The sequence below is a fragment of the Paracoccus sp. N5 genome (assembly GCF_000371965.1).
GTDB lineage: Bacteria > Pseudomonadota > Alphaproteobacteria > Rhodobacterales > Rhodobacteraceae > Paracoccus.
In genome coordinates this window covers 220,354-330,675 of the sequence record NZ_AQUO01000001.1, presented here as the reverse complement: position 1 = coordinate 330,675, position 110,322 = coordinate 220,354, and the positions used below count along the sequence as shown (strand labels likewise).

Annotated in this window: 105 protein-coding genes and 5 pseudogenes; 53 read left to right on the top strand and 57 right to left on the bottom strand. The window is 68.0% G+C overall.

Going from position 1 to position 110,322, the window contains the following annotated elements; all coding sequences use genetic code 11:
• Nucleotides 1-286: 286 nt before the first annotated feature.
• From PARN5_RS0101610 to PARN5_RS0101595, 4 genes are all read right to left on the bottom strand, one after another.
• Nucleotides 287-1,258, bottom strand: coding sequence for a beta-ketoacyl-ACP synthase III (locus PARN5_RS0101610; protein WP_017998057.1), 972 nt, complete (start codon nucleotides 1,256-1,258; stop codon nucleotides 287-289).
• On the bottom strand, nucleotides 1,258-2,367 hold the full coding sequence (gene plsX / locus PARN5_RS0101605; protein WP_017998056.1) for a phosphate acyltransferase PlsX: 1,110 nt from the start codon (nucleotides 2,365-2,367) through the stop codon (nucleotides 1,258-1,260). The genes PARN5_RS0101610 and plsX overlap by 1 nt, the downstream gene beginning before the upstream one ends.
• A 17-nt stretch (nucleotides 2,368-2,384) precedes the next feature.
• Complete coding sequence (rpmF, locus tag PARN5_RS0101600; protein ID WP_011748153.1) at nucleotides 2,385-2,591, bottom strand: 50S ribosomal protein L32; 207 nt, start codon at nucleotides 2,589-2,591, stop codon at nucleotides 2,385-2,387.
• Between the two features lie 331 nt (nucleotides 2,592-2,922).
• Complete coding sequence (locus tag PARN5_RS0101595) at nucleotides 2,923-3,741, bottom strand: sulfotransferase family protein (protein ID WP_026155097.1); 819 nt, start codon at nucleotides 3,739-3,741, stop codon at nucleotides 2,923-2,925.
• 160 nt (nucleotides 3,742-3,901) lie between these two features.
• Here PARN5_RS0101595 and PARN5_RS0101590 point away from each other — a divergent pair, with 160 nt between their 5' ends.
• Entirely contained in the window at nucleotides 3,902-5,479 is a 1,578-nt protein-coding gene (locus tag PARN5_RS0101590; RefSeq protein WP_017998053.1) for a DUF5928 domain-containing protein, read from the top strand.
• A 12-nt stretch (nucleotides 5,480-5,491) separates the two neighbouring features.
• Entirely contained in the window at nucleotides 5,492-5,866 is a 375-nt protein-coding gene (locus PARN5_RS0101585) for an HIT domain-containing protein (protein ID WP_017998052.1), read from the top strand.
• Nucleotides 5,867-5,872: 6 nt separating this feature from the next.
• Here PARN5_RS0101585 and PARN5_RS0101580 read toward each other — a convergent pair whose 3' ends face one another.
• Nucleotides 5,873-6,814, bottom strand: coding sequence for an ABC transporter ATP-binding protein (locus PARN5_RS0101580; protein WP_017998051.1), 942 nt, complete (start codon nucleotides 6,812-6,814; stop codon nucleotides 5,873-5,875).
• Between the two features lie 69 nt (nucleotides 6,815-6,883).
• Between PARN5_RS0101580 and PARN5_RS0101575 the strand changes: the two genes are divergently transcribed.
• Together PARN5_RS0101575 and polA are read left to right on the top strand one after the other, a co-directional pair.
• Nucleotides 6,884-7,072 carry a zinc-finger domain-containing protein gene (locus PARN5_RS0101575; protein ID WP_017998050.1) on the top strand — a complete coding sequence of 63 codons (189 nt, stop codon included), beginning with the start codon at nucleotides 6,884-6,886 and terminating at the stop codon, nucleotides 7,070-7,072.
• A 153-nt stretch (nucleotides 7,073-7,225) separates the two neighbouring features.
• On the top strand, nucleotides 7,226-10,036 hold the full coding sequence (gene polA, locus PARN5_RS0101570; protein ID WP_017998049.1) for a DNA polymerase I: 2,811 nt from the start codon (nucleotides 7,226-7,228) through the stop codon (nucleotides 10,034-10,036).
• A gap of 60 nt (nucleotides 10,037-10,096) precedes the next feature.
• Here polA and hemN read toward each other — a convergent pair whose 3' ends face one another.
• Entirely contained in the window at nucleotides 10,097-11,449 is a 1,353-nt protein-coding gene (gene hemN, locus PARN5_RS0101565) for an oxygen-independent coproporphyrinogen III oxidase (protein WP_026155096.1), read from the bottom strand.
• A gap of 50 nt (nucleotides 11,450-11,499) precedes the next feature.
• Between hemN and PARN5_RS0101560 the strand changes: the two genes are divergently transcribed.
• Nucleotides 11,500-12,249, top strand: a complete 750-nt coding sequence (locus tag PARN5_RS0101560; RefSeq protein ID WP_026155095.1) for a Crp/Fnr family transcriptional regulator — start codon at nucleotides 11,500-11,502, stop codon at nucleotides 12,247-12,249.
• Nucleotides 12,250-12,289: 40 nt separating this feature from the next.
• On the opposite strand, the gene PARN5_RS0101555 is transcribed toward PARN5_RS0101560, so the two are convergent.
• On the bottom strand, nucleotides 12,290-13,123 hold the full coding sequence (locus PARN5_RS0101555; RefSeq protein WP_017998046.1) for a universal stress protein: 834 nt from the start codon (nucleotides 13,121-13,123) through the stop codon (nucleotides 12,290-12,292).
• Nucleotides 13,124-13,374: 251 nt separating this feature from the next.
• Between PARN5_RS0101555 and ccoN the strand changes: the two genes are divergently transcribed.
• From ccoN to ccoS, 8 genes are all read left to right on the top strand, one after another.
• Entirely contained in the window at nucleotides 13,375-14,994 is a 1,620-nt protein-coding gene (gene ccoN / locus PARN5_RS0101550; RefSeq protein ID WP_017998045.1) for a cytochrome-c oxidase, cbb3-type subunit I, read from the top strand.
• A gap of 9 nt (nucleotides 14,995-15,003) precedes the next feature.
• Nucleotides 15,004-15,729, top strand: a complete 726-nt coding sequence (gene ccoO / locus PARN5_RS0101545) for a cytochrome-c oxidase, cbb3-type subunit II (RefSeq protein ID WP_017998044.1) — start codon at nucleotides 15,004-15,006, stop codon at nucleotides 15,727-15,729.
• Nucleotides 15,730-15,737: 8 nt separating this feature from the next.
• Nucleotides 15,738-15,926 (top strand): CcoQ/FixQ family Cbb3-type cytochrome c oxidase assembly chaperone, encoded by a 189-nt coding sequence (locus PARN5_RS0101540; RefSeq protein ID WP_017998043.1) that lies wholly within the window; start codon nucleotides 15,738-15,740, stop codon nucleotides 15,924-15,926.
• A complete protein-coding gene (gene ccoP / locus PARN5_RS0101535) occupies nucleotides 15,926-16,963 on the top strand; it encodes a cytochrome-c oxidase, cbb3-type subunit III (RefSeq protein ID WP_017998042.1) in 1,038 nt (345 codons plus the stop codon). Before PARN5_RS0101540 ends, ccoP begins: the two co-directional genes overlap by 1 nt.
• 287 nt (nucleotides 16,964-17,250) lie before the next feature.
• On the top strand, nucleotides 17,251-18,708 hold the full coding sequence (gene ccoG, locus PARN5_RS0101530; protein ID WP_017998041.1) for a cytochrome c oxidase accessory protein CcoG: 1,458 nt from the start codon (nucleotides 17,251-17,253) through the stop codon (nucleotides 18,706-18,708).
• Entirely contained in the window at nucleotides 18,708-19,172 is a 465-nt protein-coding gene (locus PARN5_RS0101525) for a FixH family protein (protein WP_026155093.1), read from the top strand. The genes ccoG and PARN5_RS0101525 overlap by 1 nt, the downstream gene beginning before the upstream one ends.
• Nucleotide 19,173: 1 nt before the next feature.
• Entirely contained in the window at nucleotides 19,174-21,372 is a 2,199-nt protein-coding gene (locus PARN5_RS0101520; protein WP_017998039.1) for a heavy metal translocating P-type ATPase, read from the top strand.
• A gap of 9 nt (nucleotides 21,373-21,381) precedes the next feature.
• Nucleotides 21,382-21,540: a cbb3-type cytochrome oxidase assembly protein CcoS gene (gene ccoS, locus PARN5_RS0101515; RefSeq protein WP_017998038.1), complete on the top strand. Its 159-nt coding sequence runs from the start codon at nucleotides 21,382-21,384 to the stop codon at nucleotides 21,538-21,540.
• Nucleotides 21,541-22,428: 888 nt separating this feature from the next.
• Here ccoS and PARN5_RS0101510 read toward each other — a convergent pair.
• Nucleotides 22,429-24,132, bottom strand: a complete 1,704-nt coding sequence (locus PARN5_RS0101510; protein WP_232419274.1) for a D-alanyl-D-alanine carboxypeptidase family protein — start codon at nucleotides 24,130-24,132, stop codon at nucleotides 22,429-22,431.
• 245 nt (nucleotides 24,133-24,377) lie between these two features.
• Between PARN5_RS0101510 and clpS the strand changes: the two genes are divergently transcribed.
• From clpS to PARN5_RS0101495, 3 genes are read left to right on the top strand one after another with little or no spacing between them, the layout of a single operon-like run.
• A complete protein-coding gene (clpS, locus tag PARN5_RS0101505; RefSeq protein WP_017998036.1) occupies nucleotides 24,378-24,695 on the top strand; it encodes an ATP-dependent Clp protease adapter ClpS in 318 nt (105 codons plus the stop codon).
• Nucleotides 24,696-24,698: 3 nt separating this feature from the next.
• Entirely contained in the window at nucleotides 24,699-25,721 is a 1,023-nt protein-coding gene (locus PARN5_RS0101500; protein WP_017998035.1) for a methyltransferase, read from the top strand.
• Entirely contained in the window at nucleotides 25,718-26,527 is an 810-nt protein-coding gene (locus PARN5_RS0101495) for an SDR family oxidoreductase (protein ID WP_017998034.1), read from the top strand. The genes PARN5_RS0101500 and PARN5_RS0101495 overlap by 4 nt, the downstream gene beginning before the upstream one ends.
• Nucleotides 26,528-26,537: 10 nt before the next feature.
• Here the strand turns inward: PARN5_RS0101495 and PARN5_RS0101490 are convergent, their stop codons facing one another.
• On the bottom strand, nucleotides 26,538-26,954 hold the full coding sequence (locus PARN5_RS0101490) for a hypothetical protein (protein ID WP_017998033.1): 417 nt from the start codon (nucleotides 26,952-26,954) through the stop codon (nucleotides 26,538-26,540).
• 80 nt (nucleotides 26,955-27,034) lie between these two features.
• Here PARN5_RS0101490 and hemF point away from each other — a divergent pair, with 80 nt between their 5' ends.
• On the top strand, nucleotides 27,035-27,895 hold the full coding sequence (hemF, locus tag PARN5_RS0101485) for an oxygen-dependent coproporphyrinogen oxidase (protein ID WP_017998032.1): 861 nt from the start codon (nucleotides 27,035-27,037) through the stop codon (nucleotides 27,893-27,895).
• Nucleotides 27,895-28,455, top strand: coding sequence for a histidine phosphatase family protein (locus PARN5_RS0101480; protein ID WP_017998031.1), 561 nt, complete (start codon nucleotides 27,895-27,897; stop codon nucleotides 28,453-28,455). Before hemF ends, PARN5_RS0101480 begins: the two co-directional genes overlap by 1 nt.
• Here the strand turns inward: PARN5_RS0101480 and PARN5_RS0101475 are convergent.
• The 4 genes from PARN5_RS0101475 to PARN5_RS0101460 form a co-directional block, all read right to left on the bottom strand.
• Complete coding sequence (locus PARN5_RS0101475) at nucleotides 28,452-29,000, bottom strand: sugar O-acetyltransferase (RefSeq protein WP_157403892.1); 549 nt, start codon at nucleotides 28,998-29,000, stop codon at nucleotides 28,452-28,454. The two genes, PARN5_RS0101480 and PARN5_RS0101475, sit on opposite strands and share 4 nt — an antisense overlap.
• Complete coding sequence (locus PARN5_RS0101470; RefSeq protein ID WP_017998029.1) at nucleotides 28,997-29,356, bottom strand: SUF system Fe-S cluster assembly protein; 360 nt, start codon at nucleotides 29,354-29,356, stop codon at nucleotides 28,997-28,999. Before PARN5_RS0101470 ends, PARN5_RS0101475 begins: the two co-directional genes overlap by 4 nt.
• Nucleotides 29,357-29,422: 66 nt before the next feature.
• A complete protein-coding gene (locus tag PARN5_RS0101465) occupies nucleotides 29,423-30,157 on the bottom strand; it encodes a MipA/OmpV family protein (protein ID WP_017998028.1) in 735 nt (244 codons plus the stop codon).
• 102 nt (nucleotides 30,158-30,259) lie between these two features.
• Entirely contained in the window at nucleotides 30,260-32,107 is a 1,848-nt protein-coding gene (locus tag PARN5_RS0101460) for an ABC-F family ATP-binding cassette domain-containing protein (RefSeq protein WP_017998027.1), read from the bottom strand.
• A 162-nt stretch (nucleotides 32,108-32,269) separates the two neighbouring features.
• Between PARN5_RS0101460 and ndk the strand changes: the two genes are divergently transcribed.
• A complete protein-coding gene (ndk, locus tag PARN5_RS0101455; RefSeq protein WP_017998026.1) occupies nucleotides 32,270-32,692 on the top strand; it encodes a nucleoside-diphosphate kinase in 423 nt (140 codons plus the stop codon).
• 65 nt (nucleotides 32,693-32,757) lie between these two features.
• Here ndk and PARN5_RS0101450 read toward each other — a convergent pair whose 3' ends face one another.
• From PARN5_RS0101450 to PARN5_RS0101430, 5 genes are all read right to left on the bottom strand, one after another.
• A complete protein-coding gene (locus tag PARN5_RS0101450; protein ID WP_017998025.1) occupies nucleotides 32,758-33,948 on the bottom strand; it encodes a cytochrome b/b6 domain-containing protein in 1,191 nt (396 codons plus the stop codon).
• A gap of 4 nt (nucleotides 33,949-33,952) precedes the next feature.
• The gene (locus PARN5_RS0101445; protein WP_017998024.1) at nucleotides 33,953-34,519 is read right to left on the bottom strand and encodes a thymidine kinase; all 567 of its coding nucleotides are present in this window, start codon (nucleotides 34,517-34,519) and stop codon (nucleotides 33,953-33,955) included.
• An 84-nt stretch (nucleotides 34,520-34,603) separates the two neighbouring features.
• Nucleotides 34,604-35,833, bottom strand: coding sequence for a DEAD/DEAH box helicase (locus PARN5_RS0101440; protein WP_081614980.1), 1,230 nt, complete (start codon nucleotides 35,831-35,833; stop codon nucleotides 34,604-34,606).
• Nucleotides 35,834-36,273: 440 nt separating this feature from the next.
• Nucleotides 36,274-36,723 carry a D-aminoacyl-tRNA deacylase gene (gene dtd / locus PARN5_RS0101435; protein WP_017998022.1) on the bottom strand — a complete coding sequence of 150 codons (450 nt, stop codon included), beginning with the start codon at nucleotides 36,721-36,723 and terminating at the stop codon, nucleotides 36,274-36,276.
• A 1-nt stretch (nucleotide 36,724) separates the two neighbouring features.
• Nucleotides 36,725-36,952 (bottom strand): hypothetical protein, encoded by a 228-nt coding sequence (locus PARN5_RS0101430; protein WP_017998021.1) that lies wholly within the window; start codon nucleotides 36,950-36,952, stop codon nucleotides 36,725-36,727.
• A gap of 89 nt (nucleotides 36,953-37,041) precedes the next feature.
• Between PARN5_RS0101430 and PARN5_RS0101425 the strand changes: the two genes are divergently transcribed.
• Entirely contained in the window at nucleotides 37,042-37,293 is a 252-nt protein-coding gene (locus tag PARN5_RS0101425) for a DUF2312 domain-containing protein (protein WP_017998020.1), read from the top strand.
• 492 nt (nucleotides 37,294-37,785) lie between these two features.
• Here PARN5_RS0101425 and PARN5_RS24700 read toward each other — a convergent pair.
• A pseudogene (locus tag PARN5_RS24700) lies at nucleotides 37,786-37,951 on the bottom strand (IS256 family transposase); the annotation flags it as partial.
• A 346-nt stretch (nucleotides 37,952-38,297) separates the two neighbouring features.
• On the opposite strand from PARN5_RS24700, the gene PARN5_RS0101420 reads away from it, so the two are divergent.
• From PARN5_RS0101420 to trpB, 8 genes are all read left to right on the top strand, one after another.
• Nucleotides 38,298-38,882: a d(CMP) kinase gene (locus PARN5_RS0101420; protein ID WP_017998019.1), complete on the top strand. Its 585-nt coding sequence runs from the start codon at nucleotides 38,298-38,300 to the stop codon at nucleotides 38,880-38,882.
• Nucleotides 38,879-39,922 (top strand): nitronate monooxygenase, encoded by a 1,044-nt coding sequence (locus tag PARN5_RS0101415; protein WP_017998018.1) that lies wholly within the window; start codon nucleotides 38,879-38,881, stop codon nucleotides 39,920-39,922. The genes PARN5_RS0101420 and PARN5_RS0101415 overlap by 4 nt, the downstream gene beginning before the upstream one ends.
• A gap of 189 nt (nucleotides 39,923-40,111) precedes the next feature.
• On the top strand, nucleotides 40,112-41,791 hold the full coding sequence (rpsA, locus tag PARN5_RS0101410; RefSeq protein WP_026155090.1) for a 30S ribosomal protein S1: 1,680 nt from the start codon (nucleotides 40,112-40,114) through the stop codon (nucleotides 41,789-41,791).
• Nucleotides 41,792-41,991: 200 nt separating this feature from the next.
• Complete coding sequence (ihfB, locus tag PARN5_RS0101405) at nucleotides 41,992-42,279, top strand: integration host factor subunit beta (protein ID WP_017998016.1); 288 nt, start codon at nucleotides 41,992-41,994, stop codon at nucleotides 42,277-42,279.
• 50 nt (nucleotides 42,280-42,329) lie between these two features.
• Nucleotides 42,330-42,725, top strand: a complete 396-nt coding sequence (locus PARN5_RS0101400; protein WP_017998015.1) for a LapA family protein — start codon at nucleotides 42,330-42,332, stop codon at nucleotides 42,723-42,725.
• A 4-nt stretch (nucleotides 42,726-42,729) separates the two neighbouring features.
• Nucleotides 42,730-43,377: a phosphoribosylanthranilate isomerase gene (locus tag PARN5_RS0101395; RefSeq protein ID WP_017998014.1), complete on the top strand. Its 648-nt coding sequence runs from the start codon at nucleotides 42,730-42,732 to the stop codon at nucleotides 43,375-43,377.
• On the top strand, nucleotides 43,374-43,826 hold the full coding sequence (locus PARN5_RS0101390) for a GNAT family N-acetyltransferase (protein ID WP_017998013.1): 453 nt from the start codon (nucleotides 43,374-43,376) through the stop codon (nucleotides 43,824-43,826). The genes PARN5_RS0101395 and PARN5_RS0101390 overlap by 4 nt, the downstream gene beginning before the upstream one ends.
• Before the next feature lie 52 nt (nucleotides 43,827-43,878).
• Nucleotides 43,879-45,111, top strand: coding sequence for a tryptophan synthase subunit beta (trpB, locus tag PARN5_RS0101385; protein ID WP_017998012.1), 1,233 nt, complete (start codon nucleotides 43,879-43,881; stop codon nucleotides 45,109-45,111).
• 74 nt (nucleotides 45,112-45,185) lie between these two features.
• Here the strand turns inward: trpB and PARN5_RS0101380 are convergent, their stop codons facing one another.
• The 4 genes from PARN5_RS0101380 to PARN5_RS0101365 form a co-directional block, all read right to left on the bottom strand.
• Entirely contained in the window at nucleotides 45,186-45,803 is a 618-nt protein-coding gene (locus PARN5_RS0101380) for a DsbA family protein (RefSeq protein WP_017998011.1), read from the bottom strand.
• Between the two features lie 84 nt (nucleotides 45,804-45,887).
• Complete coding sequence (locus PARN5_RS0101375) at nucleotides 45,888-47,342, bottom strand: PLP-dependent aminotransferase family protein (protein ID WP_017998010.1); 1,455 nt, start codon at nucleotides 47,340-47,342, stop codon at nucleotides 45,888-45,890.
• Between the two features lie 62 nt (nucleotides 47,343-47,404).
• Entirely contained in the window at nucleotides 47,405-48,784 is a 1,380-nt protein-coding gene (gene tpa / locus PARN5_RS0101370; RefSeq protein ID WP_017998009.1) for a hypotaurine--pyruvate aminotransferase Tpa, read from the bottom strand.
• 140 nt (nucleotides 48,785-48,924) lie between these two features.
• Nucleotides 48,925-50,226, bottom strand: a complete 1,302-nt coding sequence (locus PARN5_RS0101365; protein WP_017998008.1) for an NCS2 family permease — start codon at nucleotides 50,224-50,226, stop codon at nucleotides 48,925-48,927.
• Nucleotides 50,227-50,442: 216 nt separating this feature from the next.
• Here PARN5_RS0101365 and puuE point away from each other — a divergent pair, with 216 nt between their 5' ends.
• On the top strand, nucleotides 50,443-51,849 hold the full coding sequence (gene puuE, locus PARN5_RS0101360; RefSeq protein WP_017998007.1) for an allantoinase PuuE: 1,407 nt from the start codon (nucleotides 50,443-50,445) through the stop codon (nucleotides 51,847-51,849).
• A 37-nt stretch (nucleotides 51,850-51,886) separates the two neighbouring features.
• On the top strand, nucleotides 51,887-52,708 hold the full coding sequence (locus PARN5_RS0101355; RefSeq protein WP_026155089.1) for a bifunctional allantoicase/(S)-ureidoglycine aminohydrolase: 822 nt from the start codon (nucleotides 51,887-51,889) through the stop codon (nucleotides 52,706-52,708).
• Nucleotides 52,709-52,847: 139 nt separating this feature from the next.
• Here PARN5_RS0101355 and PARN5_RS25190 read toward each other — a convergent pair.
• The 4 genes and pseudogenes from PARN5_RS25190 to pth all read right to left on the bottom strand — a co-directional run.
• Nucleotides 52,848-52,906: pseudogene (locus tag PARN5_RS25190) on the bottom strand (hypothetical protein); the annotation flags it as partial.
• Nucleotides 52,907-52,943: 37 nt separating this feature from the next.
• Entirely contained in the window at nucleotides 52,944-53,318 is a 375-nt protein-coding gene (locus tag PARN5_RS0101350; RefSeq protein ID WP_017998005.1) for a DUF2237 domain-containing protein, read from the bottom strand.
• A gap of 1 nt (nucleotide 53,319) precedes the next feature.
• Nucleotides 53,320-54,366, bottom strand: a complete 1,047-nt coding sequence (locus PARN5_RS0101345) for a DUF2332 family protein (protein WP_017998004.1) — start codon at nucleotides 54,364-54,366, stop codon at nucleotides 53,320-53,322.
• Nucleotides 54,366-55,055, bottom strand: a complete 690-nt coding sequence (gene pth / locus PARN5_RS0101340) for an aminoacyl-tRNA hydrolase (protein WP_017998003.1) — start codon at nucleotides 55,053-55,055, stop codon at nucleotides 54,366-54,368. The genes PARN5_RS0101345 and pth overlap by 1 nt, the downstream gene beginning before the upstream one ends.
• Before the next feature lie 196 nt (nucleotides 55,056-55,251).
• Here pth and PARN5_RS0101335 point away from each other — a divergent pair, with 196 nt between their 5' ends.
• The 5 genes from PARN5_RS0101335 (at nucleotide 55,252) to PARN5_RS0101315 (ending at nucleotide 58,920) form a co-directional block, all read left to right on the top strand.
• Nucleotides 55,252-55,881 (top strand): ATP-dependent Clp protease proteolytic subunit, encoded by a 630-nt coding sequence (locus PARN5_RS0101335; protein ID WP_017998002.1) that lies wholly within the window; start codon nucleotides 55,252-55,254, stop codon nucleotides 55,879-55,881.
• A 158-nt stretch (nucleotides 55,882-56,039) separates the two neighbouring features.
• Nucleotides 56,040-57,305 carry an ATP-dependent Clp protease ATP-binding subunit ClpX gene (clpX, locus tag PARN5_RS0101330; RefSeq protein ID WP_017998001.1) on the top strand — a complete coding sequence of 422 codons (1,266 nt, stop codon included), beginning with the start codon at nucleotides 56,040-56,042 and terminating at the stop codon, nucleotides 57,303-57,305.
• A gap of 268 nt (nucleotides 57,306-57,573) precedes the next feature.
• Nucleotides 57,574-57,948, top strand: a complete 375-nt coding sequence (locus PARN5_RS0101325) for an NADH:ubiquinone oxidoreductase subunit NDUFA12 (RefSeq protein WP_017998000.1) — start codon at nucleotides 57,574-57,576, stop codon at nucleotides 57,946-57,948.
• 4 nt (nucleotides 57,949-57,952) lie between these two features.
• The gene (gene mlaD / locus PARN5_RS0101320) at nucleotides 57,953-58,429 is read left to right on the top strand and encodes an outer membrane lipid asymmetry maintenance protein MlaD (RefSeq protein WP_017997999.1); all 477 of its coding nucleotides are present in this window, start codon (nucleotides 57,953-57,955) and stop codon (nucleotides 58,427-58,429) included.
• On the top strand, nucleotides 58,426-58,920 hold the full coding sequence (locus PARN5_RS0101315; protein ID WP_017997998.1) for a DUF2155 domain-containing protein: 495 nt from the start codon (nucleotides 58,426-58,428) through the stop codon (nucleotides 58,918-58,920). Before mlaD ends, PARN5_RS0101315 begins: the two co-directional genes overlap by 4 nt.
• A 663-nt stretch (nucleotides 58,921-59,583) precedes the next feature.
• On the opposite strand, the pseudogene PARN5_RS23125 reads toward PARN5_RS0101315, so the two are convergent.
• From PARN5_RS23125 to tkt, 7 genes and pseudogenes are all read right to left on the bottom strand, one after another.
• A pseudogene (locus PARN5_RS23125) lies at nucleotides 59,584-59,763 on the bottom strand (transposase); the annotation flags it as partial.
• A 187-nt stretch (nucleotides 59,764-59,950) separates the two neighbouring features.
• Nucleotides 59,951-60,589, bottom strand: coding sequence for a leucyl/phenylalanyl-tRNA--protein transferase (gene aat / locus PARN5_RS0101310; RefSeq protein WP_017997997.1), 639 nt, complete (start codon nucleotides 60,587-60,589; stop codon nucleotides 59,951-59,953).
• A 31-nt stretch (nucleotides 60,590-60,620) separates the two neighbouring features.
• Nucleotides 60,621-61,970, bottom strand: coding sequence for an acetyl-CoA carboxylase biotin carboxylase subunit (gene accC / locus PARN5_RS0101305; RefSeq protein WP_026155088.1), 1,350 nt, complete (start codon nucleotides 61,968-61,970; stop codon nucleotides 60,621-60,623).
• 8 nt (nucleotides 61,971-61,978) lie between these two features.
• The gene (gene accB, locus PARN5_RS0101300) at nucleotides 61,979-62,494 is read right to left on the bottom strand and encodes an acetyl-CoA carboxylase biotin carboxyl carrier protein (protein ID WP_017997995.1); all 516 of its coding nucleotides are present in this window, start codon (nucleotides 62,492-62,494) and stop codon (nucleotides 61,979-61,981) included.
• Between the two features lie 97 nt (nucleotides 62,495-62,591).
• Nucleotides 62,592-63,482: a lysophospholipid acyltransferase family protein gene (locus PARN5_RS0101295; protein WP_017997994.1), complete on the bottom strand. Its 891-nt coding sequence runs from the start codon at nucleotides 63,480-63,482 to the stop codon at nucleotides 62,592-62,594.
• Between the two features lie 24 nt (nucleotides 63,483-63,506).
• Nucleotides 63,507-64,424 (bottom strand): DMT family transporter, encoded by a 918-nt coding sequence (locus PARN5_RS0101290; RefSeq protein ID WP_017997993.1) that lies wholly within the window; start codon nucleotides 64,422-64,424, stop codon nucleotides 63,507-63,509.
• Between the two features lie 195 nt (nucleotides 64,425-64,619).
• Nucleotides 64,620-66,638, bottom strand: coding sequence for a transketolase (tkt, locus tag PARN5_RS0101285; protein ID WP_017997992.1), 2,019 nt, complete (start codon nucleotides 66,636-66,638; stop codon nucleotides 64,620-64,622).
• 94 nt (nucleotides 66,639-66,732) lie between these two features.
• Here tkt and PARN5_RS0101280 point away from each other — a divergent pair, with 94 nt between their 5' ends.
• Together PARN5_RS0101280 and PARN5_RS0101275 are read left to right on the top strand one after the other, a co-directional pair.
• Nucleotides 66,733-68,646, top strand: coding sequence for a hypothetical protein (locus PARN5_RS0101280; protein WP_017997991.1), 1,914 nt, complete (start codon nucleotides 66,733-66,735; stop codon nucleotides 68,644-68,646).
• A 120-nt stretch (nucleotides 68,647-68,766) separates the two neighbouring features.
• Nucleotides 68,767-70,260: a nucleobase:cation symporter-2 family protein gene (locus tag PARN5_RS0101275; protein WP_017997990.1), complete on the top strand. Its 1,494-nt coding sequence runs from the start codon at nucleotides 68,767-68,769 to the stop codon at nucleotides 70,258-70,260.
• On the opposite strand, the gene PARN5_RS0101270 is transcribed toward PARN5_RS0101275, so the two are convergent.
• From PARN5_RS0101270 to PARN5_RS0101255, 4 genes are read right to left on the bottom strand one after another with little or no spacing between them, the layout of a single operon-like run.
• Entirely contained in the window at nucleotides 70,254-71,633 is a 1,380-nt protein-coding gene (locus PARN5_RS0101270; protein ID WP_017997989.1) for an HlyC/CorC family transporter, read from the bottom strand. The genes PARN5_RS0101275 and PARN5_RS0101270 overlap by 7 nt on opposite strands.
• Nucleotides 71,630-72,607 carry a site-specific tyrosine recombinase XerD gene (locus PARN5_RS0101265; protein WP_017997988.1) on the bottom strand — a complete coding sequence of 326 codons (978 nt, stop codon included), beginning with the start codon at nucleotides 72,605-72,607 and terminating at the stop codon, nucleotides 71,630-71,632. The genes PARN5_RS0101270 and PARN5_RS0101265 overlap by 4 nt, the downstream gene beginning before the upstream one ends.
• Nucleotides 72,608-72,610: 3 nt before the next feature.
• Entirely contained in the window at nucleotides 72,611-74,230 is a 1,620-nt protein-coding gene (locus PARN5_RS0101260) for a hypothetical protein (RefSeq protein WP_036744655.1), read from the bottom strand.
• Complete coding sequence (locus PARN5_RS0101255) at nucleotides 74,217-74,489, bottom strand: hypothetical protein (RefSeq protein ID WP_157403891.1); 273 nt, start codon at nucleotides 74,487-74,489, stop codon at nucleotides 74,217-74,219. The genes PARN5_RS0101260 and PARN5_RS0101255 overlap by 14 nt, the downstream gene beginning before the upstream one ends.
• 101 nt (nucleotides 74,490-74,590) lie before the next feature.
• Here PARN5_RS0101255 and PARN5_RS0101250 point away from each other — a divergent pair, with 101 nt between their 5' ends.
• Together PARN5_RS0101250 and aroB are read left to right on the top strand one after the other, a co-directional pair.
• Nucleotides 74,591-75,127, top strand: a complete 537-nt coding sequence (locus PARN5_RS0101250) for a shikimate kinase (protein ID WP_017997985.1) — start codon at nucleotides 74,591-74,593, stop codon at nucleotides 75,125-75,127.
• The gene (gene aroB, locus PARN5_RS0101245; RefSeq protein ID WP_017997984.1) at nucleotides 75,124-76,230 is read left to right on the top strand and encodes a 3-dehydroquinate synthase; all 1,107 of its coding nucleotides are present in this window, start codon (nucleotides 75,124-75,126) and stop codon (nucleotides 76,228-76,230) included. The genes PARN5_RS0101250 and aroB overlap by 4 nt, the downstream gene beginning before the upstream one ends.
• Here the strand turns inward: aroB and mnhG are convergent.
• The 16 genes from mnhG to proS all read right to left on the bottom strand — a co-directional run bounded on the left by mnhG (nucleotide 76,215) and on the right by proS (nucleotide 93,395).
• The gene (gene mnhG, locus PARN5_RS21395; RefSeq protein WP_017997983.1) at nucleotides 76,215-76,691 is read right to left on the bottom strand and encodes a monovalent cation/H(+) antiporter subunit G; all 477 of its coding nucleotides are present in this window, start codon (nucleotides 76,689-76,691) and stop codon (nucleotides 76,215-76,217) included. The genes aroB and mnhG overlap by 16 nt on opposite strands.
• On the bottom strand, nucleotides 76,688-76,969 hold the full coding sequence (locus PARN5_RS0101235) for a K+/H+ antiporter subunit F (RefSeq protein WP_017997982.1): 282 nt from the start codon (nucleotides 76,967-76,969) through the stop codon (nucleotides 76,688-76,690). The genes mnhG and PARN5_RS0101235 overlap by 4 nt, the downstream gene beginning before the upstream one ends.
• Entirely contained in the window at nucleotides 76,966-77,454 is a 489-nt protein-coding gene (locus tag PARN5_RS0101230; protein ID WP_017997981.1) for a Na+/H+ antiporter subunit E, read from the bottom strand. The genes PARN5_RS0101235 and PARN5_RS0101230 overlap by 4 nt, the downstream gene beginning before the upstream one ends.
• Complete coding sequence (locus tag PARN5_RS0101225) at nucleotides 77,451-79,181, bottom strand: monovalent cation/H+ antiporter subunit D (protein ID WP_017997980.1); 1,731 nt, start codon at nucleotides 79,179-79,181, stop codon at nucleotides 77,451-77,453. Before PARN5_RS0101225 ends, PARN5_RS0101230 begins: the two co-directional genes overlap by 4 nt.
• Nucleotides 79,178-79,522 (bottom strand): Na+/H+ antiporter subunit C, encoded by a 345-nt coding sequence (locus PARN5_RS0101220; protein ID WP_017997979.1) that lies wholly within the window; start codon nucleotides 79,520-79,522, stop codon nucleotides 79,178-79,180. The genes PARN5_RS0101225 and PARN5_RS0101220 overlap by 4 nt, the downstream gene beginning before the upstream one ends.
• Entirely contained in the window at nucleotides 79,522-82,452 is a 2,931-nt protein-coding gene (locus PARN5_RS0101215) for a monovalent cation/H+ antiporter subunit A (protein ID WP_017997978.1), read from the bottom strand. The genes PARN5_RS0101220 and PARN5_RS0101215 overlap by 1 nt, the downstream gene beginning before the upstream one ends.
• A 134-nt stretch (nucleotides 82,453-82,586) precedes the next feature.
• On the bottom strand, nucleotides 82,587-83,834 hold the full coding sequence (locus PARN5_RS0101210; RefSeq protein WP_026155084.1) for a type III PLP-dependent enzyme: 1,248 nt from the start codon (nucleotides 83,832-83,834) through the stop codon (nucleotides 82,587-82,589).
• The gene (locus PARN5_RS0101205; RefSeq protein WP_017997976.1) at nucleotides 83,815-84,051 is read right to left on the bottom strand and encodes a phosphopantetheine-binding protein; all 237 of its coding nucleotides are present in this window, start codon (nucleotides 84,049-84,051) and stop codon (nucleotides 83,815-83,817) included. Before PARN5_RS0101205 ends, PARN5_RS0101210 begins: the two co-directional genes overlap by 20 nt.
• 4 nt (nucleotides 84,052-84,055) lie before the next feature.
• On the bottom strand, nucleotides 84,056-85,642 hold the full coding sequence (locus tag PARN5_RS0101200; RefSeq protein WP_017997975.1) for an AMP-binding protein: 1,587 nt from the start codon (nucleotides 85,640-85,642) through the stop codon (nucleotides 84,056-84,058).
• Nucleotides 85,635-86,252, bottom strand: a complete 618-nt coding sequence (locus tag PARN5_RS0101195) for a serine acetyltransferase (protein ID WP_232419273.1) — start codon at nucleotides 86,250-86,252, stop codon at nucleotides 85,635-85,637. Before PARN5_RS0101195 ends, PARN5_RS0101200 begins: the two co-directional genes overlap by 8 nt.
• A gap of 86 nt (nucleotides 86,253-86,338) precedes the next feature.
• A complete protein-coding gene (locus tag PARN5_RS0101190; RefSeq protein ID WP_017997973.1) occupies nucleotides 86,339-87,403 on the bottom strand; it encodes a glycosyltransferase family 61 protein in 1,065 nt (354 codons plus the stop codon).
• Between the two features lie 66 nt (nucleotides 87,404-87,469).
• Entirely contained in the window at nucleotides 87,470-88,621 is a 1,152-nt protein-coding gene (locus tag PARN5_RS0101185; RefSeq protein WP_017997972.1) for an SGNH/GDSL hydrolase family protein, read from the bottom strand.
• Between the two features lie 21 nt (nucleotides 88,622-88,642).
• The gene (locus tag PARN5_RS0101180) at nucleotides 88,643-89,812 is read right to left on the bottom strand and encodes a DegT/DnrJ/EryC1/StrS family aminotransferase (protein ID WP_017997971.1); all 1,170 of its coding nucleotides are present in this window, start codon (nucleotides 89,810-89,812) and stop codon (nucleotides 88,643-88,645) included.
• Nucleotides 89,809-90,732: an NAD-dependent epimerase/dehydratase family protein gene (locus tag PARN5_RS0101175; RefSeq protein WP_017997970.1), complete on the bottom strand. Its 924-nt coding sequence runs from the start codon at nucleotides 90,730-90,732 to the stop codon at nucleotides 89,809-89,811. Before PARN5_RS0101175 ends, PARN5_RS0101180 begins: the two co-directional genes overlap by 4 nt.
• The gene (gene gmd, locus PARN5_RS0101170; RefSeq protein WP_017997969.1) at nucleotides 90,733-91,857 is read right to left on the bottom strand and encodes a GDP-mannose 4,6-dehydratase; all 1,125 of its coding nucleotides are present in this window, start codon (nucleotides 91,855-91,857) and stop codon (nucleotides 90,733-90,735) included.
• 185 nt (nucleotides 91,858-92,042) lie between these two features.
• The gene (proS, locus tag PARN5_RS0101165; protein ID WP_017997968.1) at nucleotides 92,043-93,395 is read right to left on the bottom strand and encodes a proline--tRNA ligase; all 1,353 of its coding nucleotides are present in this window, start codon (nucleotides 93,393-93,395) and stop codon (nucleotides 92,043-92,045) included.
• Nucleotides 93,396-93,515: 120 nt separating this feature from the next.
• On the opposite strand from proS, the gene PARN5_RS0101160 reads away from it, so the two are divergent.
• From PARN5_RS0101160 to PARN5_RS0101145, 4 genes are all read left to right on the top strand, one after another.
• Nucleotides 93,516-94,844 (top strand): AI-2E family transporter, encoded by a 1,329-nt coding sequence (locus tag PARN5_RS0101160; protein WP_017997967.1) that lies wholly within the window; start codon nucleotides 93,516-93,518, stop codon nucleotides 94,842-94,844.
• A 3-nt stretch (nucleotides 94,845-94,847) separates the two neighbouring features.
• Complete coding sequence (locus PARN5_RS0101155) at nucleotides 94,848-95,537, top strand: DnaA/Hda family protein (RefSeq protein ID WP_017997966.1); 690 nt, start codon at nucleotides 94,848-94,850, stop codon at nucleotides 95,535-95,537.
• A 28-nt stretch (nucleotides 95,538-95,565) separates the two neighbouring features.
• Nucleotides 95,566-97,731: an RNA degradosome polyphosphate kinase gene (locus PARN5_RS0101150; protein WP_017997965.1), complete on the top strand. Its 2,166-nt coding sequence runs from the start codon at nucleotides 95,566-95,568 to the stop codon at nucleotides 97,729-97,731.
• Between the two features lie 74 nt (nucleotides 97,732-97,805).
• Nucleotides 97,806-99,347, top strand: coding sequence for a Ppx/GppA family phosphatase (locus PARN5_RS0101145; RefSeq protein ID WP_017997964.1), 1,542 nt, complete (start codon nucleotides 97,806-97,808; stop codon nucleotides 99,345-99,347).
• A 165-nt stretch (nucleotides 99,348-99,512) separates the two neighbouring features.
• Here PARN5_RS0101145 and PARN5_RS0101140 read toward each other — a convergent pair whose 3' ends face one another.
• Entirely contained in the window at nucleotides 99,513-100,562 is a 1,050-nt protein-coding gene (locus PARN5_RS0101140; protein ID WP_017997963.1) for a membrane dipeptidase, read from the bottom strand.
• A 274-nt stretch (nucleotides 100,563-100,836) separates the two neighbouring features.
• Here PARN5_RS0101140 and PARN5_RS0101135 point away from each other — a divergent pair, with 274 nt between their 5' ends.
• From PARN5_RS0101135 to PARN5_RS0101125, 3 genes are all read left to right on the top strand, one after another.
• The gene (locus PARN5_RS0101135; RefSeq protein WP_017997962.1) at nucleotides 100,837-101,160 is read left to right on the top strand and encodes an antibiotic biosynthesis monooxygenase family protein; all 324 of its coding nucleotides are present in this window, start codon (nucleotides 100,837-100,839) and stop codon (nucleotides 101,158-101,160) included.
• Nucleotides 101,161-101,269: 109 nt separating this feature from the next.
• Nucleotides 101,270-101,905 (top strand): ParA family partition ATPase, encoded by a 636-nt coding sequence (parA, locus tag PARN5_RS0101130; RefSeq protein WP_017997961.1) that lies wholly within the window; start codon nucleotides 101,270-101,272, stop codon nucleotides 101,903-101,905.
• Between the two features lie 103 nt (nucleotides 101,906-102,008).
• Nucleotides 102,009-102,290 (top strand): I78 family peptidase inhibitor, encoded by a 282-nt coding sequence (locus tag PARN5_RS0101125; protein WP_017997960.1) that lies wholly within the window; start codon nucleotides 102,009-102,011, stop codon nucleotides 102,288-102,290.
• On the opposite strand, the gene uvrB is transcribed toward PARN5_RS0101125, so the two are convergent.
• Nucleotides 102,287-104,473, bottom strand: coding sequence for an excinuclease ABC subunit UvrB (gene uvrB / locus PARN5_RS0101120; protein ID WP_017997959.1), 2,187 nt, complete (start codon nucleotides 104,471-104,473; stop codon nucleotides 102,287-102,289). The two genes, PARN5_RS0101125 and uvrB, sit on opposite strands and share 4 nt — an antisense overlap.
• A gap of 139 nt (nucleotides 104,474-104,612) precedes the next feature.
• On the opposite strand from uvrB, the gene PARN5_RS0101115 reads away from it, so the two are divergent.
• Both PARN5_RS0101115 and PARN5_RS24695 read left to right on the top strand, forming a co-directional pair.
• Nucleotides 104,613-104,924 (top strand): ETC complex I subunit, encoded by a 312-nt coding sequence (locus tag PARN5_RS0101115; RefSeq protein ID WP_017997958.1) that lies wholly within the window; start codon nucleotides 104,613-104,615, stop codon nucleotides 104,922-104,924.
• A gap of 168 nt (nucleotides 104,925-105,092) precedes the next feature.
• Nucleotides 105,093-105,253: pseudogene (locus PARN5_RS24695) on the top strand (MYG1 family protein); the annotation flags it as partial.
• Nucleotides 105,254-105,484: 231 nt separating this feature from the next.
• Here PARN5_RS24695 and PARN5_RS23945 read toward each other — a convergent pair.
• A complete protein-coding gene (locus PARN5_RS23945) occupies nucleotides 105,485-105,652 on the bottom strand; it encodes a hypothetical protein (RefSeq protein WP_017997957.1) in 168 nt (55 codons plus the stop codon).
• 233 nt (nucleotides 105,653-105,885) lie between these two features.
• Between PARN5_RS23945 and PARN5_RS23120 the strand changes: the two genes are divergently transcribed.
• The 5 genes and pseudogenes from PARN5_RS23120 (at nucleotide 105,886) to PARN5_RS0101080 (ending at nucleotide 109,922) form a co-directional block, all read left to right on the top strand.
• Nucleotides 105,886-106,667, top strand: a protein-coding gene (locus tag PARN5_RS23120; protein ID WP_085999836.1) for an IS5 family transposase whose coding sequence is annotated in 2 segments (ribosomal slippage) — nucleotides 105,886-106,228 and nucleotides 106,228-106,667 — 783 coding nt in all. Because the reading frame shifts where the segments join, the coding sequence is not laid out codon by codon here.
• A 438-nt stretch (nucleotides 106,668-107,105) separates the two neighbouring features.
• Nucleotides 107,106-107,420: a hypothetical protein gene (locus PARN5_RS24450; RefSeq protein WP_017997956.1), complete on the top strand. Its 315-nt coding sequence runs from the start codon at nucleotides 107,106-107,108 to the stop codon at nucleotides 107,418-107,420.
• A gap of 46 nt (nucleotides 107,421-107,466) precedes the next feature.
• Nucleotides 107,467-108,223 (top strand): IS5 family transposase gene (locus PARN5_RS23110; RefSeq protein WP_085999846.1). Its coding sequence is split into 2 segments (ribosomal slippage): nucleotides 107,467-107,792 and nucleotides 107,791-108,223, totalling 759 coding nucleotides; the frame shifts between segments, so codons are not numbered across the junction.
• A 186-nt stretch (nucleotides 108,224-108,409) separates the two neighbouring features.
• Nucleotides 108,410-108,637 (top strand): hypothetical protein, encoded by a 228-nt coding sequence (locus PARN5_RS0101090; RefSeq protein WP_017997954.1) that lies wholly within the window; start codon nucleotides 108,410-108,412, stop codon nucleotides 108,635-108,637.
• A gap of 140 nt (nucleotides 108,638-108,777) precedes the next feature.
• Nucleotides 108,778-109,922, top strand: a pseudogene (locus PARN5_RS0101080) (IS3 family transposase).
• Nucleotides 109,923-110,322 lie beyond the last annotated feature (400 nt).

Below are 110,322 nucleotides of genomic sequence, written 5' to 3'. Positions count from 1 at the left end.
TGGGGCTTCGGCGCCGAGCGATAGCCTTAAATATCTATCACCTTTGTCGTGAAATTTTCCGCAGGTTGTGCTAGGCTGCGATCATGGCGCAGCAACCCGCTGCCGGTTTCATGGGAGGCATGAGATGACCAGCAAATGGAAGCGCAAGCTGAAACGGGCGCTGATCGAGGAACGGCAGAAGCTGAAGGGCGCCGCCGGCGTGCTGGACGACAGCGCGGCGAACAGCCGGTCCGCATGACATTCATGGCAAGGCGGCAGGCGGCGGGGGAACCCGCCGTTTCCGCATTTACCAGCGCAGCACGGCCGAGCCCCAGGCCAGGCCGCCGCCGATGGCCTCGACCACCAGCAGGTCGCCGGGCTTGAAACGGCCCTGCGCATCGGCGACCGACAGCGCCAGCGGGATCGAGGCGGCCGAGGTATTGCCATGGTCCGCGACGGTCAGCACCACCTTCTGCATCGGCAGGTGCATGCGCTTGGCGGTGGCCTCGATGATGCGCAGATTGGCCTGGTGCGGCACCAGCCAATCCACCTGCTCGGGCGTGATCCCGGCCTTGTCCAGCGCGCGATGCGCGGTGTCGGCCAGTTTCTCGACCGCGTGGCGGAACACCAGGTTGCCCTGCATGCGCAGATATCCGGCGGTGCCGGTCGAGGCGACGCCGCCGTCGACATAGAGCAGATCGCGATACTGCCCGTCGCTGTTCAGGTCGGTGGCGAGGATGCCGCGGTCCTGCGCGGTGCCGGCGCCCTCGGCGGCCTCCAGCACAACGGCGCCGGCGCCGTCGCCGAACAGCACGCAGGTGCCGCGGTCGGTCCAGTCCATGATGCGGCTGAAGGTCTCGGCGCCGATGACCAGCACCCGCTCGGCCAGGCCGGCGCGGATCATCGCGTCGGCATTGGCCAGCGCATAGACGAAGCCGGCGCAGACCGCCTGCAGGTCATAGGCGAAGCCTTGGCGCATGCCCAGCCCAGCCTGCACCATGGTCGCGACCGAGGGGAAGGTCAGGTCGGGAGTCGAGGTCGCGACGATCACCGCGTCGATGTCCTGTGCCGCCAGCCCGGCCCTGTCCAGCGCCGCGCGGGCAGCAAGGATGCCGAGATCGCTGGTGCGCTGGCCCTCGGCCGCGAAATGGCGCCGCTCGATGCCGGTGCGGGCGCGGATCCATTCGTCGCTGGTGTCCAGCTTGTCCTCGAACCAGCTGTTCTCGACCACCCGTTCGGGCAGGTAGTGGCCGGTTCCCCGGACGATCGCTCGCCGCATCAGGACGCTCCCTCGGTTGGCGCGGCGCCATCGGTCTCGGCGCCGGCATGGATCTGGGCGAGGCGCGCCGCCAGCCGGTCCTGGAAGCCGGATTGCGCCAGTTGGAAGGCCAGCTTGACCGCCGCCGAAACCCCGGTCGCATCGGCCGAGCCATGCGATTTCACCACGGTTCCGTTCAGGCCCAGGAAGACGCCGCCGTTGACGCGGCGCGGGTCGATGCGCTTTTGCAGCCGCTTCAGCGAGCCCATCGCCAGCAGTGCCGCGAATTTCGACAGCACGGACTTGCCGAAGGCTTCCTTGAGCAGGTCGCCGACCAGCTTGGCGGTGCCCTCGCCGGTCTTCAGCGCGACATTGCCGGTGAAGCCGTCGGTGACGATCACATCCACCCGGTCCGAGGGCAGATCGCCGCCCTCGACGAAGCCGACATAGTCGAAATTCGCCGTCTTTGCCGAGGCGGGCATCAGCTCATGCGCCTGTTTCAGCTCGGGGCGGCCCTTGTGTTCCTCGGTCCCGACGTTCAGCAGCCCGACGCGCGGCCGGGCAAGGCCCAGGCCGTTGCGGGCATAGGCGGCGCCCATCAGCGCATAGGCCAGCAGGTCCTGCGCATCGGCGCGGATGTCGGCGCCCACGTCCAGCATGACGTTGAAGCCCTGCGGATTGCGCGAGGGCCAGAGGCAGGCGATGGCCGGCCGGTTGACGCCGGGCAGCTTGCGCAGCCGGATCATCGACATCGCCATCAGCGCGCCGGTATTGCCGCAGGAGACGGCGGCCGTGGCCTCGCCCTGCCGCACAGATTCGAGCGTCGACCACATCGAGGTGCCTTCGCCCTTGCGCAGCACCTGGCTGGGCTTGTCGCCCATGGTCACCACGCCGGGGGCGTCGCGGATGTCGCAACGCAGGGCAAGCCCGGGCCGGCGGGCGACCAGGGCTTCCAGTTCGGCGCCGGGGCCGTGCAGGATGAAACGGATATCGGGGTTCTTCTCGGCGCTTTCGGCAATGCCGGCGACCACCACGGAAGGTCCGCGATCGCCGCCCATTGCATCAACCGAGATCACCACGCCCCCGGTCTCCGGGGTGCGCGGCAGCGTCGTGGAGCCTGCCGAGACCATATCCGCGGTCAGTCCGCTCAGGCCGCGTCTTCGTCCAGGTCGACCTCATTGGCCTGCGCCACGACCTCGCGGTCGGCGTAATGGCCGCAGGAGGGGCAGACGTGATGCGGGCGCTTCAGCTCGCCGCAGTTGCTGCATTCGTTCGGGTTGCCGGCGACCAGCGCGTCGTGCGAGCGGCGCATGTTGCGGCGGGACCGGGTAACTCGGTTCTGAGGGACGGCCATGTCTCAACCTCAAGTGGTTCGGGGGGCAACCCGACTGGGCGGCCCCGGATTCTGATTTCGTTTCTGGGGCGGGCATAGGCCAAGAGCGCGTGAACCGCAAGGCGCGAAACAAGTCTGGCGCACGGGGGCAACGGTCCGGGTGATGCCCCGCCGGTCGGATGAAGCGCGGAAAATAGCGGCTTTCCCGGTTTTCGCAAGGGAAAACTTGGGTGGGCAGGAAGAAAGCGCCGCCGTGCGGCGCTGCCTCCGGCGGGGTATTTGGAAAACGGTGAAAGCGGGCGGCGGCGGCCCGCAGCGGCGCCGGCCCGGGGTGCGGGCCGGCGCGACGGACTCAGCGGCCCAGCTTGGCGTGGACTTCGTCCAGGTCGACTTCGTGCCTGGGATATTTGTTGTCGGGATCGTCGAAGTCATATTTGAAGAGCTGGAAGTCCTTCTTGTAGATCTCCCAGACCAGGTGGCGCGACAGGTCGTCGAAATAGTCGCTGATCCTGTGCGCGCGCTTGGGGCCGTGGCCTTCCGATTCGTTGAACTTGGGCACGTCGTTCACGTCGAGCTTGACCGGCGTCGGCGCGGCGTCCAGCACCTTCTGCATGCCCTCGTTGAACTTCTCGGTGAAGAAGATCTGGTCGTAGCGGCCGCCGTTCACGATGAAGGTCGAGATATGGCCCGACATGGCCGACCAGTGGATGTCCGGCTCCATCGGCCGGCGCCAGCGGATGGTGTCGCGTGCGAACAGCAGGAAGCGGCGGAAGCTGGCGATCTGGTCGAACTCGAAGCCGTTCTCGGGGCTGCCGACGTCGATGCCGTAGCGCTGGATCAGCTGCGGCACCAGGTTGCCGCGATAGCGCTTGCCGTTCCTCTGGATGCCGGCGATCTTGTCGAAGAACGAGGACAGGATGCGGCCATAGGGGTTCCTGACGCAGGTGAAGGTCAGCGCCTCATGCGCCTTGACCGATTTCTCGATCAGCGGCTGGCTGGCCTCCTGGTTCCACTTGTGCAGGCCCTCGGTGGAATCGTGGATGTCGCCGTCGAAATAGCGGCCGTGGTCGGAATAGAACATGATCTGCCCGATCGACGAACAGGCGCATTTCGGCACCACGCGATAGACCATGCTACCGCTTTCGGTCATCCAAGTTCCTGGGAAGCCCATTCCGTGCCTTTCCTGTTCACATTGCCGCGCCCGCTGCGGGCCGGGTGCGGGCCGGGTTGCCGGCCCGGTCAAAATCGGTAAGGACACAAAGCAAATCACCGGCAGAGATTCAACCTGCTGTAGAGCGTTCCGGGCGCGAACCGGGAAGATGGGATAGAGAATGGCGCGGATTGCCTTCATTCTGCTTTGCCACAAGGATCCGAAGGGGGTCATCGCGCAGGCCAAGCGCCTGACCGCGACCGGCGACTATGTCTCGATCCATTTCGACGGCCGCGCCAATCCGAAGGATTTCGACGCCATCCGCGCGGCGCTGGCCGACAATCCGTCCGTGGTCTTCGCGCAGCGCCGCTGGAAATGCGGCTGGGGCGAGTGGTCGCTGGTCGGCGCCACGCTGGAGGCCGTGCGCTCGGCCGTGGCGGCCTTTCCGCTGGCGACGCATTTCTACATGCTCTCGGGCGATTGCATGCCGATCAAGTCGGCCGAATACGCCCGCGCCTTCCTCGACGCCGAGGACTGCGACTATATCGAGAGCTTCGACTTCTTCGAATCGGACTGGATCAAGACCGGCTTCAAGGAAGAGCGGCTGATCTATCGCCACTGGTTCAACGAACGCACGCGGAAATGGCTGTTCTACGCCAGCTACGACCTGCAGAAGCGATTCGGCCTGACCCGCAGCATCCCGGCCGACATCCAGGTCATGATCGGCTCGCAATGGTGGTGCCTGCGCCGCCAGACCGTCGAGAAGGTGCTGGAGTTCTGCGCCGCGCGCGCCGATGTCATGCGATTCTTCGCCACGACCTGGATCCCGGACGAGACCTTCTTCCAGACCATCGTGCCCCATGTCGTGCCGCGAAAGCAGATCCGTTCGCGGACGCTGACCTATCTGGTCTTTACCGATTACGGCATGCCGGTGACCTTCTACAACGATCAGTATGACCTGCTGATGGGCCAGGACTCCCTGTTCGCGCGCAAGATCTCGCCCGAGGCGATCCGGCTGCGCGAAAGGCTGGGGGCGCTCTGGGCGGCGACCGGGGTGCATTTCCCGATCTCGAACGAGGCGACCGGGCTCTTCCGCTTCCTGACCGGGCAGGGCCGGGTCGGGCGCCGCTTCGGCCAGCGCTTCTGGGAGGCCGAGGGCAGCCTGGGCCGCAACAACACGCTGCTGCTGGTGGTCTCGAAGAAATGGCATGTGGCCAAGCGCCTGACCGCGCAGATCCGGGCCGGGACGACGATCCCGGCGGTGGATTTCCTGTTCAACGAGCTCGAGGCGCATCTGCCCGACCTGGGCGGGGTCGAGACCACGCTGGAAAAGCGCGACCGGCACCGCCGCGCGCTGATCCGGCTGCTGTTCGAGAATTTCGAGTCGAACCAGCTGGTGATCTGCCTCGACCCCTCGGCGCTGCACCTGATCCAGGACCTGATGGCCGACAAGGCCGACACGCGGCTGTTGCTGATCGATTCGGATTTCGACGACGACTACCTGCGCGGCCATATCGGCCGGGTCGGCCTGGCCGGGGCGCAGACCGCGCCCGAGGTGATCGAGCGGCTGCTGCCCACGGTGCGCGCCGACCTGGAGCACGAGGCCGAGCGGCTGCGCGACATGGATTTCCCCGGCTTTCACGCCATCGCCCCCTGGCGCAGCCCCGAGGAGAACGCCGTCCACCTGGCCCGATTCCTCGACCTGCTGCCCGAGGCCGCGCTGACGCTGGCCAGAACCCCGCATCTGTTCACCGACTGAGGAGACGAGAACATGCCGGCCTATGACCCGCAGAACATCTTTGCCCGCATCCTGCGCGGCGAGATCCCGAACGACACCGTGCTGGAGACCGAGCACACGCTGGTCTTCCGCGACATCCGCCCGCAGGCGCCGGTGCATGTGCTGGCGATCCCGCGCGGCGCCTATGTCAGCTACGACGATTTCGCCGCCAATGCCTCGGACGCCGAGATCGTCGATTTCCACCGCGCCATCGCCCGCGTGGTGCGCGAGCTGGGCGTGGACTTGGACGGCGGCGCCGGCTTCCGCGCCATCACCAATGCCGGGCCGGACGGCGTGCAGGAGGTGCCGCATTTCCACATGCATATCCTGGGCGGCCGGCCGATGGGACGCATGGTCTCGGCCGGCTGAGGCGCTTCAGCGCGAGGTCAGCTGGACGAAGACGTCTTCCAGGTCCGGCGCCTCGACCGCGACGTCGCGGATGGCGAGGCCCGCGTCGCGCAGCGCGTCGATGAGCCGGTCGGCGGCGATGCGCGAGGGCACATAGCTTAGGGCGAGGCGGCCGTCGGCGCGGCGTTCGGCCCGCACGCCCTCGGGCAGGGCGGGCAGGGCGCGGCTCTCGCCGGTGTCCACGATCAGCGTCTTGGAATCGGCGCGGCCGAGCAGGGCGGCGGTCGGTTCGGACAGGATCAGCGCGCCGCGGTCGATGATGGCGATGCGGTCGCACATCTGCTCGGCTTCCTCGAGGTAATGCGTGGTCAGGATGATGGTCATGCCCTGGTCGTTCAGCCGCCGCACGTTGCGCCACAGCATCTCGCGCAGCTGGATGTCCACGCCGGCGGTCGGCTCGTCCAGCACCAGGATCTGCGGGCGATGCACCAGCGCCTTGGCCAGCAAGAGCCGCCGCTTCATGCCGCCCGACAGGTGGCGCGAATAGCTTTCCGCCTGGTCGGTCAGCCCGACCAGTTCCAGCAGCTCGTCCGTCCAGCGCTCGCGCTTCGGCACGCCATAGAGCCCGGCCTGCACCTCGAGGCTGGCGCGGGGCGACAGGAACGGGTCGATGTTCAGTTCCTGCGGCATGACGCCGATGGCGGCGCGGGACTGGCGCGGGTTCACGTCCTGGTCGAAGCCCCAGATCGTCACCCGGCCCGCGGTCTTGCGCACCAGCCCGGCCATGATGTTGATCGTGGTCGACTTGCCGGCGCCGTTCGGACCCAGCAGGCCGAAGATCGAGCCGGCGGGAATCGCCAGGTCCAGCCCCTTGAGCGCATGTTTCGCCGGCGCCTTGCCGGCGGCGGCATAGGTCTTGGTCAGGCCCGTGATTTCGATGGCGTTCGGACTGCTTGCGGGGGCTGGCATCGGCTCTTCGCGTTCATTATGATTGCCGCCGGTTTAACCGCGTTTGTCGTCAAAGCTCAAGGAACCGCCATGACCATCCCGGCCCCCGAGATCCAGACCGTCACCCGCTGGAAGGTCGCCTGCGACGGCGACGAGGCGCGGGGCCTGGGCCATCCGCGCGTCTGGCTGGCCATTCCGCAGGACAGCGGCTGGGTCGAATGCGGCTATTGCGACAAGCGCTTCGTCATCGACCGCGCCCACGCCCACGACGATCACTGACCCTGCGCCATGGCGGGCCTTGTCCGGGGACGGCGCGGTTGCCGGCCTCCGGCGGGGGTATTTGTGAAACAGTGAAGGCGGGGGCGGTCTTGGCCCGGTCGGCGCTTCGTGGCATCAAGGGGCCTTGGACGCTGGCAGAAGGATGGGGCGCAGATGACGGACGTATTCGGCAAGGGCCATCACCTGCATCTGATCGACGGCTCGGCCTTCATCTTTCGCGCCTATCACGCGCTGCCGCCCCTGACGCGGCGCTCGGACGGGCTGCCGATCGGGGCGGTCGCCGGCTTCTGCAACATGCTGTGGAAATATATCCAGGACGGCTCGGGCTCGGACCAGCCGACCCATGCGGCGGTGATCTTCGACCATAGCGCCAAGACCTTCCGCAACGACATCTATCCGCTCTACAAGGCGAACCGGCCCGAGCCGCCCGAGGATCTGCGGCCGCAGTTTCCCCTGACCCGCGAGGCGACGCGGGCCTTCAACATCGCCTGCATCGAGACCGAGGGCTATGAGGCCGACGACATCATCGCGGCGCTGTCCTGCCGGGCACGCGATGCCGGCGGGCGCGTCACCATTATCAGCAGCGACAAGGACCTGATGCAGCTGGTCGGCGGCGGGGTCGAGATGATGGACCCGATCAAGGGCAAGCCCATCGGCCCCGACGAGGTGCGCGAGAAATTCGGCGTCGGGCCCGAGCGGGTGATCGACGTCCAGGCCCTGGCCGGCGATTCCATCGACAACGTGCCGGGGGCGCCCGGGATCGGCATCAAGACCGCCGCGCAGCTGATCGAGGAATATGGCGACCTGGAGAGCCTGCTGGCGCGCGCGGGTGAGATCAGGCAGCCCAAGCGTCGCCAGACCCTGATCGACCATGCCGAGCAGATCCGCATCTCGAAGCGGCTGGTCGAGCTGGATTGCGACACGCCGCTGGACTTCACGCTGGAAAGCCTGTCGATCCGGGCGCCCGAGGCGCAGGCGCTGCTGGAATTCCTGCAGCGGATGGAGTTCCGCACCCTGGTCAATCGCGTGGCCGAGAAGCTGGGGGCCGCGGTGCCGGCCGCGCCCGAGATTGCGGTGGCGCCCGTCACGGGGCCGGCGGCGCGGGAATTGCCGGCCATCGACCGCAGCCGCTACGAGGTCATCCGCGACGAGGCGGCGCTGGCCGCCTGGCTGGACGGCATCGCCGAGACCGGCATCGTCGCGGTCGATACCGAGACCACCGGGCTTGACGAGATGGCGGCCGATCTGGTCGGGGTTTCGCTTTGCACCGGGCCGGGGCGGGCCTGCTATATCCCGCTGGGCCATGTCGGCGAGGGCGCGACGGGCGACCTGTTCGGCGGACCGGTGCTGGCCGAGTGTCAGATCCCCGCCGACCGGGCGCTGGCGCTGCTGAAGCCGGTGCTGGAGGATGATGCCACCCTGAAGATCGGCCAGAACATCAAGTATGACGTCAAGATCTTCGCCCGGCTGGGCATCGCCATGGCGCCGGTCGAGGACACCATGCTGATGTCCTATGCGCTGAATGCCGGCACCCACAACCACGGCATGGACGAGTTGGCGCAGACCTACCTGGGCCACAGCTGCGTGCCGATCAAGGACCTGATCGGCTCGGGCAAGGCGCAGATCGGCTTCCAGCAGGTCGCCATCGACAGGGCCGCCGAATATGCCGCCGAGGATGCCGAGGTGACCTGGCGGCTCTGGCATCATTTCCGTCCGCAGCTGGCGCGCGAGCGGGTGGCGAGCGCCTATGAGCGGCTGGAGCGGCCGATGGTGCCGGTGCTGGCCGGGATGGAGATGGCCGGCATCCGCATCGACGCCGACCACCTGCGCCGCATGTCGAGCGCCTTTGCGCAGAAGATGGCGGCGCTGGAGGCCGAGATCCACGCCTTGGCCGGCGGGCCCTTCAACGTCGGCAGCCCCAAGCAGCTGGGCGAGATCCTGTTCGACCGCATGGGGCTCTCTGGCGGCAAGCAGGGCAAGACCGGCGCCTTCTCGACCAGCGCCGAGGTGCTGGAGGACCTGGCGGCCGAGGGCCACGACCTGCCCTCGCGCGTGCTGGACTGGCGGGCGATCTCGAAGCTGAAATCGACCTATACCGATGCGCTGCCGCTGCATGTGAACGCGGCGACCGGGCGGGTCCATACCTGCTATTCCATCGCCGGCGCCCAGACCGGGCGGCTGGCCTCGACCGATCCGAACCTGCAGAACATTCCGGTCAGGACCGAGGAGGGCCGGCGCATCCGCGAGGCCTTCATCGCCGCCGAGGGGCACCGGCTGGTCAGCCTGGACTACAGCCAGATCGAGCTGCGGATCCTCGCGCATGTCGCGGCGATCCCGGCGCTGAAACAGGCCTTCCGCGACGGCATCGACATCCACGCCATGACCGCGAGCCAGATGTTCGGCGTGCCGGTCGAAGGCATGGATCCGATGATCCGCCGCCGCGCCAAGGCGATCAATTTCGGGGTGATCTACGGCATTTCCGGCTTCGGCCTGTCGCGCAACCTGCGCATTCCGCGCGCCGAGGCGCAGGCCTTCATCGACACCTATTTCGAGCGTTTCCCCGAGATTCGCGCCTATATGGACCGCACCGTGGCCGAGGCCAAGCAGGACGGATTCGTGCGCACGCTGTTCGGGCGGCGCATCAACACGCCGGGCATCAACCTCAGCGGCCCTTCGGCCGGCGGTGCCCGGCGCGCGGCGATCAATGCACCGATCCAAGGTGCGGCGGCCGACATCATCCGGCGCGCCATGATCCGCATGCCCGAGGCCATCGCGCATCTGCCGGCGCGAATGCTCTTGCAGGTGCATGACGAACTGGTCTTCGAGGTCGAGGAGGGTGCGGTGGACGCGCTGATCGCGGTGGCGCGCGGCGTCATGCAGGGCGCGGCCGAGCCGGCCGTGCGCCTGGACGTGCCGCTGATCGTCGATGCCGGGCAGGGGGCGAGCTGGGCCGAGGCGCATTGAGGCGCGGCTGCGCTTGTGGCGCGGCTGCTTGGGTATTTGCAGAGCAAAGAAGCCGAGGCCTCAGATCGCGCCGGAATGGCCCGAGGCGGCCATGTCGTAGCCGTCGAACATGCGGGCGATCATCCGGGTCAGCGGCCGGCCCTCGGGCGTGATGCTGAGGCCGGCCGCGTCGCATTGGACCATCTCGCCGAAACGCTCGGCCACCGGGGCGAAGAGGCGGGCGAGGCTTTCGGCATCGAAGCCATGGCCGGCGAATTCCTGCGCGTCGATGCGGAAGTCGCACATCAGCGCCTCGATCATGCGGGCGCGCCAGCGGTCCTCGGCGCTGAAGACATGGCCGCGCGTGGTGGGGAAGCGGCCGGCGCGGACATGGCCCAGATAGGCGCCGGTCGCCGGCGCGTTCTGGGCATAGCCCTGCGGGAAGCGCGAGATCGACGAGGCGCCAAGCCCGACCAGCACCTCGGCCCGGTCGTCGGTATAGCCCTGGAAGTTGCGCCGCAGCAGCCCGGCCTTTTGCGCCGTGGCCAGCCCGTCGCCGGGGCGGGCGAAATGGTCGATGCCGATCTCGTCATAGCTGTCGGCCAGGAACAGCGCCCGGGCGGTCTCGAAGAGCTTGAGCCGGCCATGCGGGTCGGGCAGCGATTCCGAGGGGATCATGACCTGGCGCTTGGCCATCCAAGGCACATGCGCATAGCCGTAGAGCGCCACCCGGTCCGGCGACAGCGCCAGGAGCTTCTGCACCGATTCGGCGATGCGGCGCGGATCCTGTTCGGGCAGGCCATAGAGGATGTCGGCGTTCAGGCTGGCGACGCCGCGGTCGCGGATCATGTCCACGGCGCGCTTGGTCAGCTCGAAACTCTGCTCGCGGCCGATGATGCGCTGGATCTCGGGGTCGAAGTCCTGCACCCCGATCGAGGCCCGGGTCAGGCCCGATTCGGCCAGGGCGTCCATGCGGGGCTCGTCGATCTCGTTCGGGTCGATCTCGACCGAGAATTCGGCGCCCTCGGCCAGCGGGAAGGCGGCGCGGACGGCCTGGGCCAGGTCGCGCATCATGTCGGGCTGCATCAGCGTCGGCGTGCCGCCGCCCCAATGCAGCCGCGACAGCTGCACGCCGCGAGGCAGCGCGGCGCGCAGCGTCTCGAGCTCGGTCAGCAGCGCCTGGACATAGGCGCGCACCGGCGCATCCGACTGCGTGCCCTGGGTGCGGCAGGCGCAGAACCAGCACAGCCGCCGGCAGAACGGCACATGCATGTAGAGCGAGATCGCCGCGCCTTCGGGAATCGCATCCAGCCAGCGGCCGAATTCGGCCCCGTTCACGGCGGGGGTGAAATGGGGTGCCGTGGGGTAGCTCGTGTAGCGGGGGACCCGCGCGTCAAACAGTCCCAGGCGTTCAAGTTGCGATTGCTGTGTCATGACGCTATCCTTGGCCCAGAACACGCGCCAGGACATTGACCCAGATCAACATGCCACACGACGCCGCCCTTGTTGCGACGCAGCAGCCCTGCCACATCTGCCCGATCAAGGAACGGGCGGTGTGTTCGCATTGCGGCGGCGATGAGCTTTCCGAGCTGGAGAGCATGAAATACTATCGCCGCTTCGAGGCCGGGCAGGTGGTGGTCTGGGCCGGCGACCGGCTGGATTTCGTGGGTTCCGTGGTGTCCGGCATGGCCGGGCTGACCCAGCAGCTCGAGGATGGTCGCACGCAGATGGTGGGGCTTCTGCTGCCCAGCGATTTCCTGGGCCGGCCGGGGCGCGATGTCGCGGCCTATACCGTGACCGCGACCAGCGACCTGCTGTTGTGCTGCTTTCGCCGCAAGCCCTTCGAGAAGCTGCTGATCGACATTCCGCGCATCGCCGGCCGGCTGCTGGAGATGACGCTGGACGAGCTTGACGCCGCCCGCGACTGGCTCTTGCTGCTGGGCCGCAAGTCGGCGCGCGAGAAGATCGCCTCGCTGCTGGTGATCCTGGCGCGGCGCGAGGCGGCGCTGATCAAGCGCCGGCCCGAGGGGCGCATCGCCATCGAACTGCCGCTGACCCGCGAGGCCATGGCCGATTATCTGGGACTGACGCTGGAGACCGTCAGCCGGCAGATGAGCGCCCTGAAGCGCGAGGGGGTGATCGAGCTAGACGGCAAGCGCCGGGTCATCGTGCCCTCGTTCCAGCGCCTGGTCCTGGAAAGCGGCGACGATTCGGACGGCGGCCCCCTGAGCTGAGGCGGGCAATGCCCCCCGGCAGGGCGGGGGGCGCCGCGGATCAGCGCGCCATCAGCACCGGCACCTCGGCCTTTTCCAGCATGTTGCGCGTCGCGCCGCCCAGGATCGCCTGGCGGAAGCGCGAATGGCCATAGGCACCCATGACCAGCATGTCGGCGCCGATCTCGGTCACGCGCCGGTTCAGGATGTCGCTGACCTGGGGCAGGGTGCGCGCCAGCACCGAGATCTCGGCCCGCACGCCATGCCGGGTCAGCATCTGGCACAGCGCCCCGCCGGGGTCCGAGCGCTCCGGGCCGTTGGGCGAAGGGTCGATCACGGTGATCTCGACGCATTCGGCGGCGACCAGCAGCGGCAGGGCGCGGCGCACGGCGGCCAGGGCCTCGTTCGACTGGTTCCAGGCGATGACGATGCGCTTGCCGAAGGGCTCGGTCAGCTGGTGCGGCACGATCAGCACCGGGGCCGAGCCCTCGAACAGCGCCGCCTCGGTGATCGCCTCGGCATCGGGGGTCGCGCCGGGACCATAGGGCCGGTTCAGCACCACCAGGTCGGAATAGCGCGCGCGCATGCCGACCAGCGTCGACATGCCGCCGACCTGGGCCACGGCGGAATCGACCGACCAGCGCACGTCCTCGGCATTCAGCCGCTCGCGCACCTTCTGCTCCAGGTCGCTGGCGGCGGCCATGGCCTTGTCGATGGATTCCTGGAACACATAGGCCGAGGCGCCGGCATAGTAATAGCCGCTTTGCGTATGGTCGACGCCCATGCAGAAGATGTCGAGATGCGCATCCTCGCGCCGGGTCATGGCAAGCGCCGCGTCCAACTGCTCGTGCTGGCCGGTTTCGGTCAGGACGGTCAGGATGGTCTTGTATCCCATGGGCAGTCTCCTTTTTGGCAGTTGGTCCCGGGCGCCGGCTTCCCGGAAGGGAATCAAGGGCCTGGCCGGCGCTGGCGTGGCTATCCTGTCCGGTCAGGAGGCGATTTTACACCCCTTGCGAACGAAACGATTGATGCAGATCAAAGTGTCACGAAACCGTGCGCCTGTAGAAGAGGGGTGTCGAGGCCGAAATTCCAGCGCAGGCGCGGGTGATTCGCGGCCGCCGGCAAAGGATGAAGGACAGGAAAGTCATGTTGGATACCATCAAGCTGATCGCGCTGGGGGTGATCGCGGTTCTGGCCGCCCTCGCCGCCAATTACGCGCGACCCGATGATCCCGCCTATCTGGTGAACGCGCTGATCGTGATGCTGGCGGCCGGGTTCATGTTCGTGCGGGTGCTGCGCCAGATGGGCAACGAGCAGCCGCTGCTCGACCCGCACCCGGAAAGCGAATACATGGACGGCGTGGTCCGGGCCGGGGTCGTCGCCACCGCCTTCTGGGGCGTGGTCGGCTTCCTGGTCGGCGTGGTCATCGCCTTCCAACTGGCCTTCCCGGCGCTGAACCTCAGCGACTTCACCATGGGCTACACGAACTTCGGCAAGCTGCGGCCGCTGCATACCAGCGCGGTGATCTTCGCCTTTGGCGGCAACGCGCTGATCGCGACCTCGTTCTATGTCGTCCAGCGCACCTCGGCGGCCAGGCTCTGGGGCGGCAATGCCGCCTGGTTCGTGTTCTGGGGCTACAACCTGTTCATCGTCCTGGCCGCGACCGGCTATATCCTGGGCGCCACCCAGTCCAAGGAATATGCCGAGCCGGAATGGTATGTCGACTGGTGGCTGACGCTGGTCTGGGTCGTCTATCTCGCGGTGTTCCTGGGCACGATCCTGAAGCGCAAGGAACCGCATATCTACGTGGCGAACTGGTTCTACCTGTCCTTCATCGTCACCATCGCCATGCTGCATATCGTCAACAACCTGTCGGTGCCGGTCAGCTTCCTAGGCTCGAAATCGGTGCAGGTGTTCTCGGGCGTGCAGGACGGCATGGTGCAATGGTGGTATGGCCACAACGCCGTGGGCTTCTTCCTGACCGCCGGCTTCCTGGGCATGATGTATTACTTCATCCCCAAGCAGGCCGAGCGTCCGGTCTACAGCTACAAGCTGTCCATCATCCACTTCTGGGCGCTGATCTTTCTGTATATCTGGGCCGGTCCGCACCATCTGCACTATACCGCGCTGCCCGACTGGGCCTCGACGCTGGGCATGGTGTTTTCGATCATCCTGTGGATGCCCAGCTGGGGCGGCATGATCAACGGGCTGATGACGCTGTCGGGCGCCTGGGACAAGCTGCGCACCGATCCGATCATCCGCATGATGGTGGTGGCCGTCGGCTTCTACGGCATGGCGACCTTCGAAGGGCCGATGATGTCGATCAAGGCGGTCAACTCGCTGTCGCACTATACCGACTGGACCATCGGCCATGTGCATTCCGGCGCCCTGGGCTGGAACGGCATGATCACCTTCGGCGCGCTCTACTACCTGACGCCGCGCCTGTGGGGCCGCGAGCGGCTGTATTCGACGGGCCTGGTCAGCTGGCACTTCTGGCTCGCCACCATCGGCCTGGTGCTCTACGCCGCCTCGATGTGGGTCTCGGGCATCATGGAAGGGCTGATGTGGCGCGAGGTCGACGCCCAGGGCTTCCTGGTCAACGCCTTCGCCGACACCGTGGCCGCCAAGTTCCCGATGAACGTGGTGCGTGGCCTGGGGGGTGTGCTCTATCTCAGCGGCGCGCTGATCATGTGCTACAACCTGTGGGCCACCGTCGCCAAGCAACCCAAGACCGCAACCACCGCCGTCGCGGTTCCGGCAGAGTAAGGGCGCATCATGGCAATCCTTGAAAAACACAAGGTCCTGGAAAAGAACGCCACGCTGCTGCTGGTCTTTTCCTTCCTGGTCGTCACCATCGGCGGCATCGTCGAGATCGCGCCGCTGTTCTATCTGCAGAACACCATCGAGAAGGTGACGGGCATGCGGCCCTATACGCCCTTGGAGCTGAAGGGCCGGGACATCTATGTCCGCGAGGGCTGCTATGTCTGCCACAGCCAGATGATCCGCCCGATGCGCGACGAGGTCGAACGCTATGGCCACTACAGCCTGGCGGCCGAATCGATGTACGACCATCCGTTCCAATGGGGGTCGAAACGCACCGGGCCGGACCTGGCCCGGGTGGGCGGGCGCTATTCGGACGAATGGCATATCGACCACCTGACCAACCCGCAGGCGGTGGTGCCGGAATCGATCATGCCGAAATACGGCTTCCTGCATGACCGCATCATCGACGCCTCGAACATGCAGGACCGGCTGAAGACCGACGCGCTGGTCGGCGTGCCCTACAGCGAGGAGATGGTGACGAATGCCGCCGCCGACTTCCGCGCCCAGGCCGATCCCGACGCGGATGCCTCGGGGCTGGAGGAACGCTATCCGGGCGCCTTGCAGCGCAACTACGACCGCCGCGCCGGCGTGTCGGAAATGGACGCCCTGATCGCCTATCTGCAGGTGCTGGGCACGATGGTCGACTTCTCGACCTTCGAGCCCGACCCGAACCGCTGAGGTCCGCCATGGAGATCTATTCCTTCCTGCGCGAACTGGCCGACAGCTGGGTGCTGCTGTCCCTGGTGCTGTTCTTCCTGGGGGCGATCGCCTTCGTGCTCAGGCCCGGCTCGCGCCGGCTGCACCGCGATGCCGCGGAAAGCATTTTCCGTAACGAGACGAGTCCCGCCACGGCGGGCGAGAAGGAGGTCGAGTGATGGCCGACACCGACGACGAGCACACCAGCCCCCAGAACCCCGACAACCGGATCGAACTGGAACGCATGGCCGCGGACGAGGAGAACAAGGCGCAGATCGCCGCGCATCCGCCCGTGGGGCCCGACGGCCGGCCGCTGCACCGCCCGGCCGGCAGCACCCGCGTGGTGCGCGACCGCAAGGGCGTGCGCAAGGTGGTCGAGGTGCCCTCGACCGGCCATAGCTGGGACGGGATCGAGGAATACGACAACCCGCTGCCGCGCTGGTGGCTGTGGTCCTTCTATGCCACCATCGTCTGGGGCCTGGCCTATGTCGTGGCCTATCCGGCCATCCCGCTGCTGAACGGCGCGACCCAGGGCGTGCTGGGCACCACCTATCGCAGCGATGTCGCGGCCGAGATCCAGCGCTTCAAGGACGCCAACGCCCCGATCCAGGCCAAGCTGGTCGAGACACCGCTGGACCAGGTCGCCGCCGATCCGGACCTGGCGAACTATACCGCCAATGCCGGCGCCGCGATCTTCCGCACCTGGTGCGCGCAGTGCCACGGCTCGGGCGCGGGCGGCAATCCGGGCTATCCGACGCTTCTGGACAACGACTGGCTGTGGGGCGGCACGCTGGACGACATCCACACCACCGTCCAGCACGGCATCCGCGATCCCAAGGACGAGGAGACCCGCTATTCCGAAATGCCGAAATTCGGCACCGACGAATTGCTGGACAACAGCCAGATCGCCCAGGTGGTGAACTATGTGCTGGAACTGGGCGGGCAGCCGCATGACGCGGATCTCGCGGCCGAGGGCGCGACGGTCTTTGCCGACAACTGCACCGCCTGCCATGCCGAGGACGGCACCGGCGACCGGGCGCAGGGCGCGCCGGACCTGACCGACGCGGTCTGGCTCTATGGCTCGGACCCGGCGACGATCACCCGCATCGTCCACGACGGCCCCTTCGGTGTCATGCCGGCCTGGAACGGCCGGCTGTCCGAGGCGGACATCCGCGCCGTCGCATCCTATGTGCACGGTCTGGGCGGCGGCGAATAGCGCCCAGACAAGCATCCCGAATCCGTGGCCGGGCAACCGGCCCCGGAGGCACCGGCCCCCCGTCCTGTTCGCGCGTTTCCAGGGGGGCCGGTGTTTTTCATCAAACGCGAATCCTCCGGGGCGGCGCAAGTCGCCTTCGCGCATGTCCGTGGCCATGATGCGACAATGCGGCCCATGCCGGCCGCTGCCCGGCCTGTGTATAACCCGCCCAGCCCCGCGCTTGACGCAGATCAATGCGCCCCCGCGGCCAGGGCCTATACCCAAGCCACGCGCAACAGGAGCCAATCATGTCGCAATCCGACATCGACCCGCCACGTCTTTATGCCGCCCGCGAGCCGATCTTTCCGCGCCGGGTGCAGGGCACCTTTCGCAACCTGAAATGGATCATCATGGCGGTGACGCTGGGGATCTATTACCTCACGCCCTGGATCCGCTGGGACCGCGGCCCCAGCCTGCCCGACCAGGCGGTGCTGGTCGATCTGGCAAACCGCCGCTTCTATTTCTTCTGGATCGAGATCTGGCCGCATGAATTCTATTTCGTCGCGGGGCTTCTGGTCATGGCGGGGCTGGGGCTGTTTCTGTTCACCTCGGCGCTGGGGCGGGTCTGGTGCGGCTATGCCTGTCCGCAGACGGTCTGGACCGACCTGTTCATCCTGACCGAGCGCTGGGTCGAGGGCGACCGCAATGCCCGCGTCCGGCTGTGGAACGAACCCTGGAGCGCCAGGAAGCTGCGGCTGCGGCTGTCGAAATGGACCATCTGGCTGGTGATCGCGGCGCTGACCGGCGGCGCCTGGGTGTTCTATTTCACCGATGCGCCGACGCTTCTGGGCAACCTGCTGACCGGCCAGGCGCATCCGGTGGCCTATATCACCATCGCGACCATGACCGCGACGACTTTCCTGTTCGGCGGCTTCGCCCGCGAACAGATCTGCATCTATGCCTGCCCCTGGCCGCGCATCCAGGCCGCGATGATGGACGAGGACACGCTGACCGTCGCCTATCGCGACTGGCGCGGCGAGGAACGCGGCAAGATCCACAAGGGCGAGCTGACCCGCTCGGACGGCGGCACCAAGGGCGATTGCATCGACTGCATGGCCTGCGTCAACGTCTGCCCGATGGGCATCGACATCCGCGACGGCCAGCAGATGGAATGCATCACCTGCGCTTTGTGCATCGACGCCTGCGACGACGTGATGGACAGGATCGGCAAGCCGCGCGGGCTGATCGACTACATGGCGCTGCGCGACGAGACCGCCGAGCGCGCCGGCGGCCAGCCCAAGCCGCTGATGAAGCACATCCTGCGGCCGCGCACGATCCTGTATTTCACGCTCTGGGCCGGGATCGGTGCTGCGCTGGTCGTGGCGCTGTTCATGCGCTCGCCGCTGGACCTCAACGTGACGCCGGTGCGCAATCCGCTCTATGTCACCATGGCCGATGGCGCGATCCGCAACACCTATGCGCTGCGGCTGCGCAACAAGCAGGCCGAGGCGCATGACTTCACGCTTTCGGTCGCCGGTCCCGGCGGCGGCGCGCCGGCGGGCACCCAGGTCTCGCTGGAGGGCCAGCCCGATGGCCGGGTCAGCGTCGCCGCCGACAGCACCCAGACCCAGCGCGTCTATATCACCGCCGAAAAGGGCTCGGCCTTGGCCGAGGGCGGCCAGGCGGAGTTGACGCTGTGGGTCGAGGATGCCACCGATGGCGTCAGGGCCAGCATCGACACGGTCTTTCACGGAAGGAGCGAATGATGGCGCGCGAACTGACCGGCCGGCATGTGCTGCTGATTACCCTTGCGGCCTTCGGCACCATCATCGCGGTCAATGTCTTCATGGCCGTCAAGGCGGTGGGCACCTTTCCGGGGCTCGAGGTCAAGAACAGCTATGTCGCCTCGCAGACCTTCGACCGCGAGCGCGCGGCGCAGCAGGCGCTGGACTGGACCGTGACGCCCGATTACGACGGACGCGAGCTGGTGCTGGTGATCCGCGACGCCCAGGGCAATCCGGCCCCCGTCAAGACGCTGGATGTCACCATCGGCCGCCCGACCCATGTGCGCGAGGACCAGCACCCGACCTTCGCCTATGCCGGCGGGCTGTTTCGCGCGCCGTTGCATCTGGCGCCGGGGCTGTGGAACATCCACCTGGTGGCGACGGCGCCCGACGGCACGGTGTTTCGCCAGCGCATCGACCACTACCATGGCAACCGGGTGAACTGAGATGTCCGACGCCACCCTGCACGAGCATGAGCTGCGGCTCTCGGCCTGCCCGGCCTGCGACGCGGCGCCCCTGGCGCAGCGCCTGGCCGATGCGCGGGGCGGGCAGGCCGACGTGATCCTGTCGCTGCCGACGATCCATTGCGCGACCTGCATCACCGATGTCGAGCGGGTGCTGACCCGCCATCCCGGCGTGCGCGCGGCGCGGGTGAACCTGACCCTGCGCCGGGTGACGGTGGATGCCCCGGGCCTGAGTGCCGCCGAGTTGATCCCGGTCGTCGAATCCATCGGCTACGAGGCGCATGAGCTCGACCCTGCCGCGCTGTCGGCCAGCGCCGCCGACCGGCAGGGCCGCGACATCCTGATGCGCATCGGCGTCTCGGGTTTCGCGATGATGAACATCATGATCCTGTCCGTCGCGGTCTGGTCGGGGGCCGACGATGCCACCCGCGACCTGTTCCACTGGATCTCGGGCGCTATCGCCCTGCCGACGGTGGCCTTTGCCGGCCAGCCCTTCTTTGCCAGCGCCTGGCGGGCCTTGCGCCACGGCCGGCTGGGCATGGACGTGCCGATCTCGCTGGCGCTGGTGCTGGCCTCGGCGATCTCGGTCTATGAGACGGTGCATTCCGGCCATCACGCCTATTTCGACGCGGCGGTGATGCTGTGCTTCTTCCTGCTGATCGGCCGCTACCTGGACTATCGCACCCGTGCCGTGGCGCGTTCCGCCGCCGAGGAGCTGACCGCGCTCGAGGTGCCGCGCGCCTTTCGCCTGACCGCGGCGGGGGAGGAACCGGTGCCGGTGGCCGAGCTGGTCCCGGGCGACCTGATCCGCATCCGCCCCGGCGCCCGCGTGCCCGCCGATGGCGAGATCGCCGAAGGCCGCAGCGAGATCGACCGCGCGCTGCTGACCGGCGAAAGCATTCCGGTCGCGGCCGCGCCGGGCATGGCGCTGTCGGCGGGCGAGGTGAACCTGACCGGCCCGCTGGTGCTGCGCGTGACGGCGGCCGGGCGCGACAGTTCGCTCGCGCGGCTGACGGCGCTGGTCGCGGCGGCGGAATCGGCGCGCGGGCATTACACCGGACTGGCCGACCGGGCCTCGCGGCTTTATTCGCCGCTGGTGCATCTGATGGCCTTCTGCAGCTTCCTCGGCTGGTATCTGGCCACGCATGACCTGCGGCTGGCGGTGAACGTCGCCGCGGCGGTGCTGATCATCACCTGCCCCTGCGCCCTGGGCCTGGCGGTGCCGGCGGTGATCACCGCGGCCTCGGGGCGGCTGTTCCGGCGCGGCATGCTGATCAAGGACGGCACGGCGCTGGAGCGGCTGGCCGATGTCGATTGCGTGGTCTTCGACAAGACCGGGACGCTGACCATGGGCGTGCCGCAGCTGGTCTCGCTGGACGGCCTCGCCCCCGAGACGCGGCCGGCGGCGCTGGCGCTGGCGCAAGGGTCGGGCCATCCGCTGTCGCAGGCCCTGGCCCAGGCGCTGGCCGAGGCGGGCACGCAGCCGGCGGCCCTGGAGGATCTGCGCGAAGTGCCGGGCTACGGCATCGCCGGGCGCTGGCAGGGGCGCGAGGTCCGGCTCGGCCGCGCCGATTGGCTGGGCGCCAGCCATGGCGACGCGCGGCTTTCGGCCAGCTGGCTGGACCTGGGGCAGGGCGTCCCGATCCGGCTGGAGTTTTCCGACCGGCTGCGCCCGGGCGCCGAGACCTGCGTCGCCCGGCTGCTGGCGCGGCGGCAGCGCGTGCTGCTGCTGTCCGGCGATGCGGCGCCGGTGGTCGAGGATCTGGCGGCGCGGCTCGGCATCGCCGAATGGCGCGCCGGGGTGACGCCGCTCGACAAGGCCGAGGCCGTCCGCGCCTTGGGCAGCGAAGGGCATCATGTGCTGATGGTCGGCGACGGGCTCAACGATACCGCCGCGCTGGCCGAGGCGCATGTCTCGATCTCGCCCGCCTCGGCGCTGGATGCGGCCCGCACCGCCTCGGACATCGTGCTGATGGGCAGCGACCTCGGCCCGGTGGCCGAGGCGCTGGACGTCGCCCGCCGCGCGCGTTCCCGGATCAAGGAGAATTTCGCCATTTCGCTGGGCTATAATGTCGTCGCGGTGCCCTTTGCCATCGCGGGTCTCGCCACGCCGCTGATGGCGGCGCTGGCCATGTCGCTGAGCTCGATCAGCGTGACGCTGAACGCCCTGCGGCTGCGTTAGGAGAGTGCCATGGAAGTTCTCAGCATCCTGATTCCGGTTTCCCTGGGCCTGGGCACGCTGGGCCTTCTGGCCTTCGTCTGGGCCCTGCGCGGCCGGCAATACGAGGACCCCAAGGGCGACGCCGAGCGGATCCTCAGCCAGGAGTGGGACGACCATCCCAAGCCCTGAGCCGGAAACGGGGTTGTGTCGGCGCATCGGAAGCGGGGCGGGGCCGGACAAACTGACCGAAGAGCCTCGGGCGTCTCTGCTTTCTGAAGGCGCTGCCTTCTTGGAGAGCCAACCCGGCAGCCGCCTTCTCCGATGATCGCGGCAGGCAAGGCGCGCGTTGCAAGTAACGGGGTGCCGCTTCTCACGATCATGCTTCGGGCGGTCTTCCTTCAGCCGGCCGCCGTGGACGTAGCATTAGGCGCGGCGAAAACTTGTGCCGAACGGCCATCATCGCGCAATCGACCGGCAGCCTGCTGCCCACCGCCATGCCGGTCAGGAAGCGCAGCGACAGAAGCGCACGACCACGATGCAGTCATGCCCCCTCTCGACCGGCTGGCGGTGCAGGCCATGGCCGCAGGGGACTGCCCCATGGCAAAACCGCAGCTGCCTCGCTCGCGGCCAGCTTTTCCGCCTGCTTGCGGATGAGATCGGGCCGGTTCGGCACAAAGCCCCGGTGCCGAACCTCAGCGCCGCCCGCGCGCAACGGCGACAGAGATCGGCGCCTGATGGACGTCTGGCCCGATGAACCTGTTCCTCCAATTCTCGAGGCTCGGCACCAGCCAATCCGGTGCAACCCTCGAACGGAGAATGCCGCGGGAGAGGCCGCCGACCCAGTCAGATCACCCGACGATCATGGGGGCTGAGGCTGCCGAAGTCTTGTGACCAAGAAAGTCAAGGAAACGCCGCTGCGCAAGCCGAAGCCCTGCTGAGCCTGCCCAAAGCCCGGCGGCCAGCAAGACGCCCAAAACAAACTAGGGCGCTCGAAAGGCGAAATCCCGGCCTCTCCACCGGGATTCTCAGCGCTCATGGCGGATCAGAGTTGATCGGCGCCGCGGTCGATCCCGGCAATCAGGGACCAACCACCGTGCAGTCCTGCTGTCGTGCGGCCAGGCGGTCGCAGGCCAGTTCGGCGGTCTCTTTCGCCATGCCGACGAAATTCGCCTCGAAGCCGCGCTTGGTATTGGCGACGCGGCTGACCGCGCTGCCCAGCGCGGCATTCTCCTGCAACGCCGTCTTCAACAGCAATTGTTCGGCCTCGCGCTGCGAGCGGAAGAGGCCCAGGTTCACGCCCCAGCCCTTGCCGCCGCCGGTTCCGCGCGAGACGATCTCGGTCGGCTCGGGCGCGGCTTCGTCAGGCTGCAGCGAGGCCAGGATGATGGTTTCCGAACGCCGCTCGGGCGCAGGCGAGGCCAGCAGCGCCAGGCTTTCCGGCTGCGGCGCGGTGCTTTGCACGAACAGCGAGGCGGAACCGGCCGTATCAGCGGGTGCCAGGCTGGCCGACCGGTCGCTGCGCGGCGCCGGGGCAGGGCGGACGGCGTCGATCTGGTTCGGTGCGGGTTGGCCTTGCACCGGCTCGGCCATCGCTTCGGAGGCGTCGCCCTCTTCGGGGCGCGCCGCGGGGCGGGCGGCCCGGGCCAGCACGTTCGGATCGACGGCGGCATTGGCGACCGGGCCCGCGCCGGGCTTGCGGTTCGGCCGGGCGCTGGCGGCCAGCGTGCCGGCATCGCCCGTGGCGCGCGAACCGGCCCTGGCCTGGGCGCGCGACACCGCCGCCGAGATTGCCGCGGGGGTCACCACCGCCGCGGTCGAAGCCCGCGCCACCGGCCGGTCCGAGGCCGAGAGCCGCACCGAGGATGCGGCGGAGCCGGGGCTCGTCGGCACCACGGTCGCGACCTGCACCGTGCGGCGCACCTTCTTCTCGGCCACGAGCTGCGGCGGGGCGGGCTTTACCTCACGCACACGGTTGGGGGCCTTTCCGAAACCGGCATCCAGCAGCTGCGCCATCACCGCGTTGCGATGCGCGGTCGAATTGCCGCCCAGAACCGTCGCCACGATGCGCTTGGAGCCGCGCTTGGCCGAGGCGGTCAGGTTGAAGCCCGCCGCGCGGGTATAGCCGGTCTTGATCCCGTCCGCGCCCTCGTAGCTGTCCAGGAAACGGCGGTTGGTGCTCGACACCGTGGCGATGCCCGCATCCGCCGAGCGGCGCGAGAAGATCGAGTAATATTGCGGGAAATCGTAGAACAGCCGCCGGCCCAGGATCGACATGTCGCGGGCGGTGGAATAATGCCCCTCGATCGTCAACCCGTTGGCGTTGCGGAAATTCGAGTTGCGCATGCCGAGCGCGCGCGCCATCTGCGTCATCTGCGCGGCGAATTTCGGCTCGGAGCCCGCCAGGCCCTCGCCGATCACGGTGGCGGCGTCATTGGCGGATTTCACCGCCGCGGCGCGGATCAGATAGCGCAGCTCGATGCGTTGCCCCGCCTTGAGCCCCAGCCGCGACGGCGGCTGCGAGGCGGCATGGCTCGACACCAGGAACTTGCTGTCCAGCCGGACCTGGCCGCGCTCGATGGCGTTGAAGGCCAGGTAAAGCGTCATCATCTTGGTCAGCGAGGCGGGATGCAGCCGCGTGTCGGCGTTCTGCGAATAGATTTCCTGCCCCGTGCGCGCATCCATGACGAAGGCCGCGAAAGGCGCCGCTGCCACGGCCATGGGCACGGCCCATGCCAATAGGATCATCAGTCCCAAGCGGACATTCTTGCTGATTCTGCTCACGGTCCCGGTCTTTCTGCCTCTGAGGGCCCGTTCATTATGCGGACCCTTCATTAATAAAGTGACAATAACACGCATTCCGGCGCACGGAAACCGTAAGTTTGGCACCGCGAGGCGCAATCTGCCGGCGGTTGCATGCCCCTTGCGGCGGCACCCCCAGGGCGGGGCTTACCAACCGGGGGGAAAGTGCCTATATTCGGTCGCAGAACCGTTCCCATCCTGTTGCAAGCCTCGTGACCAGACCGCAGATGACCAACCCACCCGGAGACCGCGACGAGGTCGAGCTGGGGGTCAAGACCCGCCCCCGGACGAAACGGCCGCCGATGTACAAGGTGTTGCTGCTGAACGACGATTTCACGCCGATGGAATTCGTCGTCCATGTGCTCGAGCGGCTGTTCAGCATGACCCACGGCCAGGCGATCGAGATCATGCTGACCGTGCATCGCAAGGGGGTGGCGGTGGTCGGCGTCTTCTCGCACGAGATCGCGGAAACCAAGGTGGCGCAGGTGATGGAACTTGCCCGCCGTCAGCAGCATCCGCTGCAATGCACCATGGAAAAAGAGTAGAAATTGGCTGGATCACGGCTGGAACTTGTCTTTGGCGGCGAGCCGCCCGAGGGTCGCCTGTTGTTGCTGGGTGCCGGCGGCGACACGGACCTTTCGCCTTTCGACGCCGCGCGGACGCAGGTCGTTCAGGGCTTCTTTCCCGACCACCAGGCGCTGAAGGCGCGCGGCTTCGATGTCGTGACCGCGGCCTCGGGTCCGTTCGATGCGGCGGTGGTGTTCCTGCCGCGCGCCCGGGCCGAGGCGCGGGCCCGCATCGCCGAGGCGGCCTTGCATCTGCCTGCCGGCGCTGCGCTGTGGATCGACGGGCAAAAGACCGATGGCATCGACGCCGTGCTGAAGGAGATGCGCGGACTTGCCCCGGTCGACGGGGTCGAATCGCGCGCGCATGGCAAGATCTTTCGCGTGACCCTGCCCGAACCGGGCTGGCTGCCCGAGGACTGGGCGGCGCAGGATCACCAGGCCGCGCCCGGGATGGTGACGCGGCCGGGGGTGTTCTCGGCCGACGGGCCGGACCCGGCCTCGCAGGCGCTGGCGGCGGCCCTGCCGGAAAAGCTGCCGAGCCGGATCGTCGATCTGGGCGCGGGCTGGGGCTGGCTCGCGGCGCAGATCCTGACCCATCCCGGCGTCGGCACGCTGCATCTGGTCGAGGCCGATGCCACGGCGCTGGACTGCGCGCGCCGCAACGTGACCGATCCGCGCGCCCAGTTCCACTGGGCCGATGCCTTGGATTTCCGCCTGCCCGAGCCGGTGAACGGCGTCATCATGAACCCGCCCTTCCATGACGGCCGCGCGGCCGATCCGCGCATCGGTGCCGGCTTCATTCGCGCCGCTGCCGGGCTGCTGACCGGGGCGGGGCGGCTGTGGATGGTCGCCAACCGGCACCTGCCCTATGAGCAGGTGCTGAAGGGCAGCTTTGCCGATGTGGCCGAGCTGGGCGGCGACGCGCGCTTCAAGATCCTGACCGCCACCGGCGCGCGTCGCGGCGGTGCCGCCGGGCGCGGCCAGCCGAAGGGAAGCAGAAGATGAGCCTGTCGATCCAGGGCAAGACCGCCATCGTGACCGGGGCCGCGCGCGGCATCGGCCTGGCCATCGCCCGGCATTTCGCCGCGGTCGGTGCCAATGTCATGTTCGCCGACAGCGACGAGGCGGCGCTGGAAGCCGAGCTGGGCGCCGATGCGGGTGCCGAGGGACCGATCCGCGCCTTTGCCGGCGACCTGGGCCAGAAGCTGACGCTGGCGAACCTGGTCTCGGCCACCATCGATGCCTTCGACCGCGTGGACATCCTGGTCAACGCCCATCGCATGGTGCAGGGCTGCGATCCGCTGGCGGTCAGCGAGGACATGCTGGCCGAGATGCTGCGCCAGAACATGATCTCGGGCCTGCGGCTGTCGCAGATGGTCGCCAAGCGCATGCTGGCCCAGGTCGAGAACAGCGACATCCCGCCCCTGCAAAGCGGCGCCATCGTCAACCTGACCTCGCTGGCGGCCGACTGGCCGCAGCCGCAGATGCTGGCCTATTCCATCGCCAGCGCCGCGCAGGCGCAGGCGACGCGCTCGCTGGCCGCGGCGCTGGCCCCGCAGCGCATCCGCGTGAACGGGGTGGCCTTCGCCAGCATCATGTCGAACAACATGCAGCTGAAGCTGCGCGAAGATCCCGGCCTGCGCGACCGCATGATCGCGGCGACGCCGCTCGGCCGCATCGCCGGCGCGGACGAGCTGGCCGGCACCGTGCAATTCTTGGCCAGCGAGGCCTCGGGCTTCATCACCGGGCAGATCCTGCGCGTCGATGGCGGGCGCAGCTTGGGCGATCCGCTGGCGCCCGGGGTCTATTGAGGCGCGCCTGTCAGGACTTGTCTTCCTCGGGATAGGCGGCCTTGCAGGCCTTGACCGCGGCGGCGGCATTCGGCGTCAGCGCCTGCTTGCGGGCGGCGAGGTTGGCGCGCTTGCGTTCCTCGGCGGCCGGGTCGATCGGCACGCGGTAACGCTCGGTATCGGCGACCTCGCGCATGCAGCTGCGGTTGACGATGCGCGCATGGCCGTCCTTGTCGCGGATGACATAGGGGCAATCGTCCCATTCGGTGCGGGTCACCGTGCGTTCTTCCCAGGCATAGCCGCGCGCCAGGTTCGCCTCGACCTCGGCCAGCAGGTTCGAGACCGTGCGGTATTCCCGCGTGTTGCGGCTGATGCATTGTTCCTGCGGCGTGCCGCAGGCTGCGACGACCAGGACAGGCATCAGGGCAAGCAGGATGTTGCGGGTCATGGCGGGGATCTCTAGTTGTTCTGTCGGAAAGCATAGGCCTGCGATTTCGGCAGGGCAATTCACGAATGCAGGGACAAGCCATGGAGATGAGCCAAGAACGTCAGGAAGCCGCGGCCTGGTTTCGCAGCCTGCGCGACCGCATCACCGCCGCCTTCGAGGGGCTCGAGGATCGCGGTCCCGGCAGCGCCCCGCCCGGCCGCTTCGAGCTGCGCGAGACCCGGCGCGGCGCGGATGGCGGCGGCGGGCTGATGTCGGTGATGCGCGGCGGCCGGGTCTTCGAGAAGGTCGGCGTCAACTGGTCGGCGGTGCATGGCGAATTGCTGCCCGCCGCCCGCCAGGCCATGGCCGCGCGCGGCGTGCCGGGGATCGAGGCGGACCCGCGCTTCTGGGCCTCGGGCATCAGCCTGGTCGCGCATATGCAGAACCCGCACGCGCCGGCCGTCCACATGAACACGCGCATGTTCTGGACGCCGGGCGCCTGGTGGTTCGGCGGCGGTGCCGACCTGAATCCCTGCCTGGAGGTCGCCGCGGATACGGCGCATTTCCACGACACGCTGCGCGCGGCCTGCGCGCCCCACGGCGCCGATTACTACGACCGTTTCAAGGCTTGGGCGGATGAGTATTTCTTTGTCCCGCATCGCGGCCGGGCACGGGGCGTCGGCGGCATCTTCTACGACGATCTCAATACCGGCGACTGGCAGGCCGATTTCGCCTTTACCAAGGCGGTGGGCGAGGCCTTCCTGCCCGCCTTCCTGCCGCTGGCCGAAAAGCGCATGGCCCAGCCCTGGGGCGAGGCCGAGAAGGACGCGCAGCTGATCCACCGCGGCCTCTATGCCGAATACAATCTGGTCTATGACCGCGGCACCAAATTCGGCCTCGCCACCGGCCACGATCCCGAGGCGGTGCTGATGAGCCTGCCGCCGCTGGCGAAATGGGTCTGATGCCGGACCTGCCCGACCTCTACCTGATGCGGCACGGGCAGACGGAATGGAACGCCGAAGGCCGGATGCAGGGGCGGCTGGATTCGGCGCTGACGCCGCTGGGCGTGGCGCAGGCGCGGCGGCAGGCCTGGCTTTTGCGCGACCTGACCGGCCTTGCCCGCTATGCCAGCACGGCCGGGCGCGCGCAGCAGACCGCGCGCATCGTCTTTGCCGGCGCGGATTTCCTCAGCGACGTCCGCCTGCACGAGATCGACATCGGCCATTTCACCGGCCGCACGGCCGAGGCGCTGCGGGCCGAGCATCCGGCGCTGTTCGCGGGCGGCGCGCTGGACTGGTATGACCGCGCGCCGGGGGGCGAGCATTTCGCCGGCCTCCAGGCCCGGGTGCGGGCCTTTCTGCGCGAGCTTTCGGGCCCGGCGCTGATCGTCACCCATGGCGTGACCCTGCGCATGCTGCGGCTTCAGGCGATGGGCCTGCCGCTGTCGCGGCTGGCCGAGATGCCGGTGCTGCAAGGCGCCGTGCATCTGGTCAGCCGCGGGCGGCACCGGATGTTTCTTTAGCCGCGGGCGGGCAGGGGACGGGCCGGGTTGCCCACCACGGTGGCGCCGGCGGGAACGTCGCGCGTCACCACCGCGCCCGCGCCGACGATGGCGCCGTCGCCGATGGTGATGCCGGGCAGCACGATGGCGCCGCCGCCGATCCAGACATCGTCGCCGATGGTGATCGGCTTGCCCCATTCCTCACCGGCGGCCCGGCGGCCGGCATCGCGCGGCCGGTCCTCGGTCAAGAGCTGGACCGCGGTGCCGAACTGGCAGCGCGCGCCGATGCGAATCTCGCAGATGTCCATGAAGAAGCAGCCGTAATTCACGAAACAGCCTTCGCCGAAGTGAATGTGCTTGCCATAGTCGACGTGAAAGGGCGCGCGCACCACGGCGCCGTTCCAGCTGCCCAGCAGCTGGGCCAGCGTGCGGGCACGGGTCTTGTCGCCGATGATGGTGGCATTGTATTCGCGCATCAGGCCCTGGGCCGTCTTGCGCATGGCAACCAACTCGCCGTCGCCGGGATCATAGGCCCGTCCGGCCAGCATATCCGTGAGCGCGCTCAAATGAACCCCAGCTCCAGCCGGGCCTCGTCCGACATCATGTCCATGCCCCATTGCGGCTGGAATGTCATCTCGACATCGACCTGCTTGACGCCCGGCATGGCGCCCACGGCGTCGGCGACCCAGCCCGGCATCTCGCCGGCGACCGGGCATCCCGGCGCGGTCAGGGTCATGACGATGCGCACGGCGTTCTCGGCGTCGATGGCGATGGTATAGATCAACCCCAGGTCGAAGATGTTCACCGGGATCTCGGGGTCATAGACCGTCTTGCAGGCCTCGACCACGCTGTCATACAGCGGATGCTCGGTCGTCGAGGGCGCGATCAGCGGATCGCCTTCCTTGAGGGTTTCGTCGGTCATTGCGCCCGTCCTGTGAAAGCCTGGCGCTTATATAGGGTGTGCTTTCCGCAGGGTCCAGCCCGGGTCTCAGAAGCGGAAGTTCAGCCGCCGCGCCACGCCGATGCTGACCGAGGGCTGGTTGCGCTCCTGCACCAGCGGCGAATCGCTGGCATCGCCCAGCAGGCGACCATAGGTCAGCCGGCCCATCAGCGCGGTGTCGGGCATGAATTCATAGCGCGCCTCGACGCTGAGCCGGGCGATATAGGCGCCGCCCTCGGGATCATAGGCGCGATGGCCGCTGGAGATCGATTCGCCCCCGGTGACGCCGAAATAGGTGTCGGTGAAATCGTCGCTGCCCAGGCCCAGCTCGGCCCCGGTCCAGAGCGTCAGCCGGTCGTTGTATTCCATGCGGTATTTCGCGCCCAGCTCACCCACCACGCCATGGTGGCCGCCGAAGCCCTTGCGGATGGCGCCATAGCTGGTCATGTCGCCCATGCGATAGGAAACCTTGAGTCCCGCCTCGCCGGCGATGCCCACGTCGGACATGCCGTGCAGGTCGGGATAGTCGCTGGCTTCGCGCTTGCCGATATAGTTCAGCGAGGGCAGGAACGAGAATCCGTCCGGCTTGTCGCGGTCGGCATCGGCGTTCTTCAGGATCAGCCAGGGCGAGGAATCCAGGTTGTCCGAGCCCATGTATTCCGGGCTGTATTTCACCCCGAGCCCGGCGTCGAAGGAAAAGCTGCGCCCGGCCAGCGATTGCGCCATGGCCGGCGTTCCCAGCGCGGTGGCAGAGAGCAGGGCGAGCGCGATCAGACGGGTCATGGGCGAATCCTTGTCAACTTGCCCGAAGGCATTGGGCGAAACCGCTTGCCGGGGCAAGCCCGCGCTGCGGCTTGCCGGACGAAAAGCCGTGATGTGTGGCTTTCAGGCGCGCAGCGCGTCCTCGAGCCGTTCCAGCGCTTCCATCCACAGCCCCTCGGCGCGGGTCATCGCCGCGCTGGCCTCGGCATGCTTGCGGCCGAAGGCCTCGGCCTTCTGCGCGTCGTCATAGGTGGCCGGGTCGGCCATGATGGCGTCGAGCTTTTCCAGCATGGCGGTCAGCTTCTCGACCCGCTCCTCGGCACGGCGGGCCTCGGCGCGCAGTTCCAGCACCTGATCGCGCGAGGGACGTTTCGCCGCCGGCTTCGGCTCGGGTTTCGCGGCGGGCTTCTCCTCGCCCGAGAGCAGCATCTTGCGGTAATCGTCCAGATCGCCCTGCCAGGGCGCGACCCCGACCTGATCGACCAGCCACAGCCGCTCGGCCACCAGGTTCAGCAGGTGCATGTCGTGGCTGACCAGCACCACGGCGCCGGTATAGTCGTTCAGCGCCTCGGTCAGCGCCTCGCGGCTTTCGATGTCCAGATGGTTCGTCGGCTCGTCCAGGATCAGCAGATGCGGCGCGTCGATGGTCGCGAGCAGCAGCGACAACCGCGCCTTCTGCCCGCCCGAAAGCTGCCGCACCTTGGTCTCGGCCTGCGCCTCCATCAGGCCGAAGCCGGCCAGCCGCGCCCGCAGCCGGGGCGGCGTCTCGTCCGGGCGCAGCCGGCGGACATGGGCCAGGGGCGTCTCGTCCAGCTCCAGCTCATCGACCTGGTGCTGGGCGAAATAGCCGATGCGCAGCTTGCCCGAGCGGTTGATCCGCCCCTCCATCGGCTCCAGCCGACCGGCCAGCAGTTTCGACAGCGTGGACTTGCCCTGGCCGTTGCGGCCCAGAAGCGCGATGCGGTCGTCCTGGTCGATGCGCAGCGCCAGCCGGTGCAGCACCACCCGGTCGCCATAGCCGACCGAAACCCCGTCCAGCGAGACGATGGGCGGCGACAGCTGGTCGGGCTGCGGAAAGCTGAAGCGGTGGAACCTGGCCTCTTCCGGGGCGGTGATCGGCTCCATCTTCGCCAGCATCTTGATGCGGGCCTGCGCCTGCACGGCCTTGCTGGCCTTGGCGCGGAATCGGTCGACGAAGCTTTGCAGATGCGCGCGCCGCGCCTCCTGCTTCTTGGCCTCGGCCGCTTGCAGGGCGCGCTTTTCGGCCCGGGTGCGGGCGAACGTGTCGTAGCCGCCCGAATAAAGCACCAGCTTGCGATCCTCGAGATGCAGGATATGGCCGACGGCGCGATTGAGCAGGTCGCGGTCGTGGCTGATGACGATGACGGTATGCGGATAGCGTTGCAGATAGCTTTCCAGCCATAGCGCGCCTTCCAGGTCCAGATAGTTCGTCGGCTCGTCCAGCAGCAGGAGGTCGGGCTGCGAGAACAGCACCCCGGCCAGCGCGACCCGCATGCGCCAGCCGCCGGAATAGTCGCTGGTCGGCCGTGCCTGATCCTCGGTCGAGAAACCCAGGCCGCGCAGGATGGTCGCGGCGCGGGCCTCGGCCGACCAGGCGTCGATGTCGGCCAGGCGGGTCTGGATCTCGGCGATGCGATGCGGATCGGTCGCGGTCGCGGATTCCGCCAGCAGGGCGGCGCGTTCCTCGTCGGCGGCCAGCACCGTCTCCAGCACGCTTGTCGCGGTGCCCGGCGCCTCTTGTGCGACGCCGCCGATGCGGGCGCGGGCGGGCAGGGTGATCGCGCCGCCGTCAAGGCCCAGCTCGCCCCGGATCAGCTTGAAGAGCGTGGTCTTGCCGGCGCCGTTCGGCCCGACGAGGCCGACCTTGTGGCCGTCGGGAATGGTGGCGCTGGCCTGCTCGAACAGCGGCCGGCCGGCGATGGAATAGGATATGTCGTCGATGCGCAGCATGGCCCCCGCATGGACGAAGCGCGCGCGGCCGTCAATCCTGTGTCATGGCCCGCGCCCAGGCGCGCGGCGGGGGCCGCCGCCGCTTTTCAAGCGCCGCGCCGCATGGTAACGGGGCGCGCAATTCCGGGCCATCCCGCCCGGATCAGGAAAAGGACGACCCCAATGGCGACCGAACGCACGCTTTCGATCATCAAACCCGACGCCACCAAGCGCAACCTGACCGGCAAGATCAATGCCAAGTTCGAGGAAGCCGGCCTGCGCATCGTGGCGCAGAAGCGCATCCAGCTGACGCTCGCGCAAGCCGGCCAGTTCTATGCCGAACACAAGGAACGCCCCTTCTACGGCGAGCTGACCGAATTCATGACCTCGGAGCCGGTGGTGGTGCAGGTGCTGGAAGGCGAGGGCGCCATCCTGAAGAACCGCGAAGTCATGGGCGCGACCAACCCGGCCAATGCCGACGAAGGCACCATCCGCAAGGAATTCGCCCTCTCGGTCGGCGAGAACTCGGTGCACGGCTCGGACAGCCCCGAAGCCGCCGCGCGCGAGATCGCCTTCTTCTTCTCGGGCCTCGAACTGGTCGGCTGATCCGGCTTCTTTGCTCCGAAAATACCCAAGACGAAAGGGCCGCCCATCGAGGCGGCCCTTTCTTCCTACTGCCGCTTCGCCGTCAGGTCGAAGCTGATCCCGACCGCGAAACCGACGGTGCTTTCATCGGCATAGCCGCTGCCCACGCCGAAATCGCGCCGGTCCACCTGCATCCGGCCCTTGGCCGTGGCCGTATCGCCCGCGATCGCCAGATCGAAGGGCAGTTCCGCCGGCACGGTTTTTCCGGCGATGGTCAGCGTGCCGCGCGCGACCGGACCCGCGGCCTCGGCCAGGATATCGGCCTCGAATGTCGCGGTCGGATGCGCGGGGGCGTTCAGGAAATCCGGCCCCTTGGCGCTGTCGCTGACCGAGCCCAGCTCCAGCGAGGCGATGTCGATCTTGACCGTCACATGCCCGGCCCGCGCTTCGGGATCATAGTCGATCGCCGCATCCCATTTGCCGAACCGGCCCGAGATCGGGCTGCCCGCCTGCGTGGCCTCGATGGCGAGCGTCCCTTGCTCGACCGCCCAGCCCGAGGCGACGGCCGCCGTCGCGGCGGGCGCCGCGGCATCCTCGTCGGCCTCGGGCACCGCCAGGATTGCCGTCGCGCCCCAGATCGCCAGCGCGGCCAGGGCCGCCAGCAGATGCGACAGCAGGGCGGGCCGGGCCGGCGGCGGCTCGGGCGCGCGGTCGGGAGGGCCGGCCATGCGGCTCATGGTGCCGTCGCGGTCGATCAGCGCATGTTTCACGGCGCCCGCGACATGCAGCCCGATCAGCCCGGCCAGCACCCACCAGCCGGTCTCGTGAAAGCCGGCGAAACGCTCGGCCAGGGCGGCATCCTCGGGGACAAGGGGCAGGCGCTGCCCCAGCGGCCACAGGATGCGGGAAAACACGCCCGGCGCCGCGGAATGCAGCAACCAGCCGGTCAGCGGCATGATGACCATGCCGAGCCACAGCGCCCAATGCACCGCCTCGGCGACGAAGCTTTCCAGCCGCCGGCCGGGATGCAGCGGGCGCGGCTTCCTCTGGGTCAGGGTCCAGAGGATGCGCAGCACCGCCAGGACCAGCGCGGCCACGCCCACGGTCTTGTGGATCGAGAAGGCCTGGAACACCGCCTGCATCTGGTCCTGCGCGCCGCGCGGCAGGCTGCCGGCATAAAGCCCCAGGCCGATGGCGGCCAGGATCAGGACCGCGACGGTCCAGTGGAAAAAGCGGGCCACCCAGCCATAGGCGCGGGATGTGTTGCTGGCTTGCATGCGGTCACTCCATCATTTCGCGCCAGTGCCGGCGGCACAGCGAGACATAGGTTTCATTCCCCCCGATCTGGACCTGCGCGCCGTCATGCAGCGCACGGCCTTCTTCATCCTGCCGCACCACCATGGTGGCCTTGCGGCCGCAATGGCAGATGGTGCGCACCTCGCGCAGGTCGTCCGCCCAGGCCAGAAGCGCGGCCGAGCCCGGAAACAGATTGCCCCGGAAATCGACCCGCAACCCATAGCACATCACCGGCAGGCCCAGGTCGTCGGCGACGCGCGCCAGCTGCCAGACCTGGATCTCGGTCAGGAACTGCGCCTCGTCGACGAAGACGCAGGCGCAGGGCCCTGCCTCGGCGATCAGGGCGAACAGGTCGGTCTCCGGGGTGAAGGTGGCGGCGGGTTCGGAAATGCCGATGCGGCTGGCGATCTGGGCCGGCCCGGCGCGGTCGTCCAGTGCGGCGGTCAGCAGCAGCGTCTGCATGCCACGCTCGCGATAGTTATAGGACGCCTGCAGCAAGAGCGTGCTCTTGCCGGCATTCATCGTCGAGTAATGGAAATAAAGCTTGGCCATGCCGGCAGATAGCCGCGAGGGCCCGATGCGGGCAAGCCGCCGCCCGCAGGCGGCGGCTCACGTTTGCGCGGGGTCGGCCGCGGCTCAGGCCGATTTCGGCGCGCGCGAGGGGCGGCGGGCCGGGCGCTTGCGCGCCGGCTGCTGGCCCGCGGGGCCGCCGCGGCCGGCCGGGCCGCCGCGTTCGCGGATCTTCGCCGCCTCGAAGGGCACCTCGCCGCCGACCACCGGGATCGGCGCCTTCATGGCCTTTTCGATGGCGCGCAATTCGCCGATCTCGGCCGGGGCGCAGAAGGCGATGGCGCGGCCGTCGCGGCCGGCGCGCGCGGTGCGGCCGATGCGGTGGACGTAGTTCTCGGGCACGTTGGGCAGGTCGTAGTTATAGACATGCGCCACCTCGGGAATGTCGAGCCCGCGCGCCGCCACATCGGTCGCGACCAGCACCTTGGTCTCGCCGGCGCGGAAGCCGGACAGGGCGCGCTCGCGCTGGCCCTGGCTCTTGTTGCCGTGGATGGCGGCGACCTTGTAGCCCCATTTCTCCAGCAGTTTCGACAGCTTTTCCGAACCGTGCTTGGTGCGGCCGAAGACGATGGCCAGCTCCTCGCGGTGCTTGGCCAGGTATTCGGCCAGCAGCGTCGCCTTGTCGCCCTGGTTCACGAAATGCACGCCCTGCGCGATCTTGGCCGCCGCCTGGCCCGGAGGGTTCACGGCAACCTTCAGCGGATCGGTCAGATAGCTGTCGGCCAGTTCCTCCATCAGCTTCGGCATGGTGGCCGAGAACAGCAGCGTCTGGCGTTCGCGCGGCAGCATCTTGGCGATGCGGCGCAGCGCGTGGATGAAGCCGATGTCCAGCATCTGGTCGGCCTCGTCCAGCACCAGGTATTTGGTTTGCGACAGGTCCACGGCGCCGCGCTCGATCAGGTCGATCAGCCGGCCGGGCGTGGCGATCAGCACGTCGACGCCGCGCTCCATGCGCATGGTCTGGGTGTTGATCGAGGCGCCGCCGACGACGCGGAACTGCCGGATGGCGGTGCCGGCGGCATAGGCGTCGATGTTCGCGGCGATCTGGGTCGCCAGTTCGCGCGTCGGCGCCAGGATCAGCGCGCGGCAGGTCCGGGGCTCGGGCTTGCGGCCGATGTTCAGCAGCCGCGTCAGCATCGGCAGGCCGAAGGCCGCCGTCTTGCCGGTGCCGGTCTGCGCGAGGCCCAGCAGGTCGCGGCCCTCGACGATGCCGGGGATGGCTTTCTCCTGGATCGGCGAGGGCGCGTCGATGCCCATCGGCGGCAGGTTCACCGCCACGCGGGCGTCGATGCCCATGCGGGTGAAGGGCGTGTCGATGTCGGGGATGGCCCGGCGGATGAACTTCTCTTCGGGCTCGTCGCGGTGGCGGCGGTGGCTGGTGGTCGGCTTGGCATTGCCGCCGCGGAAGCCGGGCTTGCCGCCACGCTCGCCGCGGGGGTGAGCGTCGCCGCGGGGCTGGCCCGAGGCATTCTGGCGCGGCTTGCCCGAACGGTTCGGGCGGGTGGTGTCTTGCGTCATGTCATCTTTCGGCCATGCGGGCCGCGTATCGGCGCGCATGACAAGGGGCCGCATCGCGTGCGGCTGGTTGCGAGGGGCGGGCGCGATACGCTATGCCCGCAAGCCTCCCCGCGTGAATGGGAAACCGGAAAATGTGGCCGACCTGACGCGAATTCGCGTCGCTGCTCACGCGGCAGCGGGCGGCAACTTGGTGCAGATGGCGGCTTTTGCGCGAAAAGTCAAGTGCGATCGGTGGAATCCATCCAGATCGTCACCGGCCCGTCATTGACCAGCGACACCGCCATGTCGGCGCCGAACGCGCCGGTCTCGACCGGCAGGCCCAGGTCGCGCAGGGCCTGCGCAAAGGCCAGGTACAGCGCCTCGCCCCGCGCCGGCGCCTCGGCGCTGGAGAATCCCGGGCGGTTGCCGGTGCGGGTGTCTGCGGCCAGGGTGAACTGGCTGACCACCAGCACCGCGCCGCCGATGTCGGTGACCGAGCGGTTCATCTTGCCCGCCTCGTCGCGGAAGATGCGCAGCCTGGCGATGCGGGCGGCCAGTTTCGCGGGCGCGTCCTCGGGGTCGCCCTGCATGGCGCAGACCAGCACCATCAGCCCCGGGCCGATGCGGCCGATGCTGCGATCCTCGACGGTGACTTCGGCGCGGCTGACGCGCTGGATCAGGGCGCGCATCTCAGCGGCCCAGAATGATGCCCAGCACCACGAACATCAGGCCAAAGACCGATGCCGCCAGCGCCGCCATGTTCACCACCACGACCTTTCGCATGATGGCCCGCATCTGCGCATCGTCCGTGACCCGCGCCTTGGCCCGCGCGGCGGTCAGGATGCACCAGGCCAACGCCACCAGCCCCAAGGCCGTCAGCCCGGTTCCGCCCCAGATCAGCCCGTCCCAGATCGTCATCGCGCCCTCCGTTTGCCGGGCACGGCCTAGCGGCGATTGCACCCGCCCGCAAGACCGCCTAGACCCTGCGGCAAAACAAGGAGCGGATCATGCAGGACGACAACGCCTATGGCATCGCGGCCGGAGAGCTGCGCCAGTTCATCGAGCAATACGAGCAGCTCGAGGCGGAAAAGAAGGACGTGACCGAGCAGCAGAAAGAGCTGATGGCCGAGGCGAAGGCACGCGGCTACGACACCAAGGTCATGCGCAAGGTCATCGCGCTGCGCAAGCGCGACAAGGACGACATCGCCGAAGAGGAAGCCATCCTCGAGATGTACAAGGCCGCATTGAACATGATCTAGCGCCGGGGAGGTGACCGGCGTTTTCAGATCTGCCGATGCCTTGCCCTCGGTGCGCGGCATTGGACGACTGCCGATGCGGACTTGTCCAAGGAGAGCTGCCGAAACCAGGGGTGCTCAGGGGACGTGCCCTGGCCTTGATCCTTCCTGCAGGCCCGACCAGCGTTCCGGCGGTTATCGCCGCTGTTAGGCGCGGGTTGAGCAATCGTCCGAGATGCGGAGCTTTCGTCGCGCGACGGCCTGGCGACTGCGGCGGTCAGGTGCAGGGTGGAGCCTGCGGGGGTGGTAGCCGAGAAGGGCCGCGCGAGACATCGGCGAGGACGTTCCTCATCCAGTGAACGACAGCGCTGCCGGGCGGCTTCGAAGGCCCGCGCGATTAGCGGCCTTGAGGCCGGTATGGGTCGAGATGGGGACAAAACGGTCCAGCCCGTTTGCCGCCGAGGGCTGTTTGCCAGCCGGATTCCGCCAAGGCCGCGGGCCTTTAGGGTCGGGCGACTCGGTCCAGAAGGTCTTGGCTTCCGAAGGTCCGATGCCAAGGCCGATGATCTCTCCGGGGGGGTGCGGCGACGGCGATTATGGCCGCGCCCGGCACGATGCGGCCGCCCTGTATCGTCGGGCCGGTGGCGTCCAGCCAGAGACAGGGCCATTCGCCGGTCAGCGGGGGTTCAGTGGTGCTTGTTCCAAATTGGGGGCTGCGATCCTATGGGGCGCGAGCGAGGGGCGCCGGGGGCGGGGCCGGATCAATCTGAATTATCTCCGGCTTGCCTGCGGCTCGGGGCGTTGGTAGGTTGCGGCACACAACCGGACGAGCTGGGCACACACGATCATCCCGGCATGCAGGGCGCGGACATGGCAGCGAATTGAGCAAAGGAAGTCAGTGCCCTCCGGGAATGGTTCGGCATGGTCTCGCCGTCCCTGCTGCCGGCACCATACTGGCCGCGAGGCCGGGGCTTTGCCGGTCGGTAGGCCCCGCCAGATCCGGCTCCGTTTTCTAGGCCGAGGACCACATGCCCTTTACCATCGCCATCGACGGGCCGGCCGCCTCGGGCAAGGGGACCATCGCCCGCGCGCTGGCGCAGGCGCTGGGCTTTCAGCATCTGGACACCGGGCTCTTGTATCGCGCCGTCGGCGCGCTTGGCGGCGATCCGGTCGCGGCGGCGCGGGGCCTTGCGCCGGGGGATCTGGCCCGCGACGACCTGCGCACCGCCGAGGCCGGCCAGGCCGCGAGCCGCGTCGCCGCCATCCCCGAGGTGCGGGCCGCCCTGGTCGATTTCCAGCGCCGCTTCGCCCGGGCCGAGCCCGGCGCGGTGCTGGACGGGCGCGACATCGGCACGGTGATCTGCCCCGAGGCCGAGCTGAAGCTCTATGTCACCGCCAGCGACGACGTGCGCGCCCGCCGCCGGGCTCTGGAGCTGCAGGCCGACGAGACCACGATCCTGGCCGAGCTGCGCGAACGCGACGCCCGCGACGCCGCCCGCGACGTGGCGCCGATGCGCCCGGCCGAGGATGCGCTGCTTCTGGATACCAGCGACATGAGTATCGAACAGGCGGTGGCCCGCGCCATCGCCGCGGCGAGGAGGGCCGGAGCATGAGCATCTTGACCGAACTGACCGTGCCGGTGCTGCAGGCGCCGATGGCGGGCACCGCGACGCCGGCGCTGGCGGCCGAGGTCAGCCTGGCGGGCGCCCTGGGCGGCATGGGCCTTGCGACCGTCAGCGCCGCGCAAGGGGCGGCGATGATGGCCGAGGTGCAGAAGCGCATCGGCTCGAACCGCTATCACGTCAACCTGTTCTGCCACCGCCCGGCCACGGCCGATCCGGCACGCGAGGCGGCCTGGCTCGACTATCTCGCCCCCGAGTTCCGCCGCGCCGGCGCTGAACCCCCCGCCGTGCTGCGCGAGATCTTCACCAGCTTCCTGGTCGACGAGGCCATGCTGGCCGCGGTGGTCGCGGCGCGGCCGGCGATGGTCAGCTTTCACTTCGGCCTGCCGCGCGCCGACCAGCTGGCGGCGCTGCGCGCCAGCGGGGCGCTGCTCGCGGGTTCGGCCACCGCGCTGGCCGAGGGCGAGGCGATCCGCGACGCGGGGCTCGATGCCATTATTGCCCAAGGCTACGAGGCCGGCGGCCATCGCGGCATCTTCGACCCCGACGGGCCGGACGAGCAGCTTTCGACCATGGCGCTGATCGAGGCCCTGCGACCCCTGGGCCTGCCGCTGGTCGCGGCGGGCGGCATCATGGACGGGCGCGATGCCGTGCGCTACCTCGATGCCGGCGCGGTCGCGGTGCAGATGGGCACCGCCTTCGTCGCCTGCCCGGAATCCGCGGCCAAGGCCCCGCATCGCGCCCTTCTCGGCCAGCCGGGGCAAGAGACGGTGATGACGCGGGCGATCTCGGGGCGGCCGGCGCGCGGCTTTCCCAACCGGCTGACGGCGCTTGGCGCCAGCGCCGAGGCGCCGCCCTTGCCGGATTATCCGATCACCTATGACGCCGGCAAGGCGCTGGCCGCCGCCGGCGGCACCGATTACGCGGCGCAATGGGCCGGCACCGGCTATGCCCGGGCGCGCGCGATGCCTGCCGCGGACCTGGTCGCAACTCTGGCGCGCGAGATCGCCGTGGCCCGCAAGACCGGCTGAAAGCCTTGCCTCGCCGGGCAATCGCCGCTATATGCGCCCCGTCGGGACAAGCGATGGGGCCAGGACAGGCCGCTTCAGATCAGGGTCGGGCGCAAGCCGCGACCCTTTGCGCTTATCCCGGATGACTACAAAAAGACCGGCGGAGCCAACCGCAAGGCCAGAAAACCGTGCAAAGGAAACTGATTATATATGTGCGCTAAAGCGACCATGGAGGAGTTCGAGGCCCTCCTGAACGAAAGCCTCGAAATCGACACCCCGGACGAAGGTTCGGTCGTCAAGGGCAAGGTCATCGCCATCGAGGCGGGCCAGGCCATCATCGATGTCGGCTACAAGATGGAAGGCCGCGTCGATCTGAAAGAATTCGCGAACCCCGGCGAAGCCCCGAACATCCAGGTCGGCGACGAGGTCGAGGTCTATCTGGACCGCGTCGAGAACGCCCGTGGCGAAGCCTCGATCTCGCGCGAGAAAGCCCGCCGCGAGGAAGCTTGGGACCGGCTGGAGAAAGCCTATGCCGCCGAAGAGCGCGTCGAAGGCGCCATCTTCGGCCGCGTCAAGGGTGGCTTCACGGTCGACCTGGGCGGTGCCGTGGCCTTCCTGCCCGGTTCGCAAGTTGACGTGCGCCCGGTGCGCGATGCCGGCCCGCTGATGGGTCTGAAGCAGCCGTTCCAGATCCTGAAGATGGACCGCCGCCGCGGCAATATCGTCGTGTCGCGCCGCGCCATCCTGGAAGAGAGCCGCGCCGAACAGCGCGCCGAAGTCATCGCCAACCTGACCGAAGGTCAGACGGTCGAGGGCGTGGTCAAGAACATCACCGAATACGGTGCCTTCGTTGACCTGGGCGGCGTCGACGGCTTGCTGCACGTCACCGACATGGCCTGGCGCCGCGTCAACCACCCGTCCGAGATCCTGTCGATCGGCGAGACCGTCAAGGTCCAGGTCGTCAAGATCAACAAGGACACCCACCGCATCAGCCTGGGCATGAAGCAGCTGCAGGCCGACCCGTGGGATACCGTGGGTTCGAAGTTCCCGATCGGCTCGGTCCACTCGGGCCGCGTGACCAACATCACCGACTACGGCGCCTTCGTCGAACTGGAAGCCGGTGTCGAGGGTCTGGTTCACGTCTCGGAAATGAGCTGGACCAAGAAGAACGTCCACCCCGGCAAGATCGTCTCGACCTCGCAAGAGGTTGACGTGATGGTGCTGGAAATCGACGAGGCCAAGCGCCGGGTCAGCCTGGGTCTGAAACAGACCATGCGCAACCCGTGGGAAGTCTTCGCCGAGACCCACCCGGTCGGCACCGTCATCGAGGGCGAAGTCAAGAACATCACCGAATTCGGTCTGTTCGTCGGCCTGGAAGGCGACATCGACGGCATGGTCCACCTGTCGGACATCTCGTGGGATGCCCGCGGCGAGGATGCGATCCAGGACTTCCGCAAGGGCGACGTCGTCAAGGCGGTCGTGCAGGAAGTCGACATCGACAAGGAACGCATCTCGCTGTCGATCAAGGCGCTGGAAAACGACGCCATGGCCGAAGCGGTCGAGGGCGTGAAGCGCGGCTCGGTCATCACCGTCACCGTGACGGCGATCGAGGATGGCGGCATCGAGGTCGAATACAACGGCATGAAATCCTTCATCCGACGTTCGGACTTGGCCCGCGACCGTCAGGACCAGCGCCCCGAGCGCTTCCAGGTCGGTGACCATGTCGACGTCCGCGTCACCAACATCGACACCAAGACCCGCCGTCTGGGCCTGTCGATCAAGGCGCGCGAGATCGCGGAAGAGAAGGAAGCCGTCGAACAGTATGGCAGCTCGGATTCGGGCGCCTCGCTGGGCGACATCCTGGGCGCCGCGCTGAAGAACAAGGGCTGATCCGCGCGATCGGCTGAAAATGGCGCCCCCGGTCCTGCCGGGGGCGCTTTTCATTGCCGGCCTGCGTTTTATGAACCATAAAGTGTTGATATATACCGCAACCAAACCGCGTCCGGCCGCGTTCACCGATTGATTGCCCGGCCGCCCGCACTATGATCGGGCGACAGGAACCCTTGGACCCTCCAGATTCAGGAAGCGCAATGATCCGATCCGAACTGATCCAGAAAATCTCCGAGGAGAATCCCCACCTGTTCCAGCGCGACGTCGAGCGGATCGTGAACACGGTGTTCGAAGAGATCATCGATGCCATGGCGCGCGGCGACCGGGTCGAGCTGCGCGGCTTCGGCGCCTTCTCGGTGAAAAAGCGCGACGCGCGCCAGGGCCGCAACCCCCGCACCGGCGAGTCGGTCAGCGTGGACGAAAAGCATGTGCCCTTCTTCAAGACCGGCAAGCTTCTGCGCGAACGGTTGAACGGCGAGGCCGAATAGGCCAGATTGTCGCCGGCCCGTGAGGGGCATTTCATTCTGCGGGGTAAGCCATGCGCGCGATCCGGTTCGCTTTCTTTGTCATTCTGGCCGTGGTGCTGGTGCTGGTCGCGGCGGCGAATCGCGACATGATCACCGTCAGCCTGCTGCCGCCGGCCGTGGCGCCCTTTGCCGGCGGGCAATGGTCGCTGACCATGCCGGCCTTCGTGGCGCTGTTCCTGGCCATGGTCTTCGGCGTGCTGGTCGGACTTATCTGGGAATGGCTGCGCGAGTCGCATCTGCGCGCCGAATCCAGCCGCCGCGCCCAGCACCTCGCCGATCTGCAGCGCGAGATGGGCCACCTGCGCCAGGCCCAGGCCGCCGCGCCCCGCGATGAGGTGCTGGCGATCCTCGACAATGCCGGCAAGACGCCCGCCACCTCGGGCAACACCCTGCCGGCGCCGCGCTGAAGCCATGGCCGTCTCCGTCAAGATCTGCGGCCTGACCGAGGCCGCCGGCCTTTCGGCGGCCGTCGAATCCGGCGCCCGCTATGTCGGTTTCGTCTTCTTCCCGAAATCGCCGCGCCACGTCAGTGCCGAACAAGCGGCGGCGCTGGCGGTGCAGGTGCCCCTAGGCATCGCCAAGGTCGGGCTCTTCGTGAACCCCGACAACGCGGCCTTGGCCCAGGTTCTGGAGCGCGTGCCATTGGACCTGATCCAGCTGCACGGCGAGGAAACCCCGGCCCGGGTGGCCGAGGTGCGCGCCCTGACCGGCCTGCCGGTGATGAAGGCGGTGGGCGTGGCCGAGCCCGCCGATCTGGACCAGCTCTGGGATTATGGCCTGGTCGCCGACATGCTGCTGATCGATGCGAAACCCCCCAAGGGTGCCGAACTGCCCGGCGGCAACGGCCTTGCCTTCGACTGGCGGCTGCTGGCCGGCCGGCAGATCCTGAAACCCTGGCTGCTCGCCGGCGGCCTGACGCCAGACAACGTGCATGAGGCGATCCGCCTGACCCGGGCGCCGGGCGTCGACGTGTCCTCGGGCGTCGAAAGCGCGCCCGGCGTCAAGGACCCCGCGCGTATCCGTCGCTTTACCGCCCGCGCCACCGCGCCGATCCTGTGACTCCGCCCGTCGCCTTTCGCGAAGCCCGGCGCGACGAGGTTCCCGCGGTGCTGGCGCTCTTGCGCGACGACCCGCTGGGCCGCGGGCGCGAAAGCGGCGATCTCGCACCCTATCTCGCCGCCTTCGACGCCATACAGGCCGAGACCGCGAACCGGCTGATCGTCGGCCTGTCCGGGCATGAGATCGTCGCCTGCTACCAGCTGACCTGCATCTCGGGCCTGTCGCTGACCGCCGCCCGCCGCGCCCAGATCGAGGGCGTCCGCGTCCGCCCCGACCTGCGCGGCCAGGGCATCGGCGCGGCGCTGATCCGCGATGCCGAAACCCGCGCCCGCGCCGCCGCCTGCACGCTGCTGCAATTCACCACCAACCGCAGCCGGAGCGACGCGCATCGCTTCTACGACCGGCTCGGCTTTACCGCTTCGCATATCGGATATAAGAAATCCCTCTGAGGGGACTTCTTTGCTCCCCAAATACCCACCCCGACCGCGCGCGAGGACAGCCATGGCCGAAGACCTGATCAACAGTTTCCTGAACGGGCCGGACGAACAGGGCCGCTTCGGCATCTTCGGCGGCCGCTTCGTCAGCGAGACGCTGATGCCGCTGATCCTGGACCTGCAGGCCGAATACGACCGCGCCAAGGACGACCCGAGCTTCTGGGCCGAGATGGACGATCTGTGGAAACATTACGTCGGCCGCCCCAGCCCGCTCTATTTCGCCCCGCGCCTGACCGAGGCTCTGGGCGGCGCCAGGATCTATCTCAAGCGCGAAGAGCTGAACCACACCGGCAGCCACAAGATCAACAATGTGCTGGGCCAGATCCTGCTGGCGCGCCGCATGGGCAAGACCCGCATCATCGCCGAGACCGGCGCCGGCCAGCATGGCGTGGCGACGGCAACGGTCTGCGCCCGCTTCGGGCTGAAATGCATCGTCTACATGGGTGCCCATGACGTCGAGCGCCAGGCGCCGAACGTGTTCCGCATGCGGCTCTTGGGTGCCGAGGTGGTGCCGGTGACCTCGGGCCGCGGCACGCTGAAGGATGCGATGAACGACGCGCTGCGCGACTGGGTGACCAATGTGCGCGACACCTTCTATTGCATCGGCACCGTCGCCGGCCCGCATCCCTATCCGGCCATGGTGCGCGACTTCCAGCGCATCATCGGCCGCGAGACCCGCTGGCAACTCGAGGAACAAGAGGGCAAGGGCCGGCTGCCCGACAGCGTCGTCGCGGCCATCGGCGGCGGCTCGAACGCCATGGGCCTGTTCCACCCCTTCCTCGACGACCCCTCGGTGCGCATCATCGGCGTCGAGGCCGGCGGCAAGGGCGTCGACGAGCGCATGCTGCATTGCGCCAGCCTGACCGGCGGCCGCCCCGGCGTGCTGCATGGCAACCGCACCTATCTGCTGATGGATGACGAAGGCCAGATCCTCGAAGGCCATTCGATCAGCGCCGGGCTCGACTATCCCGGCATCGGCCCCGAACACGCCTGGCTCAAGGAGCAGGGCCGCGCCGAATATGTCAGCGTGACCGATGACGAGGCGCTGGCGGCCTTCCAGAAGCTCTGCGAACTCGAAGGCATCATCCCGGCACTGGAGCCTTGCCATGCGCTGGCCCATGTCATCAAGCTGGCGCCGACCCTGCCCAGGGACCACATCATGGTGGTGAACCTGTCGGGCCGGGGAGACAAGGACATCTTCACCGTGGCCAAGCACCTTGGCTTCGACATGAAGATCTGAACGCGGCCCCATTCCGCAAGCATCAGGACGCGCCCGGCGGCATCGCGCGGGCGCGTCCGGCGTTTCGGGGGCGGTCAGTGCGCGGCCCGGGCCTCGGCCACCAGCTCGGCCAGGTCGGCGCGTGGCAGATAGCCGAAGACCGCGCGGTCGCCGACGACGAAGCTGGGCGTGCCGACCAGGCCTATCTCGTCGGCCAGTTGCAGCGACCGCTCGATGCGCGCGGTGATCTCGGGCGCCTCCATGTCGCGTTGCAGCCGCGCCACGTCCAGCCCGACCTCGCGCGCGATGCGCAGCACCGAGGCCTCTTCGGCCCTGCCGCGCATGGTCATCAGCGCCCGGTGGAACTGCGGATACTTGCCCTGCGCGCGCGCGGCCAGCGCGGCCCGGGCGGCGTAACGCGAGCCCTCGCCGAAGATCGGGATTTCATGCACCACCAGCTTGACGCCGGGGTCGGATTTCAGGAAGGCCGTGACCTCAGGGGCGGATTTGCGGCAGAAGCCGCAATTGTAGTCGGAAAACTCGACCAGCACCACGTCGCCCTGCGCGTTGCCCATGACCGGCAGGTCCGGCGCCTCGAAGACGGCGCGCTTGATCGCGGCGACCTCGGCCGCGTCCTGCGCCGGGGCGAGGCCGGGCACCAGCGACAGCCCGAGGCTCAGCGCGACGGCGATTGCGGCAAGGGGGCGGCGCATGGTTCGATCCTTTCCTCTGGGCTTCTCCTGAAAGCCATCGCTGCCCGGCCCGGTCAAGCGGGATGCCATGACATTTCCGTGCGGCTAGCTGCGGATCGCCGCGGCGATGCGGCGGATGCCCTCGGGGATGCGCTCGGCCGAGATCGAGGAATAGGCCAGCCGGAAGAAGCCCCGCCCGCGCGCCGGATCGGCAAAGAAGGGCCAGCCCGGCTCGATCAGCACGTCGCGGGCCTTGAGCCGCTCGGTCAGCGCCGAGGAGTCGACGCCGCCGGTCGCCAGCCAGAAGCTCGAGCCGCCGTTGGCCTCGGGCGAGGCCAGTTGCAGGCCCTCGCGCGCGATGGCCTCCAGCATGACGGCCCGGCGGCGGGCATAGGCGCGGCGCATGCGGTTCGCCTGGGCGTCGTAATGGCCCAGCGACAGGAAATGCGCCAGCGTGCGCTGCATGTGGCCGGGCGGGTGGCGCAGCGCCATGCCGCGCAGCGCCCGCGCCTCGGCGATGAAGCGGGGATCGGCGACCAGATAGCCCAGCCGCACGCCGGGAAACACCGATTTCGAGAAGCTGCCGATATAGATCACCGCCCCGGCCCGGTCGATGGCCTTGAGCGCGGGCGAGGGCGCGCCGGCGAAGGACATCTCGAATTCGTAATCGTCCTCGACCACGGCAAAGCCCTGCGCCTCGGCCCGCGCCAGCAGTTCCTTGCGGCGGGCCAGCGGCATGGTCGAATTGGTCGGGCATTGATGGCTGGCGGTCGTAAACACAGCCGCCACGCCCGCCGGCACCGCATCGGGCGGCAGGCCATGGGCATCGACCGGCACCGGCAAGAGGCGCGCACCGCTGGCCGACAGGATCTCGCGCTGGCCGGGATAGGACGGATCCTCGACCGCGCAGGAGGCGCCGGGCCGCAGCAGCACCTGCGCCGCCAGCCACAGCGCGTTCTGCGCCCCCATGGTCAGCAGGATCTCGCCCTGATGGGCGGCGATGCCGCGCCGGGGCAGGATCTGGCGCGCGATGTGATCGACCAGCTCGGTATCGTCGGCGTCGTAGAGATCTCCGGTCACGCTGTCGAATTCGCGCCGGCCCAGCGTGCGCATGGCGCAGTCGCGCCAGGCGGCGTGGTCGACCAGCGTCGGATCGGCCTGGCCATAGATGAAGGGATAGGCAAAGCGACGCCAGTCGCGCTCGCGGTCGGAGCGGCGGGCGCTGCCGAAGCGCCGCTCGAGCTTGCTGTCCCAGTCGAAGCGCGGCACCGCCGGCGCGGGCGGCTCGGCCTCGAGATGTCGCTCGATCGCGTCCGAGATGAAATGCCCGGCCCGGTCGCGGCTGGCCAGGTAGTCGGTCGAGACCAGCTCGGCGAAGGCCTGCGCCACCGTCACCCGCGCCACGCCCAGATGCCGGGCCAGTGCCCGGGTCGAGGGCAGCTTTTCCCCGGCGCGGAACCGGCCCGCCGTCACCGCCGCGATGATCTGGCGGCGCAGCTGCACCTGCAGCGGCAGGCCGTCGCCGTGGTCCAGGAAGAATGCGTCGGGAGGGATGGGCATGAAGGGTCCGCGGCGGCTGTCGGACGATCACTCCCCCGAATGCCGCCGCGGATCAAGTCCCGTCAGCCAAAGACCTTGGTCAGCGCCCGGTCGATGGTGTCGGTGATGCGGTCGATGTCCTCCGCCGTGGCGATCAGCGCCGGCGACAGGCAGAGCGTGTTGTTGAACCCGGGCAGCGAGCGGTTGGTGGCGCCGATGATGACGCCCTGCGCCAGGCATTCGGCGACCACGGCCTGCACCTTCTTCTCATCCATCGGCTCGCGTGTCTTGCGGTCCGAAACCAGCTCGGCGCCGCAGAACAGGCCCTTGCCGCGCACGTCGCCGATGACGGCGTGCCTGTCCATCAGCGTGGTCAGGTTGTCCAGCACCCGGTTGCCCATGGCGATGGTGTTTTCCAGCAGTTTCTCTTCCTCGATGATGCGCATGTTCTCGATGGCGGCCACCGGACCCGAGGTGCAGCCGCCGAAGGTCGAGATGTCGCGGAAGAAGCTCATGCCGTCCTCGGGCCTGTCCTTGAACATCTCGAAGACGCGCTCGGTGGTGACGGTGCAGGAGATCGCGGCATAGCCCGAGGCGACGCCCTTGGCCATGGTCACGAAATCCGGCTGAATCCCGTAATGCTGATAGCCGAACCAGGTGCCGGTGCGGCCAAGCCCGCAGACCACCTCGTCGATATGCAGCAGGATGTCGTATTTGCGGCAGATCTCCTGCACGCGCTGCCAATAGCCCTCGGGCGGGGTGATGACGCCGCCGCCGGCGGTCACCGGCTCCAGCACGATGGCGCCGACGGTGTCGGGGCCTTCGCGCAGGATCACCTCCTCGATGGCGTCGGCGGCACGCTCGCCGTAGTTCTCCACGTCCCATTGCTTGCGGTATTCCAGGCAATGCGGCACGCGGATGAAGCCGTCGGGGAAGGGTCCGTAGGCGGTGGCGCGCTGGTCCTGGCCGCTGGTCGCCAGCGTGCCGATGGTGGTGCCGTGATAGTCGCGGTCGCGATACAGGATCTTCCACTTGCGGCCGCCGTGATGGTTCGCCGCGATCTGGCGCACCATCTTGTAGACCTTCTCGTTCGCCTCGGAGCCCGAGTTCGAGTAATAGACCCGGCTCATGCCCGGCATCTTCTCGATCAGCTTCTGGGCGAAGATGGCGCCCGGCACGGTGCCGGCGGCGCCGGCGTAATAATTCAGCTTGATGAGCTGGTCGCGGATCGCATTGGCGATGCTTTCGCGGCCATAACCGACGTTGACGGTCCAGACCCCGCCCGAGACCGCGTCCAGGAACTCGCGCCCGGTCGCATCCCACAGCTTCATGCCCTTGCCCTCGACGAAGACGCGGGGGTCGATGGTCTCGTATTGCTTGTGCTGGCTCAGGTGGTGCCAGACATGGGCGCGGTCGGCCTCGACCACATGCGACATATCATTGGGATTGAGATCGAGCGTCATGGCCGGGCTCCTGCGGCAAGGGGGTTTCATCCTGACTGCGCCTGAAACGGGCAAAGGGATAGAGCCAGATTGCGCGAATAGATGAGGCCAGCGCGACGGATCAGCAGAGCGGGCAGGGGGCCGGTCGGCCCCCTGGCGTGTCATTCCATGAAGAAGGCGAAGCGGATCACGAAAAGCGCCGCCACGATCCAGGTCGCGGCGTGAACCTCGCGCGCGCGGCCGGTCAGGAGCTTGATCGCGGCGTAGCTCACGAAGCCGAAGGCCAGGCCGTTGGCGATGGAATAGGTGAAGGGCATCATCAGCGCGGTCAGCACCGCCGGCGCGCTTTCGGTGACGTCGCCCCAGCTGATCTCCTCGAATTCGCGCACCATCAGGCAGGCGACATAGAGCAGCGCCGGCGCGGTGGCATAGGCCGGGACCGAACCGGCGAGCGGGGCGAAGAACATCGCCAGCAGGAACAGCACCGCGACGACCAGCGCGGTCAGGCCGGTGCGCCCGCCCGCCTGCACGCCCGAGGCGCTTTCGACATAGGCCGTGGTCGAGCTGGTGCCCAGGAGCGAGCCGGCCAGGATCGCCGTCGAATCGGCCATCAGCGCCCGGCTCAGGCCCTTGTTGGTATGGGCGGGGCCTTCGGTCAGCAGGCCGGCGCGCTTGGCCACGCCGATCAGCGTGCCGGTGGCGTCAAAGACCTCGACCAGCACCATGACCAGGATGACGTGGAAGATGCCCACGGTCAGCGCCCCGGCGATGTCGAGTTGCAGGAAGGTCGGCGCGATCGAGGGCGGCATCGAGATGACGCCGCCGAACTGGCTGGCGCCCAGCAGGATCGAGGCCACGGTGATGACCAGGATGCCGATCAGGATCGAGCCGCGCACCTTCAGCGCGTCTAGTGCCGCGATGATGAAGAAGCCGGCGATGGCCAGCAGCGTGCCGGTGGCGGTCAGGTCGCCCAGGCCCACCAGCGTCGCCGGGTTGTCCACGACGATGCCCGAGTTCTTCAGCGCGATCAGCCCCAGGAACATGCCGATGCCCGCCGCGATGGCCGAGCGCATCGAGGTCGGGATGCCGGCGATCAGCCAGCGCCGGATCCCGGTCGCCGACAGAAACAGGAACACCAGGCCCGAGATGAACACCGCCCCCAGCGCCTGCTGCCAGGTGAATCCCAGCGCGCCGACCACGGTAAAGGCGAAGAAGGCGTTCAGCCCCATGCCGGGCGCCATGCCGATGGGCCAGTTCGCCCAAAGCGCCATGACGGCCGAGCCGATGGCCGCGGCAAGGCAGGTCGCGACGAAGACCGCATTGCGGTCCATGCCGGTCGAGGACAGGATGTCCGGGTTCACGAAGATGATATAGGCCATCGTCAGGAAGGTGGTGATGCCCGCGATCACCTCCGTCCTTACGCTGGTGCCATGGGCCGTCAGCCCGAAGTGCTTGTCTAGCATGGTTCCTCCCATCGGCGGTTTGCCGCCATGCGCTCACACTATGCGCAAGCAGGCAAGACCGACCATCCCGGTTCCAGCGACAGAGTTTCAATCGGTTATGGATAAATCGGGATTTTCAACGAAATCTTGGATCTGTTTTTAGCAATAGGCGCTTGCCTGAAAGCCCGTCCAGATGGTCTGTGCTATCAGGCCGGAAGAACCAGAAGGAAGCAAGCGATGCGATACAGCCGCGACATGATTGGCTATGGCGAGACCACGCCCGATCCGAAATGGCCCGGTGGTGCCAAGATCGCGGTGCAGATCGTCATCAACTACGAGGAGGGCGGCGAGAACAGCCTGGAGCACGGCGACGCCGCCTCCGAGGCCTTCCTGTCCGAGATCATCGGTTGCCAGCCCTGGCCGGGCAAGCGGCACTGGAACATGGAATCGATCTATGACTATGGCGCGCGTGCGGGCTTCTGGCGGCTGCATCGCCTGCTGAAGGATACGCCGGTCACCATCTATGGCGTGGCGACCGCGCTGGAGCGGGCGCCCGAGCAGGTCGCGGCCATGCAGCGCGCCGGCTGGGAAATCGCCACCCATGGCTACAAGTGGATCGACTACCGCGACATCCCGGCCGAGACCGAGGCCGAGCATATCGCCAAGGCGGTCGAGTTGCACACCCGCGTCACTGGCGAGCGGCCGCGCGGCTTCTACCAGGGCCGCACCTCGATGAACACGGTGGCGCTGGGCTGCGAGGAGGGCGGCTTCGAATATCTCGCCGACACCATCGCCGACGACCTGCCCTATTGGCATGTCCACAAGGGCAAGCCGCAGCTGATGGTGCCCTATACGATGGACGCCAACGACATGCGCTTCTCCTCGGGCCAGGGCTTCGGCACCGGGGTCGAGTTCTTCGACTACCTGCGCGACAGCTTCGACGTGCTCTATGCCGAAGGGCAGGCCGGTGCGCCAAAGATGATGTCCATCGGCCTGCATTGCCGGCTGGCCGGCCGTCCGGGCCGGGCCATCGCGGTGCAGAAGTTCCTCGAGCATTGCCGCAAGCATGAGGGCGTCTGGTTTGCCACCCGGCTCGACATCGCCCGGCACTGGGCCAGGACGCATCCGTTCCAGCCGCGCCAGCGCCCGTCCGAAATGGCGCGCGAGGATTTCGTGCAGAAATTCGGCGGCATCTACGAGCATTCGCCCTTCATCGCCGAACGGGTCTGGGACGGCGAGATGGGCGCGATCCACGACACCCCCGCCGGGCTTGCCGCGCGCATGGCGCAGGTCTTCCGCGGTGCCTCGGACGAGGAACGGCTGGGCGTGCTGGTCGCGCACCCGGACCTGGCCGGCAAGCTGGCGCAGGCCAAGCGGCTGACGGCGGAAAGCACCTCGGAACAGGCCTCGGCCGGGCTCGACGCGCTGACCGATGCCGAGCGCGAGACCTTCCAGGCGCTGAACACCGAATATGTCGCCAAGCACGGCTTCCCCTTCATCATCGCGGTCCGCGACCACGACAAGGCGGGCATCATGGCGGCGATGCAGGCGCGCATCGGCAACGACACCGCGACCGAGCGGGCCGAGGCCGAGCGCCAGGTCATGCGCATCGCCGAGTTGCGGCTGCATGACGCGCTGAAATAGGATTCCCCCGATGAACCATATTCCGAAAGGCGCGACCATGGCCGCACCGACCTATGCCGGACCCTTCGCCGGTCTGCCGCCCCAGACCGACCTGACCACCGACACCGCCGTCTTCACCGAGGCCTACGCCGTCATCCCCGCCAGCACGATGCGCGACATCGTGACCAGCTTCCTGCCGGGCTGGACCGGCATGCGGCTGTGGATGATCGCCCGGCCGCTCTCGGGCTTCGCCGAGACCTTCAGCCAGTATATCGTCGAGTTGCAGCCGCAGGGCGGCTCGGACCGGCCGGAAGAGGACGCGGGCGTGCAATCGGCGATCTTCGTCACCGATGGCGCCGTCACCCTGACCATCGCGGGCCAGGTGCATGAGCTGACCCCGGGCGGCTTTGCCTATATCCCCGCCGGCACCGAATGGACGGTGCGCGCGGGCGACCAGCTCTCGCGCTTCCATTGGTGGCGCAAGCGCTGGCAGGCGGTCCCCGGGCTCGACAAGCCCGACGTGATCATCGCCAACGAACGCGACATCGCGCCGATCCCGATGCCCGACACCAATGACAGCTGGGCCACCACCCGCTTCATGGACCCGACCGATATGCGCCACGACATGCATATCACCATCGTGACCTTCAAGCCGGGCGGCTCGATCCCCTTCGCCGAGACCCATGTCATGGAGCACGGGCTGTTCGTGATCGAGGGCAAGGCGGTCTATCGCCTGAACCGCGACTGGGTCGAGGTCGGGCCGGGCGATTTCATGTGGCTGCGCGCCTTCTGCCCGCAATGCTGCTATGCCGGCGGGCCGGGGAACTTCCGCTATCTGCTCTACAAGGACGTGAACCGCCACGCGCCGATCTGGAAATAAGGCGCCCGCCCCGGTCGAAAGCCGGGGCGGTGTCGTTTCAGGACCGGAAGCTGTTCTCGAACCGGCGGCCGAAGGCCAGCGGCAGTCCGTGTCGCAGCGCGGCGCATTGACGGTCTGGCGCGATACCTGGAGCGCCTCGGCCAGGTCGCTCTGCGACCAGCCGCGCAGGGCCCGCAATTCGGGCAGGCGGTTCTGCATCGGCAGCGCAGAAGCCCCGGAATCCGCTTTACGCCGCCTAGTCCTTGCGCCCGGCGGCATGGGCCTGCAGCAGGGCCAGCGGCACGATGTCCAGCGTGCGGGCATGTGTCGCCGCCAGCACCACCTCGGGCGCGGCGAATTCCTGCGCCGCCTGCAGGAAGCGCGCCGCGCAAAGGCACCAGCGGTCGCCGGGCTTCAGCCCCGGAAAGCGGAATTCGGGCCGCGGCGTGCTGAGATCGTTGCCAAGGTATTTCGACAGCGCCAGGAATTCGGCGGTGACGATGACACAGACGGTGTGGCGCCCGGTATCCTCGGGGCCGGTGTTGCAGCAGCCGTCGCGGAAAAACCCGGTCATCGGCGCGGTCGAACAGCTTTCCAGCTTGCCGCCCAGGACGTTCAGCGCGGGGTCCATGTCAGATCTCCTTCGGCTGCCAGTCGAGCCAGCGGCCATGGAAGTCGGCCCGGCCCAGATCCCATTCCCGCAGGCCGCCGGCCCAGAGCCGCAGCCGCAGGGCGGCGCCGTCGCCGCCATCCGCCTCCATCGACAGATGCGCCAGGGGCGCGTGGGGCGCGGCGCGCGCGCCGGCTTCCTGCAGCGCCGCCTCGATCCGGTCGCGGCTGGCTTGCGGGAAATATTGCGCGGCGACGGTGTGATAGACCAGCCGGCCCTGCGGTTCCGGCCTGGCCAGCTGCGTCTCCAGCCAGTCGGCGGCATCGGCGCGCTCGACATGCGGCGGGTGCTCGGCGGCGATGGAGAGCGCCGCCCGCAGCCGTGCCAGCCGGTCGCGCTGGTCCGCCCAGACATAGGCCATCAGCCGCGCCCCGTCGCGCTGCGGGTCGAGCGGGTTCAGATCCACCCCGCGCGCATCGGTGATCGCCAGCGCCGCCGGTTGCGGCGGCGTCCCGCGCCACAATGGCGCGAGCCGCAGCGCCGAAGCGGGCTCGCCGGCAAGTGTCGGCTGGAATTCCTGTTCATCGGCAAGGCTGTAGCGCGGAAAGTTCAGGTTCAATCCGGCGCTGGCACCCAGTTCCAGCAACTCGAAAGCGGCGGGTTGCGTCACCCCGGCCAGGAACCAGGCGCCGGCAATCAGCACCGCCGAGCGGCCGACCTCGTTGGTCTGCGGCGCATGCTCGATGAATTCCAGGATATGCCGGTCATACCGCTGAATTACATATGCAATCACCCGATCCAGATCCGCCCCGCCGCCCATGGCATAGGCCTGCGCCAGATCCGGCGCCTGCTCCGAAAGCACCAGCGCATGCAGCGCACCGCACAGCCGCAGCGGCAGGGAGTCGGCGCCGACTGCCGGATTGCCCGGCCAGGACTTCACACGCCGCCCGACCGGTCCCTGGTCTGCGGCGATGGTGCGCGCCAGGGCTTCGCAGACCCGCGCCGTTAGGCCCGAGCCCAAGGCACGGCAGGCGCGCGTCTGATCGGCAAAGGCCTGCTGCCAGCCCATCAGCGGAACCGGTCGCCAAGCGCGCGCAGCCGCTCGGCCATGCTCGGCGGCTCGGCCGCGGGCGGAGCTTTCGCCGCAGGCGGATCGGCCGGCCTTTCCGGCCGCGTGCCGCTGTTTCGCGCCGGGGCCACGCGGGCCGCGACCGCATTCATCAGCCGCGTATCGTCGCCAAGCGCCAGCGCCGCTGCCCCGTCCGAGATGCCGCGCAACAGGTCGTCCAGCCCGTCCTGCTCGGCCTTGGCGAAATCCGACAGCACATAGCCGGCCACCCGGTCCTTGTGGCCGGGATGGCCGATGCCGATGCGCAGCCGCCGGTAGGCCTCGCCGATATGCTGGTGGATCGAGCGCAGCCCGTTGTGCCCGGCATGGCCGCCGCCGGTCTTGACCCGCACGCGGCCGGGCGCGAGGTCCAGCTCGTCATGCAGCACGATCACCTCGGCCGGCGTCAGCTTCAGATAGCGCATGGCCTCGCCGACCGACTGGCCCGACAGGTTCATGAAGGTCGCGGGCTTCAGCAGCGTGACGCGCTCATCGCCCAGGCGGCCCTCGGCGATCTCGCCCTGGAAGCGCGCGCGCCAGGGGGAAAAGCCGTGGTCCGCGGCGATGCGATCGACCGCCATGAAGCCCACGTTATGCCGGTTTTGCGCGTATTTCGGGCCGGGATTGCCAAGGCCCACGATCAGTTTCATGCGTTTCTCCGTCGCTCGGCGCCAGAGTAACGGGGCGGGCGGCGAGGGGCAAATTTTATCGCTCTCTTGTCCTCGCGGGCTGGCGTTACTAAGACTCTGTCAACCTTTCGCGTCTATGAGACGACGAGGCGCCACCGCGCTTTCGGGTCGAATCGCGAAACGGACAGGCCAGGCAGGGACAAAAGCAGGAAAAGACATGCACGATCCGGCAGAATTCTACATGAACACGCTCGTCCCCATGGTCGTCGAACAGACCAGCCGGGGCGAACGCGCCTATGACATCTTCTCGCGCCTGCTGAAGGAACGGATCATCTTCCTGTCCGGCCCGGTGCATGACGGCATGGCGACGCTGATCTCGGCGCAGCTCCTGTTCCTCGAGGCGGAGAACCCGACCAAGGACATCAGCATGTATATCAACAGCCCCGGCGGCGTGGTGACCGCGGGCCTGTCGATCTATGACACCATGCAATACATCAAGCCGCGCGTCTCGACGCTGGTGGTGGGACAGGCGGCCTCGATGGGCTCGCTGCTGCTTTGCGCCGGCCAGCCGGGCAACCGCTTCTCGCTGCCGAATTCGCGCATCATGGTCCACCAGCCCTCGGGCGGCTTCCAGGGCCAGGCGACCGACATCCTGATCCACGCGCGCGAGACGGAAAAGCTGAAGCGCCGGCTGAACGAGATCTATGTCCAGCACACCGGCCGCACGCTGGAAGAGGTCGAGGAGGCGCTGGAGCGCGACCGCTTCATGTCGCCCGAAGAGGCCAAGGAATGGGGCCTGATCGACGAGATCCTGGAGCCGCGCGGCAAGGCCACGCCCGAGAAATAGGATAAAATCTCGGCAAGTCGCCGAGGTTTGGGATTGTGACGGGCAGGTGGCGCCCGTAACATATGCCGAAATGCGCGGGGCGCGCTTCGTCCCGTCCGCGAACAGGCGGTCGCCCGGCAGTCACGCCGGGCCTCCGAGGCAATACGAGGATCGAACCGATGGCCAACCCGACCGGCGGCGACAGCAAGAACACGCTCTATTGCAGCTTCTGCGGCAAGAGCCAGCACGAGGTCCGCAAGCTGATCGCCGGGCCGACCGTGTTCATCTGCGATGAATGCGTCGAACTTTGCATGGACATCATCCGCGAAGAGACCAAGACCTCGGCGCTGAAATCCGGCGACGGCGTGCCCAGCCCGCGCGAGATCTGCAACGTGCTGGACGATTACGTCATCGGCCAGGAACATGCCAAGCGCGTGCTCTCGGTCGCGGTGCACAATCACTACAAGCGGCTGAACCACTCGTCGAAGACCGACATCGAGCTGGCCAAGTCGAACATCCTGCTGATCGGCCCGACCGGTTGCGGCAAGACGCTGCTGGCGCAGACCCTGGCGCGCATCCTCGACGTGCCCTTCACCATGGCCGATGCGACCACGCTGACCGAGGCCGGCTATGTCGGCGAGGATGTGGAAAACATCATCCTGAAGCTGCTGCAGGCGTCGGAATACAACGTCGAGCGGGCGCAACGCGGCATCGTCTATATCGACGAGGTCGACAAGATCACCCGCAAGTCCGACAATCCCTCGATCACCCGCGACGTCTCGGGCGAGGGCGTGCAGCAGGCGCTGCTGAAGATCATGGAGGGCACGGTCGCCAGCGTTCCCCCGCAGGGCGGGCGCAAGCATCCGCAGCAGGAATTCCTGCAGGTGGACACCACGAACATCCTGTTCATCTGCGGCGGCGCCTTCGCCGGCCTCGACCGGATCATCGCGCAGCGCAACAAGGGCACGGCGATGGGCTTCGGCGCCTCGGTCAAGGAAAACGACGACAAGGGCGTGGGCGAACTCTTCAAGCAGCTCGAGCCCGAGGACCTGCTGAAATTCGGCCTGATCCCGGAATTCGTCGGCCGCCTGCCGGTCATCGCCACGCTGGGCGATCTGGACGAGGCCGCGCTGATCACCATCCTGACCGAGCCCAAGAACGCGCTGGTCAAGCAGTATCAGCGCCTCTTCGACCTGGAAAACGTCAAGCTGACCTTCACCGAGGACGCGCTGACCGCCATCGCCCGCCGCGCCATCAAGCGCAAGACCGGCGCGCGGGGCCTGCGCTCGATCATGGAGGACATCCTGCTTGACACGATGTTCGACCTGCCGGGCATGGACAGCGTGGCCGAGGTGGTGGTCAACGAGGATGCCGTCGACAACCCGACCGCCAAGCCGCTGCTGATTCACACCGATGCCAAGAAGGAAACCGCGACGGCCAGCTGAGAGGGTCTGACGGTGCCGGTGATTTCACCCGGCGTTGCCTGGATTCAGTCCTCAATGCGAGGCATGGACGCTTGCATGCGGCGGGCGTCTGTTCCTCTGTGGATGGCCGGCTGGATCGGTGCAGCGGGGCGACCGGGGCTCTCGGGTCTGATTCCGCTCCGATCCGCTCGGCTGGCTGGCGGGGCGGGACCGTCAGGCGCAACTTCTCTGGACCTTCCGGGCGAGTTGCGCCATATCTCGGCCAGACAAATTCAAGAGGTTCGCACCCATGTCGCTTCTGCTTCGCATCCTGACCTGGTGGAACAGCCAGACCTTGAACACCCAGGTCTGGACCAGGCTCTACGGCGAGAAGGTCGGCCAGGACGATCAGGGCAACGTCTATTACCAGTCGGGTGGCGGCAAGCGTCGCTGGGTGATCTACAATGGCGAAGCCGAGGCGAGCCGCGTCTCGCCGGAATGGCATGGCTGGCTGCATCACACCTACAAGCAGCCGCCGACGCAGGAGCCGCTGGGCCACAAGTCTTGGGAAAAGCCGCATGAGCCGAACATGACCGGCACGCCGGCGGCCTATCATCCGGCGGGCTCGCTCTATCGGGCCGAGCCGGCGCAGCGCCGCGACTACGACGCCTGGCAGCCCGAGTAAGCCGGTGACCAGCGCCGCCGAACGGGCCGAGCTATGGGTGGGCGCGGCGGTCCTCGCCGTCGCCGCCGGCTTTCTGGCCTGGTCCGCCGGCGGCAGCGCGTTGCGCGGCCAGCTGGGTGGCGGCTATGAACTGCGCGCGGCCTTTCCGAACGTGGACGGGATCGAGGTCGGCACCGACGTGCGCGTCGCCGGCGTCAAGGTCGGCCGGGTGGCGGCGGTCGAGCTGAACCCGCAGACCTATTTCGCCGAGGCGCGGCTGCGGCTGCCGGAACGGATCGTGCTGCCCACGGACAGCGCGGCGCTGATCCAGTCGGACGGGTTGCTGGGCGGCGCCTATATCGAGCTGCAACCCGGCGGCGCGGCCGAGAACCTGCGGCCCGGCGACGAGATCGAGGACGTGCAGGGCGCCGTCAGCCTGCTCTCGCTGATGATGAAATTCGTGGATTCGCAAAGCGCGACCGACGGGGAGGGCGCCCAATGACCGAGTTTCTGGCCCGCGCCTGCCTGTGCCTGCTGCTGGCGGCAAGCCCGGCGCTGGCCCAGGACGAGGTGCCGGACGAGGACCAGCAGCTGATGGTCGACCCGGCCTTCAGCGACGATCCGCAGGCGGTGGTGCCGGCCGAGCCCTCGGCCGCCGAGCGCCAGCGCGCCGCCGAGGCGGCCAAGGGCCCCGAGACCGCGCGCGGCCAAGGGGCGCAGTTGCGCGGCCTCGACAAGATCACCGGCCAGACCAGCGACTTCGACCTGGCCATCGGCCAGTCAGTGGAATTCGGCCGCCTGCAGGTCAGCCTGGCGGAGTGCCGCTTTCCGGCCGCCGATCCCAGCGCCGACGCTTATGCCGAACTGACCATCACCGACCGGCGCGCCAACAAGCAGGTGTTTTCCGGCTGGATGATCGCCTCGGCCCCGGCGCTCTCGGCACTGGACGATTCGCGCTATGACGTCTGGGTGGTGGCCTGCAACCGGGCCTAGCCCGGCCGCGCCGCAAGATCCGCCCGCTGGTGCGGTGCGCTGCCCGATGAAGCACGGGGGCTTGTCTTGCGCAGATCAGGTGCAAGGAACGGACAATGCCGGATGGTCTTAATCCGATGCGCCAAGTCGGCAACTTGAGTCGCGAAAAAAGCGCGTCCCGCACCGGCCTTTGGTTGTTGCGCACAAATCCTGCGGGGACTGGCGTGCGGGACGATCTGTCGCCCGCAAAGTTTCAGAGAAGGCGCGATCGCCAAGCCTCAGGTTCCGGACTTGGGTAACGGGGTTATTCCAGTCAAGAGACGCGCATGGCAAATGTCCCGCTTAACGGCGGCTTTGTCCTTTAAGCGGTTGATCCGCTTGGCTTCACGGCGGCTTTCGCCCGGGATCGACCCGGGCACATGCTTTCGGTCCGTGGTCAGCGTAATGGTGCAGTTCCGGTGAGCCCATCGCATTGGCGTGCTCGCCTGCAAAGGCGGCAACAGGCAGAGCCACGGCATCGCCGGGACCTCGTGATTCACGGACTTCGGAGGCCCGCGTCCGGACGGACGGCGGGCGGGGTGGCTGGCCGTTCAAGCCCATCGGTGGCGCTGCGTCCGGCTGAAATGCCGTGCGATGTGTCTTGCGCTAGGTTGGATCAAGCATGATTGTCTTCTGCTCGGCTTATCATCCGCGCGACAACGCTCCTGTCACCTTCCAGCGATTCTAGAGCGTCTTTGCAGGCCCGTATTCCTTCGGGTCATCTCGCCAGCGCAACCCATTGCGATTGAATAAGATTATTCCGCTCAGCCACGCCGGTCATCGACACGCGGTTTGTCGTGGCTGCTTGGGAAAGAACGGCGGCAGCCGCTCCATCTGCGCCTCGGGAAAGCCTGCTCGTGATCCCTCCCGAAGGTCAGGAGCGTGAATCATGAGGCCCGCCCGCACTCAAGTTGATTTATCGGGGCCCGACCCTGGGCTGCTGGTCCCGGTGACACCGCTGCGCGGCTTCGGGGCGCGAGACAAAGCCCTAACCGGCTTCGGACGTTTCGCGCTAGAACCTGCTGCGGGCAGTCTGCGCCAGGTCAAGCGCCGTGGGCAGCGGCTCGGCCAGGAAATCCGCCTCGATCCGCAGCGCCACCGCCAGCCGCCGGCGATATTCGGCGCGCGGAATGGTCTGCCCGCCCATCGAGGCCAGGTGCGGATTGGGATATTGCGTGTCCCACAGCGTGAAGCCGCAGCGCGCCAAGTGCCCGGAGACCCAGATCATCGCCGCCTTCGAGGCATTAGGCCGGCGCGAGAACATGCTCTCGGCAAAGAAGGCGCCGCCCAGAACCAGGCCGAACATGCCGCCGACCAGCCTGTCGCCTTCGTAAACCTCGACCGAATGGGCGTGGCCCATGCGGAAGAGCTCTTGGTAAAGCGCGAAGAGTTGCGGGTTGATCCAGGTCTCGGGCCGGTCGGCGCAGCCGCGCACCACGCCGGCAAAGTCGCGGTCGATGCCGGCCTGCCAGCCGCAATGCCGCAGGAAGCGCCGCATCGAGCGCGAGACATGCACGCCGCCCACCGGCAGGATGCCGCGCAGGCTGGGCTCGAACCAGTAGAGCTGGGGGTCCGAAGCGGAGCCGGCCATCGGGAAGACGCCCCGGGCATAGGCGGCCAGCATGGTGCCGGCCGTCAGGCCGCCGCTCATGCCGGGGCCGCCGGTCGCCGTCCCGCCATGGTCAGGTGCTGGCCATCTCGGCCAGCCAGCGTTCCAGCCAGTGGATCGAGTAATCGCCGCGCTGGATGTCGGGGTTTTCCAGCAGGGCGTGGAACAGCGGGATGGTGGTATCGACGCCGTCCACGATCAGCTCGTCCAGCGCCCGGTGCAGCCGCGCCAGCGCCTCGGGCCGGTCGCGGCCATGCACGATCAGCTTGCCGATCAGGCTGTCGTAATAGGGCGGGATGCGATAGCCGTCATAGATCGCGCTGTCCATCCGCACGCCCAGGCCGCCGGGGGCATGGTATTGCGAGATCTTGCCCGGCGAGGGGGTGAAGTTTGGCAGCTTCTCGGCGTTGATGCGCACCTCGATGGCGTGGCCGTTGATCTTCAGGTCTTCCTGGCGGAACTCCATGTCCTGGCCGGCGGCGACCAGGATCTGCTGGCGCACCAGGTCGACGCCGAAGATCGCCTCGGTCACCGGATGCTCGACCTGGAGCCGGGTGTTCATCTCGATGAAGTAGAATTCGCCGTCCTCGAACAGGAACTCGATGGTGCCGGCGCCGCGATAGCCGAGCCTGGCCATGGCATTGGCGCAGATGCCGCCGATCTCGGCCCGCTGTTCGGGGGTGATGACCGGGCCGGGCGCCTCTTCCAGCACCTTCTGGTGGCGGCGCTGCAGCGAGCAGTCGCGCTCGCCCAGGTGGACCGCGCGGCCGCGGCCGTCGCCGAAGACCTGGATCTCGATATGGCGCGGGCGCTGCAGGTATTTCTCGATATAGACCTCGTCATTGCCGAAGGCGGCTTTCGACTCGGCGCGGGCGGTGCGGAAGGCGTTTTCCAGGCTCGCCTCGTCCAGCGCCACCTTCATGCCGCGGCCGCCGCCGCCGGCGGTGGCCTTGATGATGACCGGATAGCCGATCCTGGCCGCCACGGCCTTGGCCGAGGCCACGTCCGGCACGCCGCCGTCCGAGCCGGGAACCACCGGGATGCCCAGGGATTTCGCGGTCTCCTTGGCGGTGATCTTGTCGCCCATGATGCGGATATGTTCGGCCGAGGGGCCGATGAAGGCGATGCCGTGATCCTCGACCATCTGCACGAAGCCGGCGTTTTCCGACAGGAAGCCATAGCCCGGATGGATCGCCTGCGCGCCGGTGATCTCGCAGGCCGAGATGATCGCCGGTTGCGACAGGTAGCTTTCGGGCGAGGGCGGCGGGCCGATGCAGACGGATTCGTCGGCCATGCGCACATGCATCGCGTCGGCATCGGCGGTGGAATGCACCGCGACGGTGGCGATGCCCATCTCGCGGCAGGCGCGGATCACGCGCAGCGCGATCTCGCCGCGGTTGGCGATCAGGATCTTGTCGAACATCTGGCCGCTCACTCGACCACCATCAGAGGGGCGCCGTATTCGACCGGGCTGCCGTCGTCGACCAGGATGCGCTTGACCGTGCCCGCGCGCGGCGAGGGGATGTGGTTCATGGTCTTCATCGCCTCGACGATCATCAGCGTCTCGCCTTCCTTGACCTGCTGGCCGATGCTGACGAAGGCGCTGGCGCCGGGCTCGGGCGACAGATAGGCGGTGCCGACCATGGGCGAGGTGACGACGCCGGGCAGGCTGGCCGGATCCTCGTTCGCGGCCGGGGCGGCAGCGGCGGCCGAGGGCGCGGCGGCGGGTGCGGGCAGGGCGGCCGGGGCGGCGGCGACGGTCTGGACGATCTGCTTTTGCTGTTTCGACAGGCTGACGGTCAGGCGGTCGTTCTCGTCATATTCGCGCTTGACGGTCAGTTCGGTCAGCTCGTTGCGGTTGAGCAGTTCGGCAAGGGCCTGGATGAAGGCGACATCGCCTTCGTGATGGCGCTTTTCGTGACCAGCTTCTTTGGAATCGTCGCTCATGCCGTCCTCTGGATGTCGTTCATGGGGCCGCGTTCTCTGCGCGGCGGCTGCGGGGCTTATAAACCGGACTACAACCCGAGGGAAAGGGTTTCGCCGCCTAGCGCCGGCGTTTCCAGCGCCGGTGGACCCAGAACCACTGCGCCATATGCGCGCGGACCAGGCGCTCCAGATCGTCGTTCAGCGCCTGCATCATCGCCGCCGGCTCGCCATGCGGGATCGGCGCGCCGACCTCGACGCGGAAGCTCAGCCCGTCGGGCTGGCGGATGCCGGCGACCGGCACGACCAGCGCGTCGTAACGGATGGCAAGCTCGGCCGGGGTCAGCACGGTCCTGGTGGGCAGGCCGAAGAAACGCAGCTCGGCACCGTGGTCGTCGAACTGGTCGAACCCCAGCGCCATCCAGCCGCCGCCCTTGAGGAAACGCAGCATGGCGGCCAGGCCGGCGCGGCCGCGCGGAAACATCGGCTCGGCGATGGCGCGCATGGCGGGGATGTAGTGGCGGTTGAAGGCCTCGTTGTTCATCGGCCGGTAAAGCGCGCCGACCGGCCAGCCGCGCCCGGCCAGGGCCGCGCGCATGGCGTCGTAATTGCCGAAATGGGCCACCGCCAGGATCACGGGCCGGCCGGCCTGGGCCGCCTGTTCCAGCGCGGCAAGGCCGGGGCCGGTCAGCGGGTCGGCGGCGTGGATGCGGTCGACGAATTCGGCGCCGGAATAGATCTCGGCCAGCGAGCGGCCGGCGTTTTCCGGCACGGCGCGCAGCAGGTGGCGCAATTCGGCGGGCGAAAGGTCGGGCCGGGCCATGGCGAGGTTGGTCCGGATGCGCTGGCGCCAGCCGGCAAGCGGGCCGAGCACCCAGGCGAAGAACCAGCCCATCGCCGGGATGCGGCGTTCATAGGGCAGGGCGCGCGCCAGCCCCATGATGGCCAGGAAGGCACCGTTGGCGATGCGGTCGCGCAGGGGCACGGGCTCGGGTGTGTCGGTGTCGCTCATCGCGGTCCTGTTCAGCCAGTTCGGTCAGGTGGGCCGGTTCATCGCGCGGGCCTCGCGCATCCAGACATAAAGGCCGGCGCCGACGATGATCAAGGCGCCGGCGACGGTCCATAGATCCGGCAGGGTGCCCCAGAAGAGCCAGCCCCACAAGCCCGCCCAGATCAGGCCGGTATAGCCGAAGGGGGCGATGGCGGCGGCCTCGGCGAGCGCGAAGGCGCGGATCAGCAGCGCCTGGGCCACGGTGCCGAAGAGCCCCAGCAGAGCGAAGGCCCAGAGATCCTGGGGTGCGATCGGCTGCCAGAAGAACGGCACCGCAAACGAGGCCAGCACCGAGCCGACCAGCGCCGACCACAGGACCGAGGTCGCGGTGGAATCGCTGCGGGCGATACGGGTCAGGATGGCGCCGGCGGCATAGGTGAAGGCGCCGATCAGCGGCAGCAGGGCGGCGGGCTGGAACACGCCGGCGCCGGGGCGGATGATGATCAGCGCGCCGCAGAGCGCCGCCGCGATGCCAAAGCCCCGCCGGATGCCGATGCTTTCGCCCAGAAACAGCGCCGCGCCCAGGGTGATCAGCACCGGGTTGATGTCCATGATCGCCGTGGCTTCGGCCAGGCCGATGAATTGCAGCGAACTGAAGAACAGGAGGATCGAGCCGAGCTGCGTCACGCCGCGGAACAGCTGCACCACCGGCCGGCGCGTGGCGAGCGTGCTGCGCAGCCGCGGCGCCAGCACCAGCGCCACGATGGCGAGGTTGGCGACGAAGCGCACCCAGACCACCTGCACCGGGTGATAGCGCGTGGCGAGGTATTTGCCGATCGCATCCATCAGCGTGAAGGTGAAGATCGCCATGAGCAGCAGCAGGATGCCGCGCAATTGCGTCGCGCGGCCCGGGTTGCCCGGGGCGGCGATGATCGGCGGCAGGGTGGACTGGGGCGGTGTCATGCGGGTCTCCGTCCGCGTCTTATGCCTGTGGCGCGGGGCGGGGTCCATGGGGGCGGGCGCGCCGGGTGGCGCGGTCGCGATGGGTATTTGGAAAACAAAGAAGGCCGGAGCCTGGGCGGCGCGGGCGGTCTGGAGTATTCGGAAAACGGAAGGCGGCGGAAGGGCCGCGCCGATGCGGGGCGCGGCCCTTGCGGATCAGTCGAGCAGGCGTTTTGCCAGGGCGACGGTGGCTTCGGCGGTGATGCCGAATTCCTTGTAGAGCGTCGGCGCCGGGGCCGAGGCGCCGAAGCCGGTCATGCCGATGAAGCCGGCCTTCTTTTCCTTGCCGCGTTCGCCCAGCAAGAGCCAGTCCCAGGGCTGGCGCACCGCCGCCTCGATGGCGATGCGGACCGGGCCCTTGGGCAGAACCTGCTTGCGGTAGTCCTCGGGCTGGTCGCGGAAGAGTTCCATCGACGGCACCGAGACGACGCGGGTCGGGATGCCCTTGGCTTCCAGCGTGTCGCGGGCGGCGACGGCGATTTCCACCTCGGAGCCGGTGGCCATCAGGATCACCTGCGGCTCGGCAGAGGCCTCGCGCAGGACATAGGCGCCCTTGGCGGTCAGGTTCTCGCCCGCGGTTTCGCGCAGGGTGGGCAGGTTCTGGCGCGAGAGTGCGAGGACCGAGGGGGTGGATTCGCTCGTGAGCGCGATCTCCCAGGCCTCGGCGGTCTCGACCAGGTCGCAGGGGCGGAAGGTCAGCGTGTTCGGGGTGGCGCGACAGATCGCCAGGTGTTCGACCGGCTGGTGGGTCGGGCCGTCCTCGCCCAGGCCGATGCTGTCATGGGTCATGACATAGACCACCGGCAGGCCCATCAGCGCCGACAGCCGCATGGCGCCGCGGGCGTAGTCGGTGAAGCACATGAAGGTGCCGCCATAGGGGCGCAAGCCCCCATGCAGCCAGATGCCGTTCATCGCCGCCGCCATGCCATGTTCGCGGATGCCGTAATAGACATAGCGGCCGCTGCGGTTTTCCGGCGTGAAACTGCCCAGATCCTTGGTCCTGGTGTTGTTCGAGCCGGTCAGGTCGGCCGAGCCGCCGAGCGTTTCGGGCAGTTCGGGGTTGACGGCTTCCAGCACCATTTCGCTGGCCTTGCGGGTCGCGACCTTGGGCCTGGCGGCCAGCGCCTGTTCCTTCAGCGCGGCGATGGTCGGGGCCAGGCGCGGGTTCGGCTCGCCCGAGATGCGGCGGGCGAATTCGTCGCGGTTTTCCGCGGCATCGACCCGGGCGGCCCAGGCCTCGCGCGCGCTGCGGCCGCGGGCGCCGATGGCGCGCCAGTCGGCCAGGATGTCCTCGGGGATGACGAAGGGGCCGTGCTCCCAGCCAAAGGCGGCGCGGGCGGCGGCGATCTCCTCGGCGCCCAAGGGCGAGCCGTGGGCGCCCGAGGTGTCCTGTTTCTTCGGCGCGCCGAAGCCGATGATGGTCTTGCAGGCGACCAGCACCGGGCGGTCGTCCTTGCCCGAGGCGGCATCGGTCAGCGCACGGTCGATATCGGCCGCGTCATGGCCGTCGCAGCTGAGCGTGCGCCAGCCCGAGGCCTCGAACCGCTTCAGCTGGTCGGTATTGTCCGAGAGCGACACCCTTCCGTCGATGGTGATGTCGTTGTTGTCCCAGAGCACGATCAGGTTTTTCAGCTTCTGATGACCGGCCAGGGCGATGGCCTCCTGGCTGATGCCCTCCATCAGGCAGCCGTCGCCGGCGATGACCCAGGTCTTGTGGCTGCACAGGTCGGCGCCGAACTGGGCGCGCATGGCCTCTTCGGCCATGGCCATGCCGACGGCGGTGGCGATGCCCTGGCCCAGGGGACCGGTCGTGGTCTCGACCCCCTCGACATGGCCGTATTCCGGGTGGCCGGCGGTGATCGCGCCCCATTGCCGGAAATTGCGGATCTGCTCGAGGCTCATCTGGTCGTAGCCGGTCAGGTAGAGCATGGCATAGATCAGCATCGAGCCATGGCCGGCCGACAGCACGAAGCGGTCGCGGTCGAACCAGTTGGGCGCCGAGGCGTCGAATTTCAGGTGCTTGCCGAAAAGCACGGTCGCGACGTCCGCCATGCCCATCGGCATGCCGGGATGGCCGGAATTCGCCGCCTCGACGGCGTCCATGGCCAGAGTGCGGATCGGGGTGGCAAGGCGCCAGTGGGCGGGATCGGCCTGGCGGCGGGCGGCGATGTCCATGGGGAAAATCCGTGCTGTTGGAGGGCGGCACGTCCTGATAGGCAGGAGCCGGCGCGGTTGCAACCCCGCCTTGGAACGCGCGGGACGGTTTGACATGGTGGACAGCACGGCGATCATCGGCTTCCGGCAGGACCGGATCGGCGCGCGGCTGATCTGTCTTCTGAACACGCTGCGGCTGGCGCGGAAATTCGGCGTCTCCGGCCGCTATCTGTGGCTGTCGCAGCCCGACGGCCCCTATCCCGAGCTGGTCGATCCGCGGCATTTCCTGACCGCCGAATTCGTCGCCGCCCATATCGAGATCGTGTTCGAGGCGCCGTCCCGTGCGGGCTTGCAGAACGTCCGCGCCGTGGCGCCGGGCATGAACGTCCAGGGCTTCGCCCGTGCGCTGGCCGAGGGGCGGCGCTATGAATGCGACAGCATGTCCGAAGTCGTGCGCTTCATCGACGAGGATGCGGCCACGGTCGCGGCCGAGATGCGCGCCGTGGCCGCAGACCTGGCGCTGACGCCGCGGTTAGGCCGGGCGCTTGCCAAGGCGCGGCGGGTCATCGCCCGGGCCGGGGGCGGTGCGCCGGTGGCGATCCATGTCCGGCGCGGCGACATCCTGGACGGCGATCCCTGGTCCTATTCCTCCTGGGCGTCAAAATACGTCCCGGACGAGTTCTTTCGCGCCTTCATCGCCGGCCATGACGGGCCAGTGATCGCCTTTTCCGACACGCCCGCCGCCGTCGCGCATCTGCGGCAGGGCGATGACCGCGTGCTGCTGGCCGCCGATCTGCTGGACACCGCCGCGCTGTCGCCGGCCGAGCGCGACCTGCTGGAGCTTCTGCTGATGGCCGGCTGCGCCGAGGTCGGGGCGCCGAGCCACAGCGCCTTTTCCCGCGCCGCCGCGGTCATCGGCGGCTGCCGGATCCGGGCGCTGCCGCCGGACCTGCCCGATGCCGCGCGCCGCGCCGGCTTCGACGCGGTGCTGGAGCGCGTCATCGCCCGGCCCGACAGTTTCTTCGCCCCGGGCGACCTGGCGCAAAGCGCCGCCTATGCCGCGCGCCATGCCGCGAGCGTCGGGCGCGGCGGCGAGCTGGTCGATGCGCTCGCCGACCGCCGCGATCTGCTGGCGCGGTTTCCGTTCCTGTATCGCGAGCTTGCCGCGACCGCCTGGAGCGCGGGGCGCAAGCAGAAGGCGCGGCGGCTGGCGCGGCAGGGCCTGGAATCGCCGCTGATCCGCAACCGCGACAAGCCCCTGTGCCGGCAGGTGCTGCTGGTCAGCGAGACCACCGACCCGGACCAGCTGGGCGCGGCCTTCGTCAACATGGTCTTTACCGGCCACGCGGCCGAGGGGCCGATCATGCCGGCGCTTGGCCTGCGGCTGCTGTCGGCGGGGGGCAAGACCGCGCGGATGCTGGGCTTTGCCCCGGCGCTGCTGCCGCTTTATGCCCAGCCCGATCCGCAGGGCGGGCCGGGCCAGGTGCTGCCGCTGTGGGCGGTGCGGATCGACTGGTTCGAGTTCATCCGCGACCCCGGCCTGCAAAGCGAGGCGCTGAACTGGCCTGATATGTGGCGCAAGATGCGGCCCGCCGCCGCGGGGCTGGCCGAGGCCGAGGCGGCGCTGGCGGCCGGCACGCCCCCGGCTGCGCCTGACGCGGCGGTGGCGGCGCGCTTCGGCTTCTGCGCCTCGGTCCTGCGGCTGCACGGGCGGCTCAGGCGCGCCATGGCGCTGCTGGAATGGCTGGACGCGGCGCGGCCGGGCGATTTCCTGACCGCCAAGCGGCTGGCCAATGCCTGTTTCGCGGCCGGCAACCGCAAGGCCGGCTGGCGCTGGCTGGACCTGGCGCAGGCGCGGGCGCCGGGCCATGCGCTGCTGCTGCTGTCCCAGGCGGTCCGCGCCGCCGAACAGGACGAGCCCGACCGTGCCGCCAGGGCGCTGGCCCTGGCCGAGGCCGCCTGGCCGGGCCTGCAACTGGAGCGCAGCGTCCGGCGCGCAGCGCGCGAGCATCTGCCCGCGAAAACCTGAGCCGGCGCCGCAAATCCGGGCGCCGGGGCGACGGTTTCCGCCCCGGCGCGAAAAGATTTGCCAAGACGGCGCAAGCACGGGCAACATGCCAATAAAACCAGACTATTGAGGGAGGTGACCATGGCAAGCCCCGCAAGATCGGCCGTCGATCCGGTCGATGAGATCCTGCCGCCCCTGCGCATGACCACGCTGGGGTTGCAGCACGTCCTTGTCATGTATGCCGGCGCGGTCGCGGTGCCGCTGATCGTCGGCCGGGCGCTGAAGCTGTCGCCCGAGGACGTGGCCTTCCTGATCTCGGCCGACCTGTTCTGCTGCGGCGTGGCAACGATCATCCAGAGCCTTGGCGTGACGCGCTGGTTCGGCATCCAGCTGCCGGTGATGATGGGGGTGACCTTCGCCTCGGTCGGGCCGATGATCGCCATGGCCAATGCCTATCCGGGTCCCGACGGGGCGCGGATGATCTTCGGCGCCATCATCGGCGCCGGCATCATCGCCATGCTGATCGCGCCGCTGATCGGGCGGATGCTGAAATTCTTTCCGCCGCTGGTCACCGGCACCATCATTCTGGTCATCGGCGTCACGCTGATGCGGGTGGGAATCAACTGGATCTTCGGCAACCCGGTCGGCCCGACCGCGCCCAAGGTGGTCGATCCGGTGGCGGCGGGCTGGCTGAACCAGCTGAAGGACCTGGCCGGCACCGGCGTCGTGCCGGCCCTGCCCGAGGGCTTCGCCCCGGCGGCGAGCGTGCAGAACCCGCTTTACGCCCGGCCGATCAATATCGCGATCTCCGGCGTGGTGCTGCTGGCGATCCTGCTGATCGCGCGCTTCGGCCGCGGCTTCGTCGCCAATATCGCCGTGCTCTTGGGCATGCTGATCGGCGCGGCGCTGACCATCGTCATGGGCCAGATGACCTTCGAGAAGGTGGCCGAGGCGCATTGGTTCGGCATCGTCACCCCCTTCCATTTCGGCATGCCGATCTTCGATCCGGTGCTGATCGTGACCATGGTGCTGGTGATGATCGTGGTGATGATCGAATCGACCGGCATGTTCCTGGCCCTGGGCGAGATGACCGGGCGCGAGGTCACGCCCCGCCGCCTGTCGGCCGGGCTGCGCACCGATGGCCTGGGGACGCTGATCGGCGGCATCTTCAACACCTTCCCCTATACCTCCTTTTCCCAGAACGTCGGGCTGGTGGGCGTCACCGGCATCAAGAGCCGTTTCATCTGCGTCACCGGCGGCGTGATCCTGATCCTGTTCGGACTGGTCCCGAAGATGGGCGCGGCGGTCGAATCGCTGCCGACGGCGGTCCTGGGCGGGGCCGGGCTGGTGATGTTCGGCATGGTCGCCGCGACCGGCATCCGCATACTCTCGACGGTGGATTTCGCCGGCAACCGCAACAACCTGTTCGTGGTCGCGGTCTCGCTGGGCTTCGGGATGATCCCGCTGATCGCGCCCGATTTCAAGCAATGGATGCCGCACGCCATCCATCCGCTGATCGAATCGGGCATCCTGCTGGCCACCATCGCCGCGGTTCTGCTGAACGCCTTTTTCAACGGCACCGGCGCCGGCAGCATCGAGGAGGCCAAGCGCGCCGCCAGCATGGCCGATCACTGATCGGCGGGGCCGGGCGGCTCGCCCAGCGGGCGGATGCGCAGGCGGGTGATGCGGTTCTCGCGCCGGGCCACGACCTCGAAGCGGCAGCCGTGAAAGGAAAACACCTGGCCCGGTGTCGGGATCGACTGGGCCATGTGGATGACGAGGCCGGCGACGGTATTGGCCTCGTCATCGGGCAGCGACCAGTCGAGCGCCCGGTTCAGGTCGCGGATGGTCATCGCGCCCTCGACCAGGTAGTCGCCGCGCGCGTCGCGCACCAGCGAGGCCAGGGCATCGGTGTCATGCTCGTCGGTGATCTCGCCCACGATTTCCTCGAGGATGTCCTCGAGCGTGATCAGCCCGCGCAGGCTGCCGTATTCGTCGACGACCAGGGCGAAATGCGTGCGCCGCTTCAGGAACTCGCGCATCTGCTCGTCCAGCGTCGTGGTGTCCGGGACGAAATAGGGCGGCATGGCGATGGTCATCACGTCGAAGTCGCGCAGCGCCTCGGGGCCGCGTTCCTGAAGCGCCCGGCGCACGCCGCGCAGCAGGTCCTTGGCGTGGATGACGCCGACGACATTCTCGCGCTCGTCGCGAAAGACGGGCAGGCGGGTGTGCGGGCTTTTCAGCACCAGGTCCAGCACCGCGTCGGGCGGCAGCCGCGCATCGATCATCTGGATGTTCGAGCGGTGCAGCATGATCTCCTCGACCGCGCGCTCGCCCAGGTCCAGCGCCCCCAGCAGCCGGTCGCGGTCCTCTTTCTGCACCGTGCCGCTGGATTGCGCGATGGCAAGCGCCCCGGCGATTTCCTCCTGCACCGAGAAGACATGCCCCGACTGGTCGGCGCGCAGCCCGAAAAGCGCCAGGATGCCGCGCACCACCAGCCGGACCACCGCGACGACCGGGGTCATCAGCCGGGTAAAGACCGAAATGGGCCGCGCGACGCGGCTGGCCAGGTCCTCGGGCGCCAGGATGGCATAGGTCTTGGGCAGCACCTCGGAAAAGATCAGCACCAGGACGGTCATCACCACCGTCGCCGCCGCCACGCCGCTGGAGCCCAGCAGCCGGGTGAACAGCGCCGTCGCAAGGCTGGCCGACAGGATGTTGACGACATTGTTGCCCAGCAGGATCGAGCCGATCAGCCGCTCGCTGTCCTCGGTCACCTGCAGCGCACCCTGCGCCCCGGCGTCGCCCTTGTCGGCGCGGGAGCGCAGCTTGGCGCGGCTCGAGGCGGTCAGCGCGGTCTCGGAGCCGGAAAAGAACGCCGACAGCGCCAGCAGCACCAGGATCGCCGCCCCGGTCAGCCAGAAGGTCAGGTCCAGTCCAGCCGTGCTGGCCGGGGGCGGCGCTGCTGCGGCTGCGGTGGCTGCGGTCGTGGCGGCCGATGCGGTCATGGTTCCTTTCCGTTCCGGCGGCCGCGCGCCAGCGGGTGATGCTTCAGCACCAGGTCGCGCATGCGGCTGTCCAGCACATGGGTATAGATCTCGGTCGTGCCCAGGTCGGCATGGCCGAGCAGGGTCTGGATGGCGCGCAGATCGGCGCCGCCTTCCAGCAGATGGGTGGCGAAGGCATGGCGCAGCACATGCGGCGAGACGCGGGCCGGGTCGATCCCGGCCGCCAGCGCCAGTTGGCCCAAAAAGCCGTTCATCGCCTGCCGGGTCATATGCCCCTCGCGCGAGGCGGCGGGGAAAAGCCAGCGCGCGCCCTTGCCCGCGACCAGCCGGCCCAAGGCGCTGTCCTCGGGCGCATTGTCGCGCAGATGCAGCCAGGCCGTCAGCGCCGCCCGGGCCGGGTTGCTCAGCGGCACCATGCGCTCCTTGCCGCCCTTGCCGCGGATCAGGAGCAGCGCCGGGTCGCCCCGGCAGGCGCCGACCGGCAGCGCGACCAGCTCGCTGACGCGCATGCCGGTGGCATAGATCAGCTCGATCAGCGCCAGGTTGCGGGCGCGTTCGGTATCGTTGCGGCCCAGGCGCGGCAGGGCGTCGAACATCGCCTGCACCTCGGCGCGGTCCAGGACCTTGGGCAGGCGCTGCATGCGGCCCGGACCGCTGATGCGGCCGGCGGGGTCGTCCTCGCGCCAGTCCTCCTCCAGCGCGAAACGCATGATCTGGCGGATCGAGGACAGCCGCCGCGCCCGCGTGGCCCGCGACAGGCCCTGCGCGTCGCAAAAGGACAGGTAGTCCTCGATCCCCTCGCGCGGCACGGTCAGCAGCGTCAGCCCGCGCGCGGCCAGCCAGTCGGCGAAGTCCTTGAGATCGCGGCCATAGGCCAGGAGCGTGTTCCTCGCCGCCCCCGCCTCGGCCGATTGCGCGTCGAGGAAGGCCGAGATCCGGCCCTGGTCGCCCAAGCCCTGTCCCGCCCGCGCCATGGCTCAGGGTGTCCCGCCGCCCGGCGCGGGCAGGATGACCGGCGCCAGCACCAGCTCGACCATGGCCTGCCGGGCGATGTCCTGCTGGCCCAGCACCCGCAAGACCCGAAGCCCGCGTGCCGCGCGCGGCAGGTCGCCGTCAAGCCCGGCGTCGGTGTCGGCCATGGCGGCCAGCAGCGCCTCGCCGCGCTTGTCGGCCAGGATCAGCTGCGCCGCCTCTTGCGGCACGTCCTTTTCCGAGGGGCCGAGGAAGGCCGGGAACAGCACCGCCGCGCGGTCCTCGCCCTCGCCGGCGGGCGGCGCGCTTTCCGGCTCGCCCCCGGCAAAGCGCAGGAGCCAGGCGTCGAATTCGGTCGCATCGGCGGGCGGATCGGTCATGACCTGCGGCTGGCCGGCCTGCAGCGCCAGCCACAGCGCAATGCGGCCCGGCGCGCCGTCAAGGCCCATGGCCGCAGTCTCGGCCCCGACCATCTCGGCCAGCGCCGGGCCGAGCCCGGCCGCGACCATGGCGTCGAAGGCCGGCGGCAGCGCGGCGGCGGCCGCACCCGCGTCGCGCACGGCCAGCGCCTGCGCCAGATTCTGCACCGCCGCCGCCCGGTCCCAGACCCCGCCCGAGGCGGCGGGCTTCTGTTCCAGGTAGATCGTGCGCAGCTGCGAGGCCGGGATGGCGCCGGCCCGCGCCAGCCGCTCGGCCGCGTCCAGCCGCGCCTTCCAGCCGCCGTTCTGGTCCAGATCCGCCAGCGCAAAGGCCAGCGGCAGCGCCGACGAGGGCAGCGGCTGGCCGATCGCCTCGTGCAGGCGCAGATCCAGGGGCGTCACCACCTGCGGCGGCGGCAGCTCGTCGGTGCTGTCGGCATAGCTGTCGTCGAGATAGCGCGCGAGCAGCGCCGCCATCTGCGGGTCGATCCGCCCCAGCGCCTCGGCGCCGTGGAAGACCAGCGCGGCGGCGGTCCAGTCGCCGCCGAGCGCCAGGCAGAAGATCCGCGCCGGGAAGCTGGGCGCGACGCCCGGGGTGCGGTCCATGGTCTCGCAGGCCTGGGCCTCGTCGCCGGACAGCAGGGCGATGTCGAAGAGCCGGCGAAAGCGTTCGGGATCGCCCGGCCCGGCGGTCTTGAGCAGTTCCTTGGCGGCGCCGGTCGCGCCCATGTCCAGAAGCTTGTCGACCCGGGCCAGGAACAGCCCGCCTTCCTGCCCGGCCTCGGCGCTTGGCGCGCGCAACTGGGCCGCCAGCAGCCGCCGCTCGAGCCGGCGGATGGCCGGCAGGCGCGGGTTCGAGGCGCGGATCAGCCGGATCAGCACCGCCGAATCGCTGGTGCCCCACAGGCCCGCCGGCAGGCCGGCGGCGCGGGGCGAGACGGTGCCCTTGCCATCGGGATTGCCCTCGCCCAGCCGGGTGACGCCGACCGGCTCGAAGCCGCCGGTGGCGGCGATGTCGCGCTTGGTCTTGCGCTTCAGCTCGGGCGGGCGCGGGTCGCCGGGACGCCAGGACGAGATGTTGTCGGGCTGCTGCACGCTGCCCGACAGCCAGTCGCTGGCCGAAAGCGGCGGCTTGGCGGCGGCGGGCAGGGTCAGCCCGGCCATCAGCGCCAGCGCCAGGCCAAGGCGGTGCTCAGTCGAGGTCATCTTGTCCCGCATCCGTGCCCGCGGTCGCGGTTGCCGTTGTGGCAGGGGCGGTCGCCGGCGCGGTGCCGGCGGCGGTTTCCGCCGGCAGCGCCGGCACCGGCGCGCCCAGGTCCAGCTCGACCGGCGTGCGCATCTCGCGCGGGTCCGAGGTCATGTCGCCGAAATAGGCGTAGCCGGCCAGTCCTGCCAGAATCAGGATCACCAGAATCACCACCAATTTCAAAACTCGCATGAAAAATGCCCTTTCCGCCTCGATCATATGCCGGTCTCTCGCCGGTTCGCGCGAAATATATATGGCATTTCCCGAAAGATCACGCCATCAGTCACAGCCGTTGCGAACGAGGGAATCCGGTGGGGGTGATGCGGCGGAATATCGTGCTGATCGGGATGATGGGGGCGGGCAAGACCGCCATCGGGGGCGAGCTCGCGCGCCGCTTGCGCCGGCCGTTCGCGGATACCGATACCGAGATCGAGCGCGCCGCCGCCATGACCATTCCCGAGATCTTTGCCCGCGACGGCGAGGATTTCTTCCGTGCCCGCGAATCCGAGGTGCTGGGCCGGGTGCTGGCCACCGGCAACAGCATCGTTTCGACCGGCGGCGGCGCCTGGATGCGATCCGAGAACCGCGAGCGCATCGGCGCGCATGGCGTCTCGGTCTGGCTGGATTGCGACCTCGACACGCTGTGGCACCGGGTCCGGCACCGGCCCACGCGGCCCCTGCTGCAGACCGCCGATCCGCGCGGCACGCTGGAGCGGCTGCTGGCCGAGCGCAGCCCGGTCTATGCGCTGGCCGACATTTGCGTCCCCGCCCGGCGCGGCGACAGCATCGAGGACACCGCCACCCGCGCCCTGGACGCGATCCGGGCGCATGATCCCGGCATTCTGGAGGGCCAATGAGCATCGAAACCGTGCGCGTCGATTTGGGCGCGCGTTCCTATGACGTGCGCATCGGCCAGGGCCTGCTGGACCGCGCCGGCGACGAGATCACCGCCCTGGCCGGCCAGCGCCGCGTCGCCGTCCTGACCGACGAGACGGTGGCCGCGCGCCACCTGGCCACGCTGCAAGAGTCGCTGGCCCGCGCCGGTATCGAGGCACCGGCCCTGGCGCTGCCGGCGGGCGAGGCCACGAAAAGCTGGTCGCGGCTGGGCGATGCGGTGGAATGGCTGCTGGCGCGCCGGATCGAGCGCAAGGACCTGGTGATCGCGCTTGGCGGCGGCGTCATCGGCGATCTTGCGGGTTTTGCCGCCGCGATCCTGCGCCGGGGCGTGCGCTTCGTGCAGATCCCGACGACGCTGCTGGCGCAGGTCGACAGCTCGGTCGGCGGCAAGACCGGCATCAACAGCCCGCATGGCAAGAACCTGATCGGCGCCTTTCACCAGCCGGCGCTGGTGCTGGCCGACATCGACGTGCTGACCACGCTGAGCCCGCGCGATTTCCGCGCTGGTTACGGCGAGGTGGCGAAATACGGGTTGCTGGGCGACGAGGATTTCTTCGAATGGCTCGAGGCCAATGCGACGGGGCTCGCCAGCGACGCGGGCCTGCGCCAGCATGCCGTGCGCCATTCCGTCGCCATGAAGGCCGGCATCGTCCAGCGCGACGAGACCGAGCAGGGCGAGCGGGCGCTTCTGAACCTGGGCCATACCTTCGGCCATGCGCTGGAATCGGCGACCGGCTATTCCGACCGGCTGCTGCATGGCGAGGGGGTGGCGATCGGCTGCGCGCTGGCCTTCGAGCTGTCGGCGCGGCTCGGCCTGTGCAGCCAGGAGGCGCCGTCGCGCGTCGCGGCGCATCTCGCCGCCATGGGCCTGCCCTCGCGCATTGCCGACATTCCGGGCGACCTGCCGGATGACGAGGCGCTGATCGGGCTGATGGGCCAGGACAAGAAGGTGCAGGACGGCCGGCTGCGCTTCGTGCTGGCGCGCGGCATCGGTCAGGCCTTCGTCACCGACGCCGTGCCGCCCGAGGCGCTGCGCGCGGTGCTGGCTCAGTCGCGGGCCTGATCCGCGCGCTCGCGCTCTTCGCGCTCGGGGTCGGGCAGCAGGCCGGCATCCTCCAGCCCCTCGCCATGGCCGGTCTGGCCGCGCGGCTCGGCCGGGCGGTCCTCGCGCGGGATGCGGGGCGGCACCGCCTCGTCATGGCCGAGCTTGGCGTCGCGGTCGCGGCGCAGCGCCGCGCGGCCGAGCATCAGAAGCGTGATCGGCGTCGTCGCCATGATGAAGATGCCGATCGTCAGCTCGTGCACCACCAGCCGGCTTTCCAGCAGGGTGAACATCAGCATCGAGGCCAGCACGATCAGCAGCGTGCCATAGCTGTAGCCCAGCGTCGGCGCGTGCAGCCGCTGATAGAAGCTTTTCAGCCGCACCAGCCCCAGCCCGCCCAGCACCGTCAGCGAGGCGCCGGTGACGACCAGCAGCGCGATCACGACCGCGGCCCAGGGCGGCAGCTGTTCCAGGTGCCTCATTCGATCACCTCGCCGCGCATCAGGAACTTGGCCGCGCAGACCGTGGCGACAAAGCCCAGCACGGCGATGACCAGCGCGCCCTCGAAGAAGAAGACATTGCCGTTGACCATGCCGATGACCAGGAACAGCAGCATGGCGTTCATATACATGGTGTCCAGCGCCAGCACCCGGTCCTGGGCCCGCGGCCCGCGCAGCATGCGCCAGCAGGCCAGCGCCAGGGCGATGATCAGCGCGATCTGGGCATAGCCCAAGGCAAAGCGGAGGATTTCGGAGCTCATTCGAAAATCTCCATCAGCAGGGATTCGTAGCGGTCGCGGATCAGGGTCTGCCAGTCGTCCTCGCTGCGCAGGTCGAGGACATGCAGCAGCAGGCGGCCGTCCTCCTGCTCGAACTCGATCCAGGCGGTGCCGGGTGTGGCGGTCAGGATGATCGCCAGGACCGCGATGGCGTTCGGGTCGCGCAGGCGCAGTTGCAACTCGACGAAGCCCGAGTGATAGGCCGGGTGGTTCGGCCCCAGCAGCAGAACGCGCGCCACGGCGATGTTCGAGCGCAGGATGTCCCGGGCCACGATCCCCATCAGCAGCGGGATCACCGACCAGCGGCGGAACTTGGGCCGGGGCGGGTGCAGGTGCTCGACGGCCCAGCCGGCGGTCAGCGCGATCACCGTGCCCAGAGCCAGGTTGCCCAGCGAAAAGCTGGTCAGCAGCAGCCACATCAGCACAAGCACGGCCGAGAGCACGGGATGCGGGATGGCGCGGGTCATTGCCGGACCTCCGCCTGCGGCTCGGGCGTATCGGCGACGGTCGGGTCGGGGGCGCTGTTCTGCGCCGGCGCGGCGCGCACGTCCTGCGCCCCGGCCAGCACCGCCTTGCGATAGACGCCGGGTTCGAGCAGCGCCGTGGCGGTGGCGCGGGTATAGTTCATCACCGCGTCGGCGCGCACGGTCTGCAAGCCGATCATCACCAGCAGCATGACCACCGGCACCACCTCCAGCGCCAGGATGCGCGGCGTCGGCCCGCCCTCGGCCCAGAAGCGGCGGATGCCGAAGCGCATCAGCGCGATCAGCGCGCCCAGGCCCGACAGGATCAGCATGGCGGCATAGATCCACAGGATCACCGGCAGCATCCCCGAGGCGTTGAGATTGTCGCGGATCGCGCCCTGAAGGATGGCGAACTTGCCGATGAAGCCCGGCAGCGGCGGCAGGCCGGCGATCATCGCCGCGACCAGCGCGAAGCAGACCGCCATGGTCAGCCAGCTGACGGTGCGTGTGCTGGCCGGCGTGCTCATGTCCTCGACGGTATCGAGGCCCATCGGCTGCCAGCGTTCGCTGAGCGGGTCGGCGTCATCCTCGATCCGGGTCTCGTCATTGCCCTCGTCGCCGCGGCTGACCGGCTCGGCGATCAGGAAGAAGGCCGAGATCGCGGCGGTCGAGCCCACCAGGTAGTAGAGCGCGCCGCCCAGCATCAGGGCGCCGCCGCCGGCCTGGGCAAAGCCCACCGCCGAGAGCACCGTCCCCGAGGAAATGATCGCGATATAGCCGCCCTTGCGCACCAGCTCGGGCGTGCCGAGGATGCCGATCATGCCGAAACCCATGGTCAGAAGCCCGCCGATCATCAGCACCGGCGCCCCGAACCCGGCCGAGGGCCCGGAATCGGGGCCCAGCACCAGCAGCGACAGCCGCAGGATGACATAGATCCCGACCTTGGTCATGATCGCCATGATCGCCGCCGCCGGCGGCGAGGCCGCGCCATAGGTCGGCGGCAGCCAGAAGCACAGGGGCCAGGCCGCGGCCTTGATCAGGAAGGCCAGGCCCAGGAAGGCGGCGGCGGTGTGGAACAGCATCCGCTGGGCGTCGTCCAGCCAATAGAGCGCGCGGCCGATGTCGGCCATGTTGAGCGTGCCCGTGGTGCCATAGACCAGCGCCACCCCGATCAGGAAGAACAGCGAGGCGGCCAGGTTCACCGCGATGTAATGCAGCCCGGCCTTGATCCGCTCGGGGCCCGAGCCGTGCAGCATCAACCCATAGCTTGCCGCCAGCATGACCTCGAAGAAGACGAAGAGGTTGAACAGGTCTCCGGTCAGGAAGGCGCCGTTCACCCCGGCCAGCAGGAACTGGAACATGCTGTGATAATGCTGGCCCTTGCCGTGCCAGCCGGCGGCGGCATAGATCAGCGACGGCCCGGCCAGCAGCGCGGTCAGCATCACCATCATCGCCGAAAGCCGGTCCAGCACCAAGACGATGCCGATGGGCACCGGCCAGTCGCCCAGGCGATACAGCCCGACCACGGTGCCGGCATGGTCGCTGGCGGATTTCACGTCCGCCATCAGCTCGACCGAGGCGAGGAAGGTCAGGCCCACCGCCACCAGCCCGATCAGCAGCTTGGTCTGGCGGTTGCGGTCGTTGTAGAACAGCATGATCGCGCCGGCCAGCAGCGGGACCAGGATCGGCGCCACCATCAGGTGGTCGGGGCTCATCGTCTCGGGGTTCATGACTTGCGCTCCCGCCCGTCGACATGGTCGGTGCCGCTGACGCCGCGCGCGGCGATCATCACCACCAGGAACAGCGCCGTAGTGGCGAAGCTGATGACGATGGCGGTCAGCACCAGCGATTGCGGCAGCGGGTCGGCATAGGCGGTCGGATCGACGAAACCGCCCTTGGGCATGATCGGCGCCGCGCCGACATAGAGCCGGCCCATGGCGAAGATGAACAGGTTGACGCCATAGGCCAGCAGGCACAGCCCGACGATCACCTGATACGAGCGCGGCCGCAGCAGCAGCCAGACCCCGGAGCCGACCAGAACGCCGATGGCAAGGGCAAGGATCAGCTCCATCAGGCGGTCTCCTCGGCAGGCATTGCGGCGGGCATGTCGGCGGGCGTTGCGGGGGCGGATTCGGCGGATGGCTCGACCGGGCGGGCGCGCGGCGCGACGCGCAGCGACTGGTGGGCGATGGCGATCAGCATCAGCACGATGGCGCCCACGATCAGCGAGAACACCCCGAGATCGAAGAGCATCGCGGTCGAGAAGGGCACCTTTCCGATCACCGGCACGTCGATGTATTGCGCATGCGCGCTGAGGAAGGGATAGCCGAAGACCCAGGCGCCGGCGCCCACGGCCATGGCGATCACCAGCCCGGTGCCCATCCAGCGCACCGGCAGCACGGTCAGCCGTGCCTCGACCCAGCGGACATTGGCGGCGACATATTGCAGCAAGAGCCCGATCGCCAGCGTGACCCCGGCCGCAAAGCCGCCGCCGGGCAGGTCATGGCCGCGCACGAAGAGATAGGCCGAAAGCGCGATGATCGGCGCGAACATCCATTGCATCAGCAGGCCGGGCACGAAGAGATAGGCCTCGAGCGCCTGTTCCTCGGCATCGAGCTGCGGGCGCGGCCGCTCGACGCTTTCCGGCGCCGGGCGGAAGCGGCGCAGCAGGGCATAGACCGTCAGCCCGACCACGGCCAGCACGGTGATCTCGCCGAAGGTGTCGAAGGCGCGGAAATCGACCAGGATGACGTTCACGACATTGGTGCCGCCGCCCTCGACATAGGCGTTGCGCAGGAACCAGTCGCCGACCGAGGCGCCGGGGCGCGTCAGCAGCACGGCCAGCGCCAGCGCCGTCATGCCGGTGCCGCAGGCAACCGCGATCAACAGGTCGCGGAAGCGTCGCGAGCGGGCCGAGAAATTGTTGTCGCCGGCAATCTCCTCGTCGCGCTTGGGAAGCCAGCGCAGGCCCAGGAGCAGCAGCGCGGTGGTCGCGATCTCGACCAGCAGCTGGGTCACGGCCAGGTCGGGGGCCGACAGCCAGACGAAGGTGGCGCAGGTCACCAGCCCGGCGCCGCCCATCAGGATCAGCGCGGCGAAGCGGTGATACTTGGCCTGCCAGCCCGCCCCCAGCGCGCAGGCGCCGCCGACCAGCCACAACAGCGCGAAGACCAGCTCGCTGGCGCCGATGCCGGGCAGGGGCACGTTCCAGTCCAGCGGCCCGACCGCGAACCAAGCCCCGGCCAGGGCCAGCAGGACCATGGCGCGCAGCTGCGCCTGCAACCCGTTCGCCGACAGCACCCGCACCAGCAGTCGCGGCGCGCGGATGGTGCCGAACTGCAAAAGCCAGTCGAAGCCGCGGGCGAAATCCAGCGCCCGCATCCAGCGCGGGCCTTCCTCGCCCGTGTCGATCAGCCGGCGCGGCAACAGGTAGAGCAGCGCGCCCAGCGACATGGCGATCAGGCTCATGACCAGGGCGGGGGTGATGCCGTGCCAGATCTTCAGGCTGAAATGCGGCAGCTCGGGGCCGACGACGGCGATGCTCGCGGTCTCAAGCCAGGGACCGAGCACCTGCTGGGGAAGGATGCCGATGGCAAGGCAGCTCGCCACCAGCACCGCGACCGGCAGCCGCATCAGAAGCGGCGGCTCATGCGGTTCCTGCGGCAGATCCTCGGCCCTGGGACCGAAGAAGACGGTGACGATGAAGCGCAGCGAATAGGCGGCGCTGAACGCCCCGGCCAGCACGGCGACATAGGGCGCCAGGTTGTCGAGCGGGCTGCCGTTGTTCCAGACATAGGTCGCCTCGAAGAACATCTCCTTGGACAGGAAGCCGTTCATCAGCGGCACGCCGGCCATCGAGGCCGATGCGATGATCGCCAGCGCCGCCGTCACCGGCATGGCGCGCGCCAGGCCCGACAGGCGGCGCATGTCGCGGGTGCCGGTCTCGTGGTCGATGATGCCGGCGGCCATGAACAGCGAGGCCTTGAAGACCGCGTGGTTCACGATGTGGAACACCGCCGCGATCAGCGCGAAGGGGCTGCCGATGCCGGCCAGCGCGGTGATGAGGCCAAGGTGGCTGATCGTGGAATAGGCCAGCAGGCCCTTCAGGTCATGGCGGAACAGCGCGACCACCGCTCCCAGAAGCAGCGTCGCCAAGCCGATGCCGGTCACCAGCTGGAACCACTCGCTCGTCCCCCCCAGTGCCGGGTGGAAGCGCAGCAGCACGAAGACCCCGGCCTTCACCATGGTCGCGGAATGCAGGTAGGAGGAGACCGGCGTCGGTGCCGCCATGGCGTTCGGCAGCCAGAAATGGAACGGGAACTGCGCCGATTTGGTAAAGGCGCCCAGCACGAACAGCAGCAGCAGCACCGGGTAAAGCCGGTGCGCGGTGATCTGCGGCCCCGCCGCCAGCACCTTGTCGAGATCGTAGCTGCCGGCGATCTGGCCGATCAGGATCATCGCCACCATCAGGCAGAGCCCGCCCGAGGCGGTGACGATCAGCGACAGCCGCGCCCCGTCGCGCGCGTCCTGGCGCTGGAACCAATAGCCGATCAGCAGGAAGGAGATCAGGCTGGTCAGCTCCCAGAACACCACCAGCATGATGATATTGCCCGACAGCAGCAGGCCGGACATGGCGCCGGCAAAGGCCAAGAGGCAGGAATAAAGCCGCGGCACCGGGTCGTCCGGCCCCATGTAATAGCGCGCGTAAAGGATGACCAGGAAGCCGATCCCGGCCACCAGCACCATGAAAAGCCAGGAAAAACCGTCGATGCGAAAGGTCAGGTCCAGCCCGACCGAGCTGACCCAGCGGAAGGTGCCGGTGATGACCCCGCCCTCGGTCACGGCGGGGTAGAGCACCGCCAGGATGGCCAGGGCCAGCAGCATGGTCAGCCCGGCGAGCCAGGCCTCGGCATTGCGGGCGCCGATGGGCAGGGTGGCCGCCAGGGCGGCCGACACGAAGGGCGTCAGAACAAGCAGGAGCAACAGGTTCTGTTCGACCATCGGCGTCCTTATCGGGTTCGGGGTTGCAGCCGATCATAGCCGCCGGAGCCGGGAAAACACAACTGACCCGGTCGGGAAAAACGACCCGAATCCGCGGGTTCATGCAATTTTTATCAGGCGCGGGGCGCCGGGCGTCAGGCGCCCCGGATCCGCGTCACGTCCTGCACCTGGCCCCCGGTCAGCAGCAGTTCGACCGGCAGCGGGTGGCTGATGAAATAAAGCGGGCTCGCCGTCGGGCCATAGGCGCCGCAGGCATGGATCGCCAGCAGGTCGCCCGGTTCCAGCCGCGGCAGCAGGACGCCGCCGCCGAGCTTGTCGATCGAGGTGCAGAGCGGGCCGGAAATATCCTGCTTCTCCTCGGGACGGGCGCCGTTTTCGTCGCCGCCGACGCGGTGCATGACGTAATTGCGCCGCAGCACCATGCCGAAATTGCCCGAGGCCGCCAGGTTGGCGTTGAGCCCGCCGTCGCAGATGGCGATTCGGCTGCCGCGCGACTGCTTGACCGCAACCACCCGGGTCACGAACCAGCCCGCCGGCCCGACCAGGTAGCGGCCCAACTCCAGCACCAGCCGGGTGCGCGGGAAACGCGCGGCGAAGGCATCGAGCTCGGGGCCGATCTCGGCGGTGATGGCGGCCAGGTCCAGTTCGCTGTCGCCGGGATGATAGGGGATGCCCAGGCCCGAGCCGAAGATCAGCTTTTCCGGCGTCAGGTCCAGCGCGGCGCAGGTCTCGGCAAAGACCTGCATGAAGATGCGCCAGTTCTCGCAGATCGCCTCGGGCTTCAGGCATTGCGTGCCGGAATAGATGTGCAGCCCGATCAGCCGCAGGTTCGGCAGAGCGGCGATGCGGGGCAGGGTCTCGGCCGCCTCCTCGACGTCGATGCCGAAGGGGCTGGGGCGGCCGGCCATCTGGTCGCCGAAGCCCTTGGGCACGCGCGCCGGCGCAAGACGCACCAGCACCGGCTGGACCACGCCCAACTCGGCAGCGACGGCATCGGCGAGTTCCGCCTCGCGCAGGCTTTCCAGCACCAGCTCGCCCAGGCCCCCCGCGATGGCGGCGCGCAGCTCGGCCTCGCGCTTGGCGGGGCCGGTGAAGCTGATGCACGCCGGCTCCCAGCCGGCCTGCCGGGCCAGCGCGAACTCGCCGCCCGAGGAGATGTCCAGCGTGTCCAGCCGCTCGCGCATCCAGCCCAGCAGGCCCGGGTTGGGGTTGCTTTTCACCGCGAAGCTGACGGCGAACCAGCGGCCGAAATGGTCGCGCAGATGCGCCAGCCGCGCCTCGGCCGCGTCGGCGGAATAGACATAGGCCGGCGTGCCGAAGCGGTCCGCCGCCTCGGCCAGCTGCCGGTCCAGCGCCTGCGCCTCAAGCAAGGCTGTCGGCATAGGCCAGGATCGCGTCGATGGTGTCGAAATTGTCCAGCGTCACGTCGCCGGGCTGGACATGGGCGCCGGTCTGCCCCTCGACAAAGGCGATCAGCCCGACCATCGAGACCGAATCCAGCATCCCGGTCGAGAACAGCTCGGTCTCGCCGTCGATGGGTTCGTCGATGTTCAGCTCGCGCTGGATATAGGAGATCAGGGCGTCCTTGGTCAGACTCATGCTGTCATGCCTTCTGTAGGTCTTGCGCGGCGGCTGCCTTGGCGGCCGAGATGATGGCGGGGCGGTCCAGCTTGCCGCTGGCGGTGCGCGGCATGGCACCGTCCCAGGCATGCAGACGCTGCGGACGCATGTAATGCGGCATGGCGCGGGCGCAATGCGCGGAAAGCAGGCCTTCGTCGCCCTGCGGCAGATAGGTCACGGCGACATGCACCGCCTGGCCCAATTCGGCATCCTCGACGCCCCAGGCGACCACGTCCGAAACCAGGCCGCTTTGCGAGATCGCATCCTCGACCTCGGTCGGCGACAGGCGGAAGCCCAGCGTCTTGATCATCTCGTCCATGCGGCTGACGAACCACAGGTCGCCGTCCTGGTCGACGCGCACCAGATCGCCCGACCAGACCACCGGCGCATCGCCGATCAGATGCGCAAGCTCGGGGCAGGGGCGGATCTTCTCGGCCGTCACCTCGGGCTTTTCCCAATAGCCCATGCTGACCAGCGGACCGGCATGGACCAGCTCGCCCTGTTCGCCGGGGCCGGCGATGCCGATCCCGCGCTGGATGGCGAAGACCTGCGCATTCGGGATCTGCTGGCCGATCGAACCCATCTTGGCCGCGAATTTCGCCGGCGGCAGGTAGGTCGAGCGGAAGGCCTCGGTCAGCCCATACATCAGGTAGATGTCGACGCCCGGAAACACCTGGGGCAGCAATTCCAGGATGTTCGGGGGGATCTTGCCGCCGGTATTGGTGATGCGTTTCAGCGCCGGCAGTTCGACCGGATTCTCGACCAGCAGGCGCACGATCTGGTTCCACAAGGGCGGCACGCCGGCGATGCCGGTCACGCCCTCGGCCTTGGCCATGCGCATGATCTCGGCCGGCATGGTCAGCGGCTGGTGGACCACGGTGCCGCCCAGCAGCAGCATGGTGGTCAGCTGGTTCAGCCCGGCGTCGAAACTGTAGGGCAGCACGGAAAGCAGCCGGTCCGTCTGATCCAGCCCCAGATATTCGGCCACCGAGATGGCACCGACCCGGATATTGCGATGCGACAGCATCACCCCCTTGGGCGCGCCGGTCGAGCCCGAGGTGTAGATGATCATCGCCAGGCCCAGCGGGTCGGATTCGTCGGGCGCGGAGCCGCTGTCGGGGGCCAAGGCCGACCACGGGTCCGCGCCCTGGACAAGACCCTCGGCCTTGCCCTGAACAAGAAAGGCGGTGTCGGCCGGCAGGGCGTGTTCGCCCGCAAGCCCGGCCAGCGCATTGCGCGGCCCGATGACCGCGCGCGCCCGGCAGTCGCGGGCGACATAGGCCAGCTGCGCCGGGGTCCAGCGGATGTTGACGTTCACCACCACCGCGCCGGCCTTCCATGCGCCGAACATGGCCGCGACCTCGTCGATGCCCTTGCGCAGATGCACGATCACCCGGTCGCCGGGCCGGATGCCGCGGCCGCGCAGCCAGTCGGCGATGCGCCCGGCCTCGGCCGCCAGCGCGGCGTAGCTGACGCTGCGGCCTTGGTCGACGGCCGCGGTCTTGCCGGCGCGCAGGGGCAGGTTGTCGGCCAGCATGGCCCACATGGCACGGTCGAAATCGTCACTCATTCCCGGTTGCCCTTTTCTCGGCGGCCCGCGTCGTGCCCTGCTGCGTCGTGTCCTGGGGTGCCTTGCCCTTCGCGCCCGTCGCGCGTTTCGCCGGCCGGTCCGCGGCAAAGATCGGCAGGCTGGGATAGATCTTGGCCGGAGAGCCGATCACCACCGAATCCGAGGGCACGTTGGTGGTGACGGCGGTATTCGCCCCGATGCGCACCCGGTCGCCGATGCGGATCGGCCCCAGCACGCAGGAATTCACGCCGATGAACACGTCGTCGCCGATGACCGGCGCGCCGGGGCGCATGTTGGTGCCGATGGTGACATTGTGCATCACCCCGCAGCGGTCGCCGATCACCACGTCGGGGTGGATCGACAGCGAGCCCTCGGCGTGGATGATGTGGAAATCCGCGCCGATGCGGACCTGCGGCGGGATCCAGACCTTGGTGACGTTCAGAATCAGCAGCTTCATCAGCGCATAGGGCTTGGTCGCCAGCCAGCGCAGCGCCGGATTCCCGAGGCCGATCGCCCAGCGGCCGTAGCGATAGATCGCCAGAGAGACAAAGGCGGGCTCGGTCAGCGAGCTGCCATGCCTGCGATAATCTTCCCTGAGGGTCTTGAACATCACCATCTTACTTGCGAATGAAATCAGTGGGAAAAAGCGGTCTGGCCCCCATATTCAGACCTGTGGCCGGAAACTCAACCTGCCGTTTAGGACGAGTTTTTCGGATTCTGATCCGCGATCAGGTCCAGGGTCCGGCGCAGCTGGTCCCATTCCACGCGATAGCCCCTCGCGGTGCCCGCGCCCACGACCATGGCGTAACGCTGCCGCCAGCAGTCGGTCAGCAGCTTCAGCGAGGTGGTGACCCGGTCCGCCGGTTGCAGCGTCAGCACCGTGCCGCCGGGCGGCATGGCGATGACGCCATGGGCAAGCTGGCTGCCCTCGACGCCCACCACCAGCTGCGCGGCGCCCGCCGCCTCGACCATCTGGTCGGCATCGTGGCGGTCGACGTAGAGGGTGCGGAAGCCGTATTCGACCTCGAGCCGCTCGGCGATCTCGGCCTCGTTTTCCAGCAGGCGGGCGTCGCCGCTGGCACCGCGAAAGATGAAGACGCCGGGCAGCGGCTCGGGCTTGCGCCCCGCCAGCAGGCGCGCGCGATTCTCTTGCGCGCGGCCCTGCCGGCCGCTGTTGTTGTGCAGGTCGTCGAAAAGCACCAGCTCGTCGAAATGCACGTCGCCGATGCGTTCGGGCGCCATGCCCAGCAGTTCCTCGTAGCGCCGGATATGGCCGCCGCGCACCGGGGCCGAGGTCACGGGATGGCCGGCCTGCTCGGCCAGGCGATAGGCGAGGCAGTCGTTCAGCAGCCAGTTGCCGAACCAGCGATTGCCGATCCAGCTTTCGTAAAGCGCGCCCGAGATCGCCTGGCGCGGGCGCGGATAGCCGAGCCCGCGGCGGGTCTGCTTGCGCAGGTGCCACTGGCCGCCGCGCGCATGCAGCACGCCATCGACGAAATCCACGTCGCGAAAGCGATAACCCATGGTCGGCGGCGTCGGCTCGGCCGGATCGCCCCGCATCTGGGCCAGGATGTCGGGCAGGGCGCCGAATTCGGTCTGGGCGATCTGTTCGACCTGGTCGGGCAGCCAGATGCCGGGCGCGATCTCGACCTCCTCGGCGGGCGAGACCTCCCAGCTTTCGACGGCAAGATCGTAGAACTGCGGGCGGGCCTGACCGACGAGGCGGCGCAGACGGTTGTGAAGCGGTCTGAGGGAATGCATGGCTGATCGCTGCGGTTGGAGTTCCACTATTCTGTCGTGCGGCCCTGGGCGCAAGAGCACAGTTCTTCAGTCCGGCGTCTTCAGCACCTGGGACAAGACCTTGGCGATGGCATCGTGATCGGCCTGCGAAGGGTGCCACAGGCAGGCATTGCGGCGCGGCTCGCGCAGCACCACCACCTCGGCGGCCAGCCCGTCGGCGGCCAGCAGGTCCGAGGCCGTCCGATAGGCGTCGGTCAGCGCAGGCCCGTATTCGCCGAAGGCCAGCAGCACCAGCCGGGCGCCCGGGTTCTCGGCCAAGCGCGCCCTGGCGAAATCCGCCAGCGCTGGGCCGAAACCGGCAGCGAGCGCCGCCTTGTCCCACCGCTCGCCCTTGGCGAAATCCGAGCCGAAGTCGTTCGAGCCCAGTGCGATCACCAGAACATCGGCGGACCGCTGCGGCAGGGTCGGTGCCGCCGGGTCGCGGGGCAGGGCCAGCGGATAGATCTGCGGCATCTCGCGCCCGGGTCTCGCCCCGCCGTAATTGCGCAGAAGCCCGATGCCCGAGCGGGCGATGATGCGGTAATCCGCCCCCAGCGCCCGCGCCACCTGCGGGCCGAAGGCGCGGCTGGTGTCGGTGGCGGAAAATACCTGCTCCTCGGAACAGTCGCGGCGCAGGGCGGTATCGGCCAGGCCCAGGGTATCGGAATCGCCGATGAACTCGATCAGCCGCGCGGGCGGTGGCGGCGCAGGAAGCGGTTCGGCCCCGGCGTCGAGGAAAAAGCCGTCGAACACCGCAGGGGCCTGCGATTCGCTGATCTTCTCGGCCAGGACCAGGTGCGGGCCCGGCGCGAGCCCGGTGATGTGCAGGTCCTGCCAGCCGGGGCGCGAGACCAGGATTGCCTGTCCGTCCAGCGTCACGCGCCAGCGGTTGACCGCGTCGTCGAAGCGCAGCGTGACCGCGCTGCCCTGGAACCGGGCGGCGGCGTGGAAGCCGGGCCATTCATGGCGCCGGCTGCCGGGCGCGGGGCCGGCCGCGCTGCGGCCGGTCACCTGCGCGGGCAGCGGCACCAAGCCGGACTGCGGCGGCACCAGCCGGGCCTGGAAACCCGCCTGCACCATGTCCAGCGTGGGCACCGGCACCAGCGGATGCGGCGGCCGGGGCCAGGCGAAATAGCCGGCCAGCCCCACCAGCGCGAGGATCGCCAGAATGCCGATCCATTTCAGTATCCTGTCGCCCATCCGCCCCGCCTTGTCGCGCGATCAGCCGCGGAAATCGGCCAGAATCCCGATCGCCTCGCTGATGTCATAATGATGATTGCCGATGAAGAAACCATTAAGGTCGATCTCGGCGGCATGGATCATCCGGCCATGCAGGCTGTGATCCATCAGCTCCAGCACCGGGTTGCGGGTGAAATCGCCGCTGACGATGGGCCGGGTCTCGAAGCCCAGGGCCTCGAGCCGGTCCAGCACCGCGCGGCGGCTCAGGTCCGTGTCCGGCCGCAGCACCAGCGAAAAGCCGAACCAACTGCTGGCGCCGGTCTCGGCCTGGATGCGGAACAGCGGATGCTCCGCCATGGCCTGCTGCCAGAGCGCGCCATTCCTGCGCCGTCCCGCGATCAGATCGGGCAGTTTCGCCAGCTGCGCCCGCCCCAGCGCCCCCGACATCTCCAGCGGGCGCAGGTTGTAGCCCGGCAGCACGAAACGAAAGCTTTCCTCGAAGGGATCGTCGCTTTTCTCGCCGGTCAAGCGATTGAATTTCGGCAGGTTCCGCGTCCAGCCATGCGCGCGCAGCGCCAGCAGGATATGGTGAAGCTCCTCGTCGTCGGTGACGACCAGCCCGCCCTCCATGGTCGAGATATGGTGCGAGAAGAAGGTCGAGAACGTCCCCATCACCCCGAAGCTGCCCGCCTGCCGCCCGGCGAATGTCGCGCCCATCGATTCGCAATTGTCCTCGATCAGCACGACGCGGCGGCTGCCGATGATGGCGCGGATGGCGCCGAAATCGTTCGGATTGCCCAAGAGGTTCACCGCCATGATCGCCCGCGTCCGGTCCGTCACCGCGCCTTCCAGCGCCGCGAGGTCGTAGTTCAGCGTGTCGCGGTCGATATCGACGAATTTCAGGTGCAGCCCGTATTGGTGCAGCGGGAAGAAGGTCGTGGACCAGGACACGGCGGGCACGATCACCTCGTCCCCCGGCATCAGCCGCAGGTCGGGGTTCGCCGTATAGCGCAGCGCCGCCACCATCGCCAGGTTCGCCGAGGAGCCCGAGTTCACCATCACCGCAAAACGGCTGCCGGTGAAGCGGGCGAATTCCGCCTCGAAAGCCGCGACCTCGGCGCCCATCGAGAACCGGTCCGACTCGATGACCCGTTGCAGCGCGTCGCGCTCGGCCGCGTCCCAGCTCGAGGTGGCCAGCGGAAAGCGGCTCATGCGTGATGCTCCAGATAATGCGCATAGGTCGCGGCGATGCCGTCGCGCAGGGGCGTGGCGGGCGCCCAGCCCCAGGCCGCCTGCCGCGCGACCGACATGAGCTTCTGCCGCATCCCCACCGGGCGCGCCAGGTCGTGACGGAAGCGGCCGTGCCAGCCGATCACCTCGGCGGCGATGCGGTAATAATCGTTGATGCTGTGGTCCTGGCCAGGCCCGACATTCATCACCGGCGGCAGCCGCGCCGGATCGGCCAGCGCGCGCAGGATCGCCTCGGCCAAGTCGGGGGCATACATGAACTCGCGCCGCGCCTCGCCGTCGCCCCAGATCTCGACCTCGGCCGCACCCGCGATGCGGGCGCGATGCAGCTTGTCGATCACCGCCGCCAGCAGATGCGAGCGCGCAGGGTCGAAGCTGTCATGCGGGCCGTAGAGGTTGCAGGGCACCAGCGTGCGCCACAGCAGGGCCGGATCCTCGCGGCAGGCATAGTCGACGGCGCGCATGGCCATGATCTTGGCCAGGGCATAGCCTTCGTTCGTGGGCTCCAGGGGGCCGGTCAGGATCTGCTCCTCGGACAGGCCGCGGCCCAGATCCCTGGGATAGACGCAGCTCGAGCCGAGATTGATCAGCACCGGCACCCGCGCCGCGCGGCAGGCGGCGACCAGGTTCAGCCCGATGCGGGCGTTTTCGTCAAGGAAACGCAGCGGTTCGGCCATATTGGCCTGGATGCCGCCGACGCGGCCAGCGGCATGGACCACGGCATCGGGACGGTGGCGCATCAGCCAGTCGCGCGTGGTCTCGGCGTCGCACAGGTCCAGCTCGGCGCGCGCGGGCGCCATGACCTGCCAGGCGGCGATGCCGGGATGCGCCAGCAGGTTGCGCCCGACCATGCCGCCCGCGCCGGTGACCAGCAGCCGGGCCATTCAGCGATCCTCGCGCGCGACCGCCGCGGCCATGCCATGCCGCGCCAGCAGCGACTGGCCGCGCGCGACATGCAGATCGGCCGCGACCATCTCGGCGATCATCTCGCGCAACCCGGTCTCGGGCCGCCAGCCCAGCCGCTGATGCGCCTTGGCGGCATCGCCGAGCAGGGTCTGCACCTCGGCCGGGCGGAAATATTTCGGATCGACCCGCATCACCACGTCGCCGACCCGCAGCGCCGGCGCCAGCTCGCCGGTGACCGAGGCGACCACCGCCACCTCGCCCACGCCCGTGCCGCGGAACTCCAGCGCGATGCCCAGTTCCTCCGCCGCCCAGATCAGGAACTGGCGCACGGAATGCTGCTCGCCGGTGGCGATGACGTAATCGTCCGGCGTGTCGCATTGCAGCATCAGCCATTGCATGCGCACATAGTCCCGGGCATGGCCCCAGTCGCGCAAGGCATCGAGATTGCCCATATAGAGGCATTTCTCCAGCCCCTGGGCGATATTCGCCAGCCCGCGCGTGATCTTGCGGGTGACGAAGGTCTCGCCCCGGCGCGGGCTCTCGTGGTTGAACAGGATGCCGTTGCAGGCGAAGAGACCATATGCCTCGCGATAGTTCACCGTGATCCAATAGGCGTAGAGCTTGGCCACCGCATAGGGCGAGCGCGGATGAAACGGCGTGCGTTCGGACTGCGGGCTTTCGCGCACCAGCCCGTAAAGTTCGGAACTCGAGGCCTGGTAATAGCGCGTCGCCTTCTCGAGCCCCAGGAAGCGGATCGCCTCCAGCAGGCGCAGCGCGCCCAGCCCGTCCACGTCGGCGGTATATTCCGGCGCCTCGAAGCTGACCGCGACATGGGATTGCGCGCCTAGGTTATAGACCTCGTCCGGGCGCACCTCGGCCATGATCCGGGTCAGGTTCGAACTGTCCGTCAGGTCGCCGTAATGCAGGAAGAAGCGCGAGCCCGCCTCATGCGGATCCTGGAAGATGTGATCGACCCGCTGGGTATTGAATGACGAGGCGCGGCGCTTGATGCCATGCACCTCGTAACCCTGCTCCAGCAGGAATTCGGCCAGATAGGAGCCGTCCTGCCCGGTGATCCCGGTGATGAGCGCCTTCTTCACCATGCGTCCTCCTGGCTCGTCTTCTTTGCTCTGCAAATACCCATGCGACCGCGCAAGCTTCGCTGTCCTTGGGGTATTTCCAGAGCAAAGAAGACGCAGGCGCCGCCCAAGATGATCCTGCCCGGCGCTCGCCTTCACCGTTTTGCAAATACCCCTGCGGCCGCGCCACCGGCACGGCCGCCCGATCCTCAGAGCGCCGCGTCGAAGACCGGCTGATAGATCTCCTTCAGCCGCGCCACCGCCTCTTGCGGCGACATCTCGACCGACTCTCCGGTCTTGCGCGAGGTTAGCTCGACCTTGTTCGCCGCCAGGCCGCGCGGGCCGACGGTGATGCGCCAGGGCAGGCCGATCAGGTCCATGGTGGCGAATTTCGCCCCCGCGCGCTCGTCGCGGTCGTCATAGAGCGGATCGAAGCCCTGCGCCTTCAGCTCGGCATAAAGCGCCTCGCAGGCGCTGTCGGTCGAGGCGTCGCCCTGTTTCAGGTTGACGATGCCGACATGGAACGGGGTCACGCCCTCGGGCCAGATGATGCCCTTGTCGTCGTGGCTCGCTTCGATGATCGCACCCAGCAGGCGCGAGACGCCGATGCCGTGGCTGCCCATCTCGACCGGGGTGCGTTTGCCGTCGGGGCCGACGACGGTGGCACCCATGGCCTCGGAATACTTGGTGCCGAAATAGAAGATCTGGCCGACCTCGATGCCGCGCGCGGAACGCCGGCGCTCTTCGGGGATCTGGTTGAACAGCGCCTCGTCATGGGTCTCGTCGGTGCGGGCATAGCGGCTGGTGAATTCCTCGAGCACCGCCTGGCACTGCTCCACGCTGTCATAGTCGATGGCGCGGCTGCCGAATTTCAGGTCGGTGATCTCGCTGTCGTAGAAGACCTCCGATTCGCCGGTCTCGGCCAGCACCAGGAATTCGTGGGTATAGTCGCCGCCGATCGGGCCGCCGTCGGCGCGCATCGGGATCGCCTGCAGGCCCATGCGCTCGTAGCTGCGCAGATAGCTGACCAGGTGCCGGTTATAGGCATGCAGCGCATCCGCCCGCGTCAGGTCGAAGTTGTAGCCGTCCTTCATCAGGAATTCGCGGCCGCGCATGACGCCGAAGCGCGGGCGGATCTCGTCGCGGAACTTCCACTGGATGTGATACAGCGTCAGCGGCAGGTCCTTGTAGCTGTTCACATGCGACCGGAAGATGTCGGTGATCATCTCCTCGTTCGTGGGCCCATAGAGCAGGTCGCGCTTGTGGCGGTCCTTGATGCGCAGCATTTCCTCGCCATAGTCGTCGTAGCGGCCGCTTTCGCGCCACAGGTCGGCCGATTGCAGCGTCGGCATCAGCATGGCGATATGGCCGGCGCGGGCTTGCTCCTCATGCACGATCTTCTGGATGTTGTTCAGCACCTTGAAGCCCAGCGGCAGCCAGGAATAGATGCCCGCCGCCTGCTGCTTGATCATGCCCGCCCGCAGCATCAGCCGGTGGCTGACGATCTGCGCCTCCTTGGGGTCTTCCTTCAGAACGGGCATGAAATAGCGCGTGAGACGCATGGCGAAATCCTCATGATGGCCGGCCCGAGTTAGCGCAGAGCGCAGGGTGGGGCAACGCCCTTCCTTGCATGCGCGCGCGCGACGTTCCACATAGGGCTGACTCGCGACAGGAGAGAACCGATGCGACTGCCGGCGCAGAAACAGGTCTGGTATTGGGGGGCGGCGCTGGCGGTGCTGCTGCTGGCGCTCTGGGCGCTGGGCAATGCGATGATGCCCTTCATCCTGGGCGCCGCCGTCGCCTATCTGCTGGATCCCCTGGCCGACCGGCTGGAGCGGCTGGGCCTGTCGCGCACCCTGGCGGTGGTGGTCATCACCCTGGCCGCGATCCTGATCATGGTGGCGGTGATGCTGATGCTGGTGCCGGTGCTGGTCAAGCAGACGACACAGCTGATCAATACCGCGCCCGACATGGTGGCGCAGTTGCAGCAGTTCCTGACCAGCCGCTTTCCCCAGGTCTTTGCCGAGGGCAGCACCATCAACACCGCCCTGACCGATGCCGGCAGGAAGATCAGCGAAAGCGGCATGACGGTGCTGTCGACGGTGCTCGGCTCGGTCGTGGGGGTGTTCAGCCTGCTGGCGCTGGTCGTCATCGTGCCGGTGGTGGCCTTCTACCTGCTGCTGGATTGGGACAACATGGTGGCGCGGCTGGACGAGCTTCTGCCGCGCGACCATGCCGACACCCTGCGCACGCTGGCGCGCGACATCGACAAGGCGCTTTCGGGCTTCGTGCGCGGGCAGGGCATGGTGATCCTGATCCTGGGCACGTTCTATTCCATCGGCCTGGGGCTGGTGGGCCTGCCCTTCGGCGTCGCCATCGGGGTCATCGCGGCCTCGCTGTCGTTCATCCCCTATGTCGGCGTGCTGATCGGCGGCGCCACCGCCATCGGGGTCGCGCTGTTCAGCTTCTGGGGCGAGCCGGTCTGGATCGCCGCCGTGGTCGCGATCTTCGTCGTCGGCCAGTTCATCGAGGGCAATTTCCTGCAACCCAAGATCGTCGGCACCTCGGTCGGGCTGCATCCGGTCTGGCTGATGCTGGCGCTGACCGTCTTCGGCACGCTGTTCGGCTTCGTCGGCCTGCTGGTCGCGGTGCCCCTGGCCGCCGCGCTGGGCGTGCTGGTGCGCTTTGCCGCCGGCCGCTACAGGGAAAGCGCGCTTTATACCGGGCGCGAGGTGCCGGCGCCGCCGCCGCCGCCGACGCTGATCGAACTGGTGCCGCGCGGCACCACCGCCAAGATCCGCCGCCTGGCGCAGCTGTCCCATGACGTGCGCGTGGCCGAGATCCAGCGCGACGAGGAACTGGCCGAGCTGATCGAGGAGCGCCAGGAGCGGGCCGAGCGCGAGAGGCTGCCCGACATCGCCCCCGATGGCCCGCCCTCGCCGGTCGAACTGCATGCCGAGGCAAGGCTGGCCGCGCGCGAGGCCCGTGAGCAAAGCCGGAAGGACGGCTGATCCTTGGCCCGCCAGCTTGCCCTGGATCTGACGATCCCGCCCGCGCTGTCGCGCGCGGATTTCCTGACCACCGGCGCCAACCGCGACGCGCGGGCGATGCTCGATGCGCCGGCGCGCTGGCCGCAGGGCCGGCTGCTTCTGATCGGCGGCCCGGGTGCCGGCAAGACGCATCTGGCGGGCGTCTGGGCGGCCGAGCATGGCGCCCATGTCACGCAGGCCTGGACCCTGACCCCCGCCAATGCCGACGAGCTGGTGCCCGAGGCCGGCGCGCTGGTCATCGAAGACGCCGACGAAATCGGCGGCCAGCCCGAGGCCGAGCAGGGGCTGTTCCACCTGTGGAACCTGGCCGGCGCCCGGCAGGCCCTGCTGCTGATCTCGGCCCGCGCCGCGCCGCGCGACTGGGGCCTGCTGCTGCCGGACCTGCGCTCGCGCCTGGAGACGGCGGCGCAGGCGCTGCTGGGTCCGCCCGACGACGCGCTGCTGCCGGCGGTGCTGGTCAAGCTCTTCGCCGACCGCCAGTTGCAGGCCCCGCCCGAGGTGATCGACTGGCTGGCCCTGCGCATGGAGCGCGACCTGGACCTTGCGCGCCGGCTGGTCGCGGCCATCGACCGCGAATCGCTGGCCGGGCGCCGCGCCATCACCCGGCGCCTGGCGGCCGAGCTTCTGGACAAGCTCGCCCCCGCCGACGCATGATCCGTTCATCCCAGCGACAGTCTTTCCCATGACCCAGGCCGATTTCCTGAAATTCCCCTTTCCCACGCCGCGCCTGCTGCCCGAGGGCACGCCCGAAGGCCCGGCCCGCTTCTTCAACCGCGAGATCAGCTGGCTGGCCTTCAACTGGCGCGTGCTGGACGAGGCCCGGAACCCGCGCGTGCCGCTGCTGGAACGGCTGCGCTTCCTGTCGATCTCGGCCACCAATCTCGACGAATTCTACACCGTCCGCGTCGCCGGCCTGCGCGAGCTGGTGCGCGAGGGCAACAGCACGCTTTCCGACGACGGGCTGACGCCGGCCGAGCAGCTGGCGCTGGTCAATGCCGACGCGCGCCGGCTGATGGGCGCGCAGCAATCGGTCTGGAACGGGTTGCGCCGCGAGATGGAGCAGGCCGAGATCACCATCCTGTCCCGCTCGCGCATCACCCGCGCCGAGGAGGAATTCCTGCGCCGGCATTTCATGGAGCAGGTGTTTCCGGTGCTGTCGCCCCTGGCCATCGACCCGGCGCATCCGTTCCCCTTCATTCCCAACACCGGCTTTTCGCTGGCGCTGGAACTGGCGCGGGAAAGCGGCGGCCAGCAGATGCAGGCGCTGCTGCCGATCCCGCAGCAGATCGCCCGCTTCGTGCCGCTGCCCGGCGGCAAGCGCTTCCTGCGGCTGGAAGACCTGCTGCTGATGCATCTGCCGAGCCTGTTCCCCGGCTATCGCGACATCGGCCATTGCGCTTTCCGCGTCCTGCGCGACAGCGATCTGGAAGTCGAGGAAGAGGCCGAGGATCTGGTCCGCGAATTCGAGACGGCGCTGAAGCGGCGCCGGCGCGGCAGCGTCATCCGGCTGAAGATCACCGCCGGCGCGCCCGACCGGCTGCGCCGCCTGATCATGGAGGAGCTCGACGTCGATCCCGAGGAGGTGATCGAGGTCGAGGGCCTGCTGGGCATGGCCGATCTGCGCGAACTGGTGCTGGATTCGCGCCGCGACCTGCAATGGCCGGCCTTCACCCCGCGCGTGCCGGAACGGGTGCAGGACCACGACGGCGATATGTTCGCGGCGATCCGGCAAAAGGACATGCTGCTGCACCACCCCTATGAGACCTTCGACATGGTGGTGCGGTTCCTGGCGCAGGCGGCGCGCGATCCGAACGTGCTGGCGATCAAGCAGACGCTTTATCGCACCTCGCGCGACAGCCCCATCGTCGATGCGCTCTGCGAGGCGGCCGAGGCCGGCAAGTCGGTCACCGCGCTGGTCGAGCTGAAGGCGCGTTTCGACGAGGCCGCGAACATCCGCCAGAGCCGCAGGCTGGAGCGCGCCGGGGCGCATGTCGTCTACGGCTTCATGCAATACAAGACTCATGCCAAGATCAGCACCGTGGTGCGGCGCGAGGGCGACCAGCTGATCACCTACAGCCATTTCGGCACCGGCAACTACCACCCGATCACCGCGCGGATCTATACCGACCTGTCGCTGTTCACCTGCGACCCGGCGCTGGGGCGCGATGCCTCCAAGGTGTTCAATTTCCTGTCCGGCTACGTGCAGCCCGACGGGCTGGAGAACATGGCGATCTCGCCCATCGACCTGAAAGAGACGCTGCTGACCCTGATCGCGCGCGAGGCGGAATTCGCCCGCCGCGGCCGGCCGGCCGAGATCTGGGCCAAGATGAACAGCCTGATCGAAAAGGACGTGATCGAGGCGCTTTACGCCGCAAGCCAGGCCGGGGTCAGGATCAACCTGGTGGTGCGCGGCATCTGCGGCCTCAGGCCGGGCATCGTCGGCCTGTCGGAAAACATCCGCGTCAAGTCGATCGTCGGGCGTTTCCTGGAACATTCCCGCATCGTCTGCTTCGGCAACGGCCATGCCTTGCCCTCGAAGCGGGCGCGGGTCTTCATCAGCTCGGCCGACTGGATGGGGCGCAACCTGTCGCGGCGGGTCGAGACGCTGATCGAATGCTTCAACGAGACGGTCAAGGCGCAGATCACCAGCCAGATCATGGCGGCGAACATGGCCGACGAGGCGCAGAGCTGGCTTCTGCAGCCCGACGGGCGCTATCTGCGCTACCTGCCGGCGGGCAAGGAAGACCTGTTCAGCTGTCATAAATTCTTCATGGAAAATCCGTCACTTTCGGGACGGGGCAAGGCAGGCGCGCGCGACGTTCCGGCATTGACGCATTCGACCGATTGACGATTGACGCAAAGGGTTAATTGCCGCATCCAAAGCCCGGACCCCGGCGTGGTCACGGAATCGAGAGGAACCCGATGAACGGTATCGTCACCGCAAGCGGAGAAACCATCGAGCCCTTCGGGCGGTCGCTGTTCGAGCGCGCCTCGGAACGCTCGCTCAGCCGGGTCGGCGTGGTCGACGTGGGCTCGAACTCGATCCGCATGGTGGTGTTCGACGGCGCCGCGCGCTCGCCGGCGTATTTCTACAACGAAAAGGTCATGGCCGGGCTGGGGCAGGGGCTGGCCAGCACCGGCCGGCTGAACCCCGAGGGCGTGCAGCGCGGCATGGTGGCGCTGCGCCGCTTCGCCGCCCTGGCCGAGGGCATGGGCATCAAGCCGCTGACCTGCGTCGCCACCGCCGCCGTCCGCGAGGCCGAGGACGGCCCCGCCTTCCGCAAGGCAGTCGAGAAGGAAACCGGCCTGAAGCTGCATGTCATCGACGGCGAGGAAGAGGCCCGGCTATCCGCCCAGGGCGTTCTGCTGGGCTGGCCCGAGGCGAGCGGCCTGGTCTGCGACATCGGCGGCAACTCGATGGAACTGGCCGAGGTCAAGGGCGGCAAGGTCGGCCGCCGCATCACCACGCCGCTCGGCCCGTTCCGGCTGCAGCAGGTCAAGGGCGGCGCCTCGGGTCTGCGCGACCATATCCGCAAGACCATCGAGGGCGCCGTCGCCAGGCTGGGCCGGGGACATGAGACGATCTATCTGGTCGGCGGCTCGTGGCGGGCCATCGCGCGGCTGGACATGGAGCGGGTGAACTACCCGATGACCGTGCTGCACGAATACCGCATGACGCCCGATGCGGTCGAGGACACGGTGAAATGGATCGGCGGCCGGTCGGTGCCCGAGATGCGGGCGATGACCGGCATCTCGCAAAGCCGGATGGAGCTGGTGCCGCTGGCCAGCCTGGTGCTGCGCCAGCTGGTGCAAAGCCTGGAGCCCAAGTCGCTGGCGGTGTCCTCCTATGGCATCCGCGAGGGGCTGCTCTACGAGCAGATGCCCGAGGGGCTGCGCTCGCGCGATCCGCTGATCGAGGCGGCGCGCTTCTCGGAGCGGCAGATGGCGCGGATGCCGGGATTCGGCAAGAAGCTGTATCACTTCCTCGAGCCGCTTTTCGCCGACGTCCCGCCCGAGCGCGACCGGCTGATCCGCGCCGCCTGCCTCTTGCACGACACCACCTGGCGCACCCATCCCGACTATCGCGCCGACGCCTGTTTCGACAATGTGACGCGGGCCAACATGGCGGCGCTGTCGCATCCCGAGCGGGTGTTCCTGGGCCTGTCGCTGCTGCACCGCTACAAGAACAGCCGGGCGAATTCGCCGATGGCGCCGCTGTTCACCTTGCTGAACGACAAGGAAATCCGCGATGCCGAGGTGCTGGGCAAGGCGATGCGCTTCGGCGCCATGTTCTCGGTCAAGGACCCGGCCGAGGCGGGCACGCTGAAGCTGATGCCCAAAAAGAAGCTGCTGGAACTGAAGCTGACCCGCATCGGCCGCGCGCTGATGGGCGAGGTGACCGAGGCGCGGTTCCGGGCGCTGGCCCAGGCGCTGGAGGTCGAGCCGGCGGTGATCCAGAGCTGAATCGCGGGCCGCGGCCGAAAATCCTGTCCCAACCGACAGGTTTCCCGGCTGCGCCTTTCGTGGCAAACAGAAGCCACGGGGGACGGCGGTCCGGGTGTTGTTTACCAGGTGTCCGGTTAGAAAGGATCGTCCTCCCCCGACGACCCCCTCGCAGGGGGCGCGGGCTCAGGTGCCCCAGGTCCGCTCGAGCAGGGCCAGCCAGTTCTTCCAGGCAATCTTTTCAACCAGTTCGCGGCCATAGCCGTGCTCCAGCATGGCCTGGACCAGGTTCTGCAAGGCCGCGGCATCGGCCAGGTCGGCCGGCATGTCGGCGCCGTCGAAATCCGAACCCAGGGCCACGCCGTCCTCGCCCAGATGCGCCAGCAGGTGGTCGAGATGGCGCAGCATGACCGCGAAGCCATGCATCGGGTCGCGGCGGCCTTCGGGATGCAGGAAGCCCACCGCGAAGTTCAGCCCGACCAGGCCGCGGCTTTCCGCGATCACCCGGAGCTGGCGGTCGGTCAGGTTGCGCGAGCTGGGCGCCACGGCATGGGCGCAGGAATGGCTGGCGACCAGCGGCGCGTCCGACAGCCGGGCCACGTCGTCGAAGCCCTTTTCGTTCAGGTGCGACAGGTCCAGCATGATGCGCAACTGGTTGCATTCCTTGATCAATTCGCGGCCGAGATCGGTCAGCCCCGGCCCGGTGTCGGGCGAGGACGGAAAGGCGAAGGGCACGCCATGGCCATAGGCCGTCGGCCGCGACCAGACCGGCCCCAGCGAGCGCAGGCCCATGGCGTGCCAGACATGCAGCGCGTCGAGGTCGGGGATCGGCTCGGCGCCCTCGATATGCAGGATGGCGGCGATGCGGCCGGCGGCGATGCTGGCGCGCAGGTCGGCGGCGCTCAGGCCGATGTCCAGCGTGCCGCTGCGCGCCATGGCCAGCAGCTGCCCGGCCTGGGCCAGCGCATGCGGCAGCGCCTGGTCCGAGGGGATTTCCGCTGGAAGATCAAGGGCAAAGGGCGGGTTCTTCTTCAGCATCGCCGCCAGCGCATCGTCGGGACCGGGCGGCGAGGGGGTCCAGATCGCGAAGAAGCCGCCCGCGAAGCCGCCGGCCTTCATCCGCGGCAGGTCCAGATGGCCGGTGCCGTCGCCCTGCAGCCACAGCCGCTCGCGTCCGGGACCGGCGGCGACCATGCGCTGGAGGAAGTCGTTGTGACCGTCGAAGACCGGAATCATGGCTGCTGTCCTTTCGCCTTGCGCGGCGCAACATGCGCCGGTTCCCCGCGCGCCGCAAGCCGGCCGGGCGCAACGCGCGTTGCGCGGTGCACAGGCCGCGGGGCCGGGGCGCCGATCCCCGGCAATTGCTGGGGATCTGCTTGTGACCGCCGTGCAGCGCGCGTACACCGCGCGTACACCGGCCGTGCACCGGCGGCGGCGAACGATAGGGGCTTTTCCCGCAGCGGCTCTGCGCTAAGCTGGGGGCACGAGCCAGCGGCAAGGAGCCCCAGCCATGACCCGCATCGCGGACGGTTTCGACGGCCAGACCGTCATCTGCACCTTCGACGTCACCCCCGGCAGCGCCCATGATGTGCTGGACGCGCTGACCGCCGCCTATGCCGAGGTGATCAGCCGGCAGCCCGGCTATGTCTCGGGCGCCGTGCATCTGAACGACGCCCAGACCCGCATCGCCACCTATTCGCAATGGCGCGACCGCCGCGACTATCAGGCCATGCTGCGCAGCCCCGAGATGCGCGAGCGCAACCGCGCCATCCATGCCATGTGCCGGCATTTCGAGCCGGTGATGTACGAGGTGATGGGCGTCTGGGACAGCTGAAGCCCGGGCGGTTTCTGCGGGCGCGAAAACCGCTCGCCTTGCGGCAGGAACCTGCCTAGTCTGGCCTTCGGACGCGCCCCGGGCAGCGGGGCCAGAGCGGAGGGGGCGCATGGCAGGACGCATCATCACGATTGCCCAGCAGAAGGGCGGATCCGGCAAGACCACGGTGGCGGTCAACCTGGCGGTCTGCCTGCGCGGGCGGGGTCATTCCGTGGGCCTGCTGGACACCGATCCGCAGGGCAGCCTGGGGCGCTGGTTCCTGGAGCGGCTGGAACGCCTGGGCGAGGACGAGGCGCTGGAGTTCACCACCTCTTCGGCCTGGGGGGCGAGCTACGAATCCGACAAGCTGAAGAAACGCTTCGACTATGTCATCATCGACACGCCGCCCAAGATCGACAGCGACCTGCGCCCGGCGCTGCGGGTGGCCGATCTGGTGCTGGTGCCGGTCGCGACCAGCCATGTCGACCTGTGGGCGACCGAGGGCGTGCTGGACCTGGCCCGGCGCGAGAAATGCGACACGCTGATCGTGCTGAACCGCACCCGGCCGGGCACGCGGCTGGCCGGAGAGGTCGCGGAAAAGGCCGAGGAGCTGGGGGCCGAGGTCGCGGCGGCGCAGATCGCCAACCGCGTCAGCTATGCCGAGACGCTGGGCCAGGGCCTGGGCGCCAGCGACAGCGGCCGCAACCCGGTGGCGCGCAGCGAAATCGATGCGCTGACCGACGAGGTGCTGGCCCGGCTGCCGTGAAACGGCGGTGTTTGGCCGATGCGGGGCGCGCGGGCGGGTGACGCGGAACCTTTCGCGGGCAAAGGGGTTGCGCTGCGATTGTCCGCGTCAAGGAGACCTTCCGATGAAGCCGATCCTGCCTGTTGCGATGCTCATCCCGTTGCTGGCGGCGGGCTGCGTGCCCGAGCCGGCGCCACCCGAACCCACCCCGCCGGCCGAGGACAGCTGCGGCGCCGGCCGTTACCTGGGGCTGGTCGGGCAAAGCGGCGTGACCATCTCGATCCCCGCCGACCAAGCCTATCGCAGCTACAAGACCGGCGATCCCGTCACCATGGACTACAACCCGAACCGGCTGAATTTCGAACATGACAAGACGGGTAAGCTTGTTCGCGTAAGCTGCGGCTAGTGCTTGCGTTTTGACCGTTTGTTGCCGCCGCGCTGACCGGCGCGGCCCGCCGTCGAGCGCCCCGAGGCCTTGACGGCCTCTTCGGCGGCTTCCTCGATGGCGGATTGGCGCGCCAGCGGGTCGTCGGCCACGGCCAGCTCGACGGCCTCGAGCCGCTTGACCTCGTCGCGCAGCCGGGCGGCTTCCTCGAATTCCAGGTTTTCGGCCGCCTTGCGCATCTGGGCGCGCAGCGCGTCGAGATGCGCGGCCAGATTGGCGCCGACCATGGGCTTGTCGATCTTCGTCGTGATGCGCGACTGGTCGGTATCACCCTGCCAGAGCCCGGCCAGCACGTCCTCGACGTTCTTGCGCACGGTCTGCGGCGTGATGCCGTGTTCCAGGTTATAGGCCATCTGCTTCTGCCGGCGCCGCTCGGTCTCGGCCATGGCGCGCTCCATGCTGCCGGTGATGCGGTCGGCATACATGATGACGCGGCCTTCGGCGTTGCGGGCGGCGCGGCCGATGGTCTGGATCAGCGAGGTTTCCGAGCGCAGGAAGCCCTCTTTATCCGCGTCCAGGATGGCGACCAGGCCGCATTCGGGAATATCAAGGCCTTCGCGCAACAAGTTAATGCCGACCAGCACGTCGAAGGCCCCCAGCCGCAGGTCGCGCAGGATCTCGATCCGCTCGATCGTGTCGATGTCGCTGTGCATGTAGCGCACGCGGATGCCCTGTTCGTGCAGGTATTCGGTCAGGTCCTCGGCCATGCGCTTGGTCAGGGTGGTTACCAGCGTGCGCATGCCGGCGGCCGAGACCTTGCGCACCTCGTCCAGGAGGTCGTCGACCTGCATCTCGACGGGCCTGATCTCGATCTGCGGGTCGATCAGGCCGGTGGGGCGGATGACCTGTTCGGTGAAGACGCCGCCGGTCTGGTCCAGTTCCCAATCGGCCGGTGTGGCGCTGACGAAGACCGATTGCGGGCGCATGGCGTCCCATTCCTCGAATTTCAGCGGGCGGTTGTCCATGCAGGAGGGCAGGCGGAAGCCATGCTCGGCCAGGGTGAACTTGCGCCGGAAGTCGCCGCGATACATGCCGCCGATCTGCGGCACCGAGACATGCGATTCGTCGGCGAAGACGATGGCATTGTCAGGAATGAATTCGAAGAGCGTCGGCGGCGGCTCGCCCGGCGCGCGGCCGGTCAGATAGCGGGAATAGTTCTCGATCCCGTTGCAAACGCCTGTCGCTTCAAGCATTTCCAGGTCGAAGTTCGTGCGCTGCTCGAGCCGCTGGGCTTCCAGCAGCTTGCCCTCGTCGGTCAGCTGTTTCAGCCGTCCCTGAAGTTCGGCGCGGATGCCCTTGATCGCCTGCTGCAAGGTCGGGCGCGGGGTGACGTAATGGCTGTTGGCATAGATGCGGATCTGCTTGAAGCTGTCGGTTTTCGCCCCGGTCAGCGGGTCGAATTCGGTGATGGCTTCCAATTCGTTGCCGAAGAAGTCGAAGCGCCAGGCCCGGTCCTCGAGGTGGGCGGGCCAGACTTCGACCACGTCGCCGCGCACCCGGAAGCCGCCGCGCTGGAAGGCGGCGTCGAGGCGGCGGTATTGCTGGGCGACCAGTTCGTTGATGAAGCCGCGCTGTTCGTATTGCTGGCCGACGACCATGTCCTGGGTCATGGCCGAATAGGTCTCGACCGAGCCGATGCCGTAGATGCAGGAAACCGAGGCGACGATGATCACGTCGTCGCGTTCCAGCAGCGCCCGCGTGGCCGAGTGGCGCATGCGGTCGATGGCCTCGTTGATCTGCGATTCCTTCTCGATATAGGTGTCGGAGCGCGGCACATAGGCCTCGGGCTGGTAATAGTCGTAGTAGCTGACGAAGTATTCGACGGCGTTGTCGGGAAAGAAGCCCTTGAATTCGCCGTATAATTGCGCGGCGAGGGTCTTGTTCGGCGCCAGGATGATGGCGGGGCGCTGGGTTTCCTCGATCACCTTGGCCATGGTGTAGGTCTTGCCGGTGCCGGTGGCGCCCAGCAGCACCTGGTCGCGCTCGCCCGCGCGCACGCCCTGGGCCAGCTCGGCGATGGCGGTGGGCTGGTCGCCGGCCGGCAGGAACTCGGACTGCATGACGAAGCGCTTGCCGCCCTCGAGCTTGGGGCGGGTGACCTCGGCGAAGCGCGCGACGGGCGCATTGGTGTTGTTGTGGCCCATGGTTTTCCCTTTGTTCCGGGGATGAATCTGGCATCTCGGCGCGCGGATGCAAGGGGCAAGCGGCGTCTTGCACTGCCATCTTGAACAGCGGGCCGGCTTGGGGGATAAGGCCCTGAGCAAGAACAGAGGGTTCCCGCCAATGCGAGTCCGCATCTACAAGCCTGCCCGCAACGCCATGCAGTCGGGCGTCGCCCGCACCCGCGAATGGGTGCTGGTCTTTCCGGCGGCGGATGCGCGCGAGATCGACCCGCTGATGGGCTGGACCAGCAGCGACGACACGCAGAGCCAGGTGAAGCTGCGCTTCGAAACCCGCAAGCAGGCCGAGGACTACGCCCGCGAGAAGGGCCTGGATTTCGAGGTGGTCGAGCCCCACGCCCGCGCCGCGAACATCCGCCCCCGCGGCTATGGCGAGAACTTCGCCACCGACCGCCGCGCGCCCTGGACGCATTGAGGCTGTAAATCGGGCGAAAGTTGGTGCCGGCTCGGGGTGGTTTCGGCCGAGTTCGGGGCATAGTTTTGTCAACCTGTTGATTTTGCTGGGGCCGAATTTCCGGCCTCGGCTTGTCATTTGCCGGATCGGCTTGACCGGACGCTCCCAGCGCGCCAAGGAATGCCAGCCATGACCCCCGCCTATCTCGTCACCCATTCCGGCGGCGGATGAGGTCTTTCGACGGCGATCCTGACGCGGCTTTTCCCGCAGGCGCAGCTGATCCGCAGGCGGGCGGCCGAATGGATCACCCCCGGCCCGACCGCATCATCTATGATGTCGGCGGGGCCTATGGTTGCCGATGCGGACATTGTTTCCGGTGTCGGGTACAGGAACAAGGCTGTACGCACGAATGCGTTCTTCACAAACAAGCCCGTGCTCTCAACATTGTTGTCCCTGATCGTACACTGCAAGATGCGGGCTCTGTCTTCGATGGCGCGCGCGGTAGCTGCAGCGAGAAGCGCTTGCGCGATCTCCCGCCGACAATAATCCTCGTGGACCGTGAGGTGATTGACCTTCGCCTGCTACCACTGGACCTTTTTCAATTCGACGCAACCGACGACCTGATTATCTCGCACCTCGAACAGGAACCGTGCGCGCGCACTGAGGATGGCCTTGGCGTCGTAGTTTTTGACGAGCTGATTGCGCGTGTTGAGCAAGGCCGCAATCTGTCCGGCGTGGTTCTGGTCCATGCGTGTTCCCCCCTGTGAGTGCGCCTGCCCGGGGCTGGCTATCGACACTGATCGCGGGCATGGGTAGCACACCAGCGCGAGTGGGCCGGGCGACGAGGCCGCCCAAGCAATGGAACCGTTCTGCGGCTTCCATGAGGGTATGGCTGGATGATCCTGCTTAGTTGTAGGTCGTGTTGACAAAAGGGATTCCTCTGGCAGTCGTCCTATGATTCAAGCTCATCTCTACGTGGGAGATGAACTTGGCACGCAACCTGATATCCGACGATGAGTGGACCTTCTTCGAGGGCTTCATTCGTGCCGTCCGGCACCCTAACGGGCGGAAACCTGCGGACCATCGTCTTGTTCTGAATGGTATATTCTGGATCGCAAGGACTGGTGCGCCATGGCGCGATCTGCCCGAAGAGTTTGGCAAGTGGTCCTCGGTCTACCGTCAGTTCCGCCGCTGGACTTTGGCGGGACTGTGGGAGGATATCCTGGATGCGCTGAACCACGCTGGGATCGCGCCAGACAAGCTCCAGATGGTTGATAGCACTGTGATCCGCGCCCATCATCATGCGGCGGGCGCAAAAGGGGGACTCCGAAAGAGGCTCTTGGCCGTTCGAGAGGCGGCTTCTCGACCAAGATCCATCTCCGCGTCAACGGCGCAGGCCTCCCGATGAGGACCGAGATCACGCCGGGGCAGGATTCCGACTACACCGGCTATGATATGGTGATGGCCGACAACCTGCCGCAACCAGCAGTTCTGGTCGCCGACAGGGGCTATGACTCTGATAAAATTCGGGAAGACATCGAGAGCCGCAACGCCCTGCCCATGATACCGATGCGAAGGAACCGAAGGGTGCGCAAGGCTGTCGACATGACCATCTACACCCTGCGCAACATGGTCGAGCGCTGCTTCAACAAGCTGAAAAATAGCCGCCGCCTTGCAACCCGCTACGACAAAACCGCCGAAAGCTTCCTTGGCTTCGTCGACGTCGCCTGCATCAGGCTCTGGCTCCGCCATTTGTCAACATGACCTAGCCTCTGTGACGACGGCATTATAAAAGCAATATGGGGCAGTGAATGTATTTATCTTCAGCAAAGCTGAAAAATTTTCGGTCCTTCGGCGATTGTGAGATCGATTTTCAGCCAGACCTTACCGTGTTGGTGGTGAGAACAACGGCGGGAAAAGCGATGCGATTGATGCGATCCGCCTCCTAACTATACCGCTCGGCGGCCGCCGCTAGATTCATTGCGAGCCAACGGATGTAACGTTTCAGAGCGCTGCCCCACACTTCGAACTCGAAGCGCATTTTTCGGGCCTGACGACCGGCCAGCAGGGGCGTCTGATCAGCGCTGCCACCGATACGACGCTGACCAACGCTCTATACGGTTTGAGGGCAGCCGAACGGGTGTCCGCCCGACAATTTGGGCTGGCAGGGAAGGCAACGCGCCCGAGCCCGGCTGCCAGGACATGGTGCGTCATGTCTATTTGCCGCCGCTGCGGGACGCGAAGCGAGCACTGGCGTCCGGCAATCCCATGCGTATCATGGCGCTTTTGAATCACTTTCTCGGCGAGACCACGCCTGACGAACTGGCAAAGCACCTCGCCCGCAGCCATTCGCATGACGTCCTGACGAGTGTGGACGGTGCTGTGGAAAGGGGCCTCACTGAACTCACCGCAGGGGTTCGACGGCAGACCGCTTCGCTCGGCTTCGCATCCGGCGAGTCCCTGCTCGACATCGCGCGGGATCTGCGCTTTAGAGTCAGGACCCATAAATCTGCTTGAGGGCTATCTCGCCGCGTGATTCAAACTCCCAACTATGGGAGGGATCATGATCGAACTGTTCTGGTTGACGGAAACGCAGATGGAGCGGCTGCGGCCCTTCTTTCCGAAGTCGCGCGGGAAGCCGAGGGTCGATGACCGGCGCGTGCTGAGCGGGATAATCTTCATCCAGCGCAATGGCTTGATGTGGAAACATGCGCCTGCGACCTATGGCCCGCCGAAGACGCTTTACAACCGTTGGAAGCGGTGGAGCCGGATGGGCGTGTTCGCCACGATCATGACCGAGCTGGCCGCCCAGGCGCAGGAGACCGGGATCGTGATGATCGACGCGACCCATGCGAAAGCCCATCGGACGGCGTCGAGCCTTGCGGTTCAAAGGGGGGCGCGGACGGCTGATCGGGCGGACGAAGGGCGGCCTGAACTCCAAGCTCCACGTCCTGGCCGACGCGAAGGGTCGTCCGATCCGGATGTTCCTGTCGGCGGGCCAGACCTCGGACTATATCGGGGCGCGGGCGCTCTTGTCCTCTATCCCACAGGCCGGAGCGCTGCTCGGGGACCGGGGCTACGATGCCGACTGGTTCCGCAACGCTCTGATCGAGATGGGCATTTCGCCGTGTATCCCCTCCCGCATCGGTCGCAAGATTCCGATACCGCACGACGCGGACCTTTACCGCTTGCGCCACAAGATCGAGAACATGTTCGCCCGCCTCAAGGACTGGCGGCGCATTGCCACCCGCTACGACCGCTGCCCGATCCTGTTTCTCTCGGCCTGCGCCCTCGCTGCAACCGTTATCTACTGGTTGTGAGTCCTGACTCTAAGCTCGCCGATCATGGCGTGGTGCCGGAGGATTTGCGCTACTCCGGCCACGGATACGCGAACCTCCTGTTCATGGCGATCAGCAGTCATGGGTCACCCGGCAGACAACAGGGAAAGGACATCAGGGTTTCTATCGGGCCGCGTCACCAGCATCTTCAGCCGTGGATCGTGTGAAATGAATGGTCGCTTCTATGGCCCTTGGTGGCAGGGGCTGAGCAGCGGGCTGCGGGAACAGATCTTCATCAACGATACCCCGGCTGTCGAGATCGACTTCAAAGCCATGCATATCCAGATTCTAGCAGCGCAGAAGGGGTGGAGCTTCCTGCTGACCCCTATGAACTTCCGCCGGGGCAATTCCCGGATACTGATCCTGCCGAGCAGCGTGCCATGGTCAAGCAACTGATACTGACTGCCCTGAATGCCGGGGATACCCGTTCTGCTTGTGCTGCCTTCTGCGATAGTTGAGCACCTCCCCGAAAATCGGACAGTGACGTAAGCTCTGATCTTCCGTCTGCTGGTCTCCAAGAACGAGGAGAACAGACGATGTCGAAACGCAGGAACCATGACGCGGGCTTCAAGGCTCGCGTGGCGCTGGAAGCCGTGAAGGGCGAGCGCACCGTGTCGGAGCTGGCCGCGGAATACGGCGTGCATCCGACGATGATCCACCAGTGGAAGAAGGCGCTGCTCGAGGGGGCATCGGACATCTTCGAACGCGGCAGGAAGAAGAAGGCCGAGGTCGACGAGGAGACGGTGCGATCGCTGCACGCCAAGATCGGAGAGCTGGCCGTCGCCAACGATTTTTTGTCACGAAAGCTCAAGCCCTGGACCGGCAGGTGAGGCGCGGGATGATCGAACGCTCTCACCCCACGCTGTCGGTCGGGGCGCAATGCCGTCTGCTGTCGATCTCGCGGTCGTCGTTCTACTACGCACCGCAGGGCGAGACCGAGATGAACCTGGCGCTCATGCGGCTGATCGACCGTCAGTTCCTGGAAACCCCCTTCTACGGCGTCCAGCAGATGACCTGGCACCTGCAGAACGAAGGGCACCCAGTGAACATGAAGCGCATCCGGCGGCTGATGCGGCTCATGCGTCTGATGCCGATCTACCAGAAGCCCAACACCAGCAAGCCTGCGAAGGGGCACAAGACCTACCCCTATCTGCTGGGTGGCCTGCGGGTCGATCGGCACAACCATGCCTGGTGTGCCGACATCACCTATCTGCCGATGCGACGAGGCTTCCTCTACCTGGTCGCCATCATGGACTGGTTCACCCGCAAGGTGCTGGCCTGGCGCATCTCGAACACGCTCGAAGCCGACTTCTGCGTCGAGGCGCTGAACGAGGCGGTCCACCGCTTCGGCCCGCCCGAGATCATGAACACCGATCAGGGCTCGCAGTTCACGTCCTTCGCCTGGACCGACCGGCTGAAACGGATCGGCACCCGGATCTCGATGGACGGCAAGGGCCGGTGTCTCGACAACATCTTCATCGAGCGCCTTTGGCGGTCCCTGAAGTATGAGTGCGTCTATCTGCACGCCTGGGAGACCGGCTCGCAGGCGAAGGCGGGCGTTGGCCGATGGATCACCTTCTACAACCACCAGCGGCCCCACGCCGCCCATGGCGGACAGCCGCCCGCCGTGGTCTACTTCAACCAGATCGAAACCGATCAGCAGGGGCAGAGAGTAGCTTAAATCATCCCGGAAACTGTCCAAGAGATGGGGAGTAGCTCAGTTTGCACAGGGCTACAACGAAACTTACGGGGAAATCGCGAAGCATTACTGCCAGGATGTTCCCGAGACAGCAGGCAACCTCTATTCGCACAAGGCTTCTGGCACTCTGAGGGCTGAACTTGAGTCTAAGTATATAGAGGAATTTGAGAAAATCGAGGATAAGGACCAACAGGCCCTCGTAGCCTTTGAGATCCTGGTGCGGTTGTGGCTGGTGGATCGTGTCTGGAGGTCATCGGCTGAATCGTACTCCGTTCAGCAATCGCTGGCTCGGGCTATCAACAAGACTGCCAGGAGATGCTGTAAGCGGTTCTGGTGGAGCAGGCTGGAAGCTTTCCGTGCCTAAACCAGGACGCAGGTTTTG

Bases quoted from the DNA above. Each gene is read 5' to 3' on its own strand.
- PARN5_RS0101610 (WP_017998057.1), bottom strand. From the start codon at position 1,258: ATGCGGCGAGCGATCGTCCGGGGAACCGGCCACTACCTGCCCGAACGG.
- plsX (WP_017998056.1), bottom strand. From the start codon at position 2,367: ATGGTCTCGGCAGGCTCCACGACGCTGCCGCGCACCCCGGAGACCGGG.
- rpmF (WP_011748153.1), bottom strand. From the start codon at position 2,591: ATGGCCGTCCCTCAGAACCGAGTTACCCGGTCCCGCCGCAACATGCGC.
- PARN5_RS0101595 (WP_026155097.1), bottom strand. From the start codon at position 3,741: ATGGGCTTCCCAGGAACTTGGATGACCGAAAGCGGTAGCATGGTCTAT.
- PARN5_RS0101590 (WP_017998053.1), top strand. From the start codon at position 3,902: ATGGCGCGGATTGCCTTCATTCTGCTTTGCCACAAGGATCCGAAGGGG.
- PARN5_RS0101585 (WP_017998052.1), top strand. From the start codon at position 5,492: ATGCCGGCCTATGACCCGCAGAACATCTTTGCCCGCATCCTGCGCGGC.
- PARN5_RS0101580 (WP_017998051.1), bottom strand. From the start codon at position 6,814: ATGCCAGCCCCCGCAAGCAGTCCGAACGCCATCGAAATCACGGGCCTG.
- PARN5_RS0101575 (WP_017998050.1), top strand. From the start codon at position 6,884: ATGACCATCCCGGCCCCCGAGATCCAGACCGTCACCCGCTGGAAGGTC.
- polA (WP_017998049.1), top strand. From the start codon at position 7,226: ATGACGGACGTATTCGGCAAGGGCCATCACCTGCATCTGATCGACGGC.
- hemN (WP_026155096.1), bottom strand. From the start codon at position 11,449: ATGACACAGCAATCGCAACTTGAACGCCTGGGACTGTTTGACGCGCGG.
- PARN5_RS0101560 (WP_026155095.1), top strand. From the start codon at position 11,500: ATGCCACACGACGCCGCCCTTGTTGCGACGCAGCAGCCCTGCCACATC.
- PARN5_RS0101555 (WP_017998046.1), bottom strand. From the start codon at position 13,123: ATGGGATACAAGACCATCCTGACCGTCCTGACCGAAACCGGCCAGCAC.
- ccoN (WP_017998045.1), top strand. From the start codon at position 13,375: ATGTTGGATACCATCAAGCTGATCGCGCTGGGGGTGATCGCGGTTCTG.
- ccoO (WP_017998044.1), top strand. From the start codon at position 15,004: ATGGCAATCCTTGAAAAACACAAGGTCCTGGAAAAGAACGCCACGCTG.
- PARN5_RS0101540 (WP_017998043.1), top strand. From the start codon at position 15,738: ATGGAGATCTATTCCTTCCTGCGCGAACTGGCCGACAGCTGGGTGCTG.
- ccoP (WP_017998042.1), top strand. From the start codon at position 15,926: ATGGCCGACACCGACGACGAGCACACCAGCCCCCAGAACCCCGACAAC.
- ccoG (WP_017998041.1), top strand. From the start codon at position 17,251: ATGTCGCAATCCGACATCGACCCGCCACGTCTTTATGCCGCCCGCGAG.
- PARN5_RS0101525 (WP_026155093.1), top strand. From the start codon at position 18,708: ATGGCGCGCGAACTGACCGGCCGGCATGTGCTGCTGATTACCCTTGCG.
- PARN5_RS0101520 (WP_017998039.1), top strand. From the start codon at position 19,174: ATGTCCGACGCCACCCTGCACGAGCATGAGCTGCGGCTCTCGGCCTGC.
- ccoS (WP_017998038.1), top strand. From the start codon at position 21,382: ATGGAAGTTCTCAGCATCCTGATTCCGGTTTCCCTGGGCCTGGGCACG.
- clpS (WP_017998036.1), top strand. From the start codon at position 24,378: ATGACCAACCCACCCGGAGACCGCGACGAGGTCGAGCTGGGGGTCAAG.
- PARN5_RS0101495 (WP_017998034.1), top strand. From the start codon at position 25,718: ATGAGCCTGTCGATCCAGGGCAAGACCGCCATCGTGACCGGGGCCGCG.
- PARN5_RS0101490 (WP_017998033.1), bottom strand. From the start codon at position 26,954: ATGACCCGCAACATCCTGCTTGCCCTGATGCCTGTCCTGGTCGTCGCA.
- hemF (WP_017998032.1), top strand. From the start codon at position 27,035: ATGGAGATGAGCCAAGAACGTCAGGAAGCCGCGGCCTGGTTTCGCAGC.
- PARN5_RS0101480 (WP_017998031.1), top strand. From the start codon at position 27,895: ATGCCGGACCTGCCCGACCTCTACCTGATGCGGCACGGGCAGACGGAA.
- PARN5_RS0101470 (WP_017998029.1), bottom strand. From the start codon at position 29,356: ATGACCGACGAAACCCTCAAGGAAGGCGATCCGCTGATCGCGCCCTCG.
- PARN5_RS0101465 (WP_017998028.1), bottom strand. From the start codon at position 30,157: ATGACCCGTCTGATCGCGCTCGCCCTGCTCTCTGCCACCGCGCTGGGA.
- PARN5_RS0101460 (WP_017998027.1), bottom strand. From the start codon at position 32,107: ATGCTGCGCATCGACGACATATCCTATTCCATCGCCGGCCGGCCGCTG.
- ndk (WP_017998026.1), top strand. From the start codon at position 32,270: ATGGCGACCGAACGCACGCTTTCGATCATCAAACCCGACGCCACCAAG.
- PARN5_RS0101450 (WP_017998025.1), bottom strand. From the start codon at position 33,948: ATGCAAGCCAGCAACACATCCCGCGCCTATGGCTGGGTGGCCCGCTTT.
- PARN5_RS0101445 (WP_017998024.1), bottom strand. From the start codon at position 34,519: ATGGCCAAGCTTTATTTCCATTACTCGACGATGAATGCCGGCAAGAGC.
- PARN5_RS0101440 (WP_081614980.1), bottom strand. From the start codon at position 35,833: ATGGGCATCGACGCCCGCGTGGCGGTGAACCTGCCGCCGATGGGCATC.
- dtd (WP_017998022.1), bottom strand. From the start codon at position 36,723: ATGCGCGCCCTGATCCAGCGCGTCAGCCGCGCCGAAGTCACCGTCGAG.
- PARN5_RS0101430 (WP_017998021.1), bottom strand. From the start codon at position 36,952: ATGACGATCTGGGACGGGCTGATCTGGGGCGGAACCGGGCTGACGGCC.
- PARN5_RS0101425 (WP_017998020.1), top strand. From the start codon at position 37,042: ATGCAGGACGACAACGCCTATGGCATCGCGGCCGGAGAGCTGCGCCAG.
- PARN5_RS0101420 (WP_017998019.1), top strand. From the start codon at position 38,298: ATGCCCTTTACCATCGCCATCGACGGGCCGGCCGCCTCGGGCAAGGGG.
- PARN5_RS0101415 (WP_017998018.1), top strand. From the start codon at position 38,879: ATGAGCATCTTGACCGAACTGACCGTGCCGGTGCTGCAGGCGCCGATG.
- rpsA (WP_026155090.1), top strand. From the start codon at position 40,112: ATGTGCGCTAAAGCGACCATGGAGGAGTTCGAGGCCCTCCTGAACGAA.
- ihfB (WP_017998016.1), top strand. From the start codon at position 41,992: ATGATCCGATCCGAACTGATCCAGAAAATCTCCGAGGAGAATCCCCAC.
- PARN5_RS0101400 (WP_017998015.1), top strand. From the start codon at position 42,330: ATGCGCGCGATCCGGTTCGCTTTCTTTGTCATTCTGGCCGTGGTGCTG.
- PARN5_RS0101395 (WP_017998014.1), top strand. From the start codon at position 42,730: ATGGCCGTCTCCGTCAAGATCTGCGGCCTGACCGAGGCCGCCGGCCTT.
- trpB (WP_017998012.1), top strand. From the start codon at position 43,879: ATGGCCGAAGACCTGATCAACAGTTTCCTGAACGGGCCGGACGAACAG.
- PARN5_RS0101380 (WP_017998011.1), bottom strand. From the start codon at position 45,803: ATGCGCCGCCCCCTTGCCGCAATCGCCGTCGCGCTGAGCCTCGGGCTG.
- PARN5_RS0101375 (WP_017998010.1), bottom strand. From the start codon at position 47,342: ATGCCCATCCCTCCCGACGCATTCTTCCTGGACCACGGCGACGGCCTG.
- tpa (WP_017998009.1), bottom strand. From the start codon at position 48,784: ATGACGCTCGATCTCAATCCCAATGATATGTCGCATGTGGTCGAGGCC.
- PARN5_RS0101365 (WP_017998008.1), bottom strand. From the start codon at position 50,226: ATGCTAGACAAGCACTTCGGGCTGACGGCCCATGGCACCAGCGTAAGG.
- puuE (WP_017998007.1), top strand. From the start codon at position 50,443: ATGCGATACAGCCGCGACATGATTGGCTATGGCGAGACCACGCCCGAT.
- PARN5_RS0101355 (WP_026155089.1), top strand. From the start codon at position 51,887: ATGGCCGCACCGACCTATGCCGGACCCTTCGCCGGTCTGCCGCCCCAG.
- PARN5_RS0101350 (WP_017998005.1), bottom strand. From the start codon at position 53,318: ATGGACCCCGCGCTGAACGTCCTGGGCGGCAAGCTGGAAAGCTGTTCG.
- PARN5_RS0101345 (WP_017998004.1), bottom strand. From the start codon at position 54,366: ATGGGCTGGCAGCAGGCCTTTGCCGATCAGACGCGCGCCTGCCGTGCC.
- pth (WP_017998003.1), bottom strand. From the start codon at position 55,055: ATGAAACTGATCGTGGGCCTTGGCAATCCCGGCCCGAAATACGCGCAA.
- PARN5_RS0101335 (WP_017998002.1), top strand. From the start codon at position 55,252: ATGCACGATCCGGCAGAATTCTACATGAACACGCTCGTCCCCATGGTC.
- clpX (WP_017998001.1), top strand. From the start codon at position 56,040: ATGGCCAACCCGACCGGCGGCGACAGCAAGAACACGCTCTATTGCAGC.
- PARN5_RS0101325 (WP_017998000.1), top strand. From the start codon at position 57,574: ATGTCGCTTCTGCTTCGCATCCTGACCTGGTGGAACAGCCAGACCTTG.
- PARN5_RS0101315 (WP_017997998.1), top strand. From the start codon at position 58,426: ATGACCGAGTTTCTGGCCCGCGCCTGCCTGTGCCTGCTGCTGGCGGCA.
- aat (WP_017997997.1), bottom strand. From the start codon at position 60,589: ATGAGCGGCGGCCTGACGGCCGGCACCATGCTGGCCGCCTATGCCCGG.
- accC (WP_026155088.1), bottom strand. From the start codon at position 61,970: ATGTTCGACAAGATCCTGATCGCCAACCGCGGCGAGATCGCGCTGCGC.
- accB (WP_017997995.1), bottom strand. From the start codon at position 62,494: ATGAGCGACGATTCCAAAGAAGCTGGTCACGAAAAGCGCCATCACGAA.
- PARN5_RS0101295 (WP_017997994.1), bottom strand. From the start codon at position 63,482: ATGAGCGACACCGACACACCCGAGCCCGTGCCCCTGCGCGACCGCATC.
- PARN5_RS0101290 (WP_017997993.1), bottom strand. From the start codon at position 64,424: ATGACACCGCCCCAGTCCACCCTGCCGCCGATCATCGCCGCCCCGGGC.
- tkt (WP_017997992.1), bottom strand. From the start codon at position 66,638: ATGGACATCGCCGCCCGCCGCCAGGCCGATCCCGCCCACTGGCGCCTT.
- PARN5_RS0101280 (WP_017997991.1), top strand. From the start codon at position 66,733: ATGGTGGACAGCACGGCGATCATCGGCTTCCGGCAGGACCGGATCGGC.
- PARN5_RS0101275 (WP_017997990.1), top strand. From the start codon at position 68,767: ATGGCAAGCCCCGCAAGATCGGCCGTCGATCCGGTCGATGAGATCCTG.
- PARN5_RS0101270 (WP_017997989.1), bottom strand. From the start codon at position 71,633: ATGACCGCATCGGCCGCCACGACCGCAGCCACCGCAGCCGCAGCAGCG.
- PARN5_RS0101265 (WP_017997988.1), bottom strand. From the start codon at position 72,607: ATGGCGCGGGCGGGACAGGGCTTGGGCGACCAGGGCCGGATCTCGGCC.
- PARN5_RS0101260 (WP_036744655.1), bottom strand. From the start codon at position 74,230: ATGACCTCGACTGAGCACCGCCTTGGCCTGGCGCTGGCGCTGATGGCC.
- PARN5_RS0101255 (WP_157403891.1), bottom strand. From the start codon at position 74,489: ATGATCGAGGCGGAAAGGGCATTTTTCATGCGAGTTTTGAAATTGGTG.
- PARN5_RS0101250 (WP_017997985.1), top strand. From the start codon at position 74,591: ATGCGGCGGAATATCGTGCTGATCGGGATGATGGGGGCGGGCAAGACC.
- aroB (WP_017997984.1), top strand. From the start codon at position 75,124: ATGAGCATCGAAACCGTGCGCGTCGATTTGGGCGCGCGTTCCTATGAC.
- mnhG (WP_017997983.1), bottom strand. From the start codon at position 76,691: ATGAGGCACCTGGAACAGCTGCCGCCCTGGGCCGCGGTCGTGATCGCG.
- PARN5_RS0101235 (WP_017997982.1), bottom strand. From the start codon at position 76,969: ATGAGCTCCGAAATCCTCCGCTTTGCCTTGGGCTATGCCCAGATCGCG.
- PARN5_RS0101230 (WP_017997981.1), bottom strand. From the start codon at position 77,454: ATGACCCGCGCCATCCCGCATCCCGTGCTCTCGGCCGTGCTTGTGCTG.
- PARN5_RS0101225 (WP_017997980.1), bottom strand. From the start codon at position 79,181: ATGAACCCCGAGACGATGAGCCCCGACCACCTGATGGTGGCGCCGATC.
- PARN5_RS0101220 (WP_017997979.1), bottom strand. From the start codon at position 79,522: ATGGAGCTGATCCTTGCCCTTGCCATCGGCGTTCTGGTCGGCTCCGGG.
- PARN5_RS0101215 (WP_017997978.1), bottom strand. From the start codon at position 82,452: ATGGTCGAACAGAACCTGTTGCTCCTGCTTGTTCTGACGCCCTTCGTG.
- PARN5_RS0101210 (WP_026155084.1), bottom strand. From the start codon at position 83,834: ATGCCGACAGCCTTGCTTGAGGCGCAGGCGCTGGACCGGCAGCTGGCC.
- PARN5_RS0101205 (WP_017997976.1), bottom strand. From the start codon at position 84,051: ATGAGTCTGACCAAGGACGCCCTGATCTCCTATATCCAGCGCGAGCTG.
- PARN5_RS0101200 (WP_017997975.1), bottom strand. From the start codon at position 85,642: ATGAGTGACGATTTCGACCGTGCCATGTGGGCCATGCTGGCCGACAAC.
- PARN5_RS0101195 (WP_232419273.1), bottom strand. From the start codon at position 86,252: ATGTTCAAGACCCTCAGGGAAGATTATCGCAGGCATGGCAGCTCGCTG.
- PARN5_RS0101190 (WP_017997973.1), bottom strand. From the start codon at position 87,403: ATGCATTCCCTCAGACCGCTTCACAACCGTCTGCGCCGCCTCGTCGGT.
- PARN5_RS0101185 (WP_017997972.1), bottom strand. From the start codon at position 88,621: ATGGGCGACAGGATACTGAAATGGATCGGCATTCTGGCGATCCTCGCG.
- PARN5_RS0101180 (WP_017997971.1), bottom strand. From the start codon at position 89,812: ATGAGCCGCTTTCCGCTGGCCACCTCGAGCTGGGACGCGGCCGAGCGC.
- PARN5_RS0101175 (WP_017997970.1), bottom strand. From the start codon at position 90,732: ATGGCCCGGCTGCTGGTCACCGGCGCGGGCGGCATGGTCGGGCGCAAC.
- gmd (WP_017997969.1), bottom strand. From the start codon at position 91,857: ATGGTGAAGAAGGCGCTCATCACCGGGATCACCGGGCAGGACGGCTCC.
- proS (WP_017997968.1), bottom strand. From the start codon at position 93,395: ATGCGTCTCACGCGCTATTTCATGCCCGTTCTGAAGGAAGACCCCAAG.
- PARN5_RS0101160 (WP_017997967.1), top strand. From the start codon at position 93,516: ATGCGACTGCCGGCGCAGAAACAGGTCTGGTATTGGGGGGCGGCGCTG.
- PARN5_RS0101150 (WP_017997965.1), top strand. From the start codon at position 95,566: ATGACCCAGGCCGATTTCCTGAAATTCCCCTTTCCCACGCCGCGCCTG.
- PARN5_RS0101145 (WP_017997964.1), top strand. From the start codon at position 97,806: ATGAACGGTATCGTCACCGCAAGCGGAGAAACCATCGAGCCCTTCGGG.
- PARN5_RS0101140 (WP_017997963.1), bottom strand. From the start codon at position 100,562: ATGATTCCGGTCTTCGACGGTCACAACGACTTCCTCCAGCGCATGGTC.
- PARN5_RS0101135 (WP_017997962.1), top strand. From the start codon at position 100,837: ATGACCCGCATCGCGGACGGTTTCGACGGCCAGACCGTCATCTGCACC.
- parA (WP_017997961.1), top strand. From the start codon at position 101,270: ATGGCAGGACGCATCATCACGATTGCCCAGCAGAAGGGCGGATCCGGC.
- PARN5_RS0101125 (WP_017997960.1), top strand. From the start codon at position 102,009: ATGAAGCCGATCCTGCCTGTTGCGATGCTCATCCCGTTGCTGGCGGCG.
- uvrB (WP_017997959.1), bottom strand. From the start codon at position 104,473: ATGGGCCACAACAACACCAATGCGCCCGTCGCGCGCTTCGCCGAGGTC.
- PARN5_RS0101115 (WP_017997958.1), top strand. From the start codon at position 104,613: ATGCGAGTCCGCATCTACAAGCCTGCCCGCAACGCCATGCAGTCGGGC.
- PARN5_RS23945 (WP_017997957.1), bottom strand. From the start codon at position 105,652: ATGGACCAGAACCACGCCGGACAGATTGCGGCCTTGCTCAACACGCGC.
- PARN5_RS24450 (WP_017997956.1), top strand. From the start codon at position 107,106: ATGGTGCGTCATGTCTATTTGCCGCCGCTGCGGGACGCGAAGCGAGCA.
- PARN5_RS0101090 (WP_017997954.1), top strand. From the start codon at position 108,410: ATGAATGGTCGCTTCTATGGCCCTTGGTGGCAGGGGCTGAGCAGCGGG.